The organism is Paraburkholderia podalyriae, assembly GCF_014397785.1.
Lineage (GTDB): Bacteria > Pseudomonadota > Gammaproteobacteria > Burkholderiales > Burkholderiaceae > Paraburkholderia > Paraburkholderia podalyriae.
Genome location: NZ_VZQQ01000013.1, coordinates 1 through 115,343 on the forward strand (window position 1 = coordinate 1; position 115,343 = coordinate 115,343).

A 115,343-nucleotide genomic window follows, 5' to 3' on the forward strand; every position below is an offset into this window, starting at 1 on the left:
TTTTGCGGGGTCGCGGGGCGGGTTTCCCGGCGGATTTTCCGAGGGGTTTTGCCGCGCGCTTCGCAGCCGGTCGCGCGTCGCCGTCCATCTGCCGCGCCAACTCCGCCAGCACGCTTACCGCAGGCTCCAACCGCTCCGCCTCCGTATTGCCATACCCGATCACGAGCCCGTTGGTCTCCTCCGACACCTCGATCGCGAACCCCGACAGCGCGCGCGGGCTGAGCTCCCGCGCCTGCGCCCGCGCCGCGAGCGCGCGATCGTCGAGCGACGCGGGCAGCCGCAGCGTCAGATGCATGCCGCAATCGCCGCCGAGAATCGTCGCCGCCGGAAAATGCTCGGCCAGCGCGTCGCGCAGCGCCTGCTGGCGCTCGCGGTACAGCCGCCGCATCCGCCCGAGATGCCGCCCGAACTCGCCACTTTCGATGAAATGCGCTAGCGCCAGTTGCTCCAGCCGATGTCCACCGCGCAGCATCTCTCGCAGGGCAACAGCGGCGCGCGCGGCGATCGCGCGAGGCAGCACGACGAAGCCGATGCGCAACGCCGGAAACATCGTCTTGCTGAACGAGCCGACGTACAGCACGGGCGCCTCGTCGACGAGGCCCTGCATGCTCGCGATCGGCTCGCCGGTATGGCGCACTTCGCCGTCGTAATCGTCCTCGATCAGCCACGCGCCGCAGCGGCGCGCCTGCGCGATCAGCGCAAGCCGCCGCGCCACAGAAAGCACCGCGCCCGTCGGATACTGATGCGCGGGAGACGTGTAGATCAGCTTCGGCGGATGCGTGCGCCACGCGTCGGCCGGCACGGCCATGCCTTCGGCGTCGACGGGAATCGGCAGTATGCGCAAGTCACCCGCGGTGAAGGCGGCCTTCGCGCCGCGATAGCCGGGGTCCTCGATCCATCCGGTATGCCCGGGATCGGTCAGCAGTCGCACGCACAGATTCAGCGCCTCCTGCGCGCCCTCGGTGATCACGACCTGCGAGCCATCGCAGCGCACGCCGCGCGCCATCCGCAGATGCGCGGCGATCGCGTCGCGCAACGAGGGCTCGCCGGCCGGCGTGCCGTAGCCGAGCGCGCGCGGCAATGCGCGCTCCATCGCCCGTTCGAGCGCGCGCCGCCATGCGGCAAGCGGGAAACGGTCGAGCGCGGGCGTGCCGGGTGTCAGCGCGTAGGCGTTGTCGGCGTGATGGTGCGACGCCGCGAACTGCTCGACGCGCGCCGCGTACACGACCTCCGGCGCGCTCGACGCCGCCGCCCGCTCGCCACGCGCGGCGGGGCTCGACAGCGGGCTCACACGCGTACCCTGGCGATCGGCGATCACATAGCCGACGGCGGCGAGATGCTCGTAGGCGATCACGACCGTGTTGCGCGACACGCCCATCTCGGCGGCCAGCAGTCGCGACGACGGCAGCAGCGACCCGGCCGGCAGACGACCCGCGAGGATCGCCTGCTGCAGACGGTCGATCAGTTGCTTTTGCAGCGGCGCGGGCCGCGCGGCGACGGCGTCGTCCGCGTGGACGAGCGGTCCGATGATTTCGATCATGGTGGTGGCTGGACCTATCGAATGATGGTGTCGTGGATCTTTTGAACATACCACGTTTGCCGTATCGTTCCTGCATCGACAGGAGAACAGACATGGAACCCACACGTAACGTCTACGGCCAGCCGATCGGCGTGCCCGTGCCCGGCTGGCACGGCGCGCAGCCGCCGGGCCGCGAACCGCTGACCGGCCGTTATTGCCGGCTCGAACCCGTCGACGTCGAGCGCCACGCGGCCGACCTGTTCGATGCGTACCGCTCGGCCACCGACGGGCGCGACTGGACCTATCTCGCGGTCGGCCCGTTCGACAGCCTCGCGGCCTATCGCGAGCATCTGACGCGGATGGCGGCATCGAAAGATCCGCTGCACTACGCGGTGATCGACCTCGCGACCGGCAAGCCAGTCGGCACGCTCGCTCTGATGCGAATCGATCCCGCCAACGGCGTGATCGAAGTCGGCCACGTTGTGTATTCGCCGCGGCTCAAGCGCACGCGCATCGCGACCGAAGCGATGTTCGTGCTGCTCGGCGAAGTGTTCGACAAGCTCGGCTACCGGCGTTTCGAGTGGAAATGCGATTCGCTGAACGAGCCGTCGCGCAAGGCCGCGCTGCGCTATGGATTCACGTTCGAGGGAATCTTCCGGCAGGCGATCGTCTACCGCGAGCGCAATCGCGACACAGCGTGGTTTTCGATCATCGACAGCGAGTGGCCGGCGTTGCGCTCGTGCTATCAACGCTGGCTCGACGCGGACAACTTCGATGCGCAAGGGCAGCAGGTCGAGCGGCTCGCCGATCTGATCGCGCAGCGGCGAGGGGCGGACGAGGCCCGGTAAAACCAGACGATCGAATCAGCGCGCCGCCGATGAAATCCCGCCGGCGCGCACCTGCAGATTCTGCCCGGCATGGGTCACCTGTCTCCGCTCGAGGCGCCGTCGGCGCTCGTCACCGCGATCCGCGGATTCATCGGCGAACTGGACAGCGTGCCCTCCTACGTGATCTCGTATCCGCCTTCGCGAGCCAGCGAAGCCGACGCCCAAGCGCGGTTCGCGCCGTGCATGGTAAATTCCAGCGACGGCAAGGCAACTCCAGGAACGTTCGGGTGACCTGAACATCTTCGTCCGGTCCACCCGCCACTGGCGAGACAAGGTAGATCGATGATCGACGTGAGTCAGCGTATTGTCCGGCGGCGCATCTACGTTGCGCTGTGCGCCTGCGCCGCACTGGCCGGCTGCATGGTCGGCCCCGACTACCACTCGCCACTCGCGCCGGCCACCAACACCTTCACCGCCACGCCGCTGCCCGACCAGACCGCGTCCGCGCCGGGCCCCGCCGGCCTGCCCCAGCGCTTCGCGCCGGCCGAGGATATTCCCGCCGCATGGTGGACGCTGTTTCATTGCGAGCCACTCGACGCGCTGATCCGCGAGGCCATCGCCAACAGTCCGAACATGGCCGCGGCAGAGGCCGCGTTGCGACAAGCCCGCGAGAATTTCCTGGCGCAAGCCGGCGGCACCTTGCTGCCGAGCGTCGACGCGCAACTTGGCGCCACCCGCGAAAAAATCAACGGCATCGCGTTCGGCCAGCCCGGCCTCGTCGAGGAATTCAATCTCTACAACGCGTCGGTCAACGTCTCGTACAAGCTCGACGTGTTCGGCGGCGCGCGGCGCGAACTCGAAGCGCTGCATGCGCAGATCGACTATCAGCGTTTCCAGTTGCAAGCCGCCTATCTCGCGATATCGGCCAACCTCGTAACGGCGGCCGTCAAGCAAGCGTCGGTGCGCGCGCAGATCGACGCGACCGAGCGGATCGCCACCGAGGAAGAACAGCAACTGAACGTGCTGAACCAGCAGCTCGCACTTGGCGGCGTGAGCCGCGCGGCCGTGCTCGCGCAGGAAACGCTGCTCGCGCAGACCCGCGCGACGCTGCCGCCGCTCTATCAGCAACTCGATCAGGCGCGCCATCAGATCGCGGTACTCGCCGGCAAACTGCCAGGCGATAGCTCGGTGCCCGACTTCACGCTCGACATGTTCTCGCTGCCCGACACGCTGCCCGTGAGCCTGCCGTCGTCGCTGGTGCGCCAGCGCCCCGACATCCTCGCCGCCGACGCCACGCTGCATCAGGCGAGCGCGCAGGTCGGCGTCGCGACCGCGGCGATGTATCCGCAGATCACGCTCTCCGCGAGCTACGGCGCCGAGGCGTTGACGCCGGCACAGGTTCTCAGGGCCGGCAGCACGATCTGGAGCATCGGCGCGGGCCTGCTGCAACCCGTCTTTCACGGTGGCCAGCTGAGCGCGCAGAAGCGCGCGGCCGAAGCCGCCTACGAGCAGGCCGGCGCGCAATATCGCGAGACGGTGCTGCTTGCGTTCCAGAACGTCGCGGACACGCTGCGCGCGCTCGAACACGACGCGACCGGTCTCAAGGCGCAGACTGACGCGTCGCGCGCCGCGAGCGATTCGCTCGAACTGACGCGCGGGCAGTATCGCGTCGGCGGCGTGAGCTACCTCGCGCTGCTGGACGCGCAACGCCAGTATCAGCAAACGGTCGTGAGTCTCACGCAGGCGCAGGCAGCGCGTTACGCCGATACAGCGGCGCTGTTCCAGGCGCTCGGCGGCGGCTGGTGGAATGCCGCCGCGTCGGACTCGTCGTCACCCGCAGCAACAGCAACCGCCGCAACGCCACACTGACCGTGCCCTGACCCAACCCAGCTCGCCCCAAGCCGAGCAAGGACATCACGATGGCCGAAAGAAAACGGATGACGAAGCGGATGGTGATCATGTTGATCTGCGTCGGCCTGCTGCTCGCCGCGCTGATCGGCTTCAACCTGTTCCGCGCGCACATGTTCGCGAAGTTCATGGCGGCCAACACCACGCCGCCCGCCACGGTCTCCGCGGTGGTGGTCCACTATCAGTCGTGGCAGCCGCAGCTCGCGGCGGTCGGCAGCCTGCGCGCGGTGCGCGGCGTCGACGTGACGACCGAAGTCGCCGGTCTCGTGCGCGGGGTGGCGTTCGTGTCGGGGCAGGAAGCGAAAGCCGGACAGATCCTCGTGCGACTCAACGACGACAGCGACGTCGCGCTGCTGCAGTCTTTGCAGGCCGCGGCCCAACTCGCGCAGACGGTCTACGAGCGCGACCGTGCGCAGTACGACATCAAGGCGATCGCGAAGGCGCAGCTCGACGCCGACGCGGCCGACCTCAAGGGCAAGAAGGCGCAGGTCGCGCAACAGCAGGCGCTCGTCGACAAGAAGACGATTCGCGCGCCGTTCGCGGGGCGCCTCGGCATCACGACGATCAATCCGGGGCAATACCTGAATCCCGGCGATGCGATCGTCACGCTGCAAGCGATCGATCCGATCTACGCCGACTTCTCGGTGCCGCAACAGCAGCTCGGCCAACTCGCGATCGGCGCGACCGTTATCGTCGATACCAACGCGTACAGCGGGAAAACCTTCACCGGCAAGATCCAGTCGATGAGTCCGAAAGTCGATAGCGCGACGCGCAACGTACAGATCGAAGCGAGCGTCGACAATCGCGAGCGCAAGCTGCTGCCCGGCATGTATGCGAACGTCAGGATCGACTCGGGCGCCGAACAGCGCTACCTGACCCTGCCGCAAACGGCGATCACCTACAACCCGTATGGGGCGACCGTGTTCGTCGTGAAGCCCGGCACGCAGCCCAACGCGCAAGGCAAGACGCTGCCCGTCGCGCAGCAGGTGTTCGTGACACCGGGGCCGACGCGCGGCGACCAGGTGGCGATTCTGAAGGGCATCGACGACGGCACGCGGGTCGTGACGAGCGGCCAGATCAAGCTGAAGAACGGCACGCCGCTGATCATCGACAACCGGGTTCAGCCGTCGGACAGTCCGAATCCGACGCCGCAGGAACAATAAGCGAGGCCGCCCGATCATGTTCACGGACACCTTCATCCGCCGGCCGGTACTGGCTTCGGTCGTGAGCCTGCTGATCCTCGTGCTCGGGCTGCGCGCGCTCGCGGTGCTGAAGGTCAGCCAGTATCCGCAGACCCAGAACGCGGTCGTCACGATCATGACGGCCTACTATGGCGCGAACTCGGACACCATCGCCGGCTTCATCACGCAGCCGCTCGAAGCGGCGATCGCGCAGGCGCAGGGCATCGACTACCTGTCGTCGACGAGCATCACGGGCGTGTCGACGATCACCGCGACGCTGCGTCTGAACTACGATGCGAACCGCGCGCTCACCGAGATCAACACGCAGATCGGCTCGGTGCGCAACCAGTTGCCGCCGCAGGCGCAGCAGCCGGTGCTGACGGTGCAGACCGGGCAGACCACCGACGCGATGTACATGGGCTTCTACAGCAACGTGCTGCCGAGCAACAACGTCACGGACTACCTGCTGCGCGTGGTCAAGCCGAAGCTCGATTCGATCCAGGGCGTGCAGACCGCCGAAGTGCTCGGCGGCCGGCAGTTCGCGATGCGCGCGTGGCTCGATTCCGCGCGGCTCGCCGCGCACGGCGTAAGCGCGAGCGATGTGTACACCGCGCTCGGCAACAACAACTATCTCGCCACGCTCGGCACGACGAAGGGGCAGATGGTCAGCGTCGACCTGGAAGCGGGCACGGACCTGCATACCGTCGACGACTTCAAGCAGCTCGTCGTCAAGCAGAAGAACGGCTCGATCGTGCGTCTCGAGGACGTCGCGAACGTCGTGCTCGGCGCCGACAGCTACGACTTCAACGTCGCGTTCAGCGGCAAGCGGTCGGTGTTCATTGGCATCAAGGTCGCGCCGGACGCGAACATTCTCGATGTGGCCAAGCGCGTGAAAGCCGTGTTCCCCGATCTGCAGAAGCAGTTTCCGACCGGCATGACGGGCGACATCGTTTATGACGCGACCGACTTCGTCAACACCGCGATCGCGGAAGTGATCAAGACGCTCGTCGAAGCGCTCGTGATCGTGACCGTCGTGATCTTCCTGTTTCTAGGCAGCTTCCGCGCGGTGATCGTGCCGCTGATCGCGATGCCGCTGTCGCTGATCGGCACGTTCTTCGTGATGCAGGTGCTCGGCTATTCGATCAATCTGCTCACGCTGCTCGCGCTGGTGCTCGCGATCGGGCTCGTCGTCGACGACGCGATCATCGTCGTCGAGAACGTCGATCGGCACATGAAGCACGAAGGCAAGACGCCGTTCGACGCCGCGCTGATCGCCGCGCGCGAACTGGGCGGCCCGATCGTCGCGATGACCGTCGTGTTGATCGCCGTGTATGCGCCGATCGGCTTCCAGGGCGGGCTGACGGGCGCGCTCTTCACCGAGTTCGCGTTCACGCTCGCGGGGGCGGTGACGGTATCGGGCGTGATCGCACTCACGTTGTCGCCGATGATGTGCTCGCGCTTTTTCCGCGCCGAGCAGGACGCGGGGCGCTTCGCGCGTTTCGTCGACCGCCAGTTCGAGCGTGTGCATCGCGGCTACGGCCGCCTGTTGCATGCGACGCTCGACACCTGGCCCGTGTTCGTGATCATGGGCGCGCTGCTGCTGTGCGGCACGGTGTATCTGTTCATGACCTCGAAGTCGGAACTCGCGCCGCAGGAAGACCAGGGCATCGTGCTCTCGCAGATCATCGGGCCGCCGAACGCGACGATCCAACAGATGCAGACCTACGCGGACCAGGTGTTCGATGCGTCGAAGGGGCTGCCCGAATACTCGCAGATGTTCCAGCTCACGGGCTCACCGACCATCAACCATGGTATCGGCGGCGTGCTGTTCAAGACCTGGGATAAGCGCGGCAAGAACGCGACCGTTCTACAGCAGGAGTTGCAGCAGAAGTGGAACCAGATCGCGGGGGCGCGCGTCGCCGCGTTCCAGTTTCCGCCGCTGCCGGGCTCCCAGGGCTTGCCGGTGCAGTTCGTGATCAGCACGACCGAGCCGTTCGAAAACCTTAACGAGGTGTCGCAAGCGGTGCTCGAAAAAGCGCGCGAGAGCGGCATGTTCTTCTTCGTCGATACCGACCTGAAAATCGATAAGCCGGAAGCGAAGCTCGTCGTCGATCGCGACAAGGTGGCCTCACTCGGGCTGTCGCAGAGCGACGTCGGACAGGCGCTCGGGTCGGCGCTGGGCGGCGGCTACGTCAACTATTTCTCGATTGCGGGACGCTCGTACAAGGTGATCCCGCAGGTGTTGCAGACCGACCGGCTCAATCCGCAGCAGGTGCTCGACTACTATCTGCGCACGCCGGACGGCAGTGTGATTCCGGCGTCGACGGTCGCGCATCTGCAGCATAGCGTGGTGCCCGAATCGATCAACCACTTCCAGCAGTTGAACTCGGCGACGATCTCCGGCGTGATCGTGCCGGGCGTGTCGCAAGGCCAGGTGCTCGACTTTCTGCGCAAGGCGACCGCGCAGGTCGCGCAGGCCGGCTATTCGGCCGATTACTCGGGAGAGTCGCGCCAGTTCGTGCAGGAGTCGGGCGGCTTCGTCATCACGCTGCTGCTCGCGACGATCATCGTGTTCCTCGCGCTTGCGGCGCAATTCGAGAGCTTCCGCGATCCGATTGTGATCCTGATCTCGGTGCCGATGGCGCTGTTCGGCGCGCTGATCTTCATCAACGTCGGTCTGACGACGCTCAACATCTACACCCAGGTCGGCCTCGTCACGCTGATGGGGCTCGTCAGCAAGCACGGCATCCTGATCGTGCAGTTCGCCAACGAACTGCAGCGCGCCGGCCGCGCGAAGCGTGAAGCGGTCGAGGAAGCGGCGGGCGTGCGGCTGCGCCCGATCCTGATGACGACCGCGGCGATGGTGCTCGGCGTGGTGCCGCTCGTGATCGCGTCGGGCGCGGGCGCGGCGGGCCGCAACGCGATGGGGCTCGTGATCTTCACGGGGATGTCGATCGGCACGCTGTTCACGTTGTTCGTCGTGCCGGCGATGTACATGTTTCTGGCCACCGATCATCAGCGGCATGCTCAGTCGCCGAAAGCCGGCGACGCGGGTCGGGCGGGCTAGCGGCTGTGGGTTCGCGCATTCGGCGCGCACGTTGTCCGCAATTCGAAAGCCGTTGTCCTGATGCCGTTACGCGCATCCTTTAGACTACGGTGCATTCGCCGCGCAACGCGGCGCACGATCAACAGGAGCCAGGCACGATGAAAGCGATCCAGTTCAAATCCTTTGGCAGCCCCGACGTGCTTGAATACGTCGATCTGCCGACGCCTCGAGCCGATGCGGACCATGCGGTCGTGCGGGTCATGGCGGCCTCGGTCAATCCGAGCGACGTGAAAAACGTGTCTGGCCATTTCGAGCACACGGTGCTGCCACGCACGCCGGGGCGCGACTTCAGCGGCGTAGTGGTGGACGGGCCGGCCGCATGGCTCGACGCCGAGGTGTGGGGCACCGGCGGCGACATCGGCTTCACGCGCGACGGCACGCACGCCGAGTACCTCAGCATTCCGGTCGCCGCGCTGGCACGCAAGCCGGTCGCGCTGAACCACGCCGAGGCGGCGGCGATCGGCGTGAACTTCGTGGTCGCGTGGCTCGGCGCCGTCGAATATGCCAGCTTGCAGGCCGGTGAGACCATTGCCGTGCTTGGCGCGGGCGGCGGTGTCGGCGGCGCGGTCGTGCAGATCGCGAAAGCACGGGGCGCGCGGGTGATCGCCGTCGACCGCCGGCCGCTCGATCCGGCCTCGCCCGCTGGGCGCCTGATCGACGCCTACGTGCCGTTCGACGAACACGCGGCCGAACGGGTGCGCGAGCTGACCGGCGGCGCGGGTGCCGAAGTCGTCTACGACACGGTCGGCGGCGTCGCGTTCGAGACCGCGCTGAGTCTCGCGAGGCGGCGCGGACGCGTGCTCGAAATCAGCGGGACCGGCAAGCGCCGCGTCGAGTTCGATCTGATCGATTTCTATCACAATGAGACGCAATTGCTCGGCGTCGACAGTGCCAAGCTCGGCGTCGCGCAATCGGCGCCGTTGATGACGGCGCTCGTCGAGGGCTTCGACAACGGCAAGCTGAGCGGCCCGGCGATCGCGCAGGAATTTCCGCTCGCCCGCGCGCGCGAAGCCTACGAAGCGGTCGCCGCCGGCACACGCGGACGCATTGTGATTCGCATGCAATAACCGTCCCTCTGTCACACCGCATTGAAGGCGCGGTCTCCGGCCCCACGCAACACGCTAAGATTGAGGCCGCCGGGGGCCGCGCCGCCCGGCTATGACGACGAAAGCATTGCCCCGGAGAATCCGATGTCTGAAGAATATGAAGTACACGGTCCGCACGACCATGCCGTCGAACACGCCGGCCACGCCGCGCATCACGACGCCGATCCGTTCGCGAGCCGCATGGCCGTAATGACCGCGATCCTCGCGACGATCGGCGCGCTGTGCGCGTACCAAAGCGGCAACGCCGAAAACCTCGCGCTGTTCTACAAGAACGAAGCCGCGATCAAGAAGACCGAAGCGTCGAACCAGTGGAACTACTATCAGGCGAAGGGCGAGAAGGAAAACCTCGCCGAACTCGGCGCGGCGCTGTCGGCGCCCAATAGCGACGCGCACGCCAAATTCCTCGCCGACGCCGACAAATACAAGCAGCAGAAGGAGCCGATCCGCGCGAACGCCGAAGCGATCGAAAAACAGGTGGTCGCCGCCGACACGCGCAGCGAAGGGCTGCTGCACGGCCATCATCGCTGGGCCCAGGCGACGCTGTTGATTCAGGTCGCGATTGCGCTGTGCGCGATCACGCTGCTCACGCGCAAGAACTGGCTGCGCAATGTGTCGTACCTCGTCGCGGGCGCGGGCGTGTTGACTGCGGGCGCGGCGTTTTTCGGGCTATGAGCGCGGAGGCGGCGCTGATGTGCGCGCGAGCACCAACGTGCCAGCATCAACGTGCCGGCCTCAATGCGCAAGCCCGCGCGCACGCTCCAGCAACAACTCGCGCTCGCGCGTATTGCGCGTCATCGCCGCGGCGCGCTCGAACTCCGCGCGCGCTTCATCGCCGCGTCCAAGCTTGACCAGCAGATCGCCGCGCACGCTCGGCAGCCAGTGATAATTCGCGAGCGCCGACTCGGCGGCGAGCGCATCGACGATCTCGAGTCCGGCCGCCGGTCCGAACGCCATCCCAATCGCGACCGCGCGATTCAACTCGACCACCGGCGACGGCGCGACCTGCGCCAACGCGTCGTAAAGCGCGACGATCCGCGCCCAGTCGGTTTCCTCGGCGCGGCGTGCCCGCGCATGACACGCGGCCAGCGCCGCCTGCAACGCATACGGCCCGCTTGCGCCGCCGAGCGCATGCGCGTTATTCAACGCAGCGAGACCGCGGCGAATCAGCAGCGGGTCCCAGCGACTGCGATCCTGATCGAGCAACAGCACCGGGCGCCCCTGCGCATCGGTGCGCGCGTGCGTGCGCGACGCCTGAATTTCCATCAGCGCGACCAGGCCGTGAACCTCACTGTCGTCGGACACGAGACCGCTCAACACGCGTCCGAGTCGCAGCGCCTCCTCGCATAGCGTAGGGCGCATCCAGTCGTCGCCGGCGGTCGCCGAATAACCTTCGTTGAAAATCAGATAGATCACTTGCAGCACCGACGCGAGCCTCGCCGCACGCGCGTCCGCCTGCGGCACCTCGAACGGCACGCGCGCCGCCGACAGCGTGCGCTTCGCGCGCACGATCCGCTGCGCGATGGTCGGCTCCGGCACCAGAAACGCGCGCGCGATTTCGTCGGTGGTGAGGCCGCCGAGCAGGCGCAGCGTCAGCGCGACGCGCGCATCGGTCGACAGCACCAGATGACAGGCGGTGAAGATCAGACGCAGCAGATCGTCACCGATGTCATCGGCGCGCGCGGCATCGAGCGCATCGACGAAATCGGGCACCACGTGCGCTTCGATCGCGTCGAGATCGTGGCCGAGCTCCTCGCGCTTGCGCGCATGCAGCGCTTCCTGGCGCAGGCGATCGAGCGCGCGGTTTTTCGCGGTCGTCATCAGCCAGGCTCCGGGGTTGTCGGGCACGCCCGCCTCCGGCCAATGCTCGAGCGCGGCCACCAGCGCGTCCTGCGCGAGTTCCTCGGCGAGCCCGACGTCGCGCACGATCCGCGCGACGTGAGCGATGACCTTCGCGGATTCGATCCGCCAGACAGCGTCGATCGCACGATGGGTGGCCTGTATCGTCACGACGTTAGCCTTCACCTGCTGCAGACGGTTGCGGGTTCAGGGACATGTACGCGAGTTCCGAGACGTGGGCCATGAAATCAACGGCGATCTGCTTCGAGCTTGCCAAAGCGCTCGACTTCCGGCCCCGGCTCGAAGTCGTCGATTTCGAACAGCTGCCGCACCTCGATTTCGCCATCGGCGTGCTCACCGAACGGCGCCGGGAAGCGCCGCGCCCACTCCATCGCTTCGTCGCGCGAGCGCACCTGGATCAGCGTGTAGCCAGCGATCAGCTCCTTGCTCTCCGCGAACGGCCCGTCGATGACGGCCCGTTCGCCGCCGCTATAGCGCACGCGCCAGCCTTTCGAGCTCGGCTGCAGACCCGTCGCGTCGAGCAGCACGCCGGCCTTCGCGAGCTCTTCGTGGTATGCGCCCATCGCGGCGATCAGCGACGGTTCGGGCATCTCGCCGGCTTCGCTCGCGGCCGTGGCTTTGACGATGATCATGAATCGCATGTCGTTGCTCCTTGTTGTTAGTGGTTCGTTGTGAGTGGATTCGTCGGAATCGCGTAGCGGCGCCACGACCGCTCGCCCCTCACTCACACGACGCGCGATGCACGGTCGGATCGACACGCGCGGCGGCTCCGGCATCCCAGGGAAAACACCGAAGCGGATGCGCGCTGGTTTGGCGCGTGGCTAGATGAAGCACGGCCCGAGCTTGCGCACCTCGACCGTGCACCAGGCCGCCGCCGGGCAGGACTGCGCGATCGCCACAGCCTCTTCGCGGCTGTCGCAGTTCAACAGAAAGAACCCGCCGATCATCTCCTTCGCTTCGGCGAACGGCCCGTCGACGAGCTTCGACTGGCCATTGCGGACCTGCACGCGGATGGCGTCCTTCTGCGACGTCAGCGACTCGACCGCGACCAGCTTGCCGCGCGTCTTCAGGACCTCGGCGAAACGCACCATCTGGTCGTAGAGATCGCGGCCCGCGGCTTCGCCGCGCTCCTCGCGTTGGTCCGTGGGTTCGACGATCAGCAGCATGTAGGACATGATGTCTCCGATTGGGCTCGGTGGTGTACGCGAGTCGGTATGGCAACGACGACCGCCACGCGTGGCCTCGGCGGCAGGTAGGCGGCAAGCAGGCGCAGCCAGTCTAGCAAGCGGCAATCGCAGCGGCAAACGCGCCCGGGCGCCCCGCTACGGACACTCGTAACAAGCCGCGTCACTCGAATCAACCGGCCGCCCGCGACACGTCGATGCCGCTTTCCAGTATTCTCCGGAATCCCTTCACATCCGCGCTCAAACAGCCGTCGCAGCCGGTCCGCGAAGGTGCCATTCAAATAATTCGAGCAACGGGGAAATTCATGCATCGATCGATCGTGCGCACCGGCATCGCAGCCGCCGTCGCCTGCGTCTTTTTACCACTCGGCGGATGCGGCAACGGCGGCGATTCCGGCACGGGCTCGTCGGGCACGGCGCCGGCGACCACGACGTCGGTGAGCGGCACCGTCGCGGCCGGCAGCGCGCTGGTCGGCGCGAACGTCACGCTGATCGACGCGACCGGCGCGCAAGCCACCGCGACAACCAATGCGCAGGGCGCGTACAGCATCCCGGTGAAGGGCATGACCTTGCCGTTCTTCATCATCGCGACCGACGCCGGCGGCCTTTCCGCACCGCTGTCGTCCGTGGTCGCGAGGCTGCCCACCGGCACCGCGCCGGCCGTCGCCAACGTGACCACGCTCACCACCGCGCTCGCCGCGATGCTGACCGCTTCTGGCAATCCGATCGAGCTGGCTTCGAACAGCACGCTCGCGAAGCTCACGCTGCAATCGGTCCAGCTCGCGACAATCACGCTCGACACGATCCTCACGAACCTGCTCAAGCAGAATGGGCTCCAGACGGCCGGCTTCGATTCGATCGGCACCGCGTTCACGCCGAATCACACGGGCGCCGATGCGGTGATCGACTCGGTGTCGCTCGTCACGGGAGCCAACGGCGGTCGCGCGCTGGCGTCGAACGCGGCGCCGACCACGACCATCGTGCTGAACAACAAGACCGCGCAGGGCGTCGTGCTCGCCGCGCCGCCGGTCGCCGCGAACTATCTGGAGCCGCTCGCGCCGCTGCTGAGCGCCTGCGCGGCGAACGGCGCACTGAACAACACGTCGTGCTCGCCCGCGATCGACACCGCATTCAAGGAAAGCGGCTCGAACGATCTCGCGACCGCGCACGGCCTGACCGACTCAGCGATGACCGGCGCGGTGTTCGGTTCGCCGAAAACCCTCGCGTTTTTCATGCGCAACGGCAAGCAGCTCGCGCTCGTGCAACTGCCGCTCACGCTCGCGAACGGCACGCCCGCTGTGCTGTATAGCATCGCGCAGCCGCTCGCGACGCCGGTCACGCTCACCAGCGGCATGCAGCTCGGCTGGAATCTGATCGGCGATCAGTCGTCGTTCGCGGTGGCGATCATGTCGCACATTCAGCGCCGCACCTACCTCGATACGCGACTGAGCGACGTGAACCGCTATGAGTCCGGGCTCGACATCAAGATCCCGACCGCGTCGAACCCGAACGTGTATTCGGCGTCGGTGACGGGGCCGGGTCTTGCCGCACCCGTGTGGCTGATGCCGCGCAGCGCATCGGGCAGCAGCTCGCTCGGTCTGGCCGATAGCGCATTGAGCGCGCCGCCGGTGACGCCCGCGACGACGGGCAGCAATACTTCGCAGTACCGCTGGTCCTGGCAGTCGCGGTCGTCGACGGCGAGCTTCACGCCGCCGGCCTCGACGGGCTTTTATGCGGCGCAATCGCTCGATGCGGGCAGCGTGCCGCTCTATTCGACCTATACGGTCACGTTTTACGACATCAACGGCGCGCAGCGCGGCCAGTCGTCGGTCATCAATCCCGGCAGGCCGCTCAATGCGGCGGCGGGCAGTTCGATCCCGTGGCCGACGCTGCTGATGAACGACGCGACCACGCAGTTCCTGACGCCGGGCACCGCGCTCGCCGATGTGCAGTACGCGCTAAGCGTCACCTGGTCGGGTCTCGTGAACGACGGCCTGAATCTGGCATATCCGGTTACGTCGACGGGGATCGCGGCCGCCGCGCAGACGTCGGCGGGGGGCGAGCAAGTGAACGGGTTCACGCTCGGTCCCGCCAACAACACGACCGGTGGGCAATATCAGGCGACGGTGCGGGCGGGCGTCGATCCGGCCGGCGTGCAAACCTGCACGAACTGCCCGTTCCCCGCGTTGACGGCGGGAGGCTCGCGGCTCATTCAGTTGAGCGGCGCAAGGGACGGGACCGAGTCCCTGGATATCACGCAGTACAACGACTAGCGTTTGCCGCGCGCGGTTTCGAGTCGACGTCGCTAGATGCGAAAAGCGCCCCGTGGTTCTTCCCCCCAACCGGGAATACATAGTTCGAGTTCTTTCAACTGCGTGTGCCCGAGACACCCCTCACGAAGGGGTGTTTTCTTGCCCGGCGAAATGACAAGCTATACCGTGCTTTGACATCGCATGTACAATGCGCGGCTTTTTGATGTGCGGTAGAGAAAGCTTGCGGAGAAGAATTACCTGCGCTGAACCCCTAGCGACCCCAGTCGACGTAGCTATGGCCGATGGGACCATCGCATGTTGGTGACCGTCAAGGCCCGCGTCTACACCGACGCCTCGGGCATCTATACACAGCTTCCTGCACTACTGACGCCGGCCGGCGCGCTGGAGCCGTTAGTCGATTACTGCCTATATCGCAGTCACGACCGAAGCTTGGCGTGGATGACGAAGGTGACCCGCTCGGTGCGGATGTTCCTCGAATATCTTCAAAGCAACCCGGCCGAACGGGATACGTATCGCCTATTCCAGAACTTTGCCCAGCGGCTCTACACTGGGACCTTCGACCGGGAGACCGGGCTCGACCCAAGCGGCTTGTGCTGGGCGCCACGCTCGCCGCAAGATTCCTCACACATCATTACCCATCTCTCCGACTTCTTTGACTGGCTTGGCGAAATGCGCCCTGAGGCGGCCAAGGTGAATCCTAGTTATGCGGGCGGCGCTTTTGACCGCATGACCGACGAAGCTGCTTACCAATACCGACGCAACAAGGCCTTCCTTGGACACACCTGGGCGGCAAACGCATCTCCCGCGGAAACTGGACACCGTGTGCGAGGTCGACGCCTGCCCAAGGTCGAAGCGGGCGAACCACCAGCCTTTCCGGAAGAGCGCTTCGAGGAACTGCTTGTCAAGGGATTCTGTCCGGCCGGCCGCTACGACTATCGTGGCATTCTCATCACTTTACTGTTGCACGGCGCGGGCTTCCGCGAGTCAGAGCCTTTCCACCTCTACATCTCCGATGTGTTCCCGGACCCCGCCAATCAGCGCCAAGCAAAGGTCCTCATTCACCACCCAGGCTACGGTGCCGCACCCGCCGATTGGCGCGATGAGCGGGGACGGCCACGTCGAGGCGACCGAGCGGAATATCTCGCCAGCCAGTTCGGCCTGGTGCCTCGCACCAACCTGATGAGCCGCAGGCACGCCGGCTGGAAGGGCGGCACGCACGACGGCCCCTACTACAAGCAGGCGTACTGGTTCCTGCCGGAGTATGGCGAGTGGTTCCTGCACATCTGGCACCGCTATCTCGAACAGGTTGCGCGCTCCGAGCGCGACCATCCCTTCGCCTTCATCAACCTGAACCGCGCGCCAGTCGGCGCCATGTACACGCTCTCCCAGTACAACAAGGCGCACACCGCTGCGTGCGAGCGCATTGGGCTCAAGGTGAGCAAGGCGCTGGGGACAACGCCGCACGGACACCGGCACGCCTACGGTCGGCGACTTCGCAAGGCCGGCGTCGACAAGGCGCTTGTCCGCCGCTTTATGCATCACGCCTCGATGGAGAGCCAGGAGGTCTACACCCAGGCAAGTACCCGCGAGGCCGTGACCGCGCTCAAAGCGGCCGCGCAGCGGCTGCGAGACCTGTACCCAACACCACGGTCCGCGTCTGACCTGTTGCTACCGGGCGCCGACTACAACGACTGAGTAATCCTTATGGATGGAAAGAAAACAACGAATGCATCAAGGAAGTCCGCCATCCAGGCCCAAAAGGAAAAGGGAGTAAAGCGGGATACGGACATGACCCTCGGCTGGGTCGAGCGGGAATATCCGCAGCTCGCCGCCTGGCGAATGCTGGCGGTGGAGTGGCTGAAAGGCGAAACACGCGGTGTCGACGCAAGGCTCCAAGCATTGGTGGCCTTCTTGGAGCGCTATCTCATCCAGCAGGCTCTACCGCTCGACCCGTCCGTGTTCTTGGCTCGCACCACCGTCCTGTCTGACTTTTACCAAACAGCCTGCCCGGATTCGGAGAAGGGCATCAAGTACAACAACCACATCCATACCTTCCTGCAATTCGTGCTGCTGTGCCAGTTCAGCGAAGCCCAGGACCACGGCCGACCGGTTGTCTCGCCGGCCTTCCACAACCCCGTTCGCAGGATGTCAAAGAGTGGTCTGCCTAAGCGCGACGAGAGCGTATATTCGCCGCTACCCTATGGCTACATCGCCGAACTGCGGCAGATGCTTGCGGCGGGACCGCACTTCCGAGACTGGCAGTGGGCGCAGAGGGCGCTGGGAACCGACATTGGCCAAGGCCAGCGCGGACGCTCCGGGCCCGACTGGTTCGAAGCGACCGAGGACCAGATCGACCGTAACGACCCGGACTGCGTGTGGCGGGTCCGCAAGGTAAGCCGGAACCATCGCTCTGGGCAGGTGCTGGAGATGTGGAGTCCGGTCCGCTGGGTGGCCCTGCTCACGAAGCTCATTCTGCCGCTACGCACGTTCCAGGTGCGCATGCTCGACTCGGGCGAAGCCGATACTTGGCGCTACGCGGCGGGAAACTGGACGTTGAATTTGGGCCGGCTCGCGCAAGGCAGCGAACGGAGGCCCCTGCAACAGGGAGTGTTCCGCCGCAGCGACCTCCTCGCCGACGGCGAGGCCGTCTCGACGGTCCTATACATCAACACCAACAAGACTGCTGACATCGCCACGTCCGGTCCGGAGAAGGGCTACGTGTTGCCGTGGCCCTTCGGCGGGCCGGTGCATCAGGGCGTCTTCTACTGGCTGGAGAAGCTGCGCAACTGGCAGGAGAAGTACAATCCCGTCTCGCGGCGCACGGCGTGGACAGAACTCGATGGTCGCCACATCAAGGCGAAGAGCGACGTGCAACTCGCGGGCTACCCCGACACCTGCTTCCTCTTCCGGATGCCTGAGGTTGATGAGGGCGAGCGTCATCTTCCGCTCAAGGAAATGACGTTGCTACGAAACTGGTTCACCCTACTAGAAGCGTTCGAGCTTCGGTTGGCCGACCGGGGCGAAACCCATCGCAACGCCGAGCCGATTCGCTTCCTTCCTCCGGCGGAAGAGCAGAACAATGGAGTGACGACCCTCTTCCCGCTGCACAGCCTCCGTGTGTCACTCATCACCGCGCTGGCGCTTGAGGGCCAGGTACCGTTCCCGCTGCTGCAGAAGCTCGTTGGCCACAGCCGCCTGCTGATGACCTTGTACTACACGAAGCCGGGCGCGACCCACATCCGCGACGCGCTCCTTGGCGCAGCGGAACGACTGGAGGCGAGCAAGGAACTAAGCATCCAAAACTTCCTGCTCGACACCGAGCACGACGAACTTCTGCAACAGGCCATCTGCAACAGCGTGCCCAGCCTCGCCGCCGCCATTCCGCAGCATCCGGCCGCGCGCAACCCGGCAGGCTGGATGTCCATGCACCACGGACTGTGCCTCGTTGGCGGCAACGCCAGCGAGATCGAGGGCAACGGCTCGGTGGGCGGCTGCTACAACGGCGGCCCCATGACTGCCAAGGGCTCTTCGTCAGACAGTCCCAGGTACGGGCCTGTTCCAGGCGGCAGTCGGAACTGCGTGCGCTGTCGCTGGTTCGTGACTGAACCGCACCACTTGCCGGCGCTGGCCGCCCACTTCAACACGCTCGCCTACCACTTCGACGAGGCGCGAAACGCCTGTCTCACCCGTGAAAACGAGCTTCAGGACCTGAAGAAGCAGAAAGCCGATGCGGAAGACGCGGGCCAACCGTTCGCGCGGATGAAAGCCTACCGATTGGCCGAGCGGGTGTGGGAGAGCGCTATGAAGCGCTTCAGCGACCTCGCCGAAGACCTCGTAGCCTGCTGGCGTCTCATCGAACGCTGCAAGGCGGCGCTCGAAGCCCCGCAGGGCGACACTATGCTGTTGGTGGCCGCCGGCACGGTGAGCGACGTGCATGTCGCCTTCGAGGAAACGGAGTCGGAATTGCTCCAGATCTCCGGCGTGTGTGAAAACGCCGAGGTCTACCTCGACCTGGAACCGGGCAAGGCGGTGTTCCGCCGCAGCCAACTGCTCGATGCTGTGCTCTACCGCGACGACCTGCCGCCGGTCTTCATGCTGTTAAGCGAATCGGAGCAGTTGCTCGCTGGCAATGCCTTCATGCGCCGCCTCGCCCAGCAGATGAACCCAACGAATCTTGAACTCGGCCAACGGCAAGTTATTCGACTCATGGACGCGGGCATGAGCCTCAGCCAGCACTTCGGTATCGACCTCGCCGCCCTGCTGCCCACGACAAATCCCCTCCCGGCGTTCCCCGCCAGGTGCCAAGCACTCGCGGGAGACGGAGCATGAATGGCGCGACGGACATCTACCCGGACGCAGTACTGGAGTCGCTGCTCGCCAAGGGTGGGCGCTCCAACCGGCGCGCGAATCTGATGAAGATGCACCAACTCTGCCGAAGGCAGCATGACGCGGGCTCGCGCGACTTCTCGCTGCCGGCCATCGGCCGGCTGGCGGAAGCCGAAGGCATTATGAAGGGGCGTGCCCTCTACAACGCCCAGTCGGCCGACTACAAGGCACTGATTGAAGCATGGGCTGCCTACGCCGGCCCACCTGCGCCAAAGCTGCCAAAGACGCTGGCGAGCCACGAATATCTGACGCGCATCGAAGACCCGGCCATTCGCTCCATCATGCAGGCCATCATCGCGGAACGCGACAGGCTCAAGGCGCAGCTCAACGTGCTGAAAGCCAACGCGCAGGTGACCGTGGACCGGCGTCCACTCGGTGCGGTCGCAGCTGTATCTGACTCGCAATCGGTGGCCGTGCTCGCCACGGCCACCCAGTTCACGCCTTCAGAGCGCGAGGCATTGCAGAAGTCGGTTTCGGCCGACTATCTCGAAGAGCGCGGCCTGCGAGAAGGCAGCCACGGCGAAATCGTGAATGAACGCGGCCGAACGGTGTTTGAGGTGGGGTTCGCGCGCGCGATTCGCAAAGTGCTTGGCGACTGACCGGCGCAACGGAAAAGCGCCGACGTTGCCGTCGGCGCCTGAAGGTAACGATGTATTGCGATGTGTCCGTACATCGCAAGGTTGGTATGCGCAAAAGCCTTGTAAAACGAGGCGTCTGAGTCACTCACTCACGAACTATGTACGGTTAAGGAATAAGAACGGAAGGGCGTTTTTTTGTTCTGTCCGCATATCGGCTCGGAGCCGCCAGAAAGAGAAAGCCCGCTTCGTTCCGACGAAAAAAAGCCCTGTTCCGCAAGGAACAGGGCTGACAGGATGGAACAATCGAGCAAGCGCGTGGATGCCTGCCGACCTATAACCACCTAACCTGCAAAGCTATTGCTTACGTGTACTGCACCGGCAATTTCTACCACTCGACAGCAACCTTCAGGCTGCCGATTCAAACCACCACTTCAATTGCGACTGCTTGTGGGCCGGTCCTCGTTATTTCGTGCATCTGGCCGCTACCCCTTTACTTCGCGCTCGTTGCTCGATGCATTGCGCGCTTTACTGCGTCTATTGCGAACTGCGAACTGCATATCAACGGTACGGTTCAAACACGACACGAGGGGAATCGCATCGATGGAGTTCGGTGATTTGTCGCTCCATGGAAAACAGTGTAGGCCCGCACGCGCCAATGCAATTGCGCGAAGCGAGGGGCTTTGGCGGGTTAATTTGGCGAATCGATGTAACAGCGGGATTTCGCCAGATATATCCTGGCGCGACGACCAGCGCCGCACCACGCAAGTCAACCGCGCGTGGAGAAATCGGCGATTGTCAGCAACACCTTCTCACCGGGACGCGCGAGCATTTTTCGTTCGGCGATCGCGGTAATACGTTTGCGCCCATCCGCGAACGTCTTCAGAATGCGCGCCTCACCCGCGCCGCGTTGCAGCCAGAAGTGCTCTTCGAGCGCCTCGCGCGTGACCGCGCATTCAAGGTCGCGTCCCTGCGACGAAAGCTGGAAAATCACCGCGCGTCCATCTGCCGAGACGCTGGGTACCGCCTCGATCATCGTCATAGCCCACCTCGCAACGTTGATTACCCTGTTCCGGCAGGCGATGGCTTGACGACCGCGCCCTCGAAACGCGAAGCAAGCTTTAGCAAAACACATGCCATACAACGTGGAATGTGACGCCTCGCCAATCAACCGACCCGACCGGTCCTACTGCCTCGCAAAATGGGAAGACTGCAACATAGCCGCGTGGTAAAAAAGCGCAGCCGGCGCGACAATCGACGACAATTCTTACTCGCGCTTCGCATCATCGAGGTGCGCCCGATCGCGCGCCACAACCTTGCCGACATGTCCGCCCAACTGCCTGCCCAACGATCCGGGTTGACCTTGCGTCCCGCGCAACCCGACGACGAAGCCTTCCTGCTCGAACTGCGCAAGACGACGATGACCGAACACCTGGCGCGCGCCGGCGAGCCGACCGACGACGCCGCCCATCGCGCGCGCCTGCTGCATCGCTACGACGCAGCGCAGGTGATCTGCATCGATGACGCGCCCGCGGGTCTGCTGAAGGCGCACCGCAACGAAGACGAATGGTTCGTCGTGCAAGTGCAGATCGCGCCGGCGCTCCAGGGACGCGGCATCGGCGAGCAGGCGCTGCGCACGATCCTGCGCGCGGCCGCTGCCGACGCACTGCCGGTCAGCTTGCAGGTGCTCAAGGGCAATCCCGCCAAGCGGCTGTACGATCGTCTCGGCTTCCAGATCGTCGGCGAGGATCGGACACAGTTTTACATGCGCCTCGTAGCGCGCGCGTTGGCGGAAAGCGAAGCAGAACGAATGTCGGATAAAGACTGATACGGGAACGAGCCTGGCGATGAACTCTGATATGACCTTTCGCGACGCTTCAGCGATAGAAAGCTGGCACGCGCACATCTATTTCGACGCGGCGAGCCGCGACGCCGCCTGGGCGTTTCGCGAGCAGATCGACGCGCATTGGGGCGACAAGCTTCGGATCGGGCGCTTCCACGAACGGCCGGTCGGCCCGCACCCGATGTGGTCGTATCAGCTCGCGTTCGCGCACGCGCAGTTCGCCGAGGTGGTCGGGTGGCTCACGCTCAATCACGGCGCGCTCGATGTCTTTCTGCATCCGAATACCGGCGACGCGCTGCGCGATCATCGCGACGCCGCCGTATGGATCGGACACTCGCACGAGCTCGTGCTGAAGGCACTGCTCTAGCAGCGATGCGAACGATGCGGCGACGTGCTCACATGTTCGAGTACGCGCTGCACCAGCCGCGCGACGCGACCTGTTTGGCACCGAACAGCGTGCAACCGCCGTACGCATCCGACGCCTTGCCCTGAAATAGCGAGCAGTTCGCACACGTTTGCCCGGCCGCGAAGTTCGGGAACCTGGCCTTGTCGACCTTCGACGCATCTTCGGTATAGCCGACCGCCTGTGCCTGCGGATCGCTCTCGCTCAGCGCGTTGGGAACGCTCGCGGCAAACGCGACGCGAGACAGCGCGAGCGACGAGCCGACGCCCGCGCTCAACAACAGGAAATGGCGGCGCGATGTTTGCATTGTGATTTGTCTCTGGGTGGGGACTGAAGGCTGCGTTCAATCGAGAAAGCGCGTGAAGCGCTCGACCGGTTCGCGCTCGGGGCGCAGCGTATTGACCGGCGCGCTCGGGTCGGCGAAGCCGAGCGACATGCCGCACACGAACTGCTCGTTCTCGGGCAAGCCGAGATGTTGGGCAATCAGTCGATGAAACTGCATGAACGCGGCCTGTGGACAGGTGTCGAGGCCGCGTCCGCGCGCGGCCGTCATGATCGCCTGCAGGAACATGCCGTAATCGAGCCAGCTGCCGCGCTCGAGGCTGCGATCGATCGTGAACAGCAGGCCGACGGGCGCGTCGAAGAAACGGAAGTTGCGCGAGTGCTGTTCGTGCATGCGCGCCTTGTCGCCCTTGTCGATGCCGAGCAGGCCATACATGTCCCAGCCGATCTTGCGGCGCCGGTCGATAAACGGCGACTGCCATTGGCGCGGATAGTACGCGTACTCTTCCTGGTACAGCTCGTCGCGCTGCGGATCGTCGTAGGCTGTGAGCAGATCGCGCGACAGACGCGCGAGCGATTCGCCCGTCAGTACGTACACCTGCCACGGCTGCGTGTTGGTGCCCGACGGCGCGTGACTGGCGGCTTCGAGAATGGCTTCGATGTCGGCGCGCTGCACCGGTGTCGGCAGAAAGGCGCGCACCGAGCGCCGCGTGGTTAGCGCGGTGTCGACGGGATTCGCGGGAGAGGTCATCGGCGGATGGCGGCAGAGCCAGCGAAGTGGGTCTGCGATGATTCTAGCGCGTACCGGTTACAGGTTCCCCGCGAGCGCACCGGATTCGCCCGAAGCGTTGCGCTGCGCCCCTTACATCGTCCCCAACACGACCGCCGCCGCGATTGACCCCACCACGAGCAGGAGCCCCACCGTCTTGCGCCTGTTCAACTCGGTCCACAACAGCACGCCCGTCAGCGACAGCAGAATCAGACTGCCCGCGAGGGTGTCGATCAGCAGCACCCAACCGACGCTCAGGCCCACACCCTTGTGCATGTTCGTCAGCATTGCAAGCAAGGTATTCGCGCTGCGCTTGACCGTCACAGTGTTATTGCCGACCCAGTATTCGACCGACGTGTTTTGCTTCGGCGACGCGAAGTTCAGCTGCCAGTGCTCGGGCTGCACGACGCTGCGATCGCCCCACGCCACCGGATGCTCGGGTTCCTTCTGCATGCGCCCCGGACTGCCCCCGATCTTCAGCTCCTGCTCGAGCCACTTCGCGAGTTCGCGTGGCGTTTGCGGCGCCGGTTGCGGCAGCGGCACCTGCATCACCGACACCTGTGGCTCGCCGGTCAAAACGCGCAGCGGGCCGCCGCGATGGTTCAGAAAGAACCCCGTCGCGCCGAACAGCAGACCGAGCGCCGCGCCCCACAGTCCGACCCAGCCATGCACGTTGCGCAGCCACTTGATGACGCTCGCGCGACGCGAGCGCTGCCGGCGCGATTTCCGCTCATCGCCATCGAGCCGCCGTGCCTCCTGCGCGTCATGTTCGCCGGCTGCGGGCGGTTGAATGTCGAGGGTGTCCAAGACGCTCACGTTTCACTCCAGGTACGCAACAGATTGTGATAACAACCGACGAGACTGCGCCGCGCAGTCTCATCGGCATCAGTGGCATTGAGCCGTTGAATCGCGGTGTCCATGTCGAACAGCAGCGCGCGATGCGTGTCGCTGCGCACGAGGCTCTGCACCCAGAAGAAGCTCGCCACCCTCGCGCCGCGCGTGACCGGCGTCACCTGGTGCAGACTCGTCGCCGGATAAACGATCATGTCGCCGGCCGGCAGCTTGACCTGCTGCACGCCGTAGGTGTCCTCGATCACGAGTTCGCCGCCGTCGTATTCGTCGGGCGCGCTGACAAACAGCGTCACCGACACGTCGGTGCGCAGCTTCACGCCGTTCGGCAGCACGCGCACCGCGCCGTCGACGTGGCTGCCGAACTGCATGCCGCCCTCGTAACGATTGAACAGCGGCGGATAGACCTGATTGGGCAGCACCGCGCTGATGAACAGTGGATTGCGCTCGATCGCCGCGAGAATCACATCGCCGAGTTCGCGCGCGAGCGTCGAGTGCTCGGCGATCTGCTGATTGCGCTTGACGGGTGCGCCCTGATAGCCGGCGGTCGCGCGGCCATCGACCCACGCATCGCCGGCCCGATCGAGCCGCTCGCGCATGAAGCGCAATTGCCCGGCGTCCAGTACCTTCGGAATGTGCAGCAGCATGATGTGTCCTTTGCGTCGGCTTGCCGTTCGCAACAGCGGCAAGCCGGACGCATGCGCTCAGTGCGCATCAAAAACGCGTATCAAAAGCGGTAGTTGAACGTCGCGAGCAGCGTGCGGCCGATACCCGGCACCGAACGTCCGCCGTCCGACGGAATCAACGCGTCGTAGTAGTACTTGTTGGTCAGGTTCAGCAGGTTCAGGCGCACGTCGTACTTCTTCGCGTGATAGGCCGCGGTCGCATCCCAACGCGTGTAGCCCGGCACCTTCACATAGTTCGTGTTCGACGCATAACGCGGCGACATATAGATCGGACCGCCGCCGATTTCCCAGTGCGGCGTGATCGCATACGTGGTCCAGAAGGTCAGCGTGTTGCGCGGCGTGTTGGCCGGCGTGTGACCTTGCGTGCCGTCGGCCGCTTTCAGGATCGTCGCGTTCATGTACGTATAGCCGCCGAAAATCTGCCACTTGTCGGTGATGTGCCCGGTCACGCTCGCCTGGAAGCCGTCGACGCGAATGTTGCCGGCCAACTGGTACTCAGTCGGTGACACCTGCGTGCGCGCGTTGTCCTTTTCCTCGCGGAAGATCGCCGAGTTCACCGACATGTTGCCGCCGAACAGATCCCACTTGCCGCCGACTTCATACGACTTCGTGGATTCCGGCGCGAGGTTCTGCGTGAGGTTCGTGACCGTCAGGTTTTCGAGTGACGGGTTGAACGACGTGCCGTACGACACGTAGTACGACTGCCAGTCGGTCGGCTGATAGATGACGCCGGCGCGCACGCTCGTGAAATAGTTGGTCTGGCTCGCGTAAGCCGGCGCGCTAATCGTATTGCGGATTCCCGCCGAGAAGCGATCCCAGCGCACACCGCCGATCAACTTCCAGTGCGGCGTCAGCGTAATCGTGTCGTTCAGGTAAGCGGCGATTTCGTTCGCGCTCGAATCGGCGTAGTTGCCGAGCGTCGTCGTCACGTTCGACGGCGTGCCCATGATCGGCGGATCGAGCATCGGCACGATCGGCAGGTTGTTGCGCGTGTACGCCTGGTTCGTATAGCTGTCGTGACCCACTTCGACACCGGCGATCAGGTCGTGCCTGATCGGTCCGGTGTTGAATTTGTATTCGAGCATCGTGTCGTTGTAGATCGCGTGATTCTGGATCACGCGGTCGTGACTTTGCAGCTTGATGAACAGCTGCGACGGCGACAGCGTCGTGAAGTTGCCGTTGGTCAACGCCGTGCTGGACGACAACGGCCCGGTCAGCACCGCTTGCGGCGCGGTTTCGCGCGCGTCGGTGGTCGAGTGCGAGATCTGCGTCTGGTTCGTCAGCGTCAGGGCGTCGGAGAACTTGTGCTTGATCGCCGCGGTGAAGATCTGCACGTCCTGGATCGTGCGGTCGCTGGTCAAACCATAGAACGTGTTCTTCGGCACGGGCGCCGGACGGCCGTTCAGCGCCTGGATGCCGTAGTCGGGCATGTCGTGGTTGTGCTGGATCAGCGCGGACAGCGTAATCTCGGTCGGCGTGCCGATGCCCAGGCGCAGTTCCGGCGCGACGCCGAAGTCCTTGTTCTTCATCACGTCGCGCGTCGAGCCGAGGCTCTGGCCGAATGCGTTCAGGCGGATCGCCGAGGTGTCGGTCAGCTTGTGGTTCACGTCGACGGTAGAGCGGTAGCGGTCGTCGGTGCCGATCATGCCGGAGACTTCCGCCGAGTCCGTCAGGTTCGCCTTTTTGCTGACCTGATTGATCACGCCGCCGGTCGAGCCGCGGCCGAACAGCATCGACGATGGACCGTACAGCACTTCGAGCGATTCGAGGTCGAACGTGTCGCGGTAGTACTGGTTGCGGTCGCGAAAGCCGTCCAGATAGATGTCGTTCTGCGCGGTGAAACCGCGCAGGTTGATGTTGTTGCCGATCTGGCCGCCTTCGGCCGCGCCGATCGTCACGCCAGGCGCATTGCGCAGTGCGTCCGTAAACGACGTCGCGCCCTGCGAGGCGAGTAGATCGCGATTGATTACGGTGACGGTCTGCGGAATGTCGCGCAGCGCGGTCGGCGTCTTCGCGCCGACGCTCGCGCGATCGGCCTGGAAGTCCTGCCGAACGGATTGAGCTTGCACGCCGATGGTCGGCAGCGTCGGCGCGTCGGCCGCGTTGCTTTGTGCGTTGTTCTGTGCGTTCGCCGGCGCGCTGGAGGCGGCCGGTTGCGACGCGCTTTGCGGCGCGCTTTGCGCGAGCGCTGGGGTCACAAAAGGAATGGCAAAAGCGAGCGCTAGCGCTGTCGCGAGCGGCGTGTGATTGAGCATGGAAATCCCGTCAGAAATGCGACTGTCAAATTCGCATCACCGACGTCGAATTCATGACAAAGCCGCAAATGGCTGGCTGCCGCTCTCCGTTGTGCGAGATGGAGATGACGGGATGGCTGGCTATGTTTAAATGAGAATCGCTATCATTTCACAACTGTGGGAAGTCAGCAATCATGGCGTGCGTCATGCACACCGAATCGCGACTCGGTTTATCCTTTTTACAACACTGCGGTTTCATCAATTCGGCAGCGCTTTCCTGCCCCTCTGGAGTCGACCTTATGCAATATCGCCAATTCGGCCGCACCGGCCTGACCGTTTCGCGCCTGTGCCTGGGCACCATGACCTTCGGGCTGCAAACCGACGAAGCCGTATCGCATCGCATTCTCGACACCGCCGCGGACGCCGGCGTCAATTTCATCGATACCGCGAACGTCTACCCGCTCGGCGGCGGCGAAAATCTGGCCGGACACACCGAGGAAATCGTTGGACGCTGGCTGAAGGGCAAGCGCGAGCGCTTCATTGTCGCGACCAAGGCAGTCGGCAAAATGGGACCCGCCGCGTGGGACCAGGGCGCGTCGCGCAAACACCTGCTCGATGCGATCGAAGCGTCCTTGCAGCGCCTCAGCACCGATTACGTCGACCTGTACCAGCTCCATTCCGACGACCCGAAAACTCCGCTCGACGAGACGCTCGAAGCACTCGATGCGATCGTGCGCTCGGGCAAGGCGCGCTATATCGGCGTGTCGAACTTTCTCGCGTATCGGCTCGCGCGCGCACTGGGACGCGCGGACGTGCTGCGCGTCGCGCGCTTCGTGTCGGTTCAGCCGCGCTACAACCTGCTGTTTCGTCAGATCGAGCGTGAGCTGCTGCCGTTGGCCGCCGAGGAGCAACTAGCCGTGATGCCGTATAACCCGCTCGCGGGCGGACTGCTGACCGGCAAGCACCGGCTCGACGCGACGCCCGCCGAAGGGCGCTTCACCGAAAGCGTCGGCAATGCTGGCGCGATGTACCAGCAGCGCTACTGGCACGAGCGCGAGTTCGATACGATCGAGAAGCTGAAGGCGATCGCTGCGCCGACCGGCGAGTCGCTGGCGAAGGTGTCGATTGCGTGGGTGCTCGCGAATCCGCTGATCACGTCGGCGATCATTGGCGCGAGCCGCGCCGAACAGTTGAGCGATACGCTAGCGGCGGCCGACTTCACGCTCGATGACGCGATCAAAACGCAACTCGATGAAGCGAGCGTGCAGTACCGCTGGGGGGATGCGGCGCGCTAGGCGCGCGCCGGCAGATCGAGCGCGGCCCGGGGTTCGGCCGCGCGTCTTCACCGTCCGTAGCGCAGCACGGTGCTCGTCGCGGCGAGCACGTGGTCCTTGATCGCGGCGAGGAACGCGTCGCGCGTCAAGCCGGCCGGCAGCGCGTCGGGCGGCAGGTCGAGCGCATAGACCTGCGCGACGTAGTGATGCGGCACCTCGCCAACTGGCGGACACGGGCCGTAATAGCCGGGGCCACCGGTGCGATTCGTGCCGGCGACGCTGCCCGGCGGCGCGGCTTCGCCGTCGGCAAGTCCGGTCGCGCCCGGCGCGATGCCGTACACGATCCAGTGCACGATGCCGAGGCCTTTCGCGCCGTCGGGATCGAAGATCGTCACCGCGAAACTCTTCGTGCCGGCCGGCGCGTTATGCCATTGCAGGGCCGGCGACACGTTGGCGCCGCCGCAGTTGTTCGCACTCGCCGCGTGACGCGCGTCGAGCGTGCCGCCGTCGGTTAGTCCCGGCGACGATACCGCGAAGGCCTGGGCCGCATATGCAGGCTCGCTCGCGTAAGCGAACAGCGCGCAAGCGCCGACGGAGAGCAAACGTCGGACGAGGGTCAGGTGGTTGCTGGTCATTGGGAGTCTCCGGGTTTGGAAGATAGCCGAGGGCATCGAAAGGAGCGTGACAGCGGTCGCAAGCGCATCGAGCGCCGACCATGCATCCGCCCCGCCCCATCACTTCGGCTCGAACCGCCCCGTCTTCTGCGTCGCCTCCGGATACTGCCGCGTTTCGCGCACCGACAGCGGATGCCACAACCTCGCGCCGCCCTCGATCCCCGCATCGTTCGATACGGTCGCCACGTTCGCCGGCAGCGCGAACTTGATGCGCGCCGCGTTGCCGCCGCCGATCCACAACTTGTCGTAATTGACCAGCGAATCGAGAATGCCGATCACCTTCTCGACACGCCGGTTCCAACGCTTGTTGCCGATCTGCTCGCGCGCGGCCTCGCCGATGTATTCGTCATAAGCGACGCCCTTCTTGCTGACCGGATGATGCGCGAGCTCCAGATGCGGCATCAGCTCGCCATCGCGAAACATCGCGGTGCCCGCGCCGGTGCCGAGCGTCAGCACGAATTCGAGGCCGTGACCTTCGATCGCCGCGAAGCCTTGCATCTCGGCGTCGTTGATCATCCGCACCGGCAGACCGCCCAGGCGTTGCGCGAGCGAATCCGCGAGCGCAATGTCGTGCCAGCCTTCGATGCCGAAGTGCGGCGCGGTCAAAATGCGGTTGTTGCGCACGACACCCGGAAAACCGATCGAGATGCGGACAGGCTTCACCTGTTCGATCAGCGGCGCCGCCAGTTGCGCGAGCGCGTCCACCAGCTGGTCCGGCGTGCACGGATGCGGCGTCGCAACGCGCGCGCGCCCGGTTTTCATCTGCCCATCGGCGTCGATGATCGCGGCCTTCAGGCCGGTGCCGCCGACATCGATCGCGAGGATGTGCTCGCTGCCGCTTTTCGGCGCGTTCTGCTTCACTGCGTTCTTCTTGCGTGTCGCCACGATGTCCCCCGATTGTGTTGAGGCGGTTTTGATGCGTGTCTGCATGTTGGTTCAAAAGTGTTGGTTCAACGCGCGCTACGGCTTGCCGCCGGGCGTATTCTGCCGCAATGGCCGCCACGCGTGGCCGTCCCGCGCGAGCAGCGCGTCGGCTTCGGCCGGGCCGTCGCTGCCGGCCGCATAGCCTCGCACGGCAATCGCGCCGCCAGTCCTGGCATGCAGCACATCGTCGACCGCGCACCAGCTCGTCTCGATGCTGTCGGCGCGCTGGAATAACGTCGCGTCGCCGAGCATGCAGTCGTACAGCAGCGTCTCGTAGCCGACGTTGGCGCTCCCGGCGAAAAAGTCGTCGTAGTTGAACGACGACTGCACCGCACCGATCTGCATCACCGGCCCTGGCGCCTTCACGTTGAAATCGAAGCTCGAGCCGTGCGTGGGATCGATGCGCAACGTCAGCACGTTCGGCGTCAATGCATCGACCGGCGTATCGCGGAACAGGCGGAACGGCACCGGCTTCAGCTGCACCGAAATCTCGGTGCGGCGTACCGCGAGCCGCTTGCCGGTACGCAGATAGAACGGCACGCCGGCCCAGCGCCAGTTCTCGACGAACACGCGCGCCGCCGCGTAGGTTTCCTTCGTGCTGTCGGGCGCGACGTCGGGCTCCTCGCGGTAACCCACACCGGCTGGCCCTTTTTCGTACTGGCCGAATACGACGTCGTCGGGCGTCAGCGGCTGGATCGCGTCGAACAGCTCGGCTTTCTTGTCGCGTACGGCTTCGGCGTCGAACGAATTCGGCGGCTCCATCGCCACGATGCCGAGCAGTTGGAACAGATGGTTCGGCACCATGTCGCGAAACGCGCCGGTCTGCTCGTAGAACCTGCCGCGCCCTTCGACGCCGATCGTTTCCGCCGCCGTGATCTGCACGCAGTCGATGTACTCGCGCCGCCAGACCGGCTCGAACATCGCATTCGCGAAGCGCACCGCGAGAATGCTCTGCACGGTGTCCTTGCCGAGAAAATGATCGATGCGGTACACCTGCGATTCTCGCGCATACGACAGGATGTGCGCGTTCAGATCGCGCGCCGATGCGAGATCGGTGCCGAACGGTTTCTCGATCACGAGACGCCGGAAGCCGCCGTTCGCGCCGTCGCCTTCCTTCAGCAGGCCGGCTTTGCCGAGCCGGTCGGTGATCGGTTCGAAAAAACGTGCGCCTACTGCGAGGTAGAAGATCGCGTTGCCGCCTTTCGACTGATCGAGCTTTCGCTTCAGCTTCGCGAACGTGTCGTCGGATTCGAATTCGCCCGCCATGTATTCGAGGCGCTGCGCGACCCAGTTCCACGCGTTGTCGTCGAGCTTGCCGGCGTGGAAGGTGCTGGCCTTGTCGGCGGCGAACTGCTGCAGCGACGTATGCAGGTCGTCGCACCATTCGCGCGTTTCCCGCTCGCCGTGATTGACGCCGATGATCTTCATGCTGTCGTCGAGCAGGCCATCGACCGCGAGGTTGTAGAGTGCCGGCATCAACAGACGTTTGGTCAGATCGCCGCCCGCGCCGAAGATCACGAGCGTGCACGGCGGCGCGGGCTTCTTGCCGGCCGGCGACGATAGCGCGTCGTCGTGTCGGTTCGCGCTGAGCTTGCAGCTGATCGCGGGCGTTGCGTTGCGTTGATCGGAAGAGGCGGAAGGGTTCGGTGTAGTTGACATGGGATTCACTTGGACCTTGGGAAGCCGATAGAACGAACTTGGCGAACGTGGCGATACGTGAAAGACCACCGGTGCAGCCGCACAGTTCAATCGCGTTCGCGCGCGAGCGCGCTCGGCGCGCTTACTTCGTCGTCGTGGCTGCGAGCGACGGCTCCAGTTCTTCCGTTGACGCCGGCGCTATCGCGGCTGACGATGCAGCAGCGGAAGCCGCCTCCGCCGGAATCGGCACGTTGCCCGACGCGGCCATCGCGCGCGGCTGCAACAGCAACGCGACGAGCCCAGTCCAACCGGTCTGATGCGAAGCTCCGACGCCGCGCCCGTTGTCGCCATGAAAATACTCGTGGAACAGGATCAGATCCTGCGAACGCGGGTCCGCCTGCAGTAGCGGATACGCGCCCATCACCGGCCGCTCGCCGTTCCTGTCCTTCAGAAACAGCGTGGTCGCGCGGCGCGCGAGTTCGTCGGCGATTTCGCTTAACGAGAACTTCTGGCCCGAACCGGTCGGATACTCGACACGAAAATCGTCGCCGTAATAGCGATGAAACTCATACAGCGATTCGATCAGCAGATAGTTGACCGGCATCCACACCGGCCCGCGCCAGTTCGAATTGCCGCCGAACACGCGGGTATCGGATTCGGCCGGCAGATACTTCACGCAGAAGCTGTTGCCGTTGTGCTGGAACACGAAAGGATGATCGCGATGGAACCGCGACAACGCCCGCACGCCATGATCCGAAAGAAATTCGCTCTCGTCGAGCGTGCGCCGTAACAACGCCTTCATCCGATGCCCGCGCAGCAGCGACAGTAGCAGCGCGTTGCCCTTGCCGGGCTCGTTCCAGCGCGACACGAGCTTCGCGAGATCGGGCCGATGTTCGAGAAACCAGACGAGGCGCTCGCGCAAGCACGGCAAGCCGCCGTGCAGACGCTCTTCGAGCACGTGCACGGCGAACAGCGGTATCAGTCCGACGATCGAGCGAACGCGCATCGGCATGCTGCTGCCGTCTGGCAGGCGCAGCTTGTCGTAGAAGAATTCGTCCGCGCTGTCCCACAGGCCCGTATCGCAACCGTCGTCGCAACTGACTGCTTCCGCGATGTACAGGAAGTGCTCGAAGAACTTCACACCGATATCGACGAACACATGGTTCGCGTAGGCGAGTTCGAGCGCGATACGCATCAGGTCGAGTGCATACGCGGCCATCCATGCAGTGCCGTCGGCCTGGTCGATGTGGCCGCCGGTCGGCAGCGGCGACGAGCGGTCGAAGATGCCGATGTTGTCGAGCCCGAGAAAACCGCCCTGAAAAATATTGCGGCCGTCTGCGTCCTTGCGGTTCACCCACCACGAGAAATTCAGCAGCAGCTTGTGAAATACGAGTTCGAGAAAATCGCGGTCCGCCTTGCCGGTCAGCGCGCGATCGATCTCGTACACGCGCCACGCGGCCCATGCATGCACGGGCGGGTTCGCGTCGCTCAACGCCCATTCGTAAGCGGGTAACTGGCCGTTCGGGTGCTGATAGCGGTCCTTCACGAGCAGCAGCAACTGCTTCTTGGCGAACGCCGGATCGATCAGCGCGAACGCGGCCGCATGAAAAGCGAGGTCCCACGACGCGTACCACGGGTACTCCCACTTGTCCGGCATCGATACGATGTCCGCGTTGCACAATTGCCGCCAGTCCCTGTTGCGGCCCTGCTTGCGCGCGGCGGGCGGGCTCGGCTGCAGCGGGTCGCCGTCGAGCCAGCGCTGCACGTCGTACTGGTAGTACTGCTTCGACCACAGCATGCCGGCGAGCGCCTGACGTTGCACGAGGCGCGCATCCGGGTCGGTGATCTCGTGCTGCAACGCGCCGTAGAATTCGTCGGCCTCGGCGAGGCGGCGCGCGATCAACGCGTCGGCATCGAATGGCGCTTCATCGGTCGCCGATTGCGGGTGCCAGCGCAGATACACGACCGCGCGTCCATGCGGCCCGAGTTCGAGCGCAGCATGCGCGGCGGCCCTGGTGCCCGCGTCGTGACGGATCGCGTTCGCGTCGGCGTGCACGAGGTAATCGTTGAAGCCGTCCTTGAAAGGACCCGCGCCGTCCATGCCAAACAGCCGCTTCACGTTCGTGTCGTTCTCGCAGAACAGCCACGCGAGTTGCGGCGCGTCCTTCGACCACGCGGTCACGACGATCGGCTCGTGCACATGGTGATGGCCAAGCAGACGCACCGCGCCGTTATGATCGGTGCCAGCGACGAGCTTCGGCTTGTCCTTGTTCTGCTTCCACGACCACGAGTTGCGCGCCCAGATCTGCGGCAGCACATCGAGCGACGCCGCCTCGTCCGCGCGATTTTCGATCGTCACGCGCATCACGATGTCGTCCGGCGTGTTCTTTGCGTATTCGACCTGCACGTCGAAATAGCGCAGATCGTCGAATACGCCGGTATCGAGTATTTCGTACTCCGGCATGTCGCCGCCGCGGCGCGCGTTTTCGTCGATCAGGTCCTGGTATGGATAGGCCGTATGCGGGTACTTATACAGCATGCGCATGTAGGAATGCGTGGGCGTGCCGTCCAGATAGAAGTACAGCTCCTTCACGTCCTCGCCGTGATTGCCTTGCGAGTTCGTCAGGCCGAACAGGCGCTCCTTGATGATCGGATCCTTGCGATTCCACAGCGCGAGCGATACGCACCAGCTAAGCCGGTCATCGCCGAAACCGGCGATGCCGTCTTCGCCCCATCGGTAGGCGCGGCTGCGCGCATGGTCGTGCGGAAAGGAGTCCCAGGCGGTGCCGTTCGCGCTGTAGTCCTCGCGCACCGTGCCCCACTGGCGTTCGCTCAGATACGGCCCCCAGCGCTGCCAGTGGCCGCATTCGGCCGAATGCAGCCGGGAACCTTCGATCGTGGCAAACAGATTGGCAGCGCGCAGCGGTGGCATGGCAACGTCCTTACAGCAGGCCTGGCGGTGGGACCCACATCGTAGCGCGGTTTACGCGCCGTTGCGCTCGAAGCGGGCAAGCAGACTTTCGACGCGCAGCAATTCGCCGAGCGACCAGGCCTGGAACGGCGTGCCGGCGGCCGCGTGCGGCGCGTCGCCATCGGCGATCTCCGAGAGGTGGTCGAGGCCAGCGCGATCGAGCTGCGCGTACAGCGGGGCGAGAAAGCGCGCCCTCGCCTGCGCGAGATTCTCAGCGCTAGCGCCATTGACCCGCAGCCACGCTTCGACGAACGGGCCGATCAGCCACACCCACACGGTGCCCTGATGATAGGCGCCGTCGCGTTCGAGCGGCACGCCGCCGTAGTGGCCGCGATAGGCCGGGTCGGATGGCGCGAGCGAGCGCAGGCCGAGCGGCGTCAGCAATTGCGCCTCGACCTGGCCCACCACCGCGCGCGCCGCCGCGCCTTCGAGCAGTGCAAACGGCAGGCCGCCGATCGCGAAGATCTGGTTCGGCCGGATCGAGCGGTCTACCGTGCCCGGCTGATCATCGACGTCGACGTTATCGAACAGCGCCTGCGTGACAGGATCGACGAAGCGTCGACGAAACGCGACAGTCGCGCGCTCCGCAGCCTGCCGCCACTGCGGGTTCCATGCCGACGCGATCCGCAGCGCGTTGATCCACAGCGCCTGAACTTCGACCGGTTTGCCGATGCGCGGTGTGACGACCCAGTCGCCGACTTTCGCGTCCATCCACGTCAGTTGCACGCCGGGGATGCCGGCGCGCAGCAGGCCGTCGTCGGCGCAGGCGCCGATACTGAAGCGCGTGCCGTTGGTATAGCCGGTCAGGATCGTTTCGGCGGCTTGCTGCAGATGCGCGCGGGTTGGCGCGCTCGCATGCGGCGTCGCCAGATAGTCGTGAACGGCGACGATGAACCACAGCGATGCATCGACCGAGTTGTATTCGGGCGCGTCGCCGTAGTCGGGGAAGCGGTTCGGCAGCATGCCATCGGACAGCGTGCCCGACCATTCGAGCAGGATCGCTTCGGCGTCGTCGAGACGGTTCGATGCGATCAGCAGGCCGCGCATCCCGATGAAGGTGTCGCGGCCCCAGTCGGTGAACCACGGGAAGCCCGCGAGGATCGTGCGGCCTTCGTTGCGCGTGACGACGTAGGCGTCGGCCGAGCGTTGCAGGCGCGAGCCGAGCGCGGCGCGGCGTTGTTGCTCGGCGTGGACGAGGTAGGTGGCGCGAGCGGCGGTTCGAGTTTTGTCGCTCGTGCTCGCGGTTGCTGCCGTGCTCGACGCGTTCGACGCGCTCAGAATCATCACCGCTTCGCCATCGGCGAGATCGAAGCTGAACACGCCGGGCGTCGCCAGGTCTTCGCTGCAATTAAGGCCACGCTCCTGTTCGCGCACGTAGCAGAAGTTGCGATACCAGTCGGGCGCATGCGCGTAGGCGCCGTTCGTCGCCGCCCGCACGAGCGGCAGTCCGCCATACGGTTGCCAGCTCGCGCACGATTGATCGGCGCTGACCTGCGCGCCGAAGTTGAAAACCGGATTCTCGTGATGCAGCGCATGATAATCGCGGCCCGACAGCAACGGTCTGACCTTCAGCACTGGCGCATCGAGCTCGCCGCCTTCGAGCCGCCAGCGCAACACGGTTTCGCACGTCGGCTTGCTGACGAATACGTCGGCGATCACCGCCGCATGGGCATCGAGTTGAACGCGCCATGTCGGCCACGGCGCGGTATCGAAACTGGCAACGCGTCCGCGCAGATCGGGATAGATCAAGTCAGGCCCATAGCGTTGCATGCTCAACGGGAAGCGCTGACCGCCGACCTCGACCCACGCCTCGATGCCGTTGACGAACACCATGCGCCCGCCCGGCGCGCGCGTCGCGGCGAGCAACAGCGCGTGGTAGCGACGCGTGCGCAGCATGCCGACCGTGCCCGAAGCAAAGCCGCCGAAGCCGTCGGCTTCGAGCCATTCGTCTTCGAGTTCGGAGATGTCGATAGGTGATTCGATGCGAGTCATTGAATCGTGCTCATGCGCGAACATAAAGCAGCAAACATAGCGCAGATGGCATCGCCATGAACATTGACCTTCCCGATACTTCCAGCTTTCTTTCGATCAACTGACGATTTATCGAAAATTATGCCGCGCGCAAACGTTTCACAATTATTTCTTGAAAGGAATGGAGACTGCACCCGCTTTCATCGAACCGGATGCAGACATGAGAAAAACCACGTGCATCGCGAGCGCCGCATTGCTGGTGTTCGCCACGATAGCGTTGAACGGTTGCGGCGCGGACGACTCCCCTTCCGCGAGCAACGCGACGACCACGGCCGCAGCTCCGAACGACGCGGCGCAAGCACCCGCGACGGCGGCAGCGGCCACACCGAATGCCTCCGCGTCATTCGCTGACAACGCAGCGAGTGGCGCTGCCGGCACCGCGGACCCGGTCATGCAAAACATCCAGGCCAATCTCGCGGCCGACAGCCAACAGGTTGCGCCGGTCATGCGCTATGCGCCCGGCGACAGCGCGAACCACTAGCCCGCAACTGATCAGCCAGAGCAACGCGTAACCGACCACGAACCACCCCAACGGCGCGTTCACCCGCGCTATTCTTCCCCTACGCAGAAGGTGATATTCGATGACATCAACTAGCCGTCGCCGTTTCCTGCAGACCGTGGCTTCATCCGCGGGCGCCGCCGCCGCGATGACCGCATTGCCCGAGTCGATCCGCAACGCGCTCGCCGTGCCCGCGTTTTCGCGCACGGGCACGATTCGCGATGTCGAGCACATCGTCGTGTTCATGCAGGAGAACCGCTCGTTCGACCACTACTTCGGCCATCTGCGCGGTGTGCGCGGCTACAACGACCGCTTCCCGATTCCGCTGCCGAGCGGCCTGCCGGTGTGGAACCAGCCGTCGAAGGAAGACCCGACCAAGCCGGTGCTGCCGTTCCATCTGAACACCGCGACGACGAGCGCGCAATGCGTCGGCGATCTCGATCACACGTGGTACAAGACCCATTATGCGATCGACGGCGGCCGCTACGACCAGTGGCCCGCCAACAAGACCGACATGACGATGGGCTACCACCTGCGTAGCGACATCCCTTTCCACTACGCGCTCGCCGACGCATTCACGATCTGCGATGCGTACTTCTGCTCGCTGCCGGGACCGACGCACCCGAACCGCGCCTATCTGATGACCGGCATGGTCGACCCGACCGGCACGATGGGCGGCCCGCTGCTCGACAACAACGACTGGGTCGACGGCGACGGTCCGCCGAACTATCAGCTGCTGTCGTGGACCACGTATCCGGAGCGCCTGCAGGCCGCGGGAATCTCGTGGCAGATCTATCAGCAGGGCACGTCGGGCGTCGATCCGCTGAACGGCAACTACGGCACCAACGTCCTGCAGAACTTCACGAACTTCATCAACGCGCAGCCGGGTTCGCCGCTCTACGAGCGCGCGCAAACCGTGCGCACGATCGACGACCTGAAAGCCGACGTCCTCGCGAACCGGCTGCCGCAGGTGTCGTGGCTGTGCCCGCCGGCTGCGTACTCGGAGCATCCGAGCTACACGCCCGCGTACGGCGCGGAATACACGTCGCAGATTCTCGATGCGCTGACGTCGAACCCCGAGGTGTGGAGCAAGACCGTGCTCTTCATCATGTATGACGAGAACGACGGCTTCTTCGATCACCTCGTGCCGCCGCAACCGCCGACGACGTCCGCGCAGGGCAAGTCGACGGTGACGACCGACGGCGAGATCCACAATGTCGTCAATCCGCAGCGCGGCGGCAGCTACACCGCCGACGGCTATCCGTATGGCCTCGGCCCGCGCGTGCCGATGACGATCGTGTCGCCGTGGACCAAGGGCGGCTTCGTGTGCTCGCAGGTGTTCGATCACACCTCGGTGATCCGATTCATCGAGTCCCGCTTCGGCGTGCATGAGCCGAACATCACGGCGTGGCGTCGCGCGGTGTGCGGCGACCTGACCACCGCGTTCGACTTCCGCACGCCGGATTCGAAGATGCCGCCGCTGCCGGATACCAGCAACTACATGAGCATCGCCGACAACCAGTGCAAGACACAACCGAAGCCGACCGTGCCGGCTACGCCGACGCCGGTCGATGCACAGGAAGCGGGCATCCGTTTCGCGCGCGCATTGCCGTACGAACTGCATGTGAACGGCGCGGCGAACGCGGGCAATAACACGTTCGAAATCACGATCGGCAACACCGGCGACCAGGGTGCGCACTTCTACGTGTACGCGACGAACCGCACCGACGGTCCGTGGCGCTACACGGTCGAAGCGGGCAAGTCGCTCAGCGATACGTTCGACCTGAGTACGACCAACGGCGTCTACGCGTTCGACGTGTTCGGCCCGAACGGCTTCGTGCGCAAGTTCGCGGGCAACACCCAGGCGAGCACGCAAAACACGCAGAATGGGCATGGCAACGGTCGAGACAACGGTCGTGACAACGACCAGCCGGCGCAGCCTGAAGTGACCGCTCAATACGACGTCGCCAATGGCAACGTGTTCCTGAAGTTCACCAACAGCGGCGGCGGCATTGCGCATCTGACGGTGATCGACAACGCGTACGGCGCGCGCCCGCGCACGGTGCTCGTGCCGACCCATGCGCGTATCGACGAAGGCTGGGTACTTGCGTCGAGCCATCACTGGTACGACCTGACGGTGACGAGCAGCGACGACGCAAGCTTCTCGCGCCGCTTTGCCGGTCACGTCGAGAACGGCCGGCCGAGTATCAGCGATCCGGCGGCGGTTGCGCCGGTGCTGACGGCGAGCTGAGCCTGGCGCTTGCGGTTGGTGTCGTGACTGCGGTGTGATTCGGCATCCTGTTCCGGCTACGTGTCGGACAGGATGCCGATGTTTTTTGGGCTCGTATCGAAGCGCGCTGCTTAAAGACCGACGTCCGGCAGTGTCGGACGCGTGGCGAGCGCCTTTGCGACGATGCCTTTGACTTCGGCGAGCGTGTCGTCTTGCAGCGCGAGGCGCGGCGGACGCGTGACGGCGCTGCCGCGGCCGAGCAGTTCCTCGCACAGCTTGATGCATTGAACCAGGTCGGGGCGCGCGTCGAGGTGCAACAGCGGCATGAACCAGCGGTACAGCGACAGCGCCTCATCGAAGCGCTTCTGCGTCGCGAGACGGAACAGCGTCTCGCCTTCCTTCGGGAACGCGTTCGACATGCCCGACACCCAGCCTTGCGCACCGACCGCGATGCTTTCGACCACCACATCGTCGAGGCCGGCGAACAGCACGAAGCGGTCGCCCACTGCGTTGCGCAGATCGATGAAGCGCCGCGTGTCGCCCGAGGAATCCTTGAAGCAGACGATGTTCTCGCAGTCCTGCAGTGCGATCAGCACGTCCGGCGTCACGTCGTTCTTGTAGATCGGCGGGTTGTTGTAGATCATCACCGGCAGGTCGGTGCTGGTTGCGACCGAGCGGAAATGCGCGGCGGTTTCGTGCGGCTTGGCGGAATAGACGAGCGCCGGCATCACCATCACACCGTCGACGCCGACACGCGCCGCTTCACGCACCGTCTGCCGCGCGAACTCGGTCGTGAACTCGGCGACGCCCGCGACGACCGGCACCTTGCCGCCGGCCGCGTCGCGCGCGGCCTCGATCACCTGCAGCTTTTCCGACGTGCTCAGCGAGGTGTTTTCGCCGACCGTGCCGCAGACCACCAGACCCGACACACCGTCCCTGACGAGATTGCTGACCACGCGGTGCGTCGCGTCGATGTCGAGCGAAAAATCCGGCTTGAACTGGGTGCTAACGGCGGGAAACACCCCGCTCCATTGGATAGCCTTCATTTTGTCCGTCTCCTTCTAAAAGCCGGCCGCGCCGACACACGTTGAATATGACAACGAGTATCGGCCTTTACCCCGACGCGGGCTTGGACTTTTTCGTAGCTGAAAGAGATTAAATCCGCACAATCGGCGGGGCGCCGAATCGCCGGTTGTTCGGTGCCAGCTACTTCGCGGCAAGGCGGCTGCGGCGCACGTGAGCGCCGTCGCGCGACGCTTCGAAGTGGCCCCCGAATGCCGAGTCCGGCATAGCGCTCACGCGATCAGGCGCCCAGCAATACGCCCATTCGGATCGGCCGGGTGCCGGTCACGCGGCCGAGCGGCGCGCCGGCGGTCACGAAACGGATCGCGCGCCGCATATACAGCACCCCTTCGGTCTGGCTTGCGATCGTGGTCGTCTCGTCGGTCAGCGGATCGACGATATCGAACAGCGGCTGGCCGACCCGGATCGTGTCGCCGATCTGCGCGCGGTGCACCAGAATCCCGCTCACTGGCGCATGGAACTGCTCGCTGCCCGCGAGCGGCGTCGCCGGCGCCAGCAGCGGCGGCAATGGCCTGGCCTCGCCCCGGATCGCGCCGCGCCACACCAGAAAGTCGACGAGCGCGTCGGCATCCTGCTGCGCGACTTCGTACGACACGTCGCGCTGGCCGCGACATTCGACCGTCACCGCGATCGAGCCGGTCGGCACCGGCTTGCTCGCCGGCATCTGCTGCTGCAAGGTCCACCACAGCAGGCTGTGGGTTTCGTCGAACGCGCCGCCGCCCGAATCCGTCGCGAGCAACGAGGCCTCGGCGCCGAGGTAGCGCGACAACGGCTCGAACTCGGCCCACGCGGCCTCGCTCGTGTACACATGCATCGCCGCTTCGAGCGAGCAATGCAGATCGATCACGACGTCCGCGTCGCACGACAGCTTCAGGAGCGCCAGTTGCAGCGACTCGAATTCGGTCAGCGGCTGTTGTTGCGCGAGTTCCGCCGTGAGCAGCTCGCGCACGATGCGGAGGTTCTCGTTCGCATCGGCGCCGAGCGCCTCTTTCGCATTCGCAACGAGTTTCGCGAACTGCACGAAATGCCGGTTGAAGTTCTTGCCGCTGCCGAGATCGAAGCGGCCGATGAACTGACCGAGCACGTATTGACCGAGTCCGACCGGATTCGACACCGGCACGAGCACGATTTGCGCGTTCAGCGCGCCGGCTTCCTCGAACTCCCCCAGACGCCGCTTCAGCAGCACCCCGGTCAGCATAGCGGGCGTTTCGTCGGCGTGCAGCGACGCCTGGATCTAGATCTTCTGCCCGCTATCGGCCGGGCCGAAATGAAACGACACCAGTTCGCGGTGGGTGCCGATTGCTGGTGACAGAAGTGGAATCGATTGCCTGTTCATGAATGGGAAGTCGAGCGGATGAGGACAGCGTCATCGTAAGTCGCCGCTGCGCTTTAAAGAAGTCCCGTTCGGCCTATCATGATCACATTTACGTGGCATTAGTGATTGCCTGGTTACGCGCGTTCACGGCGGTCGCCGAGCGTGGCAGCATCCGCATATCCGCGCCGCATCAGGGCGCCGCTTTTAGCGCTGTTTTCCAGTCTTCACGTGAAAGACCCTCAACAGGAGTGTTCCAAATGATGAATCGAGACAATCCCGTCTGGCTGATCACAGGCTGTTCCACCGGCTTCGGCCGCGAGCTCGCGAAGCTTGTGCTCGAACGCGGCTGGCGCGCGGTCGTCACCGCGCGCGATGCATCGAAAGTGAAGGACATCGCAGAGGGGCACGGCGAGCGCGCGCTGGTGCTGCCGCTCGACGTGACCAATCGCGCGCAAATAGAAACCGTGGTCGCGCAGGCGAGGCGTCATTTCGGCCGCATCGACGCGCTCGTCAACAACGCGGGCTACGGTTATCTGGCCGCGATCGAGGAAGGCGAGGACAGCGAAGTCCGCGCGATGTTCGAGACCAACGTGTTCGGCCTCGTCGACATCACGAAGGCCGTGCTGCCGATCATGCGTGAGCAGCGCAGCGGTTTGATCGTCAACGTGTCGTCGATCGGCGGGATTGCGAGTTTCGCCGCGACCGGCTACTACCATGCGACGAAGTACGCTGTCGAAGGGCTGTCGGAATCGCTCGCGCTCGAGGTGAAACCGCTCGGCATCGGCGTGCTGATCGTCGAGCCGGGGCCGTTCCGCACCAACTGGGCGGGTCCGTCGATCAAGCAGTCGGCGACGCGGATCGACGACTACGCGTCGACCGCCGGCGAGCGCCGCAAGCAGACCGAGGCGCGCAGCGGCAAGCAGGCCGGCGACCCGGTGCGCGCGGCGCAAGCAATCATCGATGCGGCGTTGTCGGACGCGCCGCCGCTGCGTCTGCTGCTCGGCAAGACTGCGCTCAATCTCGCGTACAGGAAGCTCGATTTGCTGCGCGGCGATTTCGACACCTGGCGAGCGAAGACCGAGGGCGCGGATTATCCGGAAGGAACGGCGTAGAGCGGGTTATCGGCCAGTCTCGGCGCGCCGCTTAAAACTCCACCAGCGCAAAATCTTCCTTGCCCACATCGCACAGCGGGCAGCGCCAGTCGGCCGGCACATCGGCCCAGCGCGTGCCCGGCGCGATGCCTTCTTCCGGCACGCCGGCGGCTTCGTCGTAGACCCAGCCGCAGATCACGCAGACCCATTGCTTGAAGTCGTCGGCCGCGGCGATGTTCGCAGCCGTCGGCGCAACGAGCGTATCGGTCGCGGCGGCATCCGCCGCGTGCGGGCGCCCCGTCGCATCGAGGCTCACGACGAGCGGTGCGACCGTGCCGCAACCGGTTCCCGCGAGCCGCGCCTGCAGGCGGTCGAGCAGGCGCTGCGCTTCGTCGTGGGTCAGATCGATCCAGTACGGATCGCCGGCGCCATCGTTGAGCCGCTCGGGGGAAAACTGGATTTCTACGGCTACGCCCTTCTTGTACATGGCAATCAAAAATCTCGAGAAAGCCGGCGACGCGCCGGCATATGGCCCCTGCGCAACGCGGGCGCTGCTTCAGCGCGCCTGGACCAGCAGATTCAGCGCGATCGAGGCGATCAGGCCAGCGGCGCCGATGAGGCCAAGCAGTTGCAGCAGAGTGAGGGATTTACGGGAGTTGGTGGGGATTTGTTGCGTGGTCACAAGCGTGTCTTGAAGTCGGAAAAAGCGCAATGGTACACGGGTGCGGACGCGACGAACGTCGATTGGCGCAAACTCATGCGCAATTAAAGTACCGGGCGCTATTATCGCCGCTCGCGCGCCGCGCATTGTCTACCGAGGGGAGATGGATTGATTCCCGACGAGCGGGAAAGGCGTGGCGGGATGGGGTGCACGGCGCCGGCAAACACACCCGCGCACACCAGCGCCGCGCGCGCTCAGGTCTTGGCGAGCGGGTCGCCGTGACGCGAATCCCAGAAGCGGATCACCGCCGTATTGCCGGTGCCCGCGCCGACCACCGGGTCGGGCGCGCCGCACTCGCGCAGCAGCGCGCGCAGATCGTTGATGACCGGAAACACCTCGTGATTCCAGTCGGCTCCCTGCGAATCGTGGGCGCGCTGCTCCGCTTCCACGATCTCGCGATCCTCCTTGAAAATGCGTTCGGTGAACCACACCAGCAGTGGCCATGCGAGGTTCATCACGCCCGGAATGCCGGGCTTGCGGATCGACAGCAGGCCGAACGTTCGGTTGGTGCGCTGCTCACGATCGAGCGGCACATAAATGATCCACAGGTCCATCACCAGCGTCTGCTCGTCGTTGCGGATCTGCAGGGTCTGATATGGGTATTCGGTGCGGATCGTCATCACGTCTTTGTGGTTGAAGCCACCGGTCTTGCGCCTCTCGCCGAACACCATCGCCTCGCCGAACGGCTGCTGGCCCTCCACGCGCGCAAACGTGTAGTCGACCTCGACCCAGCCTTCGCCGCGCCGCCGGCCGACCGAGCGCGCACGCATACTCCCCATCTGGCGCCGATGCAGGAACTGGTGATTCATGTCCATCAGGTTCTCGTGCATGAACGAATAATGACACTTGACCGGACGGCCAAAGCGACGCGTCTTGTACTTCGGGTCCGACACCGAGCGAAAGCCCGGCAGCGGCCGCTCGGCCGCGAGCGCGGCGTCGCCCGGAAACACGAAGATCAGTCCCTCGACTTCTTGACACGGATACGAGCGCACGCCGTTCGGTAGACGCTCGCGACCGAGGTACGGCACATCGATGCACTTGCCCGAGCAGTCGTAGGTCCAGCCGTGATAGCCGCAGCGAATCGATTCGCCGTCGACCATGCCCTGGTGCAGCGGCACCTGCCGATGCGCGCAGCGATCTTCCAGCGCGAACACTTTGCCGCTCTCGGTGCGCGCGAGCACGATCGGATCGCCGGCGAAGGTCACGCCGAGCGTCTTGCCGCGCTTCACTTCATGCGACCACGCGAGCGGGTACCAGTAATCCGGATGAATGGCGACGCGGCGCAGATCGCGCACCGGCGCGTCGTGAGTGGCTTGGGCAGGCGCGGCAGCGAGCGTTGCGCCGGCGATTTCCTGGTCCTGTTCTAGCGGGGGAACTGCATGCATAGGTCAAGCCTCCGTGCACCAGCGGATGGAAGGTTGCCGCGCTGCATCGCAGTGCGGCATCTTCACCAGTCTACTTGATGCAGCCGCCGCATGGCACTTTCGCCGACATGCGCGATGCGTCGCAGCGCACGTTGCGCAGCAGCGCGCATCAGGATGAACGAGCTGCCTTTACCACACCCACCCTACAGAAACATTGACCTGCTCTTCGAGTTGCTCAATCCTCGTCGACCGCGACGAGCCCGGAGCGCCGTTGCACGCCCCACGCGCGGCCGCCGCGCAGGAAGTGCAGCCAGCCGAGCGCGGCGCCCAGATGACGTGCGAGCTGGAACGAGAACGGCTCGACAACGGCCGCGAGCATCGCCATGCCGAGGCTGTTGCCACTGCGCTCGCCGGTCCAGCGCCGGTACAGATGGATGCTCCACAGGTAGAACGCGACATCGATCGCCGTTTTCAGGCCGATCACGCTGAAGATCGACACGACGATCGCACCGTGTCCGCCAAACAGAAAGCCGAGCAGCAATGCGAATGCGGTGAGGCCGTAGATCGGCTGCATCGTGTCGACCGCCTTGACCGGCAGCATCAGCATGCCGAGCGTGCCGTAGCGCCGATTGCCGGTCATGTCGCGGTTCCAGTACTGCGTCTGCAGGAAGCCCGCGAACCAGCGGCGGCGCTGGCGCAGAAAGCTCGCGAGGGTGTCGGGCGCATCGGTGCGCGCATGCGCTTGGCCGACCACGCGCACGTCCCAGCCGAGTTCGTGATCGACCGAATAGCGACGCAGCCGGTGAATCAGCTCGTAGTCCTCGACCAGACACTGCGGATCGAAGCCGCCGACAGCGACGAGCGCATCGCGCCGGAACGACGCGAACGCGCCCGAAATCAGCAGCAGGCTGTCCGCGCGCATCCACGCGAAACGCGCGATGAAGTTGCGCATGTACTCGTAGGTCTGGAACCACTGAAACACGCGGCCCGACACCGACTTGCCGCAGACCGGCACGAGAATGCCCGCCGCCGCGACGAGCTTCGGCTGGCTCGCGAACGCGGCGCGCATCGCGTAGGTGGCATCGTCGTCGAGCAGCGTGTCGGCGTCGACGGTCATGACGGTGTCGGTCGTCATCACGGTGATCGCGGCGTTCAGCGCGCGCGCCTTGCCTCCGTGCGGCACGCGCAGCCAGAACAGGTTTGGATGCAGCGAACTCGGCGCGCTCAGCACGCCTTCGGCGGCGGGCGTGAGGCCGAAGCGTTGCGTGAGCAGGTCGGCGGTGGCGTCGGCGGAGCCGTCGTCGGCGATCACGATCTGCGCCGGGCCGTGCGTTTGCCTCAGCAGCGCGGCGAGCGTGACCGGCAACACGGCCGCCTCGTTATGCGACGCGACGATGACACCCATGCGCGGCAGCTCGCGCTGTTCGTAGTCGGCTTCGAGAGGCGGCGCGCGGCGCGTGAGCGGCAACGATTTCCACGTGACGAATGCGAGCAGCAACGTGTCATAGACGACATACGCGATACCGGTCGACCACGCGAGCGCGCCACGCAGAAAAAACGCGCGCGCGAACAGCAGCGCCCATAGCATGACGACGCTGGCATGGATCAGCGTGCTCGATAGCGTCGCGCGACGCGGCAGGATGCGCGGCGAAGCGACAGCGAGCGCCTGTTCGAGGGTTTTCTTCAAGGCAAGTGTTTTCAGGTTGGCGGGGCTGCGTCTGGTTGATGAAGCCGACTTCACGGCGTCATGCGCTTCAACACCGATTTGCGATCGAGCCACTCATGCTTGAGCGCGCCGCCGATATGCATCGCCAGCAACGCATAGAGCGCATAGCCGAGCCACGTATGCAGCGCACCGAAGCGATCGTGCAACGACTCTTTCAGTGTCGGATTGAGGTGCATCACATAGCCGATGCGCGGCCATTGGAATAGACCGAACCACTGCATCGGATGCGTGGCCGCGTCTTTCCACGCGGAATCGTGCAGCCAGCCGGATAGCGGCAACGCAATCATCAGCAGATACAGCGCGAAGTGCGCGAGACGCGCGGCGGTCTTTTCCCACGACGGAAATTCGCGCGGCAACGGCGGCGGCTCGTGCGACAGGCGCCACAGGATGCGCAGCAGCACGAGCCCGAGCACCGTGATGCCGATCGATTTGTGCGTGTCGATCACCGGACGAACCCAGTCGTCGGGCAACGAATCAGCGGACAGGCCCAGCACGACGTTGACGATCATTAGCAACGCGATCAGCCAGTGCAGCGTCATCGCGGTGCGCGTATAGCGCGGCGGGCGCATTGCATCGGTCGAATCGGTCAGGGAATTCGCTTGGGTGTTCATGGGTGTTCCGTTCGCGAAGGCGATGAATGCTGCGAAAGCTGTTTGAAAATCGGCGCTGCCGGTATCGGATTAACGCCCAAGTGTGCCGTTTTATTCCGCAAGGCGCTTGACGTGCGTGTTTCTGTTTGTTTCGGGCTTCAGCAGACGCAAGGCCGCAGCGACGTAGGCTTGCCCGCTAGCCCAGTCGCAGACTTCGCAATACATCGAGCACATACTGGGTCGGACGCTCCACCGTACCCGCGCGACAGGCCAGGCCCAGCTGCCGCCATAGCGCGGGGCGCAGCGGACGTGTGACGATGCGTGCGTCGGCCGATGCGCGGCTCGCTTCCTGCGGCAGCAGCGCGGCGCCGTATCCCGCGGCCACGAGGCTCCTGATCGCATCCGAGTAGTTGAGCTGGATGCGCGGCGTGGGGTGCTGCCCCGCCGCGCTGAACCATTCCGTCGTCAAACGCGAAAGCCGCGTGCTGGCGTCGTTCAGGATCAGCGGCTGCGCGGCGATCCATTGCGGCGTGATGCGAGCCGGACACGTCCATTCAGCCGGCATCAACGCGACGACGGGATCGCGGCGCCATTTTTCGATCGATAGCCCGCGTATCGGCGCTTGCGGCAGCGCCACGATACCCACGTCGAGCGACTCCTCCGCGAGTCGCGTCAGCGTTTCCTGCGAAGTCAGCACCGCGATTTGCACATCGATGCCGGGATGCTCCCCGGCCAGTCTTTCCAACGCCTGCGGCAACAGATTCGCGATGGCGGCGGTGGAAGCGCCGAGCCGAACGCGTCCACCGCGCCCTTCGACCTGTCGCCGCACGTCTTCCAACGCCTGCTCGGCATCGGCCAGCAACTGACGCGCATACGCCACCAGCGTCTCGCCGATCGCCGAGGCCCGCACCTGAGCGCGTTTGCGCGACAGAAGAGGCGCACCGACGCGGCTCTCGAGATCCGCGATGTGCAGACTGACCGTGGGGGGTGCGAGATGCAGAACGCGAGCCGCCTCGGCGAAAGAGCCGAGGTCGGCGACTACAACGAGCGTGCGCAGGCGGTCGAGACTGATTTCTCTCATCGGAATGGCATGGTCAGAAAATCTGAATCAGGCAGTCAGTAAACTCAACTTTTCCAATCCTACGCGCAGATGGAAGATGGTGGCGCTGGTTTTTTCAACGCGGACTATCGGGGGCCATCGGTATGAACTCATCTTCAACAACGAGTGGCGAGTCGGAGGAAGCTTCGCATCGGCTAGACGCAATGTCGGACGACGCAAAGTCGTTACTGCTCGGGCTCGTGTTGACAGGCGTCGTGCTGGCCTTCGCCGTGATGGCGATGATCTGGGCAACATCTCGCTCCCCGCTCAAAGGCAAGGACTGCTCCGGCCGCATCGCAAACGACGAACATGCGAGCTTCGTCGCGTTTTCCAGGATCCGGCAGACCAGGGTGCGTTGCTGCGGTCGATCCAGGACTGCGCGAAATGAGTGTGTGGTTGCGGCGGCTTAGCGCGCTCGCCGGCCGCGCCTCGTCGGCCGCGCCATCCCACACCCCCGCCAGGGACTATCCCACTTCCTGCCATACCACGGGCACAATACGCGGCGATAATGCCGGGGGCATTCGCGCCTTTTCCGTTCGATATCCGAACGCACCGATGCCCGCGCCGCCAGTGTTCCCTTTCGATGCATCCATGAGCCACGCCACCGCCGACCACCCCGCTTCTGCCGACTCCGCCCCGAACTCGCCGCGCTTCCTGCTATTCCTGATCTGCCTGTTCGCGTCCGCCGGACAGCTCGCCATCGACATCTACGTGCCCGCGCTGCCCGCGATGGCGCGCTATTTCGGCACCTCGCCGCAGGCGATCCAGACCAGCGTTACCGGCTACATGGCCGCCTACGCGTTCGGCCAGCTGATCTTCGGCCCGATCGCCGATGCCCATGGCCGCAAGCGCGTGCTCGCGTTCGGCCTCAGCGTCTACACGGTCGGCTGCCTGCTGTCGCTCGCGGCGCCGAATCTGGAGACGTTCATCCTCGCCCGCGCACTGCAGGGCTTCGGCATCGCGAGCACGAACCTGCTCGCGAAGGCGATCATCACCGATTCATTCGCGGGTCAGGCGTTGCTGCATGCGTTCACGTACATGGCAATCGCATGGGGGCTCGCGCCGATCGTCGCGCCGGTGATCGGCGCGCATCTGCAGACCGCGTTCGGCTGGCGCGCGTGCCTCGTGTTCCTGCTGATCTATTCGCTGGTGATGTGGGCGCTGCTGTGGCGCTATCGCGAGACCTTGCCGAAGCCCGTGCATCTCGAACCGCGCACGTTGATCGCTAACGCGCGCAAGGTGCTCGCAAGCCCCGTGTTCCAGAGCTGCTTTCTCGCGCAGGGCCTGTGCTACAGCATCCTGCTCGTGTTCAACATCATCGGGCCGTTCATGGTGCAGACCACGCTGCACAAGCCGCCGACCTTCTTCGGCTACCTCGCGCTCGGCATCGGCATGATGTACTTCCTTGGCGGTCTATCGAACCGCCTGCATGGCCCTGGGCTGCCGAGCGCCGAGCAGCGGCTGCGCTTCGGTGCGCGGCTGATGGCGGCCGCGTCGATTGCGATGCTGCTGCTCGCGCTGACGGTCGGCCTGCGCGTCTGGACGCTCGCGACGCCCGTGCTCGTGATGGGCTTCTGCGCCGGCGCGATGTATCCGACGCTGATGGCGAAGGGCAACTCGCTGTTCCCGCACATCGCGGGTCTGACGAGCGCGATTCTCGGTTGCGCGCTGCTGCTGGTGTCGTCGGCGATGATGGGCCTGGCCGGCTTCGTGTCGGTGCAGGTGCTCACGCCGCTCGCGCTGTTCTTCATGGCCATCGCGTTCGTCGTCGTCGTGATGGTGACGAAGCTGCTGCGCCATCTGGCGCAGGTATCGGGCGACGACCGCCTGACGACGCCTTCCCGCGCCTGACGCTTCAGAGTAGCCGCAAGCCCCCGTCACACTCGATCACCGCCCCCGTCATAAACGTGTTCTCCAGCAGAAACTGCAGCGCGTGCGCGACATCGTCGGCCTGGCCGACGCGCCGCGCCGGTAACGTCTCGCTTTGCTGACGAAACAGCTCGCTCTTCACGCTCGCGTGAAATCTGTCCCACCACGGCGTATCGATCACACCCGGCGACACCGCGTTCACGCGCAGCGGCGCGAGTTCGCGCGCGAGCGTGCCGACCATGCTTTCAAGCGCGCCGTTGATCGCGCCCAAACCCGCCGTGCCCGGGTTCGCGATGCGCGCCGAAATCGCGGTCAGAAACGTCAGGCTGCCGTCGCGACGCAGCCTGGCTAGCGCCGTCTGCGCCGCTTCGAGCTGCGGCCAGAACTTGGCCTCGAAGCCGCGCCGCAGCGCTGCCAGATCGAGTTCGGCGAACGGCCCCGCGCCTTCGCCGCCCGACAGCGTCATCACCAGATGATCGATCGGGCCGAGCCCGCCGAAGAAGCGCTGCAGCGCCGCGCGATCGGTGCAATCGAGCGCTTCGCCCCTCACCCGTCCACCGATGCCGCTCAACGCATCGTCCAGTTTGGCGCGGTCGCGCCCCACCGCGACGACGCTCGCGCCGGCCGCAGCCAGCCGTGTCACCGTCGCGAGCCCGATACCCGACGAGCCACCCAGCACCGCGACCTTCTGATTTTGCCAGTCCATGTCATTGCTCCTGAGAGTGAACGGGAGACCCCGTGGCAGTAGAATGCGCGGTGCGTGCCCATCATTCAAATCGTTTAATGTCATGGCCAATATCATTGAAAATGATTTTCGGCGCTTCGACCTGAACCTGCTGCTGAGCTTCCGCGCGCTGCTGGAAGAGCGCAGCGTCACGCGTGCCGCGCAGCGGCTGTTTGTTGCGCAGCCGGCCGTCAGCGGCGCGCTCAAACGCCTGCGCGAGACGTTCGGCGACGCGCTGTTCGTGCGCACGCCGCAAGGCATGACGCCGACGCCGCGCGCGCTCGAACTGGCGCGGCAGATCGAGCCGTTCCTGCAATCACTGCATCAGGCGCTCACGCAGCCGGCCGTCTTCGATCCGGCACGCGCGCAGCGGGTGTTTCGCGTCGGCCTCAGCGATTCGCTCGAACTGCTGTTGATGCCGGACATCATGGCGCGCCTCGCCGACATAGCGCCCGGCGTGAAGCTGATCGCGCGATCCACCGATTCGACGCGCGCCGTCGCCCCGTTCAAGCCAGGAGGAAATCCCGATGACTCATCACATCGCAAAAGGCACCTTCATCGTCTCCCTTCAACCGATGCCGTTCGAAAACGCGGAGGCCGAATCGAAGCTCGGCCGCATGTCGATCGACAAGCAGATCTCCGGCGATCTCGCCGCGACCACCCAGGGGCAAATGCTGAGCGCGATGACGAACGTCAAAGGCTCGGCCGGCTATGTCGCGCTCGAACAGGTCACGGGTACGCTGGCGGGCAAGCGGGGCACGTTCGTGCTGCAGCATATCGGCGTGATGAATCGCGGCGCTGCGACGCTGAAGGTGAGCGTCGTGCCGGATTCGGGCACCGGCGAGCTGAGCGGCATTGAAGGTGAGTTCAGGATCGACATCGTCGACGGCGCGCATTCGTACGAATTCGCTTATCGTCTGCCCGGCGATTGACAGCAAGCGGGATACGGAGCTGGACCCCGTATCCCGCTGCGATGCTTTCTAGTCCAGCACGGGCGCGCTCAATGCCCCGCGATCGCCACCGATGCCGTCAACGCATTCGGATCGCGCGAAGAAGCCCCCGCGATCATCTGATAGACGCCACCGTTGAGCTTCCATGCATGGTTGGTCGCGTCCCACGTCGACAGCAGCTTCGGCGCAATCGATACGCTGACCTGCTGCGACCGCCCCGCCTGCAGCGCGACCTTTTGCCAGCCGACCAGACGCTTCGGCGGTTCGCCCAGACCACTCGGCAATGCCGCATAAATCTCGGCGATTTCCGCGCCCGCGCGCGAGCCCGTATTCTTGACGGTAAAGGTCACGGTCACGTTGCCGCTCGCATCGACTTGCGCATTGAGGCCCGAGTAGCTGTAGCTCGTGTAGGACAGCCCATAGCCGAACGGGAACAGCGGCGCGATCTGCTTGCCGTCATACCAGCGATAACCCATGAACAGTCCTTCGCTGTAAGCGACGGTGGTATCGGTGGCAGAAATCGTCGGCTGCGGAAGATCCGCGTCCCGCACCGGGAACGTGATCGGCAATTTGCCGGACGGGTTCACGTCGCCGAACAGCAGATCCGCAATCGCCTGGCCGCCCTGCACGCCTGGATACCATGCTTCGAGCACACCGTGCACGTTGGCGAGCCACGGCATCAGGACCGGGCTGCCGTTCTCGAGCACGACGATCACGCGCCGGGCTTGCGCCGCGACCGCCGTGATCAACGCGTTCTGATCGTAGCTCTGGTTATTGCTGTCGGTCGTGTTGCCCGGCAAGCTCAGGCTCGGCAGATCGGTGCCCTCGCTTTCCCATTGCGTCGCGAACACGATCGCCACGTCCGCTTTCGCGGCGGCGGTCGCCGCGGCCGTCGCGTCGGTGCCGTCGACGAACGTCACGCTCGCGTTCGGCGCCTTCGCCCGGATCGCGGCCAGCGGCGCGGACTTGTACCACGTCGCGCAGGTGCTCAACAGCGGCGACGAGGACACGCAACCGGACACCGCGTTGCCCGCGGCTGCCGGCACCGCGCCCGAGCCGCCGCCCGACAGCACGCCCGCATCCGCGTGAGCGCCGATCACCACGATCGACGACAGCCCGGCCGCGTTCAACGGCAGCACGGCTTGCGAATCGCCGCTCGCCACCGCGTTCTTCAGCAACACCGACGATTGCTGCGCGACCTGCAACGCGAGCGCATTGCCCGCGGTTTGATCGACGCTGCCGCCGGTGGTCGGCGGGGAATCGAAAACGCCATAGCGGATCATCGTGCGCAGCTTGCGCTGGACCATGTCGTTGAGTCGCGACATCGGCACGCTGCCGGCGTTGACCGCGCTCGTCAGCGCGGCGTTGAAATACGACGTCAGCGTAAAGCCCGGAATCGACGGACCGCCGCCGAGATCGCCGGGTTCTTCTTCATCGAGGCCGGCCAGGGCCGAGGCGACCGTACTATGCGTGGCGGTCCAGTCCGACTGCACCACGCCCTTGAAGCCCCACTCGTTCCTCAGCACGGTGGTCAGCAGATACGGGTTTTCGCACGCATACACGCCGTTCACGAGATTGTACGAACACATCACGTTGCCGGGCATGCCCTGCGTGACGCCGAGTTCGAACGCGAGCAGTTCGGTTTCGCGCATCGTGCGTTCGTCGACGACCGAGTTGCTGGTCATGCGGTTCGTTTCCTGATCGTTCATCGCGTAGTGCTTGATGGTCGCGATGACGTTCTGCGCCTGCGTGCCGATCGTGCGTGCGGCGCTCAGCGTGCCGGTCAGTACCGGGTCTTCGCCCATGTACTCGAAGGTGCGACCGTTGCGTGGTTCGCGTGCGAGATTGACGCCGCCGCCGAGGCCTTCGCCGTAACCGAGCACGCGCAGCTCGGTCGCGATGCGCGCGCCGTATTGGTTCGCCAGCGTGGGGTCCCAGCTTGCCGCGAGCGCCACCGGCGCGGGCAGCGCCGTCGCGTTCGAGTTGACGACGTTGACGCCGCCGGCCGAATCGGCCATCGCGACGCCCGGAATGCCGAGCCGCGCGATGCCGGGAATGTAGCCGGCTCCGTTGACGCCGGCCGGATACGGACCGCCGAGTCCCGCATTGGGGATGCCCACGCCGTGCACGAGCTGGATCTTTTCGGCGGTCGTCAATTGCGCGACCAGCGCGGCGGCACGCGCATCGGCGCGCGCATCGGGATCGGTCGGCAACGGCGGGGCACTGACGCCGCTGCCATTGCCGCACGCGGCGAGTACCAGCGCGACACCGCAAGCGATGGCGCTTGCGGCAAAGGGTATCGTCAGCTTCCTTGTCATCATCTCGCTCCGTCTTGCCGTTGTCGGCAATGTGATTTGCTTACATAAGGTTTTCTCGACGCGCTACCGGCACGTCACGCGTGCTGTTACGCTTGGTGCTTGCGGTAATGCGACGAAAGAAATTCTAGGGATGCACGGGAAACGCGCTTGACCGATGGGTGCAGCACTTGACCGATACGGAGTCAGGAAAACCCGCACACAGGGTTCGACCGGAGGAGGCACAGTGGATTTGCGTCAGAAGTCCGTATCAGCGCGCATCTATCGAGGATTGCTCGACGCGGCGGAGCGGGAGGGTCTCGATCGCGCGAAAGTGGCCCACGATATCGGCATCGACGAGGCCGACATCGCAGCGGCGGATGCGCGAGTGCCCGGTGACAAGCACGTCGCCATGCTCCAACTCGCGGAAGGCCGCCTCACGCGCGGCGCGCCCGAGGGCGACGTGCTGGACAGTCTGCTGTATTTTCCCGAGTTGGCGGGCGTGCTGTGCAATAGTCCGACGCTGCGCGACGCATTGCGCCATTACGTCGGGTACCGCGACCTGATCGGTAATGTCGACTGGCTCGTCATGCACGAGCATGGCGACGAAGTCGCATTCGAATACGTGACGGAAGGCGAAGGGCGCAACGCCACGAGCGCGCTCGGCAATTTTGCGCTGATTGCGAGTGTCGCGAAGCTCTATGACGTGCGACTGCGCGTGCGCGACGCGGGCATCACCGATGCGCGGCTTGGTGCGATCCCGGCGCTCGGTGGGGCGTTGGGTGTGCGCGTCCAACTGGATCAGGCTCGCAATCGGATGGTGTTGCAGTCGTCGGCGCTGGATCGCGCGTTCGAGGTTTACAACGCGCCGCTCGCGAAGATTCACATGCATGCCGCCCATGGAATCTTGCAGCGGATTCGCGAGCAGGGCCGCTTCTCTCCGACGGTCGAGCGATGTCTGCGTGACGTGCTGCGCGAGCACGCCGAAGCGATCGAACCGAAGAGCCTGCAGACGATCGTCTGCGAGCGGCTGTCGCTGACGCGCTGGACGTTGCAACGCAAGCTCGCGGCGGAGCGCAAAACCTTCAGCGAAGTGCTGACGCAAATGCGTATCGAGGAAGCACGCATGCTGCTCGCGCATACACCGATGTCGATCAGCGAGATTAGCGAACGGGTCGGCTTTGCCTCGACGACGGCGTTTACGCGGTTTTTTACGCGTGCATGTGGGGCGCCGCCGGCGCGGTATCGGGGGCGGTGCAGGGTGTGATCGTCCTATGATGAGCATCAATCAGGACATGACTCGACTGTTCGGCGTCATGGGATCGATCGTATCCGTGGTCGCGTTTCTGCCTTATGGACTTGCGATCTGGCGCGGCACGGTACGCCCTCATCTTTTTACCTGGTTGATCTGGTCGCTCGTCACGGCGATCGCGGCCGTGGGACAGTTCGTCGCCGGTGCGGGTCCCTCGGCGTGGTGTACGGCGGCGATCGCGGCCACCTGCTTCTTTGTTCTGGTGGCAAGCGTTTTTCGGGGCGAACGTCAGCGGACCGCTTTTGATTGGCTTTGCCTCGCTGCGGCGTTGTCCGCTATTCCGCTCTGGATAGTCACTCATGATCCGACGTTGTCCATCTGTCTTGTGACGCTGATCGAACTCGTCGGCCTGGGGCCGACGGTTCGCAAGACTATTCGTGATCCGTGGAGTGAGAGTCTTTTGTACTTTGCGCTCTGTGTTTTTAAATACGCGCTCGCGATTCTTGCGCTGCCGAAATGGAGTGTGGCGGTGGCGTTTTATCCGGCGGTGAATATCGTGGCGGCCAGTAGCGTTTGTTTGTTGATGGTGGTGCGGCGCCGGCGGGTGGGAGCGTATTCCGGGCACAAGGTTCGGTGAGAGGCTCCCGAAAGACAGCGCGACGATTGGCAGCGCGCGATCTGAATGCGCCTTCCTTTTGTCCGATATTCATCAGGTCGCCGCAAGTCGCATCGATTACACTGATTTTCGCTATGCGACTTTCAGGCGTGGCTGACCCACGAAGTCACCATTGCGCGGACTTTCGTGCATCCCTTCCGCACGTATCCGCCGACACTGGGCTAAATACGACTGCCTGGTGAAAGCGTTTCGCCCTTCACCACTTTGGCCTGCCCCCTGGTCCCTCGAACGACGGCGACCAGATATCGCTGCGGCCATTTCAAATCGACTGTTTTCGCTTGATTGAATCAGGCGCCTGATCCGGCTGCCGATAGGCCCTTTGCACGCCGCGATTTCATGCGCCTGATTCGCTGACAAGGAGATGAAGATGAAGACCCGGCAATTGAGCATCTGGTCGGCTATAGCCGTTGCACTTCTGTCGCTGAGTGGCGCCGCGCAGGCCGGTGGCGATGACGGCGACCGTGGCCGTGGCGGTGGCGGCGGTCTTTGCTCGAACGCAACGCTAAAAGGACCTTTTGGGTTCATCGGTCACGGCGTGATCCTTGGGTTGCTGGATTCGAGCAACGTGCTGCATCCGTTCGCCACCCAGTCGATCCTCGATGACGTCGCTCTCGTGACATTCGACGGCAACGGCAAATTTACCCGCACCGATTTCGGGAGCATCAACGGCGTGCCGAAAGGTGGACAGATAACCTTCAATCCGGCGCAGAAAGGCACTTATTCGGTGAAATCCGATTGCACCGGCACCATGTCGATTGTGTACACCGCCGGAGGACCCGTGCCAGCCGGCGTCGTGACCGACCTGAACATCGTGGTCACTTCGGACGGGACGCAGGTCGAATCCGTCGTCTATCGGGCGAGCATCCCGTCGGCCGCGTCGGCCCCCGACGGCTACAGCTGCCCGATGGATTGCGTGCAAGGTGTGCAGGAGGCGTTCGAAGGGAAGAAGGTTCTGGTCTACGGCTTCCGGTAGTTGGGTACTGACGTATCTGATGAAGTCGCGCTTGCCGCCGGCTTTTCAACCGGCGGCGCGCTCGCTTCATCGGTGCTGCGCTCAGTGCCCTGGCCGATCGCCCACCGCGACCGGCGCATGCTTCGTCTGCCGGCTCAACATCAGCGTCACAACCGCGGAGAGCGCCAACGTCGCGCCGACCACGTAAAGCCCCGCCGTATAGCTGCCTGTCACGCTCTTGAGCCAGCCAATCGCAAACGGCCCGACGAAGCCGCCGAGGTTGCCGATCGAGTTGATCATCGCAATTCCCGCCGCCGCCCCGGCGCCCGACAGGAACATGCTCGGCATCGCCCACAGCGGCGCCTTCGCGGCACTGATGCCCACGTTCACGACGACGAGCGCAAGCACGATCATCAATGCAGTGGCCGCATTGCCGGCGAACACGAAGCCGACGCACGCGAGCGTGCACGGAATCACGACGTGCCACGTCCGTTCGTCGGTGCGATCCGAGTGCTTCGCCCATAGCACCATCGCGATCACCGCCAGCACGCTCGGCACACCGGCGAGCAGCCCGGTTTCGAAAGAGCCGAAACCGTATTGGCGGATGATCAGCGGCGCCCACAAGCCGAGCGTATAAAGTCCCGCCGAGGTGCCGAAGTAGATCAGCGCGAGCGCGAGCACGCGTGGATCGCGCAACGCGCTGAGCGCGCCGGCCGTGTGGCCCGCGTGCGCGTGGCGCGCGTCGGCTTCGAGCTTCAGCTTCGCGATCAGCCAGTCGCGCTCTTCGGGCTGCAACCAGTCGGCTTGCGCGGGCTTGTCGGTCAGATACTTGAGCACGAAAAAGCCGAGGACGATCGCAGGCAAGGCTTCGAGCACGTAGAGCATCTGCCAGTCGGCAAGTCCGGCAATGGGCGGCAGCTTCATGATCGCGCCGGAAATCGGCGAGCCGATCGCGGTCGAGATCGGCGCGGCGGCCATGAACCACGCCGCCGCGACCGCGCGCTGACGCGCCGGAAACCACAGGCTCAGATACAGGATGATGCCTGGAAAGAAGCCCGCTTCCGCGACGCCGAGAATGAAGCGCAGCGCGTAGAAACTGTTCGGCCCGACGACGAACGCGGATGCGAGCGACACGAGCCCCCACGACACCATCACGCGAGCAATCCAGCGCCGTGCGCCGACCTTGTGCAGGATCAGGTTCGACGGCAGCTCGAACAAAAAATAGCCGATAAAAAAGAGCCCGCCGCCGAGGCCGAACGAGGTCGGCGAAAGACCGATCGCCTTGTTCATCGACAACGCGGCGAAGCCCACGTTCACGCGATCGAGAAAGCTCACGAAGTACAGCAGCATGACGAACGGAATGATCCGCAGCATCAGCTTGCGGGACACCCGGCTTTCGAGTTCTGAAGTCATTGTCTCCTCCTGCGGCGCGCGGCAGTGGGCCGCGCGCGATTTGCGCCCGGTTGCCGCCCGGATGCCACCCGGTTCCTGTTCAGTTCACGCCAAGCCGACGCTCAAGCCGCGTTCGCCGCGGGCGTCGCCGCCTGCTCGATGAACGCGCACACGGCCGCTGTCACCTGCGCGGTCGTGGCGGTGCCGCCGAGGTCGCGCGTGTGAAGCGACTTGTTCGCGGTGACCGATTCGACGGCCTGCATCACGCGCCTGGCTGCGTCGAATTCGCCGAGGTGTTCGAGCAGCATCACGACCGACCAGAACGTGCCGACCGGATTCGCGAGCCCCTTGCCCATGATGTCGAACGCGGACCCGTGGATCGGCTCGAACATCGACGGATAGCAGCGCTCCGGGTCGATGTTGCCGGTCGGCGCGATGCCGAGGCTACCCGCGAGCGCGGCCGCGAGGTCGCTGAGAATATCGGCGTGCAAATTGGTGGCGACGATCGTGTCGAGCGTCGCGGGACGATTGACCATGCGCGCGGTCGCCGCGTCGACGAGCTCCTTGTCCCACGTGACGTCCGGAAACTCCTTCGAGATTTCGAGCGCGATCTCGTCCCACATCACCATCGCGTGACGCTGCGCGTTGCTCTTCGTGATCACGGTCAACAGCTTGCGCGGACGCGATTGCGCGAGCAGGAACGCGAAGCGCATGATGCGCTCGACGCCGGCGCGCGTCATCATCGACACATCGGTCGCGGCTTCGATCGGATGGCCCTGATGCACGCGGCCGCCGACGCCCGAATATTCACCCTCCGAATTTTCGCGCACGATAACCCAGTTCAGATCGTCGGGCTTGCAGTACTTCAGCGGCGCGTCGATGCCGGGCAGGATGCGGGTCGGGCGCACGTTCGCGTATTGATCGAAGCCCTGGCAGATCTTCAGACGCAAACCCCACAGCGTGATGTGATCGGGAATGTCCTTGTCGCCCGCCGAGCCGAACAGGATCGCGTCCTTGTCACGGATCGCGTCGAGCCCGTTCGCCGGCATCATCACGCCGTGCTGGCGGTAGTAGTCGCCGCCCCAGTCGAAGTTCTCGAACTCGAACGTGAAGGCGCGCGTGCTCTTCGCGAGCGCGTCGAGCACCTGCGCGCCGGCCGGCACGACCTCCTTGCCGATGCCGTCGCCGGGGATGGTTGCGATGCGATAGGTTTTCATGTCTCCGTCCTGTGCTTGGTGAATGGCGTGCGTGCACTCTAGCGCGATCCCAGGGATAAAAACCGGTGCTAAACTCAAAGCATCTTTAACTTGCATTCACAAATGCGAAGGCGCGGAACAGACGATGCACGACACCGTCCAGCCAGCGGATCTGAGCTTTTTCTCGACGCTCGCCGCGAGCGGCAGCCTCAGCGCGGCCGCGCGCGAACTGGGGCTGACCGCGGCAGCCGTCAGCAAGCGCCTCACGCAGATGGAGCAGCGCGCGGGCGTCGCGCTCGTCAACCGCACGACGCGCCGCATGACGCTTACGCCCGAAGGCGAGCTATATGTAGAACACGCGCGGCGAATTCTCGACGAGATCGACGAACTGGCCGAACTGCTTGGCTCGGCGAAGAAGACCCCGAAGGGCTTGCTGCGCGTGAACGCGACGCTCGGCTTCGGGCGCAGCCATATCGGGCCGGCGATCTCGCGCTTCGTCGCGCGGTATCCACAGGTGTCGGTTCAACTGCAGCTTTCGGTCACGCCCCCGCCGCTCACCGACGACAGCTTCGACGTCTGCATCCGCTTCGGCGAGCCGCCCGATACGCGCGTGGTCGCGCGCCGGCTTGCGGCGAATCGGCGTCTGCTGTGTGCGGCGCCGTCGTATCTGGCGGCGCACGGCCTGCCGCTCACGGCGCACGATCTGACGCGCCACGATTGCATCGGCATTCGTCAAGGCGACGAAGCGTACGGCGTGTGGCGGCTGACGTCGGGACGCGGCGCCGCGCGCAAGACCGAGGCGGTGCGCATCAAAGGTACGCTGACCACCAACGACGGCGAGATCGCCGTCAAGTGGGCGCTCGAAGGACACGGCATCCTGATGCGCGCGGAATGGGACATCCGGCAGTATCTCGCGGATGGTTCGCTCGTCCAGTTGCTGCCCGATCACGACACACCGAACGCGGATATCTTCGCGGTGTATTCGCCGCGGCAGCAGATGTCGAATCGGATTCGCGCGTTCGTCGAGTTTATTGCGCGGGAATTGGGGGGTGAGGTGGGAGCGGGGGCGTAGTGCAGCACAGCGGTTGACTCGAGGTGGAGCTACCCCGACACATTGCGACACATTGAGTAGAAGGCTGTTTCTCGCTGGAGGGAAGCTGAATCGCAATCTGGACGGTCATATCAGCGGATGGTCACTATCTGAAAATCGAGTACTGCTTGTTTTGATGGGCTGGGCTCGCTAGTGTGTGCGTTGAGTCTGGTCGCTTTTTACTGGCAAAGGAGAAGCAGAAAAGATGCGCTATGTCGCTGATACGGAAAAGGCAGATGATCCGATCAACGAAAGCCACGCGGCTATTTATCTCGGGCAAACACTGGCTGGAATCACTGTGATTGACCAGTGGAACGGACATACCAAACAACCTCCGCATCGGCGCACTATCCATTTCCGTCGCGGCAAGGGCTCGCCTGTTAATGATGGGAGCCAATATTATGTTGTCGAATAAGGTGCTTTTCCTGGCAGTTTGCCTCCTGGCAACAAGCGCCGCGTGCGCGTCGCCAACACAGGTCCGATTCAAATGCCCAAACGTGCTTTCCACAGAAGGGCAACATCATGTTCTGGATAACGCATCCCTGTTCGATGGCCCTCCAGAGCACGAGGCAGACCTTATTCCTGCGTCAGGAAAAACATCTGACCAGTGGGATTTAACGGGCGTTGACCCCTATCTGGTATGCCGCTACCACGGCACTAACAGCACCGTTGTGATTCATGCTGTTGGGGCTCGGACCTGCGAAGCCACGAGCAGACCCTTTGCTGTTCACTGTACCTCTCGTTAAATGGATTTGGATAACCAAAAATGGCAACCCGGCTTATAGCTGCCGCGGTTCGTGCAGACCATTGCAGCGCGCGCGGAGTGAGTGAAGGGCATGAAGCCGAATGCATTGCGAAATACGAGCACGATATGATGGCGTGCGACATGATCGGCGCTACATTCAGAGATTCCCGAACGTACCTACTGTGCAAACGAAAAGCGTTCTCCGCCTACCAGACTTGCAGAGCTTTCTGGTGAGTCACGAATCCGCCTTCATTTCCTATGACGACGAGCAAACGCAGCAAATCAAATATTGCGTTGTTCAGCATGCGCACGTGCAATCTGCGATCGATCGCGCGCTTACAATTCCGGTCCCCCGGATGCGCCCGAAAACTCCGATGCCCCAATTACAGACGAAGATGCACCGAAGCTCGGAAGTATGGCGATGCTGTGCCACACTAAGGTGCACCATGCGCACATCACTCACTATCGAATAAAAACCCTGATATCGTAAAATCGAGGAAATAGGGACCGCCTCCATCCCATTAGTCACCAAGGCCGGACCTGACCAAACCGGGTAACGATGCCGAGACCAGACCCCGCGCTGTACCGCAGCCACAGAACGCCGATGACGCGCCGGCGGCGGCGTCTTCTGATCGTCGGCGTGATCGTGCTCGTCGCCGCGGTCGGCTGGATGCTCGCGCTCGTGCTCGAGCCCGCGTTCCAGCGCACGATCGTCATCACCTCCGGCGCGGACGGCGGCATTTATCGCGGTTTCGCCGATCGCTACGCGCGGCTTTTGAAGCGCGACGGCATCAAGCTCGACATCCGCAGTTCATCGGGCTCGGTCGAAAATTATCAGCGGCTGGCGGACCCGGACAGCGCGTATCAAGTCGGCTTCATCCAGTCGGGCACGACCAATCCGAAAGACACGGACCATTTGCAAACCATCGCCGCCGTGTCGTACGAACCGATCTGGGTGTTCTATCGCGGCGACGCGACGATCGACCGGCTGTCGCAACTGCGCGGCAAGCGCATCTCGATCGGCGTGCCGGGCAGCGGGCTGCTCCACGTCTCGCAGGTGCTGCTCGGCTATAGCGGCGTCACGAGTCAGAACTCGACGCTGCTGCAGATGGACGCAAACGCCGCATACCACGGGCTCGAAAGCGGTCAGGTCGACGCGGCGTTCTTCATTGGCCGGCCCGACGCCGACATGCAGCATACGCTGCTCACCAGCAACCTGAAGCTGATGAGCTTCGCGCAGGCCGACGCACTGGCGCAAAAATTCCCGTCGCTGTCGAAGATCGTAATGCCGCGCGCATCGACGAGCGTCGCCGACGATATGCCGCGCAGCGACGTCACGCTGCTCGCGGCGACGGCGCTGCTCGTGTCGAAGGACACGTTGCATCCGGCGCTCGTCTATCTGCTGCTCGACGCGGCGCGCACGGTGCACGGCGGCGAGGACTACTTCACACCGCTCGGCACGTTCCCGAACCTGAACACCGAAGAATTCCCGATCTCCGACGAAAGCGTGCGCTACTTCAGATCGGGCCGGCCGTTCCTATATCGCTACCTGCCGTTCTGGCTCGCGAGTCTGATCGAACGACGGCTGCTGATCCTGGTGCCGTTCCTCGCGCTGCTGATCGGCGTCGCACAGGCGCTGCCGAGCATGCTCGAAGCGCGGATGAAGAAACGGCTCTTCGTGTGGTACCGCGCGATCAAGGCGCTCGAGGACGAAGTGTGGAAGAACGCCCAGCCGTCTCGCGCGCAAGTCGCGCAATGGAGCGACGAGATCGAGAGCATCGACGCGCACGCGAGCCAGATTCGAATTCCGTATCGTTACTTTCAGGATGTTTACGCACTGAAGCAGGCGATCGGCGTGGTGCGCGACCGGATCGCGCATGTGGCGCAGAAGGTGGACAGGTAGAGACGGCGCTCGCTTACCCATGCGCGTTGCCGGGGTATTCACCACCGTCGAATCGGTTGATTTTCCGCGCGGCTACGCCGTATGGGCGCTCGCCGCAGCGCAAGAAGAAAATCTCTGTGAAATGGATCGCGCGATAGGGCGATTCAATTGGCGCGCTCGCGGTTCGCATTCTGTAATGAACTTCTGCCCTGTCGTACGCGTACCGCCATCCCGCCCGCCGCACCACCCGGAGCAAGCCATGTCGCAGCCTGAGCCGAATGTAGACGAAGTGGTCAAAAGCATCGCCGAGGAAACCGACACGCCGGCCGAAACGGTGTCCCGCATGTACGCCGATAGGCTCGCCGAAATCCGCAACGAAGCGCGCGTGTTCGACTACGTGCCGCTGTTCGCCGCGAAGAAGGTTCGCAACGAACTGCGCGACAAGCATCATCGAAAGCACTGACTCGCGGTATGCGGTATGCATCGGCTCAGCGCAATCTTGCACGCGCCCGTGGCTCCAGACTTCGCGCATGTGGTGGAGCTAACAATCGCGCCGTAGATTTTCTATGCTGGCGGTTCCACAGCTTTCCAAAGGAGCCGCCCTCATGTCCGCCCCGCTGCAGATCCGCGCCGTCAACCGTGACGATTTCGATGCATGGCTGCCGCTATGGGACGCCTACAACGCGTTTTATGGCCGCTCGGGCGAGACCGCGTTGCCGCGCGAGATCACGCAAATCACGTGGAATCGCTTTTTCGATGGCTACGAGCCGATGCATGCGTTCGTCGCGGAACGCGCCGGGCAGTTGCATGGCATCGTGCATTTCCTCTATCACCGTCACACGACGATGGCCGGACCGATCTGCTATCTGCAGGACCTGTACACGCTCGATAGCGAGCGCGGCAAGGGCGTCGGCCGTGCGCTGATCGAGGCGGTCTATGCGCGGGCAAAAGCCGACGGTGCGCAACGCGTGTACTGGCAGACGCACGAGACGAATCGCACCGCGATGCAGCTCTACGACAAGGTCGCGGACAAATCGGGGTTCGTGGTTTATCGCAAGGCGCTTTAACGCACGGCGCTGCGTCAAAGCCCTCGCAGCCGCGCGCTCCGGGCCGACCAGGCGTAGCCATCGGCGCAAACATGACGAACTCGAATTGACCGTCGACCGTTATGCGACGCAAAAATGTCATCCGACCGACGCGCGGCAATGGCTACTATTAGCCGTCGATGTCACGCATCACAGCTGGCGTGTGAAGCGCCGGCTGCCGTAAAACCGCGAGGCCAGCCGGCCTCGGCGAATCCATAACCGGTGTCGCGCGCGCCGCTTCGAGCAGCGCCGATGCGACCGTTACGTCTCCCTCGGAACTCACCGATGACCGACCGCGATCCTCACCTGCCGCCGAAACTGCACAACCCCGATTCAATCGATAACGCCAACGACGCTCCCGACGACCCCGAACGCCGGCGCGTGCTGACCGGTCTCGCGGCGGTCGGCCTCGGCCTCGCGCTGACCGGCTGCAAAACGGGCGAGGGACTTGCGGGCAACGGTCCGCCGCGCAGCGCCGCCGACTTGCGGCTCGACGCTGCGCTGCACGATCAGGTGAAGAACATCGTGGTGATTTACGCGGAAAACCGCAGCTTCGCGAACCTCTACGGCAACTACCCGGGCGTCCAGCATCCGCTCGACGCGGTCAGCGCCGAGCAATACGTCCAGTTCGACCGCGATGGCAAGACGCCGCTGCCACGGCTGCCGGCGATCTGGGGCGGGCTCGTGCCGCAAGCGCAGGAAGTGGACGGCAAGCGCTACATGATCGGCGAAAAGGATCTCGATCATCTGCACAACCGGCCATTCCGCATCGCAGATGCGCACGGCGCGCCGCTGCCGACCAGCGTGATCACGCGCGACCTCGTGCATCGCTTCTATCAGAACCAGATGCAGATCAACGCGGGGCGCAACAATCAGTTCGCCGCGTGGGGTGATTCCGGCGGCCTTGTGATGGGGCACTACCGCAGTTCCGCCGACACGCTGCGCCTATGGAATCTCGCGCAGCAGTACACGCTGTGCGACAACTTCTTCATGGCCGCTTTCGGCGGCTCGTGGTTGAACCACATCTTCCTGATCTCGGCGCAGGCGCCCTTCTATCCGGACATCCACAACAGTCCGGCGAGGAAGATGGTGTCGGTCGTCGAAGGCGACGATCCGACCGGCACCCGTTTGAAGCTCGCCCCCAATTCGCCCGCGTCGGCGCTCGACGGCCCGCCGAAGTTCGTCAACGACGGCGCTTTCACGGCCGACGGCTACGCGGTCAACACGATGGCGCCGCCGTATCAGCCGAGCAGCGTCCGTCCGGCCGAAGGCGGCGACCCGGCTTTCGCGGATCTGTCGAACCCGCGCGTGATGCCGCCGCAGCATTACGCGACGATCGGCGACCGGCTGACCGGCAAGGGCATCGACTGGGCGTGGTACAGCGGCGCGTGGCAATACGCGCTCGATCATCGTGATACCGGGTCGATGCCCGACTTTCAGTACCACCATCAGCCGTTCAACTACTTCGCCAATTACGCGCCGGGCACCGCCGCGCGCCGCCGCTACCTGCGCGACGGCGGCATGGGCAATGACGCGTCGACCAATCGCCTGATCGCCGACATCGATGCGGGACGTTTGCCGACCGTCACGTTCTACAAACCGCAAGGCGACCTGAACATGCACGCGGGCTACGCGGACGTCGCCTCGGGCGACCGTCACATCGCGACGCTGATCGAGCACATTCAGCGCGGCCCGCAATGGCAGAACACGGTCGTGATCGTCACCGTCGACGAGAACGGCGGCTGGTGGGATCACGTCGCGCCACCGATCGGCGATCGCTGGGGTCCGGGTTCGCGCGTACCCGCGCTCGTGATCTCGCCGCTCGCGAAGAAGGGCTATGTCGATCACACGGTGTACGACACGAACTCGATTCTGCGTTTCATTAACCGTGTGCATGGACTCGCACCGCTCGATGGCGTAGTCGTGCGCGACAAGGCATTCGCCAGCAACGGACTGGCGCCGCTCGGCGATCTGACCGCTTCGCTCGATCTTGCTTGAGCGCCTGGCGGCTGCGTTGATTTGCCGCGGCTCGCGGTGTGCATGTGGTCGTTACAGCATGCATCTCGCGAATGCCGCGGCGCATTGAGCATGCACTGTATCTCGCCACACGATTTCACGAATATTTTTCCATTCGCACGTGATGCCTTTGGCTTGCATAAAGCGCCGCACGGCCTAGACTGGTAAAGCCCTTCGCAATTTATGAACGGAACTGCCATGCGACTGACCATCCTGATCAACGGTTCCGATCCCACCGTAAGCCATGACTACGCTGTGCTCTGGCTCGATACCGATGAACATCGGTGGTCGAGAGAAGCGCATCAAGGGATCGACCTGCCCCCGTGGGGCGAGTTGCGCGACGAGAACGGCGTGACCACACTGTGCGCACCAAGCGCCGACGCGCCGCTCTGTACATTGCGAGGTCTGCACGTCGATCGCAAGGAGCGAGTGAGCGCCGCGCAAGGCGCCGCCGCATGGACGGCGCTGCAAACACGCAAGGCGACGAGCGGCTTCTGGCGCTTGCAGGCAGTGGATCGTCAAAAAGTTTGCGCTGAAAACAGCGTGTTCGGTAATTAGGTTCTGTCGCGATTCGTCGCGCTTTTCTTTCCGGTCGAAACTTCCGACTCATTGCGCGAGCACCGCTCGCACGTGTCAATCTGTACGTGCGCAAACGAACGTAAGGTCATGCGATATAGCCCCGCTTAAGACCTTCTTAAGCTTGCGTGCGTAGAGTCGGAAGTCCACGCATTCGGGTCGCTGCAAAGCGGCCCATTTTTTTGTCCGGCGCACGCCGCCTCCCTTCTTTCCAGGTTCCCTTTCTTCGATTTGCATTGTGCTGTCGCTCGATGCGGGCCGCGACGCTATACTTGCGCCCCCCGTCCATCAAACCACCGACACATGAAGAAGTGGCTTGCCTGTCTGTTCTTCGCCGTCGCCGCTCATGCGAGCGCGGCGCCTTCCTGCACCGGGTTCACGCCGAATGCGCAATGGCCCGTCCTCACCAATCAGAAGATGGCGCCGAAAACGCGCCTGCTTTGTTATAGCGATTTCGCCGTGCTGCATTCGGGTATCACTCACGGTCCGCTGTGGTCGGCCGAGCATCTGACGCGCGAGCACATCGAAGAAGCGAAAGATAGGGTGCGCACCAACAAGTTCTTTGAAGAATCGCGTCTGCCTGACGGCGAAGGCGCGACACTCGCCGACTACAAACGCAGCGGCTTCGATCGCGGTCATATGAGTCCGGCGGGTAATCGCTGGAACGATGAGGCGATGGCGCAATCGTTCTCGCTCGCCAACATCGTGCCGCAAAACCGTCAGAACAACCAACGATTGTGGGCACGCATCGAAACCGCGGTGCGCAAGATCACGCTCGCCTACGACGACACTTACGTCGTGACCGGACCGCTGTTCGCCGGCCAGCAATTGCAGACGATCGGACCGACGCGCGTATTGGTGCCCACTCAGTTGTATAAGGTCGTGTATGTGCCGTCGCGTCAACTGGCATTCGCAGTCGTGGTTGATAATGTAGCGACCAACCGCTACGACATGCGCACGATTCACGAACTCGAAGCGATGTCGGGCATCCGTTTTCCGGGCATTCCGGATAACCTCAAGGACCAGCGGCCAGGAGGACTAAAAGGTGTTTAAACCCTATTCGAACGATGATGACGTGCTCAATATTCAGGGCGATGCACTCACGCTCAGCAACGGCACGACGCGTGTCGTGCTGAACGGCACGCTCGAATTGACGCGCGACCAGCGCGGATTGAAGGCGGCGCTCGCACTGAAGGAAGCGCTCGATGCAATCGTCGCGAGTCTGCAGGCGCAGCAGGATCTACCGGCGAAGGTGAAGGACGAGCCGGATGCGAAACCGGGTGTCGTGCAGAATCCGTTTCAATAATCGGATTCGCCGGCGTTGCATTTACGCAACCTGGCAGATGCGCAGTTTTTACTGATCCCGGGCACGCAAACCTTTGCGTGCCCGCCTGTTTTCCAATCTCGCGCCAGTAGAGCGGATAGACTTCCCGCTGTCACAGAATGTTCATGGAGAAACCTTAGCGTGCGAGGTTCTTCATACACCGACTGGCGTCGCCATGCATGCAGCGTTCTCGAGATTTCGCCGTTCTTCCGCACAGGGGAATCCGCACACTGCCGGAGATCTGTGCCAGGAAGTCCCGTCCGTCGACGTTGAAGATCCCAACTCCGTGGTGATGGAGATCTTCTCGGCGCGCCGCGACATGCAGAGCCTCGCTGTCATCGATGACCACCGTCCGATCGGCCTGATCAACCGCGATATTTTCATGTCGCAAATGAGCAGGCCGTTCCATCGGGAACTTTACGACAAGAAAAGCTGCATCGCGTTCATGGACAAGGAGCCGCTGATCGTCGATGCCGACGTGAGCATCGAAGCGCTGACGTTCAGGACTGTCGAAGCTGGAGAAAAGGCGCTGGTCGATGGTTTCATCGTGACTCGCGACGGACGCTTCTCGGGCCTGGGCAGCGGTCTGCAGCTTATCAGCGCGGTTGCGGAAATGCAGGCGGAGAAGAACCGTCAGATCATGCAGAGCATCGAATACGCCAGCGTGATACAGCGCGCGATGTTGCGTGCTTCGAGCGAGACGCTGTCGACGAAACTGCGCGACGCGGCGATGGTCTGGGAACCTCGCGACGTCGTCGGCGGCGATTTCTATCATTTCGCGGCCTTTCCGAACGGCTGGTTTGGCGCTGTCGCCGATTGCACCGGACATGGCGTTCCCGGCGCCTTCATGACCTTGCTTGCTTCAGCGTCACTGTCGAAGGCGCTCGAACACATCGGGCCACGCGATCCGGCCGCACTGCTGGCGGCCATCAATCGAAACGTCAAGGGCTTGTTGGGGCAAGTGAACAGCGCCGCTGAAGGAAGCCAATCCAACGACGGCCTCGATACGGCACTCTTCTGGTTCGATGCCGCGGAGAGCGTGCTGCATTTTGCCGGCGCGAGGATCGCGCTGCACATCCTGTCGCCCGGCGCCGCGGAGTTCGAAACGATCGGAGCCGACCGGATGGGCGTCGGTTATGTGGACAGCCGCGCCGATTATGCATGGAGCTTGCGCTCGATTCCGGTCACGGCGGGTAGTCTGCTGTTTATCTATACCGACGGCCTGGCCGATCAGATCGGCGGCCCCCGCAATATTTCTTTCGGCCGGCGCCGTGCGGTCGACCTGATCCTCGAAAGCCGCGCCGAAACCCCGGCGACGATTTGCGAGCGCGTCCGGCTCGCGCTCGCGCAATGGCAAGGCAACCAACCACGCCGTGACGACGTCACGCTTTTCTGCGCCCGCATTTAGTGAATTTCCCGAATGTCCCAACTACCAGAACAAGACAGCGCCTTTTTCGAACTTGCGCAGCGACGCAACGTGCTCTTCTATCACAAGGGCTACTTCTCCCATAACATTGTCGCGGCGATGGGCGAGGTCGTGAAACTGCAGCTGGAAGTCGCTGGCGTCAGCGGTCCTACCCGCCGCAGAATTTTCTCGTCCTTTATCGAGCTGGCGCAGAACATCGTTCATTACTCGTCGAATGCTCTGGAGCCTGGCGGCCAGCAGGCGGGCGAGATACGCGAGGGCGCCGTGTGCATTTCCAGGCACGGCGAGCATCACGTGATGTTGTGTGTCAATCCCATCGCGACTGCCGAGGTCGAGGGCCTGCGCTGCAGGCTGGAGCCTCTGCGCAACATGTCCGTTGAAGAAATCAAGCAGGCGTACAAGGTGTCATTGCGCACCGACGCTCCGAAAGACAGCAAGGGCGCCGGCCTCGGCTTCCTGACGATGGCGCGCGATGCGAGCGCGCCCCTTGAATTCGCTTTTCATCCGCGTGCCGACGAACCCGGCACCACGCTGTTTTGCCTCACGGCCATCATCTGAGCAGAAAGGCACACGACAATGGAAAACCTACACATCCCCGCGACGACGACGTCGCCTGAAGTCGATTTTCGCTTCGACCAACACGCGTTGTCGATCAGGGGCGAGTCCTACCCTGAAAACGCAGCCGCTTTTTTCGCGCCGATCATCGAGCAGATGCGCAAGTACCTCGCCGCGAACGCCGGGGCCGAGATCACCGTCGACGTCGCGCTGACGTACTTCAATAGCTCGAGCACGAAAATGCTGTTCAACATCTTCGACGCGCTGGATCAGGCGGCGGAATCGGGAAGCCGCGTGTTGATGAACTGGTATCGCGACGAGGAAGACGAGACCATTGCCGAATTCGGCGAAGAACTGAAGTCCGATTTCCGCGCGATCGAGTTCACCGATCGTCCCATCACGCAGCAGGGACGATAAAGTGCGTTCGACCTCTTCCAGCGAAGTGTCCTCGGGCGGCGCGCCCGATCTGTTCCAGAACGAGAGCTCGGCGCTGGCGAAGGCTCTCGCCATGCATTCGGTTATCGACGCAGATGCCGCGGCGTATCGCCAGTCGTTGGGCGAACTGATCGAGCACTTCCAGCGCCTGATGCGCGAAACACGGCGCCTGATCGGCCGCAGCGACCGGGCTGAGCGCGAGATGCAGGCGCTGGGCCAGCAGTTGGCGTATCGCGCATCGCACGACGCGTTGACGGGCGTACTGAACCGCAGTGCGGTCATCGAGCGGACCAGCAAGGTCTTGCGCACCAGCAGCGCGGTCATGATCATCCTGGACATCGACGAGTTCAAACGGATCAACGACGAATACGGCCACCCCACTGGAGACGCGGTCATTTCGGGGGTCGTCGATTGTCTGCGCAGAATCGTGGGCGAACAAGGCTTCATCGGGCGAGTGGGCGGTGAGGAGTTCACCGTGCTGCTGCCCGGTCATGAACCGGCCAGTGGCGCCATTCTTGCCGAGCGCATGCGAGAAGCCATCAGTGACTCGCTGGTCGTTGCACCGGTCGAGCGCCGCATCACGGCCAGCTTTGGCGTCAGCATCAACGAAGTCGGAACCGGCTTCGACACCGCGTATGGCCTCGCCGATGCTGCCTTGTACCGCGCCAAGCGAAGCGGGCGCAACCGCGTGGAATTTGCCGATCGATAGGCGGATGAGCAGACATATAGCGCGCCGTTACGAGTAGATCAGGAGCGCCTTAACGCAAGTCATGCAGCCACCTGAACATTCACTATCCGGGCGGGCCGGTTTTCGCTCGCGCCGCGTTGACGGAAAGGGAAGTGCCTTGGGACAGGAAGCAACGCGCAAAGCCGGTACTGTCATAGCCGTGCTTGCCATTCTCGCTGTCATTGCGACGAGCACCTTCCTCGCAATTCGCCAGAGCAGCGACCAGGACAGTTCGCTTCGGACGATCCAGGCTTCCGGGCGGCTGCGCCACGACCTCGACCAGGTCCAGCACGTCATGCTCGATGAGCATGCCACGCTCTACACCTCGATAGCGACGGTGCCGCTCTACCACCGCGCCGCCTACAGCTTTCCGATGCTGGAATTGCTCGCCTTGACGCGCGACGCGCGCGAGAGTTGCAGCGAGAATCAGGAATGCGTAGCGCGGCTGTCGGATCTGGACGACATGATCGGCAGGCTGAGCGAACTGAGCTTTGGTCTTGCGCGCAAGATTGCGGAACATCCCGGAAGCGTGGCAGTGGGCGACCCCAGACTCGAGGAAATCGACGCCTACTTCTATAGCGTCCTGGAGCGGGTCGTCGACGTACGACTTGCGGCCGACGCCAAGGTCGCTTCAGTCGTCAGCAAATCCTCACTGGACGCGAAGTGGTTTACGCGCATGCTGTTGAGCTGCGGCGTCGTTGCGGCCTTGTTGCTGGTTTCGCTGATTCACTGGAATGGGCGCATTGGAGCGCGCCTTCGTCGTTCGCTCAAAAGACTCGAGCATCAAGCCAGATACGATGCGCTGACCGATCTGCCGAACCGGATGCTGCTTGCCGAACATCTTTCAGCGTCGCTAGTGCGCGCGGCAGCGACAGGACAAAACGTTTCCGTCCTTTTCCTCGATCTCGATCGATTCAAGGACGTCAACGATTCGCTCGGACACCGCATTGGCGATTTGCTGCTCAAGGCCGTGGCGCGAAGGCTTCAGCGTCTGCTGCGGGCGACGGATTTCGTCGCGCGCTACGGGGGTGATGAATTCGTCATCGTGGCCGAACGAGCTGACGCGACGCAACTCACCGAAATGCTGGACACGCTCATTCACGAGATGAGCGAGCCGTATAGCATCGGCGAGCATGAGCTCTATCTTGAAGCAAGCATCGGCGTCAGTACTTTTCCACAAGATGGAGCCAAGCCGGATCTGCTGACACGAAATGCGGACGCCGCGTTGTACGGGGCGAAATCGCGTGGGCGAAACGGCTACCAGTTCTACGAACCGGAACTGAGCCGGGCCGCGGCAGAGAAGTTGCGGCTTACGACACGGCTGCGGCGCGCTGCGAAAGCCAATGAGTTGTATCTGGCGTATCAGCCGCAGATCGACATGCAATCCGGTTGCATCGTCGGCGCCGAGGCGCTTTTACGGTGGCACGACGAGGAACTCGGTGAGGTCTCGCCGGCCGTATTCATCCCGCTTGCGGAAGAAACCGGTCTGATCCAGAGCATCGGCACGTGGGTACTGCGGCACGCGTGCCTGCAGGCGAACGCATGGGTACGCTCAGGTCTTCCGCCTGTGCGCATATCGGTCAATGTTTCACCCCTTCAGGTCGAGCGAGCAGACCTTCCAGGCGTAGTGCGCTCGGCACTCGAGGATGCCCACTGGCCCGCCGAACTACTGGAACTCGAAGTTACCGAGGGCACGTTGATGCACAACGCGGAAGAAGCGCAACGGGCTTTTCGCGAACTGCGCGAGCTCGGCGTGTCCATCGCTATCGACGACTTCGGCACCGGTTATTCGAGCCTGAGCTATCTGAAACGCTTTAGTGTCGACCGCATCAAGATCGATCGCGCGTTCGTTTGCGAGATCGGTAGAGACAAGGAACTCGAAGCTCTGTCGCTTGCCATCATCGCTATTGCCGAAACGCTGAGCTTCGATGTCGTGGCCGAAGGGGTCGAGCTCGACGTTCAGCGCGAATTTCTGGTCCGCCACGGATGCACAGTGGCCCAAGGGTTCCTGTTTAGTCCAGCGGTCTCGCCGGAGGCTTTAGCACGAATGCTCGGCAAGACCGCGGTCGGGGACTTCCTTGAGCGTCGCGCCTTTCCGGGGTCTCGCATTCCGAGGCGCGATATGTATCCGCGCTGACGCACTACTTACGTTTTGTCACCAGCGCAGCGTCAACTCCTGTATTCCGCCCAACGTTAAACCGGCAGCGCTGAAATGATTCAGCCGCGACAAACGAATCCACCGATTCAACCAGGAGTCACATCATGAAGATGCTTTTCGCCGCTGTTGCTTCCGCTCTGCTCGTATCGACCGCATTCGCTCAAACGGCCGCACCGTCGGCCGCACAACCCGCACAAGCCACGCAGATGCCGACCGCCGGCCAGGCGAATCTGAAGGCGAGCACCGCGGCACAAGCCGGCGTGACGAACGCCAGCGCGACCGCGACGAAAGCGCCTGCCGCAGCCGCTACGCAAAAGCACCTGAAAAAGACTTCCGCCCATACGAAGAAGGCCCACAAGTCCACGGGCAAAAACGCCGTCGAAACGAGCGCCGCGAAGACTAAAACGGAGAGCGCGAAAGAGGCCAGCACTGCCCCGGCGAAAGCCGACGGCGCACAAGCCGACACGACCAAAACGCAATAACACGTGATCGGTTCCGGCGCTCACCGGCCATGCAGGTGTTGTTCAAATAGAAGTTGATCGAAGCCGGGCTGTGCCGTTCAGGGAGGGCGAGTCTTATGACTCGCCTTTTTTCCATACGGCAAGTCATTCCCCGTCGTATCTTTCTGCCGACGTTATCAATCGCGCTCGACCAGAGCGTAATCACGCAGCTTGTCCGCATCGACGATTTCGATCTCCGCATCACGCAGTTTCAGCGCGGCAAGTTCATTCGATGAAAAACGCTCCGTCATGGACGGTACTCGTGCGCGATCGTCGCTGATTGTCGGCTATCCGATGGTTTCAAAATCGGCTGTCCGCGATTATGCTGACTTTGACACAGGAGCGGCACTGATGAGAACGCTGACGCAACAACTGACGCAATACGCGGCCTACCATCGCGACCGGCGCAATATCGCCACCCACTTCGCCGGCATTCCGATGATCGTGCTCGCGCTCGCGGTATTGCTGAGCCGCCCGTCGTTTGGCGCGGGGGTGTTCCCGATCACGTTATCGCCAGCGTGGCTGTTGTTCGTCGCGGCGACCGTCTACTACCTGGCGCTCGACGTGCCGCTCGGCGTGACGATGGCCTGCGTGTCGGCGCTATGTGTCGGGTTCGGCGAGTGGATTGCCGCACAGGCGACGCTCGGGTGGCTCGCGACCGGCATTGGGCTGTTCGTGGTCGGCTGGGTGTTCCAGTTCGTCGGTCACGTCGCGTACGAACATCGCAAGCCGGCATTCGTCGACGACGTGATCGGCCTGTTGATCGGTCCGCTATTCGTGCTCGCCGAAGCGCTGTTCAAGGTCGGCTGGCGCCCCGAGTTGCGCGATGCAATAGACGCGCAAGTGGGTCCGACGCGCATCAATCCGCAGCGGACCGAAGCGCATCGCTGAGCGGTCGCCGCAGGTTAGTTCGACGCGAGCCGAACGAAGCGCACGCTATGCAGCGCGGTCAGCGCGACGGCGATCCAGATCGGCACATAGGTCGCGAGTTGCGCGGCGCTCAGCGTTTCGCGCAACAGCGTGATCGACACGAATACGAGCAGCACCGGCTCGACGTAGCCGAGAATGCCGAACAACGCGACCGGCAACAGACGGCTCGCCTTCAGATACGACGCGAGCGCGAGCGTGCTCAACGCGCCGAGGCCCGGCAACAGCAGACACCACATTTCCGCACGTCCCGCGATCGCTTGCAGCGAAGCGCCGCTGACGATGGACACGATCGCCACCGGCAACATCAACGCCATTTCGACCGTGAACACCGCGAGCGAATCCTGATTGATCCGACGGCGCAGCATCAGATAAGGCGGATAGCCGAGCGCAACGACGAGCGTCGGCCACGAGAACGCGCCCGTCACCCACAGCTCGTGAGCCACGCCAAGCGCCGCGCACGCGACCGCGAGCCACTGCAAGGCGTCGAGCCGCTCGTGATAGTGGAAGCGCCCGACCAGCACCATCACGAGCGGCAGCAGGAAATAGCCGAGCGACACTTCCAGCATGCGCCCATGCAGCGGTGCCCACAGAAACAGCCACAGCTGCGTGCCGAGCAAGCCCGCGGCCACGACCATCGCGGCGCAGAGCTTCGGCTGCGTCATCATGCGGACAACGAGCGCGCGCAGAATCGGTAGACGCTTGCGCACCGCGACGAGCAGCAGCGCGCCGGGCACGGTCCACACGATGCGCCACGCAAAGATGTCGAGCCCCGACAGCGGTTTGAGCAGCGTCGCGTAAGCGGACAGTAATGCGAACATCGCCGACGCACTGACCGACAGCGCAAGCCCGCGCCTGAAGTCGTGGTGGTTCATTGCGCGGTCCGGGATCGGTGCGACGCGTGGGCTTTCGGCGCGCGACGCAGGCGCGCGGCGTTCGTTGTCGTCATGAAGGTGTGTCTCGTGAGCAGGCGGACACGCGGGCAAGGCGGCGCACGCTGCGGTGTTGTTCTGAAGCGGTGGCGCGAATCGCAGGAAAACGGGCATTCTAGACGGGTTATTTGCCAATGGGCCTGCGGTTCTTCGTCAATCGACTGCAATTAGTCGTGCGCATCGCGCGTCGATGCACTAGAACATAACTTCATGCGCCGCGGCCGGCGAATCGCCATTTACGGTTCGTCATCGCCTCGCGCGAATCTTGCTGCGTAGTTTCGCTCGCTGTGGCGGCATCACTCGCGACAATGACAGCCACGGCGGCACGAAACGAGCAATAGCCACGAGCCGGGTCGGCGAATGCAGCTCCGAGCGTAGTCTTGTGGGCCGCCACGAATCGACGCCCGCGCATCTCGCCCACGGCATGCCTGAACCGCGTTTTATCGCGCATGCCACCGCCCGGCAGCAATCCCGCTCATCGAATGTGACTACTGGAGCCCGCATGACCCAGCCAGCCCTATCGCTTAGCAACTCGCCTTCCGAACTGCGTCGCGCCTTCGCCGCCGACGTGTACGCCGGCCTCACCCACACGCCGCAGCGAGAGCTGCCGTCGAAGTATCTGTACGACGAAGTCGGCTCCGCACTTTTTGAAGTGATTACCGTATTGCCCGAATACGGCGTTACGCGCGCCGAGGAACGGCTGCTCACGAAGCACGCGGCCGATATCGTCGAGCATTTGCCGCACGACGTGACGGTCGCCGAACTCGGCAGCGGCAGCGGCCGCAAAACGCGGCGCATTCTCGAGGCACTGTGTAAAAAACGCCCTACTTCCTACTGCCCGATTGAAATTTCGCGCAGTGCGTTGCAGTTGTGCCGGCGCGAGCTCGGCGACATCGAACGGATTTCGATCGTCGGTTATGAGCGCGACTATCTGGCCGGCCTCGCCGAAGTCAGCCGGCAGCGCGCGCCCGGCGACCGGTTGCTCGTGCTGTTTCTCGGCAGCACGATCGGCAATTTCGGCAGGCTCGCGGCGACGCGTTTTCTGCGCGAGATCCGCAACATGCTCGCGCCCGGCGACGCGCTGCTGCTCGGCACCGATCTGATCAAACCGACGCCGGTGCTGGTCGCCGCGTACGACGACGCGATCGGCGTGACCGCGTCGTTCAATCTGAACCTGCTCGCGCGCATCAACCGCGAACTCGACGGCGACTTTCCGCTCGATGAGTTCGAGCACGTGGCGCGCTTCAATCCGGACGCGCGCAGCATCGAGATGCATCTGCGCGCGAAGCGCGATCTCACGGTGCATGTGCGCGCCGCGCAGCTGACGGTGTCGCTGAAGGAAGGCGAGACGATCTGGACCGAAAGCAGCCACAAGTATCGCGCGGACGAATTGCCCGCGATCGCCGATGGCGCCGGCTTCGTATGCAGCCATCAATGGATCGAGGATCAGTGGGGATTTGCGGAGAGTTTGCTGGTGGCGCGCTAAGCGCTGACAACACGGCAGACAGCGGCAGACAGCAGCAGATACGCAGCAAACGAAAAAGCGGCGCGCCCTCCTCTGGACGGCGCGCCGCTTTTTTCTCGTGCAGCTTTCGCTCAATGCTGCTCGAAGCGCTCGTAACGCTTGTCCGTCGCGCGCTCTTCGCCGCTCACCTCGGTCACGCGCGCCGCCGGCGGTCCGTGACGCAACCAAGACAGCATCCGGTCGATCTGGTTGGCCGGTCCCTGCAACATCGCCTCGACCGAACCGTCGTCGAGATTCGCGACCCATCCCTTGATGCCGAGCGCGTGCGCCTGGCGCACCGTCGCCTGGCGAAAGCCGACGCCCTGCACGGTGCCGCGCACCAGCGCGTAATACGTTTCGATCCGCTGATCCAGATCCGGGGCCATGCCGCTACCTCCTTTTAATGCCTGACAGTCTTTCAAGCGGGCATTCTAGTCGTGTCGCGGCGAGCATGTCGACAACGCCATCTCTTGCGCGCGCCACGTACAATCCGTCGACCGTCACGCAGGAAATGGAAACAGAATGACCGAACACAATCGCGATCTCGTGCTCGTGACCGGCGCGTCCGGCTTCGTCGGCTCGTCGGTGGCGCGCATCGCGCAGAGCAAAGGCTTTCGAGTGCGCGTGCTGGTGCGCGCTACCAGTCCGCGCAAGAACCTCGAATCGCTCGATGCGGAAATCGTCGTCGGCGACATGCGCGACGAAGCGTCGATGCGCAACGCGCTGCGCGGCGTGCGCTATTTGCTGCACGTGGCCGCCGATTATCGGCTGTGGGCGCCCGACCCTGGCGAGATCGAGCGCGCGAATCTCGAAGGCACCGAGGCGACGATGCGCGCGGCGTTGAAGGAAGGCGTCGAGCGCATCGTGTACACGAGCAGCGTCGCAACGCTGAAGGTAACGAGCTCCGGCCAGTCCGCCGACGAAACCTCGCCGCTTCGCGCCGACCAGGCGATCGGCGTCTACAAGCGCAGCAAGGTGCTCGCCGAGCGCGCGGTCGAGCGCATGATCGCCGAGGACGGTCTGCCCGCGGTGATCGTCAATCCATCGACCCCGATCGGCCCGCGCGACGTTAAGCCGACGCCGACCGGGCGCATCATCGTCGAGGCCGCGCTCGGCAAGATTCCCGCATTCGTCGATACGGGGCTGAACCTCGTGCATGTCGACGACGTGGCCACCGGCCATTTCCTCGCGCTCGAACGCGGCAAGATCGGCGAACGCTATATTCTCGGCGGCGAGAATCTGCCGCTGCAGCAGATGCTCGCCGATATCGCCGCGCTGACCGGCCGCAAGGCGCCGACGCTGAGTCTGCCGCGCTGGCCTCTGTATCCGCTCGCGATGGGCGCGGAAGCGGTCGCCAAATTCACGAGACGCGAACCGTTCGTCACCGTCGACGGGCTGAAGATGTCGAAGAACAAAATGTATTTCACGTCGGCGAAGGCGGAACGCGAGCTGGGGTATCGCGCGCGGCCTTATCGCGAGGGTCTCGCCGATGCGCTCGAATGGTTCCGGCAGGCGGGGTTTCTGAAGGGCTGAGCGGCGGGCATGAGCATTTTGTTACAAGTCCCGCGCCGGCGACGGGTCCAACCTCGTGCGCAGCAGGTAAAATCGCGGGTCCTACCTGAGAAACCTCGCATGAATCTTCACGAACAGCTCGGCGCGCTGGAAATGGGCGTCGATCAGCTCATTCAGGCTGTCGTGGCCACGCAGGCCGAGAACACTCCCGAGACAAGCGCTGACGCGGCGGCATCGCCCGCGGCGGCGGAGCATGCCGAGCACGACGCGGCAGCGGAACAGCCCGCGATCACCGGGGCGAACCCCGAAACGAACGCCGAGCCCGCCGCCCAGCAACTCCAGCCGACGCTCGAAATCAACCGGCCCGCGCGCGACGAAATCACGATGACAATCGGCAACCAGACCGTCGCGCTGCGCCCGGATCAGATCAGCCGGCTGATCGAGGAGCTGTCGAACGCGCGTGCGTCGATGACGCCGGAGCAGCCACAGGGGATCCCGCCGGGTTGGCAATTCGTCTCGACGAAGAATCCGATGATGGCAGTGCAGAAGCAGTCGAACGGTGACCGCCTGCTCGTGATGCGCCACACCGGCCACGGCTGGGTGCCGTTCACGTTCTCGCCGGACATCGTGATCCAGATGTACATGATGCTGACCAACGCGTGAAGAAAGAAGCATGATGTAAGAAAGCGGCCAGGAGCCGCTTTTTTTACGCCTGCCTCCGACAATGGCATCGGCCATCGCCAGACTTCAGCGCTCCTGCACCGGCGCCTGCACGCGCGCCTTCCACTGCCCACCCTTGCCACGCCAGTAACGCACCGCCGATGCGAAGGTCGCGCCAACATAGAACAACGCCACGAGCGGCAGAAACGGCGCCCACAGCGGCGAGCGCCGGTAGTAGACGAGCATCGGCGCATACGCGCAGCACATCGCCGCCCACGCAATCCAGGCCGGCCAGCCGAGCGGCCCGAGGATCAACGCCGCGATCGGGGGCAACAGATAGATGATCGCCATGCCGAGAAGCGTGCCGGCGAGCAGCAGCGGCGAGTAGCGCAGCTGCGTGAACGCGGTGCGCGCGATCATGTTCCAGATGTCGCGCCAACTATCGTAAGGACGCAGCGACACGCTCTTCGCCGCCACGTCGAGCCGGATCGGATGGCGCCCGGTGCCGCGATGCTTGATGCGCGCGGCGAGACTGCAATCGTCGATCAGCTCGGCGCGGATCGAATCGATGCCGCCCGCTTCCTCGAGCGCTGCGCGGCGCACCAGCATGCATCCGCCCGCCGCGGCCGCGGTGCGGTTGCGCGAATTGTTGACCCACGCGAACGGATACAGCTTCGCGAAGAAGAACACGAAGGCTGGAATCAGCGCCTTTTCCCAGAACGAATCGCAGCGCAGCCTGACCATCAGCGAGACGAGGTCGCGCTTTTCGACGTCCGCGCGAGCGACGAGCTGTGTCAGCGCCTCCGCAGGATGGCCGATGTCGGCATCGGTCAGCAGCAGGAATTCGGCGCGCAGATCGAGCGCGCGCACCGCCTCGATGCCCTGCGATTGCGCCCACACCTTGCCGGACCAGCCAGGCGGCAACGGCTTCGCACTCAGCACGGTGAGGCGCTCCGGGCATTGCAGCTTTAACGCGGCGGCCCGCGCGGCGTCGGCGGTGCCGTCGGTGCTGTGATCATCGACGACGATCACGTGGAACGCGCCCGCATAGTCCTGCTTCAGCAGCGACGTGACCGCCTCGGCGATCACGTCGACTTCATTGCGTGCCGGCACGACGGCTGCGACGGCCGGCCATGCGTCGCGCGCAGCGATGTTGAGCGGCGCTGCGGGACTCGCGCGCCAGAAGCCGCCGCGCGCGAACAGCAGCACGCACCAGATCAGCAGGGAAATACACGAAAGAACGAACAGGACCACCGCCATTAAGCATTACCCTCGATTGTGCGCGCCGCCATGCCGACGCGTCTCGATAGTTCCATGGACAGGTGCGCGCCGCCACCACGCATCAGTCGAACAGGGCGAGCACCGCACGCTCGCGCAATACATCGGAACCCGCGCGCTCGCACGACCTGGTAGATAATATCGACGGGCGCGCGCAGCACCTTCGGCAGCACCCCCCTCGCGATCGGAAGGTTTTCGTGTTGATCGGCGTCCATCGCGCGAGCCTCGAAACCATTCTGTAATACAGCGCGCCGTGCGCGCAGCAAGGAACGGTAGTTTAAGGGTTCCGCCGTGGCGGTGCAGTGTGGGGCGTGGCCGGGCGCGTTGCGAGGCATTTTCGCGCTGGCTCCTTACATCGTTGTAACGCTCGCAGCCGCGGTCCTCTGCAAGGCCCAGCGGCTGCAGCAAGCGCCCAACACACGGGCCGCGCCAAAAAAGCAAAGCGGCCCCGATAGCGTTAGAATGCGCGTTTGGTTTTGCTGTACCGGCCCGTCGCCGGGCTCAAGACGTCAACTAATCAAGATGAGCGCGGCGATAAAGTCAGTGTCACGACTTCTTCGAAACCCGCGTTAGTTGGAGTTCGCCAATTTATGCGAGTCATCCTTGCTCAGCCCCGCGGCTTTTGTGCGGGCGTTGTCCGCGCAATCGAAATCGTCGATCGTGCGTTACGGCAACACGGCGCGCCCGTGTATGTCCGCCACGAGATTGTCCACAACCGTCACGTGGTCGACAATCTACGCCAGAAGGGCGCACGTTTCGTCGAGGAACTCGATGAAGTGCCGCAAGGTGCCGTCGCGATATTCAGCGCGCATGGCGTGGCGAAAACCGTCGAACGTGATGCCGAAGCGCGCGGCCTCGACGTGCTCGACGCGACCTGCCCGCTCGTGACCAAGGTGCACGTGCAGGGTCGTCAGTACGTGGCCGCCGGCCGCACGCTGATCCTGATCGGCCACGCCGGCCATCCCGAAGTTGAAGGCACGATCGGCCAGATTCCCGGCAAGGTGCTGCTCGTGCAGAGCGAGGCACAAGTCGCGAAGCTCGAGTTGCGGGAAGATACGCCGCTCGCCTACGTGACGCAAACCACGCTGTCGGTGGACGACACGCGCGGCATCATCGACGCGCTGATGCGCCGCTTCACCGACATCGTCGGTCCCGACACGCGCGACATCTGCTATGCGACGCAGAACCGCCAGGCGGCAGTGCGCGCGTTGAGCAAAGAGGTCGACGTGCTGCTGGTGGTCGGCGCGACCAACAGCTCGAACTCGAACCGGCTGCGTGAAATCGGCAGCGAAAGTGGCGTGGCGAGCTACCTCGTCGCCGACGGCTCCGAAGTGAAGGCGGAATGGTTCGCCAGCGTGCGGACGGTCGGCATCACGGCCGGCGCGTCGGCACCCGAAGAAATGGTCGAAAACGTGATCGATGCGCTGCGCGCATTGGGGCCCGTCGATGTCACGACGATGGCGGGCCATGAAGAAAAAGTCGAATTCAAGTTGCCATCGAAACTGATGCAACCACTCGCTGCACGCGAAGTTTAAGGAGGACGCCTTGTCTATTCCGCTGCTACAGAAGGTCCGCGTCGGCGCATACATCATGCGCCAGCATCTCTCCGGCAACAAACGCTATCCGCTCGCCCTGATGCTGGAGCCGCTGTTTCGCTGCAATCTCGCCTGCAATGGCTGCGGCAAGATCGACTATCCGGATCCAATCCTGAACCAGCGTCTGTCGCTGGAAGAATGCCTGCAGGCCGTCGACGAATGCGGCGCGCCGGTCGTGTCGATCGCGGGTGGCGAGCCGCTGCTGCACAAGGAAATGCCGCAAATCGTCAAGGGCATCATGGCGCGCAAGAAGTTCGTGTACCTGTGCACGAACGCGCTGTTGATGGAAAAGAAGATGGACGACTACGAGCCGAATCCGTACTTCGTGTGGTCGGTTCACCTCGACGGCGACAAGGAAGCGCACGATCACTCGGTGTCGCAGGAAGGCGTGTATGAGAAGGCCGTCGCCGCGATCCGCGAAGCGAAGCGCCGCGGCTTCCGCGTGAACATCAACTGCACGCTGTTCAACGACGCGCAGCCGGAACGCGTGGCGAAGTTCTTCGACACGCTGGGCCCGATGGGCGTCGACGGCATCACGGTGTCGCCCGGTTATGCGTATGAGCGCGCGCCGGATCAGCAGCACTTCCTGAACCGCGACAAGACCAAGCAACTGTTCCGCGAGATCTTCAAGCGCGGCAACAACGGCAAGAACTGGTCGTTCAGCCAGTCGGCCATGTTCCTCGACTTCCTCGCGGGCAACCAGACCTACGAATGCACGCCGTGGGGCAACCCGGCGCGTACCGTATTCGGCTGGCAAAAGCCGTGCTATCTGGTCGGCGAAGGCTACGTGAAGACCTTCAAGGAACTGATGGAAACCACGGACTGGGACAAGTACGGCACCGGCAACTACGAAAAGTGCGCGGACTGCATGGTCCACTGCGGATTCGAAGCGACGGCCGTGATGGACACGGTCGCGCACCCGCTGAAGGCATTGAAGGTCAGCATGCGCGGTCCGAAGACGACGGGCGCGTTCGCGCAGGACATCCCGCTCGACAAGCAGCGTCCCGCCGAATACATGTTCTCGCGTCACGTCGAGATCAAGCTCGAAGAAATCACGCGCGCCGGCAAGGGCAAGAAGGTGGAGACCGCGACGGCGGCGCACTGAAGCGCTCGACAGGATGGCGGCCGCGCGCCGCCCCTGTATCGCGCCTGATTGTTAGCGCAAGCAGCATGAAAAAAAGCGCGGTGGCCAGTCGAGGCCACCGCGCTTTTCTTTATCGATCAAAACTTCTGTCGCCCCGCTTACGCACCGCGCGCATTGTGCGCGGTCAGGAATTTGATCAGCCCGTCGATACCGCCTTTGGCGATCTGGTCGGCGAACTGCGTCTGGTACACCTGGATCAGCCAGGCGCCCATCATGTTGATGTCGTAGATCTTCCAGCCCGACGCCCCCTTGGTGAGCCGGTAGTCGATCGCATCGTCGCCGCCGTTGCTGATCACGTGCGATTGCACGACGACGTCGGAGGCGCCGCCGGGCACGCTTACCGGCGCAAACTGGAACTTCACGTCCTGGTCGCGCAGTTGCGATAGCGATGCGGCATAGGTGCGCGTGAGCAGCAGCGTAAACTGCTCGTACAGCTCCTTCTGCTGCTCCGGCGTCGCGGTCGACCACGGCTTGCCGACCGCGATACGCGTGGTGCGCTGGAAGTCGGTGGCGGGCAGGAAGTGCGTCTGGACGACCTGGGTGATCTTCGCCATGTCGCCGCCGCGCGCCTGCGGGTCAGCCTTCATTGCAGTCACCGTGCCCTGGACCGCACTTTTTACCACGGCGTCGGGTGCGCTCTGCGCGAACGCCGCCGTAGATACCACGGCCGCAGCCACAAAAGCAGTCAGATATCGTTTCATACGCTTGTCATGACTCGAAAGAAGTAGCGCCGGCGGGCAACAGCCCCGCGGCTAAAGAGGGGTAGACCAGTATAGCGGGGATTGCGTTCCCATCCCGGCCAAGCCGCCGGGAGCCGTACTTGCTACCGAAGTCGGGCTTGCTTGCCCGGGCTCTGTATACTTATGCACCTTCGTCAAAAACAACATCCGTGATAAGGCCACGTCCGCCTACATGCTGAAGTCATCTATCGTCCGTCTCGTCGCGTACTCGGTGCGCCATCCGCTGAGGATCATCGCGCTGTCGATCGTGCTCGCAGTCCTGAGCGGCATATACGTCGCGCATAACTTCAAGATCAACACGGACATCAGCCGTCTCGTCGAGACCAACAAGCAATGGTCGGCTGTCCAGAACGCACTCGACGCAGCCTTCCCTGATCGCGGCGACAGCGTGCTGGTGGTCATCGAGGCGCGCGCGCCCGAGTTCGCCGACGCCGCCGCCAACGCGCTGACCGCCGCGCTCAGAGCCGATCCGACGGAGTTCACGTCGGTCTCGCAGCCCGCCGGCGGCTCGTTCTTCGAACACAACGGCCTGCTGTTTCTGTCCACCGACGAGGTGATGTCCACCACTTCGCAACTCGTGCAGTCGCGCCCGCTCGTCAACACGCTTGCGCATGATCCGAGCCTGACCGGTCTCGCCGGCACGCTGACCACGACTCTGCTGCTGCCGCTGCAACTCGGCCAGGTCAAACTCGCCGACATGAGCCGGCTGCTTTCACAAAGCGCGAACACGCTCGATCGCGTGCTGGCCGGCCAGCCCGCTGCGTTCTCGTGGCGCGCGCTCGTCGATAAAGGCGCCACCACCGATCCGGCGCGCTCGTTCATCGTCGTGCGGCCGGTCGTCAACTACGATGCGCTGGAGCCGGGCGCGAGCGCATCGAGGGCGATTCGCGCAACCGCGGTTTCGCTGCATCTCGAATCGCGCTACGGCGCGACGGTTCGCCTGACCGGCGAGCAGCCGCTCGCCGACGAGGAGTTCGCGTCCGTCCAGGACGGCGCAGTGCTGAATGTCATCGGCAGCTTCATCGTCGTGCTGATCATTCTGTGGCTCGCGCTGCGCTCGGGCCGCATGATTGCGGCGGTGTTCATCACGCTGTTCGTCGGCCTCGCGATCACGGCCGCACTCGGCCTGTTGATGGTCGGCGCGCTCAACATGATTTCGGTCGCGTTCATGGTGCTGTTCGTCGGGCTCGGCGTCGATTTCGGCGTGCAGTTCGGTGTCAAGTATCGCGAGGAGCGCAACCGCGACGACCGGCTGTCGGCCGCGCTGATGCACACCGCGCATAGCATCGGCGTGCCGCTCACACTGGCGGCCGTCGCGGTCGCGCTGAGCTTCTTCTCGTTCCTGCCGACCGCGTATCGCGGCGTGTCGGAGCTGGGTCAGATCGCGGGCGTCGGCATGTTCGTCGCATACTTCACCAACATGACGCTGCTGCCGGCGCTGCTGAAGCTTTTCAATCCGCCGGGCGAAGTCGCCTCGCCCGGTTTCAAGCAGCTCGAGCCCGTCGACGATTTCCTCGACCGTCATCGCAAGCCGGTGCTGATCGGCACGCTGCTGGTCGTGCTCGGCGCGACGCCGCTGCTCACGCACCTGCGTTTCGACTTCAACCCGCTGCATCTGAAGGACCCGCATACGGAATCGCTGGCGACGTTGCTGTCGCTGAAGGATTCGCCCGAAGCCGCGGTCAACAACGTGCAGGCGCTGGCGCCATCGCTTGCCGACGCCGACGCTATCGCGGAGCGACTGCGCAAGCTGCCGGAAGTGGGCCGCGTCAACACGCTGAGCACCTTCGTGCCGGCCGACCAGCAGCAGAAGATGATGCTGATCGCGAGCGCCGCGCAGCAACTGCTGCCGGCGCTGCAACAACAGCCCGCGCCGCAGGCCACCGACAACGTGCGCGTCGCCGCATTGAAGCGCGCGGCGAATCAGTTGTCGCTCGCCGCCGAGGACCATCCGGGACCGGGCGCGGCGGAGGCGCAGCACCTGTCCGCGACCTTGCAGAAGCTCGCCGCCGCCGACGCCGCCACGCGCGAGCGCGCAGAAGTTGCAATGTCCGACACGCTGCTCATCGCGTTGAAGCAACTCGAGAACCTTCTGCAGCCGACCGAAATCACCCGGCAGAACGTGCCCCCGGGCATCACCGCGATGTGGATCGGCAAGGGCGGTCGCGCGCTCGTCGATATCGCGCCGAAGGTGCCGCCCGGCGTCGATCCGAACGACGACCGGATGCTCGCCCGTTTCGCGCACGCAGTTAAGAAGGCGGAACCGGGCGCGATCGGCGGACCGATCTCGATCCTGCATTCGGCCGACACGATCATCAAGGCGTTCCTGCAAGCGGCCGTCTACGCGCTGCTGTCGATCGCCGTGCTGCTATGGATCGCGCTGCGCCGTGTCGGTGACGTGTTGCGCACGCTGGTGCCGCTGCTGGTCTCCGCGCTCGTCACGCTTGAGTTGTGCGTGGTGTTCGGCATGCCGCTGAACTTCGCGAACATCATCGCGTTGCCGTTGATGCTCGGGGTCGGCGTCGCGTTCAAGATCTACTTCGTGATGGCGTGGCGCCACGGCCAGACCGGTCTGTTGCAGTCGAGCCTCACGCATGCGGTGCTGTTCAGCGCTGCCACAACGGCCACCGCGTTTGGTAGCCTGTGGCTGTCGCATCATCCGGGCACGTCCAGCATGGGCAAGCTGCTCGCGCTTTCGTTGTTCTGCACGCTGATCGGCGCGGTAGTTTTCCAGCCGGTGCTGATGGGCAAGCCGCGTCAACGTCGCGCGAAGCAAAAGGGAATATAAGCATGAAGCTGCGTAACACCGCGCTGGCGATCACCGCCGCGGGTCTCATTTCCGGCTGCGCGACCGCCCCCGACCGCAAGCCGGGCGATCCATTCGAGCCGGTGAACCGGGCGATCTTCACTTTCAACGACGGCGTCGATCGCTATATCGCCGTGCCGGTCGCGAAGGGCTACCAGAAGGTGACGCCGCAGCCGCTGCGCACGGCCGTCAGCAATTTCTTCTCGAACCTCGGCGACCTCACCAACGCCGCCAACGCGCTGCTGCAACTGAAGATCACCGATGCGACCGAAGACATCATGCGCTTCGCGTTCAACTCGGTGTTTGGTCTTGGCGGCCTGCTCGACTGGGCGACGCCTGCGGGTCTGCCCAAGCATCATCAGGACTTCGGTCTGACGCTCGGGCATTGGGGCATTCCGTCGGGTCCGTATCTGGTGCTGCCGCTGTTCGGGCCGAGCACGGTGCGCGACAGCATGGGGCTCGTCGTCGATGTGAAGTTCAATCCGCTGAACTATATCGAGCCCGCGACCCGCAATCCGCTGTACGTGCTGCAGTTCGTGAGCACGCGTTCGGATCTGCTCGGCGCGACCAGCCTTCTGGAGCAGGCCGCGCTCGACAAATACTCGTTCGTCCGTGATGCCTACACGCAGCAGCGTCTCGCGCGTCTGCGCGGCACGAGCAATATCCCTGCGCCGCTGCCGAATTACGACGATCACGGCGATACGGGCCCGGCTGCCGCGCCCGCGGCCGGCGCGCCCGCGGGCGGCCTGCCGAACTACTCTGATCCGGGCCACGTCGGCCCGAATGGGGCCTCGGGAGCGGGCGGCGCGACCAAGGGCGCGCCGGCCGCGCTGCCGAATTACAACGATCCGGGTGAGTCCGGCGGGAGGGCCGTGCCAGCCGAGCCGGCCGCCCCGGCATCGGCCCCGCAATAGCGGTTGCGGTGGCCGGGGAACCGGCCGCCGCGCCGGCCATGCCATAGCGCTTCAATCAGGCGCTCGGAAGTACAGCCGAACTGTCGCCCGACAAAACCGCCGAGCTAAACGCATTCACTAATCCATCGGGTCGTACTGGTGGAATCCCTGATAACCGGTTGTGTCTTCTACCTTGGTTATCCGCCAGTTTCCGTTCTCCTTTGCAACGAACACGACGAGATTCTGTTTTTCCGTCGACCCGAACGTCACTGGTATTACCGCCGTTCCGCCAAGCGCGATCGCCGGATGCAAAGTCATCGTTTTGAGCCATGCTTGCGGATCGAGGTCTTGCACCCGCGTGAAGTAGTCGGCACCGCCCGGCAAGCGTTTATGGCGATAGTCGAAACGCCTTCACAGCGGCATCTGGTGTATCCGGAGTCGCTGCGGTGGTGACACCCGGCACGAGTGCCAACGCAAGAGCCAGTGACGCAAAAGCGCGTAAAAGAAATTTACTCATTGTCATTCGGAACGGTAGATTTTGTAGTCCGCAGCGCACCGCCCTTGCCTAGCGCCCGTCGCGTCTCTACCAGCGTCATCCGCGCGGCGCGCGCATCGGCGGCCAGGCGCAGCAGCGCGCCGAGTTGCGACGGTTGCCGCAGCAGTTGGCGCAGAATCAGCCCCAGCGCCGTGGTGCCGTCGTCGCGCAAGCCCGCCGTCGCGGCGGGCGGCAGCGTACGCCAGGCAGGATCGGCGACCGCGCGACACACGGCGAACGGCACACCGTGCGCGGCAGCGGTTGCGCCGGCGATATGCGATTCCATGTCCACCGCGAGCGCGCCGGTCGATTCGTGCAGCGCGCGTTTGTCTTCAGCGGTGATCAACGGCGCGGCGACCGCCGCCATCGCGCCGCGGCGCAGACGTCCCGCGAGCCCTTCAGCCGTCACGGCGGCGGCGATCCGCTCGGTCCACTGCCGATCCGTATCGATACGCCCAAACGGCCCATACACCACATCCGCGACGATCAGCGCGCCCGGCTCCAAATCCGGCGCGAGTCCACCCGCGGTGCCGAAACTGACGATCCCCGCCGCGCCGCGAGCGACCGCCGCGTTCAGCGCGCGCTCGAGCAGATCGGCGCGCGCGGCATACACGACCTCGACGCGCTCGCTGCCGTCGCCACGCGCAATGCGCGCCTCGAACGCCATGCCCGCCACGACGATCACCGGCAAGCTGCTATCGCCCGCCCCGACGGACGGGATCATCGACACAGACATCCGTCACATCCCAACCGCGACGCGCGTGAGCCCATTGCGCTTCAGATGACGGAAGCGCGCGAGCGCCCACAGCGGGAAGAACTTGCGATAGCCGTGGTAGCGCAGATAAAACACGCGCGGAAAGCCGGTCGCGGTAAAGCGCGTTTCGTCCCACAACCCATGCTCGCGCTGCTCACGCCGCAGATAGTCGATACCGCGCGCTACCGCCTGGTGATCGACCTCGCCCGCCGCCATCAGCCCGAGCAACGCCCACGCGGTTTGCGACGCGGTGCTCGGCGCGCGCTCGTAGCCGCGATAGTCGAGCTTGTAGCTCTCGCCGCCCTCGCCCCAGCCGCCGTCCTCGTTCTGGATCGACACGAGCCATTGCACCGCGCGCCGCATGCGCGGGTCGTCGTGCGGCATACCGGCCGCGTTCAGAGAGCACAGCGCGGTCCACGTGCCGTAGATGTAGTTCAGGCCCCAGCGGCCGTACCAGCTGCCGTCCGACTCCTGCTCCTGCAGCATGTAGTCAAACGCGCGCCGCGCCGGCTCGCTGCTTGGTGGCAGCTCGCCGATCTGCGCGAGCATCGACAGACAGCGGCCCGACACGTCCGCGGTCGGCGGATCGAGCAGCGCGCCGTGGTCCGAGAACGGAATGTTGTTCAGGTAGTACTGCGTGTTTTCCGGTTCGAACGCGCCCCAGCCGCCGTCGCTGCTCTGCATGCCGACCACCCATTCGCGCGCGCGCGCGATCGCTTCGTGATCCACATCGGATTGCGTGAGCGCCGCAGAGCGGTGCATCGCCATCGCGACCACCGCCGTATCATCGACATCGGGGTAATGCGCGTTGTTGTACTGGAACGCCCAGCCGCCCGGCCGCACGTTCGCGCGGCGCGAAATCCAGTCGCCGCGCACATCGAGAATCTGCAGCGGCCGCAGCCACGCGAGCCCGCGTTCGGCCGCCTGTTCGGCGCGGACCTCGCCGGTTTCGAGCAGCGCGTGCGCGGCGAGCGACGTATCCCACACCGGCGACAGACACGGCTGACAATAGGCTTCGTCGTCCTTGATGACGAGCAGCTTGTCGAGCGACTTGCGCGCGATCGCGCGATGCGGATGATCGGCCGGATAGCCGAGCACGTCGTACATGATCACCGAGTTGGCCATCGCCGGGAAAATCGCGCCGAGGCCGTCCTCGCCGTTCAGCCGTTCGTCGACGAACGCGACAGCCGCGCGGATTGCGCGCTCGCGGTTCGCCTTCGGCAACAGGCCGTCGACCGCGCGCAGCACCGTATCGACACAACGGAAAAAGCCGAACCAGCCCGCGTGCTGATGCGGTGCGCGCTCCTTCATGCCGGTGTTCACCGGCGCGCCGCGGAACAGTTCGTCGATGCGCACTTTACGCGGATTGCGCGCGAGCGGCCGCTTCGCGTTGAGCACGAGCAGCGGCACGATCACGGTACGCGCCCAATACGACACCTTCGACAGATGGAACGGGAACCACATCGGCAGCAGCATGATCTCGACCGGCATCATCGGCACCGCACGCCACGACACCACGCCAAACAGGGCAAGCAGGATTCGCGTGAACACGTTCACGTGTTCCGCGCCGCCGTGCGCGAGGATCGCGTCGCGCGCGCGCACCATGTGCTCGGCGTCGATCGGGTCGCCGATCATCTTCAGCGCGAAGTACGCCTTCACGCTCGCGCTGACGTCGAGCGCGCCGTCGGCAAATAGCGGCCAGCCGCCGTTCGGCAACTGGATGCGGCGCAGATAACGCGCAATCTTCTGTTCGAGTTCGAGGTTCGGCGTTTCGCCGAGATAGTGAACCAGCAGCACGTATTCGGCAGGAATCGTCGCGTCGGCTTCGAGTTCGTAGAGCCAATGGCCGTCGGGACGCTGCGCGGCCAGGATCGCATCGGTCGCGCGCGTGATCGATGTGTCGAGCGCGCTCGCGCCGTCGCCTTGCTCAGGCGCCGGCGTTGCGGTTGCCAATGCGTCCGCCACGGCGGGCGCGTTGGCAACCACGGCAGCTTCGGCCGGATTCAGCGCCGCATCGGCGGCTTCGGGCAGCACCGCGTCGAGCGGCGGGGTTTGAGATAAGTCGTTCATCGGCGTTCCATCGGTTGATTCAGAAACGTGTCCGCGGCCTTCTGGCCGGAGCGGATCGCGCCTTCGAGCATCGCGGGCAGGCCAGTTGCCGTCCAGTCGCCCGCGAGCAGCAAGTTGTTCCAGCGAGTGCGCGTGCCGGGCCGCAGCGTCTCCTGCGCGGGCAGCGCGGCAAACGTCGCGCGCGGTTCCATCACGACCTGCCACCGCGGCAGCGGCGCGAGCGGCAGATTCACCGCCTGCGCGACCTCGGCCCAGACGGTCGCCGCGAGCGCGTCGTGCGGCGTGTCGAAGAGCCGCTCGGCGCCATTGAGCGTCACCGACAGGCGCTCGTCGAACGCAAACAGCCATTCGGCCGTTCCGTTCAGCAGCGCGGTGATCTGCGGCAGGCCGAACGGCGGCTCGACCGCGAAATGCACGTTGAGCGCGGCCGCGAAGCGGGTCGGCGCGCGCAGACCCGGCACCAGCGACGCCGCAGCGTCGGGCGGCAGCGCGAGAATCACCGCCTCGTTCGCGCCGAGCGCGATGCTCTCATCGTCGAAATGCAGCGCCTGCACACGGGCCGGGTCGGCCGCGAACGTGATGTCGCGCAGACGCGAACCGAGCCGGATCGTCGCGCCGCCATGTTGCAACAGCCGCAGCGCCGGATCGACGAACGCGCTGCCAAGACCGTTACGCGCGACCAGCGGCCGGCACGCGAGCCCGCCCGCAAGCAGCGTTTCGCGCACGAGCGCGCCGGTCAACCCGGCCGACGCATCGCCCGGCTCCAGATTCAGTAGCGCACGCAGTAGCGGCCGCAGCAGCCGGTCCCACAGCGGTCCGTGGCAGCGCATCGTCTGCGCGACGCTGCGGCCCGGCTTCGCGAACAGCAGCGGCACGAGCGACAGGTAATCGGTCGGGCCCGTGTTGGGCACGCGCGCGCGTGCATCGAAAATCCACCACGGCAAGCGCCCCGGCGACAGACGCACGGTCCAGCGCGCACGCGTGGCCAGATCGACGAACGGATACTCGGGCCGCGCGGGGCCGACCAGTTCGCCGGCGGCGCCGATCGCGCGCGTGTAGTTCAGCGTCGCCGCATTGGCCGACAGCACGACGTGATTGCCGCTGTCGAGCGTCGCACCGAGCTTCGCGTCATAGTATGAACGGCAGCGGCCGCCCGCGTAATGCTGCGCTTCATGCAGCACGACCCGCGCGCCGCGCCGTTGCAACTGCACAGCGGCGGCGAGCCCGGCCACGCCCGCGCCGACTACGTGGACGAGCCTCGGCATCAGCTCAGAAAAGCGCGTAGCGCGCGACGATCCACAGCAGGCGCAGCTTCGGCTTGCTGACCTTGCTGCGCGGAACGTCGAAGCCGCGCTCCAGCGTGCGCTCGAGCAGCACGCGATAGACGCCCGACATGATGCGCGGTGCGCGCACGTGGCCGCGCGGCTCGCGATCCATGATCGCGTCGGACTCGGCGAAGTGCTGCTTCGCGCGCTCGGCGAGCGTCGCGCAGACGAGCGGCAGAGTCGGATCGTCGGCGATCTGCGTCGGGCTCGTCACCGCGATGCCTTCGCGCGCGAGCAACTCGCGCGGCAGATAGCAGCGGTTGATGTCGGCGTCTTCGTCGATGTCGCGCAGGATGTTGGTGAGCTGCAGCGCGCGGCCGAGATGATGCGCGAGCAGCCGGCCCGGCTCGTCGCGCATCCCGAATATCCTCACCGACAGACGGCCGGCCGCGCTCGCGACGCGGTCGCAATAGAGGTCGAGCGTGGCGTCGTCGGGCGCGCAGATGTCGGCGGCGGCGTCCATCGCCATGCCGTCGATCATCGCGTGAAAATCCTCGCGTTGCAGATGAAACGTGTGAATGTGCCGCGTCAGCGCGCGTAGCGACGCGCGCGGCTTGCCCGCATAGCACGCGTCGATGTCGGCGCGCCATTGCTCGAGACCGGCCGCGCGTTCGGCGCGCGGCCGGTCGCTGTCGGCGATGTCGTCGACGGCGCGGCAGAAGGCGTAGACCTGGTACATCGCATCGCGCTGCGCCGGCGGCAGGATGCGCATGGCGAGATAAAACGAGCTGCCGGATGTGGCGGCAGCGGCGTCGATTTCAGTATCGTCCACGACAAGATTGGAAACAGCCAAGACGATCTCCGCTGGAGGCGCCCGCTGAAAGGCGTTCAAAGAGGTTTTTTATGCCGACCCGCAGGGCGGTGCGCCCACGCGCGAAACATTCGGCTGGGCGGCCGGAAACGGCGAAAAGTATAGCAATCTTTGCCGGTGACCGCAGTTTCGCCGGCCAATGGGGCGGGAATGAAGGCCGCCGGGCGCGGCGGGTTCGACCGCGCCGCCCTCACTAGCGAATCAGGCGCCCGCGAGCCGGAACGCGACCGCGCAGTTGCGGCCCTGGCGCTTCGCGCTGTACAGCGCCGCGTCGGCCTCGTTGATCAGCACGTCGTAGGTGAGCACGCCGTCGCGCGCCGACGCGCCGCCGAGGCTCGCGGTGACCGGCACGCTGGTGCCGATCAGCTCGACCGGTGTTTCCTCGATCACGCGACGGATCTTCTCCGCCACCAGCATGGCGTCGTCGAGCGGCGTGCACGGCAACAGCAGCGCGAATTCCTCGCCGCCGAAGCGCCCGAACGTGTCCTGCGCGCGCACCATGCCGGCGACGCGCTGCGCCATCACGCGCAGCACCGTATCGCCGACGCCGTGACCGAACTGGTCATTGATTTTCTTGAAGTGATCGAGATCGAACAGCAGCATCGACATGTCGCCGCCATAGCGCTGCCAGCGCGTGAACTCGTCGCGCAGCCGCGCTTCGAAAAACCGCCGGTTCGCGATGTCGGTCAGCCCGTCGCGATTCGCGTACTCCTGCAGCTTCGCGACCGCGTCCTCGCGTTCACGCTGCACGATGCTCACATGCGTCACGTCGGAGATCGTCACGCACACGGCCACCACTTCGCGACCGCGCATCAGCGGCATGAACGTGCAGTCCTGCTGCATGAAGTCGACCCCGCCGGTGATCGGCCGGTCGTGATCGAACTTGAACAGATACGGGCGCTGCTCCCACGAGCTGAACGCGAAGCTGCCGAGTTGAAACACGCTCTCGATCTTGCGCGACAGCCACACGTGCGGCAGCTCCGGAAAGTTCAGGTAGATCGAGCGGCCGACCACCTGCTCCGCCGACAGGCCGCTATGGTCCTGCATGAAGCGATTCCACATCAGCACGTTCAGTTCGCGGTCGAGCACGAAGATGCCAAACCCGACCCGCTCGACCACGAGCTCGCTCAACGATTCCATGGAGACATTCATAGGCTTGACAGCAGCGCATCGAGCGCTTCATTCATGTGGCGGATCGAGTCTTCGGGCATCAGCATCACCAGATGCGCGCGAAAACTCTGATGTTCCAGCGCGAAATTTACTTCGACGAGCAGCGCCACCTGCCATTGCAGCATGCCGGGCTGGAACACTTCGTCGAGCGTCAGCGTGTCGCCGAGCATGCCCGGCGCGGAAAATACCGGCGTGCGGCCCAGCTGGTCGAGTATCGACGACACGCACGCGCCGGACAGCAGGTTCGCGACGTCGAGCATCAGTTCGCGCTCGCTGATCGCCTCGTAGCTGGAGCGCGCGTACGGGTCGCTCACGAGCGAACACAACTGCGCGATGCTGTCGCTGCGACAGATCACCAGCACCTCGCCCTTGATGTCGGAGCGAAAGCCCTGGCGCACCGCGCTGACTGTGTCGTCGATGTGGGTCATCTCGCGCAGCGTGCGCGCCGCGTCGCTCACCGCGACCATTCGCACGCGCGGCACCGACAGCTCGATAAACGAATCGAGCAGCCGCGCGAGCCGCGTCGCGGCCCGGCCCATCGCGAGATTGGCGATTTCCTGTAGCGCGTCGCGCTGGTCTTCGGTGAAGGCGGGCTCAGACATACAAGCCGTACTCCTTGAGGATGGGCAGGACCGCCTCCGGCGTCACCGGCTTGGCGATGAACGCGATCGCGCCGAGCTCGCGCACACGGGCCTGGGCGAGCGGCTGCACGTCGGCTGAAACGACGATCACGAAGGTATTGAGGTCCTCGTGCTGCAACGCTTCGAGGACCTGGTAGCCGGTCATGTCCGGCATCGTCAGATCGAGAAACATCACCGATGCCTTGCCCTCGCGATACAGCGAGAGCGCCTCGCGCCCGTTCGTCGCATAGGACACGTCGACGGCCCAGTCCGGCGGCAGTGCCTTCGTGAGCAACTTGCGGGCGAGCAGCGAATCGTCGGCGATCACAATGGGGAGCATGGCAACGGCAGGTCGGGCGGTTTGGGCAGGTCGGATAAAGGAATGGGCTCGTTCGTCTGCGCGTTTTCCGCGCCTGGTTGTTCGCGTTCTTCGTTCATTCCGACAGGGAGGGCGGCACGCCTTGGCGTGACACCGACCGACGCGCGACCAGGTACAGTGGCGCCTGTCGAATTTGCAGTTGCCTTTGGCGAGAGGGGTGCGAAATGCAGCGGGACGCGTTTGGCGGACTTTGACGATCCCGCGCTCAGATGCGGCAATGGCCTTTTTATCGTGTGAGGATTGTCGAAGCAAAGCCGCGCAAAAGCAACTCGCCCGAATCGCTGACGGTAACGATCTGTTTCCAGACTAGGCTAATTTCAGAAATTATTATATCGTCGGGACGGGAATTTCCTATGTTTATACTTTTGTGTACGTTTGCGCTTGCCGATTCGTCGCTGTTTTAAAGCCGCTCTTAAAGCACTGCCGGCACGGCGCACGCCTGTCCCCCACGCTTTACGGCAAATTTTTCCGCGCTGCGTCTATGCTTGTTCTGGAGGCGGCATGGTGCCGGCAACGGCCCGAGACGCGGCTGCCAGATTCGAACGACTTTTCGCCTCAACGACAATGACATCAAACCGGGTCGACTCTGCGCGTGCGGGCCGCCTTTCGGATTGTCCTGCCCGCGAGCGGGACGACGCGTCGTTTCCCGCCGTGCCGGAACAGAACTTCCAGGTGCGCCGCATCACGCTGATCGCGCTGCTGATCGCGGCGATCGTGCTGCCGTTGGTCTACGTCACGGCGATGGCAATCGCCGATCTGCGCTCGCGCGAGGCCGACGCGACCGACCTGGCGCTGCGTACGGTGCGCGTCGCCGAAGAACACGCGTTGAAGGTGTTCGACATGAACGAGACGCTGAACTCGCGCATCGTCGATCTGACCGACGGCCTCGACGACGACGGCATCCGCGCGCGCGAACACACGATTCACGGCAAGCTGCGCACGATGGGCGGCGGCTATCCGCAGGTGGCCTCGGTGTCGATCTTCGGTCGCGAGGGCGCGCTGCTCGCAAGCAGCCGCCTGTATCCATCGCCGGAAATTTCGATCGGCCGGCGCGACGATTTCATCGGCATCCGCGACGGCAACCCGCTCGAACACGTGTCGAAAATGATGACCGGGCACGTGAGCGGCGAGCAGGTGTTCCACATGGGCGTCGCCCGTCAGGCACCCAATGGCTCGTTCGCGGGCGTCGTGTCGATTGCGCTGCGGCCCAGCTATTTCGACGCGTTCTATCGCGAGCTGCTCGGCAGCGGCGACGCCACGCCGATCATCATGAGCCTCGTGCGCACCGACGGCGCGGTGCTCGCGCATTACCCGCGCGGCCCGCGCGAGCCGACCGCGATCGCGTCCGATTCGCCGTTCGCCGAAGCGGTCACACAGGGGCAGCGCTTCGGCGTCGTGCGGATGCGCTCGAGCTTCGCCGACGGCAATCTGATCGTGGCGTTCCGGCACGTCGGCTCGTATCCGGTCTACGTGCTGTGCGGCTATCGCACGTCGGCGATCTGGGCCGCCTGGTACTCGCACCTGAGCGTGCTGATCCTGTCGATGTTCACGCCGTCGATCGTACTGTGGTGCGTGATCTGGCTGTCGCTGCGCCGCCTCGGCGCCGAAGAGGACGCGTGGCAGCGCTGGCAGGCCGAGGCATCGATGCGCCGCTCGGTCGAATCCGCGTATCGCCAGTCGCGCAAGATGGAAGCGCTCGGCACGCTGGTCGGCAGCGTCGCGCACGACTTCAATAACCTGCTGATGATCCTGTCGGCCAACGTGCAGATCGTGCGACGGCGCGGCGTCGGCGGACTCGAGCGCGAACTGTCGGCAATGGAGCGCGCGTTGAAGAGCGGTCAGTCGCTGACGCGGCAGCTGCTCGGCGTTGCGCGCAAGCAGCCGCTGCGCACCGAGACGCTATCGCTCGAACGCTGGCTGCCGTCGTGCCGCGAACTGCTGCGCGCGTCGCTCGGCGCGAAGGTGTCGCTCGTCATCGATCGCGGCGTCGACACCTGGCCGGTGCGCGTCGACGTCGCCGAGCTCGAGCTCGCGCTGATCAACGTCGCCGTCAATGCGCGCGATGCGATGCCCAACGGCGGGCGCTTCACCGTGCGCGCGAGCAACGTCGTGTTCCGCCGCGAGGACGGCTTTCCGCTGACCGGCGAGTTCGTGCAACTGTCGCTCGAAGACACCGGCGCCGGCATGGCGCCCGACGTGCTCGCGCGCGCGTTCGAGCCGCTTTTCACGACCAAGCCCAAAGGCATGGGCACGGGACTCGGGCTGCCGCAGGTATTCGCGTTCTGCGAGGGCTCGGGCGGGCTCGCGGCGATCGACAGCGCGATCGGAGCAGGCACCTCGGTGCGGCTCTATCTGCCGCGCGCGTCGGCCGAGCCGCAGACGGCTGGGCCGGCCGAAGCGCTCGCGCCCGAAAGCGGCGCGCCGCAGGGTCTGCGCGTGCTGCTGGTCGAGGACAACGAAGAAGTGGCCGCCGGCACCGAAGCGCTGCTGCAGATGATGGGTCACCAGGTCACCTGCGTGTTCAACGCCGACACGGCGTTGCGCGTGCTGGACGACGCTCGCGCGACTCGCGCGGGCACCGGCGAACCGCTGCCGTTCGATCTGGTGCTGTCGGACATTCACATGCCCGGCACCATGAGCGGCATCGATCTGGCCGAAGCGGTGCTCACGTTCGACCCGCAGCTGCCGGTCATTCTCGTCACCGGCTACGCGGAAGAGCTCGACCGCGCGCGGCACGTGAACGTGCACGTGCTGTCCAAGCCGTTCGATATCGGACTGCTCGAGAAGCTGCTCGACACGATCCAGCACGACGCCGTGCAAACCGGCACCGCGACGGCCACGCATCCGGCCGATACCTGACGTCTGCGTCATCCCGGCGTCATTTACCAAAGCTTGTAAAAAGCACGGCGATCGCACTCCGCGCCGGTTTGCATCGCGAGCCCGCGTCATGCGTAGCGCGGCGGGCATCGCGGCCGGGCATCGGGCGCGGCTCCGCCGCGCGACGGTGTGGCGGCATGAAGGTTGCGTGTCCCAAGAGGGCAAAGTGACGGCGCCTCGGGTGCCGCCCGTTCCAGCAGAACATGTCGGGAGACGACCATGCAACATACCGTGATTGGTTTATTCGACACCTACTTGCAGGCTGAAACCGCCCGCGACACGCTTGTGCAAACCGGTTTTGCACGCGAGAGGGTCGAGTTGCAGGCGAACGCCGAACCTTCCGTTGGCTCGGCCACCAGCGAAGTCGCCAACGCGGGCGTGCTCGCGAACATCGAGCGCTTTCTCGCCAGTCTGTTCTCGACCGGGCCGCGTCAGTCGGACACCGCGCGCTATGCCGAGGCAATGCGGCGCGGCGCGGTGCTCGTGTGCGTCCACGCGGCGAGCCAGTCTCATGCGGAGCTGGCGCGCAATACGCTGGTACGGCTCGGCGCGACCGATATCGGCGACCGCCTGCCCGAAGCGGACACGCCGGTCGGAACCTCGCGCGACCATTCGGTGCTCGATGAGCTGGGCATCGGCGCGGTGATGCCGGGTACGCCCCGCACGTCGAGCGTGACGACCGAGGCGGGCGCGACGCGGGGCATGCGGGATACCACGGCGACACCCGGGGCCACGGGCGCGAGTTCGACTAGCGGCGCAGCGGGTGCCGCGAGTGCGGCGGGTATGACCGAATCGACTGGAATCGCGGGCGCGACGGGCGCCACTTCGGCGACCGGCACGACCGCCGACACCATGCAACCCGGCGCCACCCCACGAGCCGATCCGCTGGCCCCCATGCCGCCGGCCGACATCGGCACCAGCGCCGAGCCGTTCGCGCCGCCACCGGTCAGCGAACGGCCGATCAGCGATCCGCTCAACGAACCCGTCGCCCACCCGCTCGCCGGCGATGCGGGACGCAGCGCGATCGCCGCCGGCTCCGTGCCGGGATCGGGCGCAGTGATGCAGCCGTCCGACATCGTCCCTGAAGGCGGACAGCCGGGTGCGGGTCCCGGCGCTCAGATGCCGAACGAATATCTGGAGTACGAAGAAGATTTCCGCTCGCACTACGACGAGCAGTACGCGGCCGCGAACGCGCGCTACGAAGACTATGTGCCCGCCTACCGCTACGGCGCGGAGATCGGTCGCGATGCGCAATTCCGCGGTCGTCCGTGGGAAGAGATCGAGCCTGAAGCACGCCGCCATTGGGAAGCCACGTCGTCGGACAGCACGTGGGAGCGCTTCAAGCTCGCGGTGCGTCACGGGTGGGAGCGGGTGACCGGGCATCACCACGTGTAGCCGATGCGGCGATCCGGCGGTCCGGCGGTCCGGCGGTCCGGCCGGCCTCGGCGGTGCTCGCAAGCGTTGCAAGCACCGCGGGCGTCGAGCCGGGCGAAACGAGCGCGGCCGCGTCGCGCGGCGCGCGCCGTGTCCTCGGTGCTTCGACGGAGGATCAGGGGGCGGTCAGTCGCGCGAGGCTCAGCTACACCGCCCCATGCCGCTTGACCCACGCGACGTAGCGATCCATGAAAGTTTGCAGGAACTTGCGCGTGCCGTCGTTGACGATCTCGCCTTTCTCATTGATCACCGACGGATCGTGCTTGATGAAGATCTCGGGCTGCCCCATCATTGGGACGTCGAGATAGGCAAGCACGTTGCGCAGATGCTGCTGCGCGAGCGCCGTACCGGTCGCGCCGACCGAAGTGCCGATCACCGCGCCGGGCTTGTCGGCCCACGAATTCGTGCCCCACGGCCGCGAGCCCCAGTCGAGCGCGTTCTTCAGCACGCCGGGGATCGAGCGGTTGTATTCAGGCGTCACGAACAGCAGGCCGTCAGCAGCTTCCACGCGCTCCTTGAGCTTTTTACCGGCTTCGGGATAGTCGGCGTCGTATTCCTGAGAGTACAGCGGCAAGGAGCCGATATCGATATATTCGAAGGTGAAATCGGATGGAGCGAGGGAAATCACCGCCTTAGCCAGTTGGCGGTTGAACGAGTCCCGCCGCAGGCTGCCGACGACAACTGCAATGTGATAGGCCATGGTTCGCTTCCTCGGGGTAAGGCGCTCGACGCGCAGAGAGTACGAACTGTTCATCATAGGCAAAAGCGGCGCGAAACGCCCAGGCGTTGGCGGATTTGGCGAGGCGATAGCGGATCGAAAAGGGTTCTTGCACCGCCACCGGTGGATAACCTCGCAAGCCGAAAAGTTATCCACAGATTCGCTGAATAACCTTGTGGATAAGTGAGACTTTTGCCTTGTCAATCAAGCATGCCTTCGGGCCAAGCCGATCTGAGGCAATTGGACACGACCGACACTCTGGAGGATCGGATCATGAGTCTCGACTACGCAGGAAAATCACACGACGAAGCCGTCGCCGCGCGCAAGAAGGTAAAGCAACGCGCGCAGGAGCCCGCGGGCGGCGAGATGGCCGTCGACGGCGTCGAAGCCGATGGCACGCATGGCTGCGGCGAGTTGTCGGAGAAAGGCAAGCAGGTTTGGCGCACGGGCGCCGGACTTGATGGCGGGGGCAAGGCGCCAAGCCGTTAGGGGTTTGCGGCTTGCCTAGCAGCCGTGGATAGAAGGGGCTGCTTTACGCCGCCCTTTCCCATCCGCGCTGAACGCGAAAAGGGCGCCGTTGCCGGCGCCCTCTTTCCTTGTGCTGCGTTGCGGCCTGTTTCGACGTGCCGATCAGTTGCCGAAAAATACGTTGCAGTACGACGCCGGGCCGTTGCAGGCCGAAGCCGGAGCGGCCGCGCTCCCACAAACCGCGAAGACGAGAAGACATCATTTTGTAGATTGAAATAATCCTCATTGCGTAACCGCGTCAAATCGGCGCTCGACCGCAAGCTCCGAGCGGTCCGTACAGCGATTCAAAAGCTTTGTTGCACGCAAGCTGGACATTTCATTTCTCGCAACAATTAATTTCCGGTGTCATAAGCGGCGGCGCCGCGCGACCAAGCTCCTCGGGCTATCGATTGCCAGGGAGCATATGTTCAATACCGATTCGCTTGGGCATGAACGTGAGGCAGAATGGCGCACGCATCCGCAGCCTCTGCAAGGACGATCATCCGCTCATGAATCACGACGTTTCCGGGCAACACGCACAGCACATGGCGCGGCCGACAGCGCATCGATGGGGCTCGCCGTGACGCAACCGGGCCCCTCGCTCGACGATCCGATCTATCTGGCGCAATTGCGGCGCGATCTCGTGCGCTTCGCCCGCCTGCAATTACGCGATGCCGCGGCTGCCGAGGACGCCGTGCAGGAAGCGCTGACCGCCGCGTGGACTCAGGCCGCGCGTTTCGCCGCGCAGTCCGAGCATAAGACCTGGGTGTTCGGCATCCTGCGCCACAAGCTCGTCGACACGCTGCGCGCGCGCCAGCGCACGGTCAATCTGTCGGCGCTCGAAGCCGAACTCGACGGTGAGGCGTTGCTCGATCGCGAACTCTTCAAGGACAACGGCCACTGGTCGCGCGAGACCAAACCGCGTCCGTGGCCGACCCCCGAAACCGCATTGCGCCAGCAGCAGTTCTGGACGCTGTTCGAGATGTGCCTCGAGCATCTGCCCGAGCACATCGGACGCGTGTTCATGATGCGTGAGTTTCTCGAACTCGACATCGCGGCAATCTGCGCCGAACTGCAGATCAACGCGAATCATTGCAGCGTGCTGATCTATCGCGCGCGGCTGCGACTGCGCACGTGCCTGAGCGAAAAAGGCCTATCCAGCGAGGACGCGAATGGGGAAGTGTAAGGACATCACACGGCTGCTATCCGATGCGCTCGACCGCTCGCTGTCGACTGGCGAATGGGTCGCGATCCGGCTGCATCTGCCGACCTGCAGCGGGTGCCGGAACTATCGCAAACAGATCCGCCTGCTGCGGGTCGCGGCGCATGTGGCGGGCGGAGCGGCGGCAGTGGACGGAGCGGTGAGCGGCGACGAGTGAGGCGGCGGGGCCGGGGAGCGCACGGCTGTTGAAGCTTGGTCGCTTCGCGGCTTTACCGCGCCGCAGTTCAGCGCTCGCCGGGCGGCTTGCCTGCGTGCGTCGTCAACACGAGGCGAAGAAGGGCGACGCCGTTGTTCGCGCCGTCGTCACGTCAACGCGCTCCAAAGTACGAGCGTCTGCAACACCGATCACACCAGCAAAGCCTGCGTATGCGATCCATCCTTGGCGTCTCTCAGAGGGCATTCATTTGAGAGGCGCCGTGCTCGACGGACAGGGAATTCTAATCGTGCTCGTGTTTGCTGAACGAGTAAGGATGAACCAGCACAAGGTTCCCTGCTGACGGTAAGATCGCGACCGGAGTTGTTCGGCGTTTCACTGCATTGAAATCGGCGTCTGTCTGAACGTCAGGCACGCGACGCCCACCCCATACTTGCGCGCAAACTGGGCGGGGGTCGTCAGGATGCGGTGCGTCCCAAGCGACCTCCAAGGATTCGCCGGACGGGAATTCGAGAATGAGTGAATCCGCAGTAAGAGGCAGCAACTGACCTGACGCATCCTGGATATACGCCTTGATCTGTTTCGGTTCGGTCATATTTTCCTCCGGTGGGTGTGGTGACGATCGAGATCAGCGATGCTCATCAGGCCCCGTCGACATTGTCCGAGAACAACCACGCGCGGCGCCCGACGCGGAACGGGCCAATCGCGCTTTTGCGGGGATTGTTCGATGGGCCAGTCGTCGTTCTCAACGCAGCGGATCAGCTTCGGCCACTGGGCGCGCAGGTAGGTCAGTCCCATGCCGAGCAATTCGGCTTCGTCGAACAGGCCAGGCTGTTCCGGAGGCCCGCCTCGCTTTTTTGCGCCGAACAGTTCGCGTCGGTAGACAGGAGCCGTTCTTCGGCGAAATCGCGTTCCACGGTCACGAGGCACAGCGCGCTGCGGACCTCTTCGTGCTCGCGTTGAAGCGAACCGTACTCCTCGCGTATCGCGAGAAACGCATTGAGTTTGTCGACCGTGATGGCGACCTTGATCGGCATGCTGGTTGGACAGGCATGCCGATCACGTGTTCAACTGAGCGAGGATCAATCGGGTTCAATCGCATCGACAGTTCGACAGATCGAACTCGACGTCGTTCGATAGGCACACATGCAACGCGAGCGTCGTCGACTGTGGGGACGATGTGGGCAATGTCGACGGCGGCGTCGAAACGACCGGCACAAAAGCCGACTGCGACGACTCGATCGCTCGCATTCCGCTGGGTACCATGTCGATCGCTGCACCGTCGACAAGCATCAGGGCTCGAGCCTGTTGTCGCTGCTGGTACTGTGCAATCCATTTGCGCAACTGGTTCGGATTAACATCATCCTCATTTGCCAGCGATCGACACGCCCGACTTCAGGCACTTCTCGACGAGTTCTTCCAGTGCGCCTTTATCGTACTCGCGCCGGCCATCGCGCTTCATGCCGATTACCAGGCGACTCTTGAGGTCCTTCTTTTCGTTCACCGAGCATCGCGCCCAGCACAATGATGATGCCGACATCGCCGAGCAACGCGCGGCCGCCTTTGCTGAACGCGCTCGCGACCGCTTCGAGCGGCAGGCCGGCCGCGAAGCCAGCGGCGAACGTGCCGACCAGGATCGAGAGGAACGGCGCGAGCTTCAGCACGCTGATGAAGATGATGATCAGTGCGAGTCCAAGCGCGCACGACAGGATCAGTTGGGTGTCATGGGCGGCCTACGGTGTCAGTGTTGTCGTTAAAGGCACGGTAGCGTTTTTCTCTCTTCGTTTTCAGTCGATCGATGCAGTCACGAGCAGGTTGTCGCGCGGGCGCTTTTTTGCCGGTCGATTGTGGCGGGAGGGGATAGATCGGGCGTTGGGCAATGCTTTGCTACGCCAGCATGATTTGCTTATGCGAATTTATCGGTTCGTCCAGGCCGGCAGACGAATTATTGTCTGAGCCAATCGGACCATCTTTTGGCGTTCGTCAAATTCTTTTTCAATGAGTATTCTCATGCCCCGCGATCCGCTGCTGACGCGCCGTACATTTCTTGCCGGCGTAGGTGCAACGCTGGCCGCTGCCGCGGTGCCTGTCTTTTCCGCCGACGCATTTGCCGCCGATGAACATGCAAAAGAGCTTTGCATCGGGTACCAGAAAGCCGCGAGCACCCTCGTATTGTTGAAGGCGCACGGCACGCTCGAAAAACGGCTGGCTCCACTCGGCATCGCAGTCAAATGGACCGAGTTTCCGGCTGGTCCGCAATTGCTGGAAGGGCTAAACGTCGGTGCAATCGACTTCGGCTATGTGGGCGAAGCGCCGCCCGTGTTCGCGCAGGCCGCTGGCGCCAATTTCGTCTATACCGCGTATGAAATTCCGACACCGCACGCCGAAGGCATCCTCGCGCATCTCGATGCGCCAATCAGGACATTGGCCGATCTGAAGGGAAAGAAGATTGCGCTGAACAAGGGCTCGGATGTGCACTGGTTTCTCGTCGCCGCGCTGCAGAAGAACGGCGTGAAGTTCAACGAGATTCAACCCGTTTACTTGCCGCCCGCTGATGCGCGCGCGGCCTTCGAGCGCGGTGCTGTCGATGCCTGGGCGATCTGGGATCCATTCCTCGAAGCCGCGAAACGGCAGACGAACGCGCGGCTGCTCGCCGATGCTGAGGGTATCGTGAGTCACCACCAGTTCTTTCTGAGCGCGCGGCCATTCGCGCAACAGAACGGCGAGATCCTGGCGATCGTGATCGATGAAGTGGGCAAGGAAGGGCAGTGGGTGCGCAGCCATTACAGTGAGGCCGCCGCACAACTCGCGCCGATTCAAGGGCTCGACGCGAGCGTGATCGAATCGGGCTTGCGCCATTACGCACACATCTACAAGCCCGTCGACGCGAACGTGCTCGCCGAGCAGCAGCGCATCGCGAATACGTTCACCGAACTGCACCTGATTCCGACGAAGATCGTCACCAAGGATGCCGCGCTGTCGGATAAAGCGTAGCGAAGCAGGTCGAGACTGCTTGCGCGTATCGTTCCGTTCGGTGGTCTCGCGGTCAGGCGAAAAGCGCTGCGACATTTTCCGGCGGGCGGCCGATGACGGCCCGCCCGTTCCTGACGACGATCGGGCGTTGCAACAGAATCGGATGCTTCGCCAATGCTTCGTAGAGCTGGAGGTCCGTCAACGCTGGATCGGCAAGACTCAGCTCCTTATATTCAGCTTCGGTGTCGCGGATCATTTCGCGGACGGGGCAGCCAAGTTGAGCGTTGAGACTTTTGAGCTCCGCGACGGTGAGCGGCGCCTTCAGATACTCAACGATTTCCGTCGCTTCGTTTGCGGAGTTGTAGCTGTTCGCGACAAGTTCGTAAGCCGCGCGCGATTTGGAGCAGCGGGGGTTGTGGTAGATGGTGATCATGGCTGGGCTCTGGGCTTGTTGCGTTGAAGGTAGCTGTGACGGTTAGGAGGTTGCGCAATTTTAGCGGGTGACCTGACGACATCGCACGGGATGACTTTCGGCATGCGCGCTGTTTGAACGATCGGTGCAGGGTGGCGGTTTATGCGCATAAACCGGGGCTGCTTTCGAGGTGAGTGGGAACCGCCTAACATTCGCAACCGGAGCTCTAGCGGCGCTTGCGATTCGCTCGGGCAGGCGCAATACAAACGACAACATGAACACATGCGCCGGTGAAGCGTCGGCGACACGGCTCCCAGTTACCGCCAACTCCGGTGAGGAGCGGCGTTGAGCGAGTCCGTGGCGAATGCTCCCCTGCGCGCCGTTTGCCATCCGAGCTTTATGCGCATAAAGTCTGGCACCGCCGCGGTCGCTCAGATGCGCGCGCTCCTTTTTCACAACGGGTCAGCCGAGAATCGCGGACAGTCGGCGGCAACTGAGCACGCAGTACGCGAGCATTCATTCCTCTCCCTTCTCCGCCGCCAGACAGCGATCAGCCACGCCTGAACCTCAGTCCACACTTCGTCGCCTATCACGCAAGAACCCCTGCCTGACTCCGATGCCTCTTTATGCGCATAAACCCTTTGCCGAATGGCCTATTTCGGAATTTCGCGTACTTAAATCATTTGAAATAGCAATTCAACCAGGTAAAATCCATTTGCGTCTAAAAAGAGGAGGTGAAATTTGGCGGCAGAAATCATCGCGGTAACACAGCAGAAAGGCGGAGTCGGGAAGAGCACCATCGCGATGCATCTCGGCGCCGCATTTCACGAGAAAGGCAAACGCGTTCTCGTCGTCGACGCGGATGGCCAAAACACCCTGATTCACTGGGCCAGCGCTGCGTCCGACGGCGACACCGGCATTCCATTCGCGGTGGTCAACCTGTCCGAAGCAGGCAGCCAGATCCATCGCGAGATCAAGAAGTTCGTGGCTGATTACGACATCATCGTCGTCGACTGCCCGCCCTCCATCACCGAAAAAGTCTCCGGCGTCGTTCTGCTGGCGGCGAGCGTCGCGGTGATTCCAACGTCGTCGTCTCCCGCCGATTACTGGTCGAGCATCGGCCTCGTCAAGTTGGTCCAGCAAGCGCAGGTCATGAATGAAGACCTACGCGCCGTGTTCCTGCTCAACAAGACCGAAGAGAAACGGATGCTGACGCGCGAACTGAAGCGCGCTTTGGAAGAACTCGGCTTTCCTCTCCTCAAGACCCAGATTCCCACGCGCGAGGCCTACAAGCAGGCAATGGCGTTAGGGCAAACGGTGCTTCAGATGAACGACCGCGGCGCGAAACTCGCCGCGCTCGAAGTACGGGCGTGCGCGAACGAGATCGCCGCCTTGCTCCCGTGAATTTATGCGCATAAAGGACCCTGAATGAAACCGTCCCAGTTCGCCAAAGGCTTTCAAGCACGTCCTGACACGACCAGCAGCGAGAAGCGCACCGCGCTCGACCGTCTGAATGCGATCGACGGCCTGGTCGGAAACGAGTCGAAAGCTCCCGCCATCGCCGGGCGTCCGATTCCGGCCATCGTGCCCTCGCGTCTGCAGGACGCCGAGATCCCTGATCCGGACAACGAATCGGCGGCCTACCGCGCATGGCGGCTCGAGCACGGCTATCGTCCCGGGCAGGTCATCGAACTGGCGCTCAAAACCATCAAGCCGAGCCCGTTCAATCCACGGCACTTCTATGTGAAGTCGTCGATTGCGGAACTCGCCGTCAATCTGGCGAAGCAGGGGCAGCAGCAGGCGATTCACGTCATTCCCGACTACGACAACCCTGGCACCTACTTCGTCAGTGACGGCGGTCGACGCGTGCGCGCGCTGAAAGAAGCAAACAAGGAGTCGGTGAAAGCGATCGTCATCGATGTGCCGATCGGCATCCAGAGCTACAAGCTAGGTTACGACCTCAACGTGCAGCGCGACTCGCAGACGGTGTTCGACAACGCGGTCGTCTGGCGACGCTTTCTCGACGAGCGGCATTTCCAGAGTCAGAAGGAACTGGCCGAACACCTCGGACTCGACGAATCGACGGTCGCAGTCGCGCTGTCCATCGCCAAGCTTCCGGAAACCGTGATGCAGGAGATGGTCGCGCGCCCGGACCGCTTCGGATCGAACATGGCGTATCAGGTGGGCCGCTATCACACGGCTCGCGGCGCGGACGCGACGCTGCGACTGATCAACCGGATCGTTTCCGACGATCTGAGCACACGCCAGGTCGCCGACATCGTCAAAGGTCGAGCGAGCGCGCAGGAAAGCGTCAAACCGGCGGGCCGGCAGCGCTATGCGCAACGTCTGGAAATCAAGCTTGGCGGTGTGTCGGTGGGCGATCTGAAGTCGTACGGGGACGACCGGCTCGAGTTGCGCCTGAAAGGCCTCACGCGTGAAAAGCGCGACGACATCCTGCGGCAGATCGAGAAGATGCTGAAGTAAGACGTGAGGGGCGGTGCGCGTCCACCGCACCGCCTCGAGTTTAAAGGCCGTTATTGACCCATCAGGCCGCGCGCGACTGATTCAGCGTAAAGGCGAGCAGATCGCCATCGGTCGGTTCGCCCCAGGTCCTGCGCGCGAGCCAGTCGAAGAACGCCGTTTCGACGATCTTCGAGTCGAGCCCGCGTCGCCGCCAATCGTCACGCATGTGCGTGCCGAGCCCCGGCAATTCCTCTTCCTCGAACGACTGCCGCGCGATATCGCGCTCCGACTCGCCCTGCTCGTTGTATAACTCGTAGGCCTGCTTGCGACGGTAAGCGGAGTATTCGCCGAGCAGACGCGCCTTCAGATCGTCGGGCGGTGACGCCGCGGCCTTGCCCGCGCCACCGCCCGATGGCAGCGCCTCGACCGGCGGCGCGTAGCCTTTCTTCAACGCATCCTTGAACAGCGCCGGCGCGCTGCGCACCGGCGGCAGCGACGTGCTGCGCATGCGCTGCTCGGTCATCTGCAGCGCGGCGCGGATCCGGTTCTCCTCGCTGTCCGCGTAAAGCGTCTGCGCTTCTTTGAGCGGAATGCCGATCTTCACCATCCGGTCGACGAGCGTGCTGTCGAACACGTTCGGATGTTCGTCGAGCGCAAGCATCGGCTGCTTCCGTTCGGTCACGCGGAACTGGATCTCGGCAACGCGCCGACCCTCGCGATGCTCGATCAGCTCGACAAAAATGTTCGTGACCGCGTTGACCTCGGCAATCGCCGGGCGCAGATAATCGCGCTTGAAATACTTGTACTCGCGCTTCGCTTCGTCGCCGGCTTCGGTATCCGGCGTGCCCGATAGAATCGGCCGCCACCATTCCCAGGTCTCGCGCATCGTCAGATGGCTCGGGTTGGTCAGGTAGCGCACGCAGATCTCGTAGAGCGCAAGGCCCGCGCTACTGCGCAGCTGGCTTTGGAACTGCAGACTCAGCCGCGCATACTGAACCGGATCGAGCAGCTTCTTCTTGATCTTCGGCGCAAACGAAAATTCGACCCACACGCGGCGCGTGGTCGGATCTTCGAGAATTTCCGCATCCGCGATCAGCGTTGAAATACCCCATTTGCGGCCGGGCTTCTGACTCGAGGTGCCGGTGCTCCACTCGACCTGCACCGACACCATGCGCCGCAGGTGCTCCTTGACGAGCGCGGTGTCATTGGAATCGAACGCGGAATTGGCGACGATGTCGGACAGCAGCGCTCGATATGTGTCGCCCGACTCATCCGCTTGCTGGGCCACCGCGAGCAGCACGTTAAAAAGCTTGCGCGTGAGCAGCGTGATCTTGCCGCTCTTGGGCTGGATCGCGATCGCCTCGACGGCTTTGCGCAGCTCAGCCGAGCTCGGGCTGACAACATCGGTCTTTTTCGCGCGCTTCGTGGCCATGCGTCGGGGTGAGGAGGGGGGATTTCGCGAGAGCATACCGGCTGTGGTGATACGCGTCTATAGCGCCCACCTCACCATTGCCGGTGAAGCGAGTTTACGGAGCGCAACTCACCTCGAGCAGTTCCCGAAAACCCTCACCTCGGCTGCGTGCGGCCAGGATCGGCCTCTCCTTGCCGGTCGCGGCGTTTGCGAATCCGGCGAGTTTCGCTGCATGCGGGAACGGAGAGCATTCGATCCCGAATCTCCTCACCTCCAAAATTTTCGCGGATTTTTTCGATATGTGGTGTCGACGGGTGGTGTGCGTGGCGGGTGATGACTTCGTCGAGCGGCTTGGCGTCGATGGAATGCCTGCGCAGTATTGACAAACCCGGTTACTGAGCGCGCTGTCTCATCAGCGGGAACCGGCCATTCACGCGACTCCCGGTACGGTCCGACGCACGGCCCAGCGCCTCGTCAGCGGTCTTCAGTACGTCAGGTTTCCCCATCGTCGGTGGCTCCGCGCGATTACGTCAGGTGCCTATCCTGACGATTGAGTCCTCAGCGCCAAGAGCCTGCCCGCACAAACCATCGGTCTTCCTTTTACCAACCGAGGCTCATTCGCACGGCGGGAAAATGAGACTTCGCACTTGGTCCGCAACTGCTGCAATGGCGAGATCGAGCCACACGCAAGCGCTCACCACTCGACCGCCCCCGAAAAAGCTCACCGTAGCACCACGGAGCAGCGCGACATGACATGCGCTGATGTCGCGCCGGTACCGCACTTCCTCATGCGACCTTCTGAAAAGTCCTCACCTTCGGCGTTTCAGGAGGCACAAGCGCATCAGTCCAGAGACCTCCTGAAAACCCTCACCTTTGCCGCCATACAGGAAAAACTCCAATGATTTCACGGAGTTACGACGTTCGAGGCCGACGCTCGAACGACGGGTACTCCCGCAAAATCTCACCTAGAGCCTGTTTTTCGCACCGCAGCACTTTTTATTTCCTCGGCCCGAATCTCCCGGAAAATCTCACCTTGGCGATCAGACGCCAGGTTTACTTGCATTCGCAATTCGCCATCACGCGGGGATCTCCAGCCCGCAGCTCCCATTTGGGTCCCGAATTTCCTCACCTCAACGCAAAAAACACCGTCCTAAGCCTCCCGAAAAGCCTCACCTTTGACGGAATCGCCGGCCAAATCAGCTTTCTGAACCGGTCCATTACCCGCCTCCCGAATCCCCTCACCTTTCCCGCCGCCAGCGGTTCGAGCCGGCCCCTCTTTCATGCAATCGATGCGTCGCGACCCACGTGCGCTCCCGTAAAATCTCACCTCAGCGCTGTGAATGCTCAAAAAAAAGGCAAAATTGGCCCACACACCCGTAACATCTCACCCTCGTTTCACGTTTTCTCCCGTGGCGGCTCACCAAAGCAGTTAACCGCACCAAAACGCCCCCAAAAAACCACGCTCGCGAGCCTCCTGAAAGCGCTCACCTTGGTGCCGGCCATACCGGGCAAGGACTTTCGAGCGCTGTCGGGCGCTTCGCGGCTTTGAAGTCCCGCAAAACCTCACCTTTGCCCAAACGCTGTGTATACAGCGTTTCCTGAACCCACTCACGTTCCGTCCCGGACCCGCTCACCGAGCCCCCCGAACCCCATCACTCGAGTTTCCCGCAGACTCTCACCCAGTCTCCCGTAAGGCTTCACCTTGTCGGGCCGAAAGCCGTGCCAGGCATAGGTTTGCCGAAGCGTTAACGTTTTTAACTAGGGTTCAAAGGTGTTTACTTTTATTACTCTCAAGCCTTTTCACCCCGCGAGCCCCGTGAACACGGGTCCTAAACACCCGCAGCCATTGTTGATCACGCGTGAAACAGTGCGCGATCGTCCACATGTCGAGCAAAGCGCTTCTAATACAATGGCTTATTAGCTATTCTTCGTTTTGTTTCACGGAAAGAACCAGGCCACGGACGTTTATTGCCGCCATTTGCCGGTTAAAGCTCGTGTGTATACGCCAATCCGTGCGCCACCGATAAATCGGTAGCAAATACTACGTAAATTGTTATGATCCCTCCAATTCGAGCCACATCGAGGTAGATATGAATCTGGATCAGGAGCGGCAAGCCATTCGCGAAGAGCTTGAATCCATGCGCGCGCAAGGCGTGCGCCGGCAGGAACTATCGCTGCATGCATGCAAGCGGCTTTTTTTCGATCTCGGCATCCGGCCGTCGATGGCGGCCGTGCGCGATCTCACGCAGACCGGCAGCGCGAGCGACATCCCGAAAGACATCGATCATTTCTGGGAACGTATCCGTAGCGTGTCGCGGATTAAAGTCGGAGCAGGCGCGATTCCGAAGGCACTCGAGGATCGCGCCGGGGAACTGTTGGGCGCGCTATTCGAAGAAGCGCTCGTGCAAGCCAAAGCGGCGCTCGATGTCGAGCGTGCAGAGATCCGTGCGCAGATCAGCGCCGCCGATCTGCGCGTACGCGACGCGGAAACCCGCCGCGATGCGGCCGACGACACCATCAGGCGCAGCGAAGCGCGCGCCGAAGCCGCTTGGGAGCGGGTTCGCACACTTGAAACCCAGCTATCGAGCGCAACGACGCACGGCAACGTGCATCTCGAAGGCATGCAGGCAACCGTGCGCCGGCTCGACCAGGAAAATGATGCGCTGCGGCAACGGCTCGAAAACGAACAGACCACCAATGCTGCGTTACGCGATCGGATCGACGCGTTGCACGTCGAATTGCGGCAAAGCACCGAACACTATGCGCAGCAGATCAAGGATGCGGTCGCTGAAGCGGAGCGGCGCGTCAAGCCCATGCTGGTTGAACTCGATTCGCTACGCAGCATGGCAGCGACCTATCAGTCCGGCGTGCGCGATACGAGCCGCAAGGAATTCGAGTTCATCCAGCAGATTGCCGCCGCCAAGGCGCGCGGGGACCGGCTCGACGCGCAGTTGCGCGAGCAGTCGGACGAAGTCGATGCGCTGACGAAGGAAGTCGCCACGCTGCGTGCCCAGCAGGGTATCGATCCGGCCATTGCCGTGCTGCTGTGCTCGCTGGTTAGTGACGGACGGCTCACGAGCGACGAATTGGGGATGATCGGCACTGCGGCCGATGGCCACGTAACGCTGCCCGCGCGCTGCCCGAGATGTCAGGAAGGTGAGCCGGAGCTGTCGCAGGTCGATCACCGTTTCGAACTGGTGTGCCCGGAATGCGAGCACTCTTCCGGCTTCGGCGAATCGAGGCTCGCGGCTGTGAACCAGTTCCTGTCAAACGATGCATCCACCGCGGCGTCGTCCCGCACCGCCGACACGATGCGCTAACGACAGGCGGCCAACCGAACAGAAAAAACCTCAAAGGTGAGGAAATTCGGGACCTCAAAGGTGAGGCTCATCAGCGCTCACCGGCTTCCGTTTTCCTCGTCAAACGCCCGTCGCGTCGGGGCTCGGCCAATGGCGCAGCCGCCGGATCCGGGTCGTTTATAGCTGGCGAATCGTGTTGATCAATCCACGTTTGCCACGCGCGATATAGCCGGTTCGAGGACACTGCCTGCACGAAGCCGAGCCATTGGCCGACCTGTTCGGCTTCCACTCCGCTCTCGAAAAGATCCGCGGCAAACGTGTTGCGCAAGGTCTGCGGACTCGCGCGCGATTGGCGCGATGCCGCAATCCCCGCTGCATCGACGAGCGCGTCCACCGCACGTAGCATCGTCGCCTTGTGCATCGGACGGCCGGACGGCGACGCGGGAAATACCAGATTGCCGGCCAGCTCCGTCTGCCGACGTTCGGCGAGCCAGGCGTCGAGAATCGCCGTGGCGAACGGCGCGAGCCGCGTGCGCCGTGTCAGCATCGGATTCGCGGACTCGATCGTGACCCACGGCGAGCCCTCTCTAGCGCAACTAACCGGAAGCGCTCCCGCTTCACCCGTCTTCAGTCCGCCACCCAGAAACACGGCGATCAACGCGCGATCGCGTCGCTCTCTCCAGCGCTGCGCGGTCGATAACGCCGGCAATGGCGCGAACAACCGCGCGATCAACGCGGTGCGTTCCGCATGGGTGAGAAAACCGGTGGGCTCATTGTCGCGCGCATTGCGCCACGCGGCTTCCCCGTCCTGAGCAATGAAACGAGCCGGGTTGGTCGACGCCGATTCGATCTCGCGTACATGATCGAGCACGCGCTCGATGAGCCGTAAATAACGGATCCGTTGCGTTCTGCGAATCTCGAGGCTGGCGACGAATTCGGCGATCGCGGGCGTGTCGACCGTCGTGAGGCTTTGTTGCCGCGCGCCAAGCCAGTCCAGAAACTGTCCCCACTGCGCCTGATAGACCAACGCGGAAGAGCGGCGGAAATGCTGCTTCGCGAGCCACGCATCGAATGCGACCTGCGGGTCGCGACGCCAGTCTTCGCGTTGCTGGTCGAACAGATCGGTAGCAGGGGCGGGACGTGGAACGAGGTCGGAGAGATGAGGTGGTGACATGAGCATTCCTTCTGTTAGTTGCACCGCTCGCTCCGCGTAGTGCAGGCGCTGACCGCTGGCAAGCCGACCTCAACGAACGGATCAGGTCCGATCCATCCGCACGTAATGCCGTCATCAGCCGCCCCACGCCCGGGCGCGCTTTAAAGGCGCATCGACCATCAGTGGCAACGCCGCCCGGCGCGCCGCTTCCTCGTACGAATTGACGGCAAACGCGAAAACGGCCGGCAGCGCATTGGACGCCCCGAAATCCACGCCGTCATCGGTTTCGGGATACGGCAGATCGGACGGGCGCTGGAACAGCCCGAGCATCAGCGCGTCGTGCCGGCTTGCAAAGCCGAGATCGGCCAGCGCCTCGGCTTCGATGGCATGTAGCAGACGCCACGTGAGCGGCACCTGTTGGACGATATACCGCGCGGCGATGCTGCGCACGATATGTTCGAGATCGCGCGCGGCGGTCTGGTAGCGCAGCGCGGCGAGCGTTTGATCGGTAGGGTCGGCTTTCAGGTTGTTCATTCTCGGCTCCAATCGACACCCGATACTGTACAAACATACAGTATCGGGCGCAACCTGGCCGAACGGCCTATGCGCGGCGAAGCTCGCACCCACAGCGCGCCGATATCCCGTCAGCCGGCGCGCTAGCCGTGAATCACGATCAGCAGCGCTTTCGCTTCGCTCTTGCCGACGTTGCGGATCGCGTGCGGTTCGTCCGCAACGTAGCGCGCGGTGTCCGCGACCTTGAGCCGCCTGGTCGCGCCGGCCGCCTCGATTTCGATCGAGCCGTGCAACACGGTCAGATGCTCGCGCGTGCCGGGCTCGTGTGCGTTCGACACCAGCGCCCCGCCCGGCTGAAGTGTCAACTCGTACCACTCGAACTTACCGGCCAACTCGATCGGGCCCCATACACGTAACTGGTATTTCGCGTCATGACCGCTTAGCGTAGGGATATCGTGCGGACCGGAAACGGCGATTGCTTCAGGTGCCTTCGGCGGCGCAAACAGCGAA

103 protein-coding genes and 3 pseudogenes (1 of these 106 running past the window's edge) are annotated in these 115,343 nt (G+C 64.0%); 56 read left to right on the top strand and 50 right to left on the bottom strand.

Going from position 1 to position 115,343, the window contains the following annotated elements; all coding sequences use genetic code 11:
* Positions 1-1,540, bottom strand: a 1,540-nt coding sequence (gene pdxR / locus F6X42_RS16980) for a MocR-like pyridoxine biosynthesis transcription factor PdxR (protein WP_246530114.1), incomplete at its 3' end; no start/stop codon positions are given.
* A 92-nt stretch (positions 1,541-1,632) separates the two neighbouring features.
* On the opposite strand from pdxR, the gene F6X42_RS16985 reads away from it, so the two are divergent.
* The 7 genes from F6X42_RS16985 (at position 1,633) to F6X42_RS17015 (ending at position 10,319) form a co-directional block, all read left to right on the top strand.
* Complete coding sequence (locus F6X42_RS16985) at positions 1,633-2,367, top strand: GNAT family N-acetyltransferase (protein WP_187635334.1); 735 nt, start codon at positions 1,633-1,635, stop codon at positions 2,365-2,367.
* 69 nt (positions 2,368-2,436) lie between these two features.
* Complete coding sequence (locus F6X42_RS16990) at positions 2,437-2,637, top strand: hypothetical protein (RefSeq protein WP_187635335.1); 201 nt, start codon at positions 2,437-2,439, stop codon at positions 2,635-2,637.
* Positions 2,638-2,688: 51 nt separating this feature from the next.
* The gene (locus F6X42_RS16995) at positions 2,689-4,215 is read left to right on the top strand and encodes an efflux transporter outer membrane subunit (protein ID WP_187635336.1); all 1,527 of its coding nucleotides are present in this window, start codon (positions 2,689-2,691) and stop codon (positions 4,213-4,215) included.
* A gap of 50 nt (positions 4,216-4,265) precedes the next feature.
* A complete protein-coding gene (locus F6X42_RS17000) occupies positions 4,266-5,417 on the top strand; it encodes an efflux RND transporter periplasmic adaptor subunit (protein WP_187635337.1) in 1,152 nt (383 codons plus the stop codon).
* 16 nt (positions 5,418-5,433) lie between these two features.
* On the top strand, positions 5,434-8,502 hold the full coding sequence (locus F6X42_RS17005; protein WP_222945629.1) for an efflux RND transporter permease subunit: 3,069 nt from the start codon (positions 5,434-5,436) through the stop codon (positions 8,500-8,502).
* Between the two features lie 137 nt (positions 8,503-8,639).
* Complete coding sequence (locus F6X42_RS17010) at positions 8,640-9,608, top strand: quinone oxidoreductase family protein (RefSeq protein WP_187635338.1); 969 nt, start codon at positions 8,640-8,642, stop codon at positions 9,606-9,608.
* A gap of 123 nt (positions 9,609-9,731) precedes the next feature.
* Complete coding sequence (locus F6X42_RS17015; protein WP_187635339.1) at positions 9,732-10,319, top strand: DUF4337 domain-containing protein; 588 nt, start codon at positions 9,732-9,734, stop codon at positions 10,317-10,319.
* A 60-nt stretch (positions 10,320-10,379) separates the two neighbouring features.
* Here F6X42_RS17015 and F6X42_RS17020 read toward each other — a convergent pair whose 3' ends face one another.
* From F6X42_RS17020 to F6X42_RS17030, 3 genes are all read right to left on the bottom strand, one after another.
* Positions 10,380-11,654 carry an RNA polymerase sigma factor gene (locus F6X42_RS17020; RefSeq protein WP_187635340.1) on the bottom strand — a complete coding sequence of 425 codons (1,275 nt, stop codon included), beginning with the start codon at positions 11,652-11,654 and terminating at the stop codon, positions 10,380-10,382.
* 77 nt (positions 11,655-11,731) lie between these two features.
* Entirely contained in the window at positions 11,732-12,145 is a 414-nt protein-coding gene (locus tag F6X42_RS17025; RefSeq protein WP_187635341.1) for a YciI family protein, read from the bottom strand.
* 180 nt (positions 12,146-12,325) lie between these two features.
* Entirely contained in the window at positions 12,326-12,679 is a 354-nt protein-coding gene (locus F6X42_RS17030; protein ID WP_187635342.1) for a YciI family protein, read from the bottom strand.
* Positions 12,680-12,993: 314 nt separating this feature from the next.
* Here F6X42_RS17030 and F6X42_RS17035 point away from each other — a divergent pair, with 314 nt between their 5' ends.
* The 4 genes from F6X42_RS17035 to gmtX all read left to right on the top strand — a co-directional run bounded on the left by F6X42_RS17035 (position 12,994) and on the right by gmtX (position 19,946).
* A complete protein-coding gene (locus F6X42_RS17035) occupies positions 12,994-14,961 on the top strand; it encodes a hypothetical protein (protein WP_187635343.1) in 1,968 nt (655 codons plus the stop codon).
* Positions 14,962-15,255: 294 nt separating this feature from the next.
* The gene (gene gmtY, locus F6X42_RS17040; protein ID WP_187635344.1) at positions 15,256-16,656 is read left to right on the top strand and encodes a gamma-mobile-trio recombinase GmtY; all 1,401 of its coding nucleotides are present in this window, start codon (positions 15,256-15,258) and stop codon (positions 16,654-16,656) included.
* 93 nt (positions 16,657-16,749) lie between these two features.
* Complete coding sequence (gene gmtZ / locus F6X42_RS17045; protein ID WP_312892746.1) at positions 16,750-19,290, top strand: gamma-mobile-trio integrase GmtZ; 2,541 nt, start codon at positions 16,750-16,752, stop codon at positions 19,288-19,290.
* Positions 19,287-19,946, top strand: coding sequence for a gamma-mobile-trio protein GmtX (gene gmtX / locus F6X42_RS17050; protein ID WP_187635346.1), 660 nt, complete (start codon positions 19,287-19,289; stop codon positions 19,944-19,946). The genes gmtZ and gmtX overlap by 4 nt, the downstream gene beginning before the upstream one ends.
* Before the next feature lie 745 nt (positions 19,947-20,691).
* Here the strand turns inward: gmtX and F6X42_RS17055 are convergent.
* Positions 20,692-20,964, bottom strand: a complete 273-nt coding sequence (locus tag F6X42_RS17055) for a DUF1488 family protein (protein WP_187635347.1) — start codon at positions 20,962-20,964, stop codon at positions 20,692-20,694.
* A gap of 282 nt (positions 20,965-21,246) precedes the next feature.
* On the opposite strand from F6X42_RS17055, the gene F6X42_RS17060 reads away from it, so the two are divergent.
* Both F6X42_RS17060 and F6X42_RS17065 read left to right on the top strand, forming a co-directional pair.
* Positions 21,247-21,750 carry a GNAT family N-acetyltransferase gene (locus F6X42_RS17060; RefSeq protein ID WP_187635499.1) on the top strand — a complete coding sequence of 168 codons (504 nt, stop codon included), beginning with the start codon at positions 21,247-21,249 and terminating at the stop codon, positions 21,748-21,750.
* Positions 21,751-21,781: 31 nt separating this feature from the next.
* Positions 21,782-22,132, top strand: coding sequence for a DOPA 4,5-dioxygenase family protein (locus tag F6X42_RS17065; protein ID WP_187635500.1), 351 nt, complete (start codon positions 21,782-21,784; stop codon positions 22,130-22,132).
* A 28-nt stretch (positions 22,133-22,160) separates the two neighbouring features.
* On the opposite strand, the gene F6X42_RS17070 is transcribed toward F6X42_RS17065, so the two are convergent.
* The 5 genes from F6X42_RS17070 to F6X42_RS17090 form a co-directional block, all read right to left on the bottom strand.
* Positions 22,161-22,475 carry a high-potential iron-sulfur protein gene (locus F6X42_RS17070; RefSeq protein ID WP_187635348.1) on the bottom strand — a complete coding sequence of 105 codons (315 nt, stop codon included), beginning with the start codon at positions 22,473-22,475 and terminating at the stop codon, positions 22,161-22,163.
* A 36-nt stretch (positions 22,476-22,511) separates the two neighbouring features.
* Positions 22,512-23,201, bottom strand: coding sequence for a nitroreductase (locus tag F6X42_RS17075; RefSeq protein ID WP_187635349.1), 690 nt, complete (start codon positions 23,199-23,201; stop codon positions 22,512-22,514).
* 111 nt (positions 23,202-23,312) lie between these two features.
* Entirely contained in the window at positions 23,313-24,035 is a 723-nt protein-coding gene (locus F6X42_RS17080) for a PepSY-associated TM helix domain-containing protein (protein ID WP_187635350.1), read from the bottom strand.
* On the bottom strand, positions 24,032-24,715 hold the full coding sequence (locus F6X42_RS17085) for a Fe2+-dependent dioxygenase (protein ID WP_187635351.1): 684 nt from the start codon (positions 24,713-24,715) through the stop codon (positions 24,032-24,034). Before F6X42_RS17085 ends, F6X42_RS17080 begins: the two co-directional genes overlap by 4 nt.
* 80 nt (positions 24,716-24,795) lie before the next feature.
* Positions 24,796-27,009, bottom strand: a complete 2,214-nt coding sequence (locus F6X42_RS17090) for a TonB-dependent receptor (protein WP_187635352.1) — start codon at positions 27,007-27,009, stop codon at positions 24,796-24,798.
* A 278-nt stretch (positions 27,010-27,287) separates the two neighbouring features.
* Here F6X42_RS17090 and F6X42_RS17095 point away from each other — a divergent pair, with 278 nt between their 5' ends.
* Entirely contained in the window at positions 27,288-28,283 is a 996-nt protein-coding gene (locus tag F6X42_RS17095; RefSeq protein ID WP_187635353.1) for an aldo/keto reductase, read from the top strand.
* A gap of 47 nt (positions 28,284-28,330) precedes the next feature.
* On the opposite strand, the gene F6X42_RS17100 is transcribed toward F6X42_RS17095, so the two are convergent.
* The 5 genes from F6X42_RS17100 to F6X42_RS17120 all read right to left on the bottom strand — a co-directional run bounded on the left by F6X42_RS17100 (position 28,331) and on the right by F6X42_RS17120 (position 36,461).
* Positions 28,331-28,897 carry a YbhB/YbcL family Raf kinase inhibitor-like protein gene (locus tag F6X42_RS17100; protein ID WP_187635354.1) on the bottom strand — a complete coding sequence of 189 codons (567 nt, stop codon included), beginning with the start codon at positions 28,895-28,897 and terminating at the stop codon, positions 28,331-28,333.
* Positions 28,898-28,996: 99 nt separating this feature from the next.
* A complete protein-coding gene (locus F6X42_RS17105; protein ID WP_187635355.1) occupies positions 28,997-29,821 on the bottom strand; it encodes an ROK family protein in 825 nt (274 codons plus the stop codon).
* Between the two features lie 75 nt (positions 29,822-29,896).
* Positions 29,897-31,519, bottom strand: a complete 1,623-nt coding sequence (gene zwf, locus F6X42_RS17110; RefSeq protein WP_187635356.1) for a glucose-6-phosphate dehydrogenase — start codon at positions 31,517-31,519, stop codon at positions 29,897-29,899.
* Between the two features lie 121 nt (positions 31,520-31,640).
* Positions 31,641-34,430, bottom strand: coding sequence for an MGH1-like glycoside hydrolase domain-containing protein (locus tag F6X42_RS17115; protein WP_187635357.1), 2,790 nt, complete (start codon positions 34,428-34,430; stop codon positions 31,641-31,643).
* A 51-nt stretch (positions 34,431-34,481) separates the two neighbouring features.
* The gene (locus F6X42_RS17120) at positions 34,482-36,461 is read right to left on the bottom strand and encodes an amylo-alpha-1,6-glucosidase (protein WP_187635358.1); all 1,980 of its coding nucleotides are present in this window, start codon (positions 36,459-36,461) and stop codon (positions 34,482-34,484) included.
* Between the two features lie 199 nt (positions 36,462-36,660).
* Between F6X42_RS17120 and F6X42_RS17125 the strand changes: the two genes are divergently transcribed.
* Entirely contained in the window at positions 36,661-36,981 is a 321-nt protein-coding gene (locus F6X42_RS17125) for a hypothetical protein (protein ID WP_187635359.1), read from the top strand.
* Between the two features lie 100 nt (positions 36,982-37,081).
* Positions 37,082-39,250, top strand: coding sequence for a phosphocholine-specific phospholipase C (locus tag F6X42_RS17130; protein WP_187635360.1), 2,169 nt, complete (start codon positions 37,082-37,084; stop codon positions 39,248-39,250).
* A 110-nt stretch (positions 39,251-39,360) separates the two neighbouring features.
* Here the strand turns inward: F6X42_RS17130 and F6X42_RS17135 are convergent, their stop codons facing one another.
* Together F6X42_RS17135 and F6X42_RS17140 are read right to left on the bottom strand one after the other, a co-directional pair.
* Entirely contained in the window at positions 39,361-40,275 is a 915-nt protein-coding gene (locus F6X42_RS17135) for a dihydrodipicolinate synthase family protein (protein WP_187635361.1), read from the bottom strand.
* A 257-nt stretch (positions 40,276-40,532) separates the two neighbouring features.
* Positions 40,533-41,648: pseudogene (locus F6X42_RS17140) on the bottom strand (succinylglutamate desuccinylase/aspartoacylase family protein).
* 236 nt (positions 41,649-41,884) lie between these two features.
* On the opposite strand from F6X42_RS17140, the gene F6X42_RS17145 reads away from it, so the two are divergent.
* Entirely contained in the window at positions 41,885-42,739 is an 855-nt protein-coding gene (locus F6X42_RS17145) for an oxidoreductase (RefSeq protein WP_187635362.1), read from the top strand.
* A 31-nt stretch (positions 42,740-42,770) separates the two neighbouring features.
* On the opposite strand, the gene F6X42_RS43435 is transcribed toward F6X42_RS17145, so the two are convergent.
* The 6 genes from F6X42_RS43435 to F6X42_RS17175 all read right to left on the bottom strand — a co-directional run bounded on the left by F6X42_RS43435 (position 42,771) and on the right by F6X42_RS17175 (position 48,200).
* Positions 42,771-43,205 (bottom strand): rubredoxin, encoded by a 435-nt coding sequence (locus tag F6X42_RS43435; protein WP_222945631.1) that lies wholly within the window; start codon positions 43,203-43,205, stop codon positions 42,771-42,773.
* A 69-nt stretch (positions 43,206-43,274) separates the two neighbouring features.
* Positions 43,275-43,400 carry a hypothetical protein gene (locus F6X42_RS45300; RefSeq protein ID WP_281393982.1) on the bottom strand — a complete coding sequence of 42 codons (126 nt, stop codon included), beginning with the start codon at positions 43,398-43,400 and terminating at the stop codon, positions 43,275-43,277.
* Between the two features lie 233 nt (positions 43,401-43,633).
* Entirely contained in the window at positions 43,634-44,824 is a 1,191-nt protein-coding gene (locus F6X42_RS17160) for a Rieske 2Fe-2S domain-containing protein (protein WP_187635363.1), read from the bottom strand.
* Between the two features lie 214 nt (positions 44,825-45,038).
* Positions 45,039-46,490, bottom strand: coding sequence for a glycosyltransferase family 2 protein (locus tag F6X42_RS17165; protein WP_187635364.1), 1,452 nt, complete (start codon positions 46,488-46,490; stop codon positions 45,039-45,041).
* A 50-nt stretch (positions 46,491-46,540) separates the two neighbouring features.
* Complete coding sequence (locus F6X42_RS17170; protein ID WP_187635365.1) at positions 46,541-47,140, bottom strand: cytochrome b; 600 nt, start codon at positions 47,138-47,140, stop codon at positions 46,541-46,543.
* A 175-nt stretch (positions 47,141-47,315) separates the two neighbouring features.
* Positions 47,316-48,200, bottom strand: coding sequence for a LysR family transcriptional regulator (locus tag F6X42_RS17175; RefSeq protein WP_187635366.1), 885 nt, complete (start codon positions 48,198-48,200; stop codon positions 47,316-47,318).
* A gap of 609 nt (positions 48,201-48,809) precedes the next feature.
* Between F6X42_RS17175 and F6X42_RS17180 the strand changes: the two genes are divergently transcribed.
* A complete protein-coding gene (locus tag F6X42_RS17180; protein ID WP_187635367.1) occupies positions 48,810-50,069 on the top strand; it encodes a multidrug effflux MFS transporter in 1,260 nt (419 codons plus the stop codon).
* A gap of 4 nt (positions 50,070-50,073) precedes the next feature.
* Here F6X42_RS17180 and F6X42_RS17185 read toward each other — a convergent pair whose 3' ends face one another.
* Complete coding sequence (locus F6X42_RS17185) at positions 50,074-50,793, bottom strand: SDR family oxidoreductase (protein ID WP_187635368.1); 720 nt, start codon at positions 50,791-50,793, stop codon at positions 50,074-50,076.
* 82 nt (positions 50,794-50,875) lie between these two features.
* Here F6X42_RS17185 and F6X42_RS44015 point away from each other — a divergent pair.
* Both F6X42_RS44015 and F6X42_RS17195 read left to right on the top strand, forming a co-directional pair.
* Positions 50,876-51,031, top strand: a pseudogene (locus tag F6X42_RS44015) (LysR family transcriptional regulator); the annotation flags it as partial.
* Positions 51,032-51,338: 307 nt separating this feature from the next.
* Positions 51,339-51,743, top strand: a complete 405-nt coding sequence (locus F6X42_RS17195) for a DUF3224 domain-containing protein (protein WP_187635369.1) — start codon at positions 51,339-51,341, stop codon at positions 51,741-51,743.
* Positions 51,744-51,811: 68 nt separating this feature from the next.
* Here F6X42_RS17195 and F6X42_RS17200 read toward each other — a convergent pair whose 3' ends face one another.
* Positions 51,812-54,079 (bottom strand): beta-glucosidase, encoded by a 2,268-nt coding sequence (locus F6X42_RS17200; protein ID WP_187635370.1) that lies wholly within the window; start codon positions 54,077-54,079, stop codon positions 51,812-51,814.
* Positions 54,080-54,302: 223 nt separating this feature from the next.
* Between F6X42_RS17200 and F6X42_RS17205 the strand changes: the two genes are divergently transcribed.
* From F6X42_RS17205 to F6X42_RS17215, 3 genes are all read left to right on the top strand, one after another.
* The gene (locus F6X42_RS17205; RefSeq protein ID WP_187635371.1) at positions 54,303-55,322 is read left to right on the top strand and encodes a helix-turn-helix transcriptional regulator; all 1,020 of its coding nucleotides are present in this window, start codon (positions 54,303-54,305) and stop codon (positions 55,320-55,322) included.
* A 7-nt stretch (positions 55,323-55,329) separates the two neighbouring features.
* Positions 55,330-55,944 (top strand): hypothetical protein, encoded by a 615-nt coding sequence (locus F6X42_RS17210; protein ID WP_187635372.1) that lies wholly within the window; start codon positions 55,330-55,332, stop codon positions 55,942-55,944.
* Between the two features lie 406 nt (positions 55,945-56,350).
* Positions 56,351-56,956 carry a hypothetical protein gene (locus F6X42_RS17215; protein ID WP_187635373.1) on the top strand — a complete coding sequence of 202 codons (606 nt, stop codon included), beginning with the start codon at positions 56,351-56,353 and terminating at the stop codon, positions 56,954-56,956.
* An 81-nt stretch (positions 56,957-57,037) separates the two neighbouring features.
* Here the strand turns inward: F6X42_RS17215 and F6X42_RS17220 are convergent, their stop codons facing one another.
* Positions 57,038-58,348: an MFS transporter gene (locus F6X42_RS17220; RefSeq protein ID WP_187635374.1), complete on the bottom strand. Its 1,311-nt coding sequence runs from the start codon at positions 58,346-58,348 to the stop codon at positions 57,038-57,040.
* Positions 58,349-58,449: 101 nt separating this feature from the next.
* Positions 58,450-59,544 (bottom strand): tartrate dehydrogenase, encoded by a 1,095-nt coding sequence (locus F6X42_RS17225; protein WP_187635375.1) that lies wholly within the window; start codon positions 59,542-59,544, stop codon positions 58,450-58,452.
* A 124-nt stretch (positions 59,545-59,668) separates the two neighbouring features.
* Between F6X42_RS17225 and F6X42_RS17230 the strand changes: the two genes are divergently transcribed.
* From F6X42_RS17230 to F6X42_RS17305, 17 genes are all read left to right on the top strand, one after another.
* Positions 59,669-60,595 (top strand): LysR family transcriptional regulator, encoded by a 927-nt coding sequence (locus F6X42_RS17230; RefSeq protein WP_187635376.1) that lies wholly within the window; start codon positions 59,669-59,671, stop codon positions 60,593-60,595.
* 223 nt (positions 60,596-60,818) lie between these two features.
* Complete coding sequence (locus F6X42_RS17235) at positions 60,819-61,028, top strand: BPSL0067 family protein (protein WP_187635377.1); 210 nt, start codon at positions 60,819-60,821, stop codon at positions 61,026-61,028.
* On the top strand, positions 61,015-61,359 hold the full coding sequence (locus tag F6X42_RS45895) for an STY0301 family protein (protein ID WP_376776374.1): 345 nt from the start codon (positions 61,015-61,017) through the stop codon (positions 61,357-61,359). Before F6X42_RS17235 ends, F6X42_RS45895 begins: the two co-directional genes overlap by 14 nt.
* A 603-nt stretch (positions 61,360-61,962) precedes the next feature.
* On the top strand, positions 61,963-63,261 hold the full coding sequence (locus F6X42_RS17240; RefSeq protein ID WP_187635502.1) for a TAXI family TRAP transporter solute-binding subunit: 1,299 nt from the start codon (positions 61,963-61,965) through the stop codon (positions 63,259-63,261).
* Between the two features lie 238 nt (positions 63,262-63,499).
* Positions 63,500-63,703 carry a DUF3562 domain-containing protein gene (locus F6X42_RS17245; protein ID WP_187635378.1) on the top strand — a complete coding sequence of 68 codons (204 nt, stop codon included), beginning with the start codon at positions 63,500-63,502 and terminating at the stop codon, positions 63,701-63,703.
* A gap of 142 nt (positions 63,704-63,845) precedes the next feature.
* Positions 63,846-64,307, top strand: coding sequence for a GNAT family N-acetyltransferase (locus F6X42_RS17250; RefSeq protein WP_187635379.1), 462 nt, complete (start codon positions 63,846-63,848; stop codon positions 64,305-64,307).
* Between the two features lie 303 nt (positions 64,308-64,610).
* Positions 64,611-66,323 (top strand): acid phosphatase, encoded by a 1,713-nt coding sequence (locus F6X42_RS17255; protein ID WP_187635380.1) that lies wholly within the window; start codon positions 64,611-64,613, stop codon positions 66,321-66,323.
* A 216-nt stretch (positions 66,324-66,539) separates the two neighbouring features.
* Positions 66,540-66,899: a DUF3564 domain-containing protein gene (locus F6X42_RS17260; protein WP_187635381.1), complete on the top strand. Its 360-nt coding sequence runs from the start codon at positions 66,540-66,542 to the stop codon at positions 66,897-66,899.
* A gap of 321 nt (positions 66,900-67,220) precedes the next feature.
* Positions 67,221-67,970: a DNA/RNA non-specific endonuclease gene (locus tag F6X42_RS17265; protein ID WP_187635382.1), complete on the top strand. Its 750-nt coding sequence runs from the start codon at positions 67,221-67,223 to the stop codon at positions 67,968-67,970.
* Complete coding sequence (locus tag F6X42_RS17270) at positions 67,963-68,223, top strand: hypothetical protein (protein WP_187635383.1); 261 nt, start codon at positions 67,963-67,965, stop codon at positions 68,221-68,223. Before F6X42_RS17265 ends, F6X42_RS17270 begins: the two co-directional genes overlap by 8 nt.
* Before the next feature lie 310 nt (positions 68,224-68,533).
* Entirely contained in the window at positions 68,534-69,649 is a 1,116-nt protein-coding gene (locus F6X42_RS17275; protein WP_187635503.1) for a SpoIIE family protein phosphatase, read from the top strand.
* Between the two features lie 12 nt (positions 69,650-69,661).
* On the top strand, positions 69,662-70,225 hold the full coding sequence (locus F6X42_RS17280; protein ID WP_187635384.1) for a SiaB family protein kinase: 564 nt from the start codon (positions 69,662-69,664) through the stop codon (positions 70,223-70,225).
* Positions 70,226-70,243: 18 nt separating this feature from the next.
* A complete protein-coding gene (locus F6X42_RS17285; RefSeq protein ID WP_187635385.1) occupies positions 70,244-70,639 on the top strand; it encodes a DUF1987 domain-containing protein in 396 nt (131 codons plus the stop codon).
* A gap of 1 nt (position 70,640) precedes the next feature.
* A complete protein-coding gene (locus F6X42_RS17290; RefSeq protein ID WP_187635386.1) occupies positions 70,641-71,366 on the top strand; it encodes a GGDEF domain-containing protein in 726 nt (241 codons plus the stop codon).
* Between the two features lie 136 nt (positions 71,367-71,502).
* On the top strand, positions 71,503-73,521 hold the full coding sequence (locus F6X42_RS17295) for a putative bifunctional diguanylate cyclase/phosphodiesterase (protein ID WP_246530115.1): 2,019 nt from the start codon (positions 71,503-71,505) through the stop codon (positions 73,519-73,521).
* A 125-nt stretch (positions 73,522-73,646) separates the two neighbouring features.
* On the top strand, positions 73,647-74,024 hold the full coding sequence (locus tag F6X42_RS17300) for a hypothetical protein (protein ID WP_187635387.1): 378 nt from the start codon (positions 73,647-73,649) through the stop codon (positions 74,022-74,024).
* A 369-nt stretch (positions 74,025-74,393) separates the two neighbouring features.
* Entirely contained in the window at positions 74,394-74,933 is a 540-nt protein-coding gene (locus F6X42_RS17305) for an Mpo1 family 2-hydroxy fatty acid dioxygenase (RefSeq protein ID WP_187635388.1), read from the top strand.
* Between the two features lie 14 nt (positions 74,934-74,947).
* Here F6X42_RS17305 and rarD read toward each other — a convergent pair whose 3' ends face one another.
* Positions 74,948-75,844: an EamA family transporter RarD gene (gene rarD, locus F6X42_RS17310; protein ID WP_187635389.1), complete on the bottom strand. Its 897-nt coding sequence runs from the start codon at positions 75,842-75,844 to the stop codon at positions 74,948-74,950.
* Positions 75,845-76,403: 559 nt separating this feature from the next.
* Between rarD and egtD the strand changes: the two genes are divergently transcribed.
* Positions 76,404-77,387, top strand: a complete 984-nt coding sequence (gene egtD, locus F6X42_RS17315) for an L-histidine N(alpha)-methyltransferase (protein ID WP_187635390.1) — start codon at positions 76,404-76,406, stop codon at positions 77,385-77,387.
* 110 nt (positions 77,388-77,497) lie between these two features.
* Here egtD and F6X42_RS17320 read toward each other — a convergent pair whose 3' ends face one another.
* Positions 77,498-77,791, bottom strand: coding sequence for an acylphosphatase (locus F6X42_RS17320; protein ID WP_187635391.1), 294 nt, complete (start codon positions 77,789-77,791; stop codon positions 77,498-77,500).
* A gap of 136 nt (positions 77,792-77,927) precedes the next feature.
* Here F6X42_RS17320 and hpnA point away from each other — a divergent pair, with 136 nt between their 5' ends.
* Positions 77,928-78,938 (top strand): hopanoid-associated sugar epimerase, encoded by a 1,011-nt coding sequence (gene hpnA / locus F6X42_RS17325; RefSeq protein ID WP_187635392.1) that lies wholly within the window; start codon positions 77,928-77,930, stop codon positions 78,936-78,938.
* A gap of 99 nt (positions 78,939-79,037) precedes the next feature.
* Positions 79,038-79,580, top strand: a complete 543-nt coding sequence (locus F6X42_RS17330) for a hypothetical protein (protein ID WP_187635393.1) — start codon at positions 79,038-79,040, stop codon at positions 79,578-79,580.
* An 84-nt stretch (positions 79,581-79,664) separates the two neighbouring features.
* Here F6X42_RS17330 and F6X42_RS17335 read toward each other — a convergent pair whose 3' ends face one another.
* Positions 79,665-80,837: a glycosyltransferase gene (locus F6X42_RS17335; RefSeq protein WP_187635394.1), complete on the bottom strand. Its 1,173-nt coding sequence runs from the start codon at positions 80,835-80,837 to the stop codon at positions 79,665-79,667.
* Positions 80,838-81,445: 608 nt separating this feature from the next.
* Here F6X42_RS17335 and ispH point away from each other — a divergent pair.
* Both ispH and hpnH read left to right on the top strand, forming a co-directional pair.
* Positions 81,446-82,390: a 4-hydroxy-3-methylbut-2-enyl diphosphate reductase gene (ispH, locus tag F6X42_RS17340; protein ID WP_187635395.1), complete on the top strand. Its 945-nt coding sequence runs from the start codon at positions 81,446-81,448 to the stop codon at positions 82,388-82,390.
* Positions 82,391-82,400: 10 nt separating this feature from the next.
* Positions 82,401-83,555 carry an adenosyl-hopene transferase HpnH gene (gene hpnH, locus F6X42_RS17345; protein ID WP_187635396.1) on the top strand — a complete coding sequence of 385 codons (1,155 nt, stop codon included), beginning with the start codon at positions 82,401-82,403 and terminating at the stop codon, positions 83,553-83,555.
* A gap of 137 nt (positions 83,556-83,692) precedes the next feature.
* Here hpnH and F6X42_RS17350 read toward each other — a convergent pair whose 3' ends face one another.
* Complete coding sequence (locus F6X42_RS17350; RefSeq protein WP_187635397.1) at positions 83,693-84,295, bottom strand: MlaC/ttg2D family ABC transporter substrate-binding protein; 603 nt, start codon at positions 84,293-84,295, stop codon at positions 83,693-83,695.
* 211 nt (positions 84,296-84,506) lie between these two features.
* Here F6X42_RS17350 and hpnN point away from each other — a divergent pair, with 211 nt between their 5' ends.
* Together hpnN and F6X42_RS17360 are read left to right on the top strand one after the other, a co-directional pair.
* Positions 84,507-87,122, top strand: a complete 2,616-nt coding sequence (gene hpnN, locus F6X42_RS17355; protein WP_187635398.1) for a hopanoid transporter HpnN — start codon at positions 84,507-84,509, stop codon at positions 87,120-87,122.
* A 2-nt stretch (positions 87,123-87,124) separates the two neighbouring features.
* Positions 87,125-88,054, top strand: coding sequence for an MlaA family lipoprotein (locus F6X42_RS17360; RefSeq protein WP_187635399.1), 930 nt, complete (start codon positions 87,125-87,127; stop codon positions 88,052-88,054).
* Between the two features lie 117 nt (positions 88,055-88,171).
* On the opposite strand, the gene F6X42_RS44020 is transcribed toward F6X42_RS17360, so the two are convergent.
* From F6X42_RS44020 to F6X42_RS17400, 8 genes are all read right to left on the bottom strand, one after another.
* On the bottom strand, positions 88,172-88,417 hold the full coding sequence (locus F6X42_RS44020; protein WP_246530116.1) for a DUF3828 domain-containing protein: 246 nt from the start codon (positions 88,415-88,417) through the stop codon (positions 88,172-88,174).
* A 125-nt stretch (positions 88,418-88,542) separates the two neighbouring features.
* Positions 88,543-89,304, bottom strand: coding sequence for a phosphorylase (locus F6X42_RS17370; RefSeq protein ID WP_187635400.1), 762 nt, complete (start codon positions 89,302-89,304; stop codon positions 88,543-88,545).
* A 3-nt stretch (positions 89,305-89,307) separates the two neighbouring features.
* Positions 89,308-91,392: a squalene--hopene cyclase gene (gene shc, locus F6X42_RS17375; RefSeq protein ID WP_187635401.1), complete on the bottom strand. Its 2,085-nt coding sequence runs from the start codon at positions 91,390-91,392 to the stop codon at positions 89,308-89,310.
* Entirely contained in the window at positions 91,389-92,657 is a 1,269-nt protein-coding gene (gene hpnE / locus F6X42_RS17380; protein WP_187635402.1) for a hydroxysqualene dehydroxylase HpnE, read from the bottom strand. Before hpnE ends, shc begins: the two co-directional genes overlap by 4 nt.
* Before the next feature lie 4 nt (positions 92,658-92,661).
* On the bottom strand, positions 92,662-93,510 hold the full coding sequence (gene hpnD / locus F6X42_RS17385) for a presqualene diphosphate synthase HpnD (protein WP_187635403.1): 849 nt from the start codon (positions 93,508-93,510) through the stop codon (positions 92,662-92,664).
* A 219-nt stretch (positions 93,511-93,729) separates the two neighbouring features.
* Positions 93,730-94,680 carry a sensor domain-containing diguanylate cyclase gene (locus F6X42_RS17390; RefSeq protein ID WP_187635404.1) on the bottom strand — a complete coding sequence of 317 codons (951 nt, stop codon included), beginning with the start codon at positions 94,678-94,680 and terminating at the stop codon, positions 93,730-93,732.
* Positions 94,677-95,300 carry a chemotaxis protein CheC gene (locus tag F6X42_RS17395; protein WP_187635405.1) on the bottom strand — a complete coding sequence of 208 codons (624 nt, stop codon included), beginning with the start codon at positions 95,298-95,300 and terminating at the stop codon, positions 94,677-94,679. The genes F6X42_RS17390 and F6X42_RS17395 overlap by 4 nt, the downstream gene beginning before the upstream one ends.
* A complete protein-coding gene (locus F6X42_RS17400; protein WP_187635406.1) occupies positions 95,293-95,658 on the bottom strand; it encodes a response regulator in 366 nt (121 codons plus the stop codon). Before F6X42_RS17400 ends, F6X42_RS17395 begins: the two co-directional genes overlap by 8 nt.
* A 603-nt stretch (positions 95,659-96,261) precedes the next feature.
* Between F6X42_RS17400 and F6X42_RS17405 the strand changes: the two genes are divergently transcribed.
* The gene (locus tag F6X42_RS17405) at positions 96,262-98,556 is read left to right on the top strand and encodes a hybrid sensor histidine kinase/response regulator family protein (RefSeq protein WP_187635407.1); all 2,295 of its coding nucleotides are present in this window, start codon (positions 96,262-96,264) and stop codon (positions 98,554-98,556) included.
* A 237-nt stretch (positions 98,557-98,793) separates the two neighbouring features.
* On the top strand, positions 98,794-99,969 hold the full coding sequence (locus F6X42_RS17410; protein WP_187635408.1) for a hypothetical protein: 1,176 nt from the start codon (positions 98,794-98,796) through the stop codon (positions 99,967-99,969).
* Positions 99,970-100,153: 184 nt separating this feature from the next.
* On the opposite strand, the gene F6X42_RS17415 is transcribed toward F6X42_RS17410, so the two are convergent.
* Complete coding sequence (locus F6X42_RS17415) at positions 100,154-100,708, bottom strand: NADPH-dependent FMN reductase (RefSeq protein WP_187635409.1); 555 nt, start codon at positions 100,706-100,708, stop codon at positions 100,154-100,156.
* A 291-nt stretch (positions 100,709-100,999) separates the two neighbouring features.
* Between F6X42_RS17415 and F6X42_RS17420 the strand changes: the two genes are divergently transcribed.
* The 3 genes from F6X42_RS17420 (at position 101,000) to F6X42_RS17430 (ending at position 102,612) form a co-directional block, all read left to right on the top strand.
* A complete protein-coding gene (locus F6X42_RS17420; protein ID WP_187635410.1) occupies positions 101,000-101,215 on the top strand; it encodes a hypothetical protein in 216 nt (71 codons plus the stop codon).
* Between the two features lie 586 nt (positions 101,216-101,801).
* Positions 101,802-102,419 carry an RNA polymerase factor sigma-70 gene (locus tag F6X42_RS17425; RefSeq protein WP_187635411.1) on the top strand — a complete coding sequence of 206 codons (618 nt, stop codon included), beginning with the start codon at positions 101,802-101,804 and terminating at the stop codon, positions 102,417-102,419.
* Positions 102,406-102,612, top strand: a complete 207-nt coding sequence (locus F6X42_RS17430; protein ID WP_187635412.1) for a zf-HC2 domain-containing protein — start codon at positions 102,406-102,408, stop codon at positions 102,610-102,612. The genes F6X42_RS17425 and F6X42_RS17430 overlap by 14 nt, the downstream gene beginning before the upstream one ends.
* A 280-nt stretch (positions 102,613-102,892) precedes the next feature.
* Here F6X42_RS17430 and F6X42_RS17435 read toward each other — a convergent pair whose 3' ends face one another.
* The 5 genes and pseudogenes from F6X42_RS17435 to F6X42_RS17455 all read right to left on the bottom strand — a co-directional run.
* Positions 102,893-103,204, bottom strand: a complete 312-nt coding sequence (locus tag F6X42_RS17435; RefSeq protein ID WP_187635413.1) for a hypothetical protein — start codon at positions 103,202-103,204, stop codon at positions 102,893-102,895.
* On the bottom strand, positions 103,201-103,407 hold the full coding sequence (locus tag F6X42_RS17440) for a hypothetical protein (RefSeq protein ID WP_187635414.1): 207 nt from the start codon (positions 103,405-103,407) through the stop codon (positions 103,201-103,203). The genes F6X42_RS17435 and F6X42_RS17440 overlap by 4 nt, the downstream gene beginning before the upstream one ends.
* On the bottom strand, positions 103,398-103,646 hold the full coding sequence (locus F6X42_RS17445) for a hypothetical protein (RefSeq protein WP_187635415.1): 249 nt from the start codon (positions 103,644-103,646) through the stop codon (positions 103,398-103,400). Before F6X42_RS17445 ends, F6X42_RS17440 begins: the two co-directional genes overlap by 10 nt.
* 329 nt (positions 103,647-103,975) lie before the next feature.
* Positions 103,976-104,113: a hypothetical protein gene (locus F6X42_RS17450; protein WP_187635508.1), complete on the bottom strand. Its 138-nt coding sequence runs from the start codon at positions 104,111-104,113 to the stop codon at positions 103,976-103,978.
* Positions 104,112-104,324: pseudogene (locus tag F6X42_RS17455) on the bottom strand (GntT/GntP/DsdX family permease); the annotation flags it as partial. The gene F6X42_RS17450 and the pseudogene F6X42_RS17455, both read right to left, overlap by 2 nt.
* A 295-nt stretch (positions 104,325-104,619) precedes the next feature.
* On the opposite strand from F6X42_RS17455, the gene F6X42_RS17460 reads away from it, so the two are divergent.
* Entirely contained in the window at positions 104,620-105,603 is a 984-nt protein-coding gene (locus F6X42_RS17460; protein WP_187635416.1) for a sulfonate ABC transporter substrate-binding protein, read from the top strand.
* Positions 105,604-105,655: 52 nt separating this feature from the next.
* Here the strand turns inward: F6X42_RS17460 and arsC are convergent, their stop codons facing one another.
* Entirely contained in the window at positions 105,656-106,015 is a 360-nt protein-coding gene (arsC, locus tag F6X42_RS17465) for an arsenate reductase (glutaredoxin) (protein WP_187635417.1), read from the bottom strand.
* A 720-nt stretch (positions 106,016-106,735) separates the two neighbouring features.
* On the opposite strand from arsC, the gene parA reads away from it, so the two are divergent.
* Both parA and F6X42_RS17475 read left to right on the top strand, forming a co-directional pair.
* Positions 106,736-107,398 (top strand): ParA family partition ATPase, encoded by a 663-nt coding sequence (gene parA, locus F6X42_RS17470; protein ID WP_187635418.1) that lies wholly within the window; start codon positions 106,736-106,738, stop codon positions 107,396-107,398.
* Between the two features lie 24 nt (positions 107,399-107,422).
* Positions 107,423-108,478 carry a ParB/RepB/Spo0J family partition protein gene (locus tag F6X42_RS17475; protein WP_187635419.1) on the top strand — a complete coding sequence of 352 codons (1,056 nt, stop codon included), beginning with the start codon at positions 107,423-107,425 and terminating at the stop codon, positions 108,476-108,478.
* 61 nt (positions 108,479-108,539) lie between these two features.
* Here the strand turns inward: F6X42_RS17475 and F6X42_RS17480 are convergent, their stop codons facing one another.
* Positions 108,540-109,889, bottom strand: a complete 1,350-nt coding sequence (locus F6X42_RS17480; RefSeq protein ID WP_187635420.1) for a replication initiation protein — start codon at positions 109,887-109,889, stop codon at positions 108,540-108,542.
* A 2,069-nt stretch (positions 109,890-111,958) separates the two neighbouring features.
* Between F6X42_RS17480 and F6X42_RS17485 the strand changes: the two genes are divergently transcribed.
* A complete protein-coding gene (locus F6X42_RS17485; protein ID WP_187635421.1) occupies positions 111,959-113,188 on the top strand; it encodes a DNA-binding protein in 1,230 nt (409 codons plus the stop codon).
* A gap of 70 nt (positions 113,189-113,258) precedes the next feature.
* Here F6X42_RS17485 and F6X42_RS17490 read toward each other — a convergent pair whose 3' ends face one another.
* The 3 genes from F6X42_RS17490 to F6X42_RS17500 form a co-directional block, all read right to left on the bottom strand.
* The gene (locus tag F6X42_RS17490; protein WP_187635422.1) at positions 113,259-114,341 is read right to left on the bottom strand and encodes a tyrosine-type recombinase/integrase; all 1,083 of its coding nucleotides are present in this window, start codon (positions 114,339-114,341) and stop codon (positions 113,259-113,261) included.
* A gap of 114 nt (positions 114,342-114,455) precedes the next feature.
* On the bottom strand, positions 114,456-114,854 hold the full coding sequence (locus F6X42_RS17495) for a DUF2471 family protein (protein WP_187635423.1): 399 nt from the start codon (positions 114,852-114,854) through the stop codon (positions 114,456-114,458).
* 122 nt (positions 114,855-114,976) lie between these two features.
* Positions 114,977-115,343, bottom strand: partial view of a helix-turn-helix domain-containing protein gene (locus F6X42_RS17500; RefSeq protein ID WP_376776375.1) — the 3' portion only. It continues 281 nt past the right edge of the window; only the last 367 of its 648 coding nucleotides appear in the window; its start codon lies off the right edge, out of view; it ends in the stop codon at positions 114,977-114,979.

Excerpts from the sequence above, each read along its gene's own strand:
- F6X42_RS17415 (WP_187635409.1), bottom strand. The coding sequence starts at position 100,708 with ATGGCCTATCACATTGCAGTTGTCGTCGGCAGCCTGCGGCGGGACTCG.
- F6X42_RS17010 (WP_187635338.1), top strand. The coding sequence starts at position 8,640 with ATGAAAGCGATCCAGTTCAAATCCTTTGGCAGCCCCGACGTGCTTGAA.
- F6X42_RS17405 (WP_187635407.1), top strand. The coding sequence starts at position 96,262 with ATGACATCAAACCGGGTCGACTCTGCGCGTGCGGGCCGCCTTTCGGAT.
- F6X42_RS17280 (WP_187635384.1), top strand. The coding sequence starts at position 69,662 with ATGTCCCAACTACCAGAACAAGACAGCGCCTTTTTCGAACTTGCGCAG.
- F6X42_RS17130 (WP_187635360.1), top strand. The coding sequence starts at position 37,082 with ATGACATCAACTAGCCGTCGCCGTTTCCTGCAGACCGTGGCTTCATCC.
- shc (WP_187635401.1), bottom strand. The coding sequence starts at position 91,392 with ATGAACGACTTATCTCAAACCCCGCCGCTCGACGCGGTGCTGCCCGAA.
- F6X42_RS17420 (WP_187635410.1), top strand. The coding sequence starts at position 101,000 with ATGAGTCTCGACTACGCAGGAAAATCACACGACGAAGCCGTCGCCGCG.
- F6X42_RS17175 (WP_187635366.1), bottom strand. The coding sequence starts at position 48,200 with ATGAGAGAAATCAGTCTCGACCGCCTGCGCACGCTCGTTGTAGTCGCC.
- F6X42_RS17245 (WP_187635378.1), top strand. The coding sequence starts at position 63,500 with ATGTCGCAGCCTGAGCCGAATGTAGACGAAGTGGTCAAAAGCATCGCC.
- F6X42_RS17210 (WP_187635372.1), top strand. The coding sequence starts at position 55,330 with ATGATGAGCATCAATCAGGACATGACTCGACTGTTCGGCGTCATGGGA.
- F6X42_RS17030 (WP_187635342.1), bottom strand. The coding sequence starts at position 12,679 with ATGTCCTACATGCTGCTGATCGTCGAACCCACGGACCAACGCGAGGAG.
- F6X42_RS17065 (WP_187635500.1), top strand. The coding sequence starts at position 21,782 with ATGACCTTTCGCGACGCTTCAGCGATAGAAAGCTGGCACGCGCACATC.
- F6X42_RS17370 (WP_187635400.1), bottom strand. The coding sequence starts at position 89,304 with ATGTCTGTGTCGATGATCCCGTCCGTCGGGGCGGGCGATAGCAGCTTG.
- F6X42_RS17055 (WP_187635347.1), bottom strand. The coding sequence starts at position 20,964 with ATGACGATGATCGAGGCGGTACCCAGCGTCTCGGCAGATGGACGCGCG.
- gmtZ (WP_312892746.1), top strand. The coding sequence starts at position 16,750 with ATGACCCTCGGCTGGGTCGAGCGGGAATATCCGCAGCTCGCCGCCTGG.
- F6X42_RS17120 (WP_187635358.1), bottom strand. The coding sequence starts at position 36,461 with ATGACTCGCATCGAATCACCTATCGACATCTCCGAACTCGAAGACGAA.
- F6X42_RS17095 (WP_187635353.1), top strand. The coding sequence starts at position 27,288 with ATGCAATATCGCCAATTCGGCCGCACCGGCCTGACCGTTTCGCGCCTG.
- F6X42_RS17005 (WP_222945629.1), top strand. The coding sequence starts at position 5,434 with ATGTTCACGGACACCTTCATCCGCCGGCCGGTACTGGCTTCGGTCGTG.
- F6X42_RS17195 (WP_187635369.1), top strand. The coding sequence starts at position 51,339 with ATGACTCATCACATCGCAAAAGGCACCTTCATCGTCTCCCTTCAACCG.
- F6X42_RS17440 (WP_187635414.1), bottom strand. The coding sequence starts at position 103,407 with ATGGGACTGACCTACCTGCGCGCCCAGTGGCCGAAGCTGATCCGCTGC.
- F6X42_RS17495 (WP_187635423.1), bottom strand. The coding sequence starts at position 114,854 with ATGAACAACCTGAAAGCCGACCCTACCGATCAAACGCTCGCCGCGCTG.
- F6X42_RS17350 (WP_187635397.1), bottom strand. The coding sequence starts at position 84,295 with ATGAAACGATATCTGACTGCTTTTGTGGCTGCGGCCGTGGTATCTACG.
- F6X42_RS17395 (WP_187635405.1), bottom strand. The coding sequence starts at position 95,300 with ATGTCTGAGCCCGCCTTCACCGAAGACCAGCGCGACGCGCTACAGGAA.
- F6X42_RS45895 (WP_376776374.1), top strand. The coding sequence starts at position 61,015 with ATGTTGTCGAATAAGGTGCTTTTCCTGGCAGTTTGCCTCCTGGCAACA.
- rarD (WP_187635389.1), bottom strand. The coding sequence starts at position 75,844 with ATGAACCACCACGACTTCAGGCGCGGGCTTGCGCTGTCGGTCAGTGCG.
- F6X42_RS17220 (WP_187635374.1), bottom strand. The coding sequence starts at position 58,348 with ATGACTTCAGAACTCGAAAGCCGGGTGTCCCGCAAGCTGATGCTGCGG.
- F6X42_RS17485 (WP_187635421.1), top strand. The coding sequence starts at position 111,959 with ATGAATCTGGATCAGGAGCGGCAAGCCATTCGCGAAGAGCTTGAATCC.
- F6X42_RS17185 (WP_187635368.1), bottom strand. The coding sequence starts at position 50,793 with ATGGACTGGCAAAATCAGAAGGTCGCGGTGCTGGGTGGCTCGTCGGGT.
- F6X42_RS17445 (WP_187635415.1), bottom strand. The coding sequence starts at position 103,646 with ATGCCGATCAAGGTCGCCATCACGGTCGACAAACTCAATGCGTTTCTC.
- zwf (WP_187635356.1), bottom strand. The coding sequence starts at position 31,519 with ATGTCAACTACACCGAACCCTTCCGCCTCTTCCGATCAACGCAACGCA.
- gmtX (WP_187635346.1), top strand. The coding sequence starts at position 19,287 with ATGAATGGCGCGACGGACATCTACCCGGACGCAGTACTGGAGTCGCTG.
- F6X42_RS17255 (WP_187635380.1), top strand. The coding sequence starts at position 64,611 with ATGACCGACCGCGATCCTCACCTGCCGCCGAAACTGCACAACCCCGAT.
- F6X42_RS17285 (WP_187635385.1), top strand. The coding sequence starts at position 70,244 with ATGGAAAACCTACACATCCCCGCGACGACGACGTCGCCTGAAGTCGAT.
- hpnA (WP_187635392.1), top strand. The coding sequence starts at position 77,928 with ATGACCGAACACAATCGCGATCTCGTGCTCGTGACCGGCGCGTCCGGC.
- F6X42_RS17475 (WP_187635419.1), top strand. The coding sequence starts at position 107,423 with ATGAAACCGTCCCAGTTCGCCAAAGGCTTTCAAGCACGTCCTGACACG.
- F6X42_RS17490 (WP_187635422.1), bottom strand. The coding sequence starts at position 114,341 with ATGTCACCACCTCATCTCTCCGACCTCGTTCCACGTCCCGCCCCTGCT.
- F6X42_RS17250 (WP_187635379.1), top strand. The coding sequence starts at position 63,846 with ATGTCCGCCCCGCTGCAGATCCGCGCCGTCAACCGTGACGATTTCGAT.
- F6X42_RS17410 (WP_187635408.1), top strand. The coding sequence starts at position 98,794 with ATGCAACATACCGTGATTGGTTTATTCGACACCTACTTGCAGGCTGAA.
- F6X42_RS17480 (WP_187635420.1), bottom strand. The coding sequence starts at position 109,889 with ATGGCCACGAAGCGCGCGAAAAAGACCGATGTTGTCAGCCCGAGCTCG.
- F6X42_RS17115 (WP_187635357.1), bottom strand. The coding sequence starts at position 34,430 with ATGCCACCGCTGCGCGCTGCCAATCTGTTTGCCACGATCGAAGGTTCC.
- hpnE (WP_187635402.1), bottom strand. The coding sequence starts at position 92,657 with ATGCCGAGGCTCGTCCACGTAGTCGGCGCGGGCGTGGCCGGGCTCGCC.
- F6X42_RS17025 (WP_187635341.1), bottom strand. The coding sequence starts at position 12,145 with ATGCGATTCATGATCATCGTCAAAGCCACGGCCGCGAGCGAAGCCGGC.
- egtD (WP_187635390.1), top strand. The coding sequence starts at position 76,404 with ATGACCCAGCCAGCCCTATCGCTTAGCAACTCGCCTTCCGAACTGCGT.
- F6X42_RS17100 (WP_187635354.1), bottom strand. The coding sequence starts at position 28,897 with ATGACCAGCAACCACCTGACCCTCGTCCGACGTTTGCTCTCCGTCGGC.
- hpnN (WP_187635398.1), top strand. The coding sequence starts at position 84,507 with ATGCTGAAGTCATCTATCGTCCGTCTCGTCGCGTACTCGGTGCGCCAT.
- F6X42_RS17330 (WP_187635393.1), top strand. The coding sequence starts at position 79,038 with ATGAATCTTCACGAACAGCTCGGCGCGCTGGAAATGGGCGTCGATCAG.
- F6X42_RS17200 (WP_187635370.1), bottom strand. The coding sequence starts at position 54,079 with ATGACAAGGAAGCTGACGATACCCTTTGCCGCAAGCGCCATCGCTTGC.
- F6X42_RS17180 (WP_187635367.1), top strand. The coding sequence starts at position 48,810 with ATGAGCCACGCCACCGCCGACCACCCCGCTTCTGCCGACTCCGCCCCG.
- arsC (WP_187635417.1), bottom strand. The coding sequence starts at position 106,015 with ATGATCACCATCTACCACAACCCCCGCTGCTCCAAATCGCGCGCGGCT.
- F6X42_RS17335 (WP_187635394.1), bottom strand. The coding sequence starts at position 80,837 with ATGGCGGTGGTCCTGTTCGTTCTTTCGTGTATTTCCCTGCTGATCTGG.
- F6X42_RS17240 (WP_187635502.1), top strand. The coding sequence starts at position 61,963 with ATGACGCGCCGGCGGCGGCGTCTTCTGATCGTCGGCGTGATCGTGCTC.
- F6X42_RS17400 (WP_187635406.1), bottom strand. The coding sequence starts at position 95,658 with ATGCTCCCCATTGTGATCGCCGACGATTCGCTGCTCGCCCGCAAGTTG.
- ispH (WP_187635395.1), top strand. The coding sequence starts at position 81,446 with ATGCGAGTCATCCTTGCTCAGCCCCGCGGCTTTTGTGCGGGCGTTGTC.
- F6X42_RS16985 (WP_187635334.1), top strand. The coding sequence starts at position 1,633 with ATGGAACCCACACGTAACGTCTACGGCCAGCCGATCGGCGTGCCCGTG.
- F6X42_RS17015 (WP_187635339.1), top strand. The coding sequence starts at position 9,732 with ATGTCTGAAGAATATGAAGTACACGGTCCGCACGACCATGCCGTCGAA.
- F6X42_RS17225 (WP_187635375.1), bottom strand. The coding sequence starts at position 59,544 with ATGAAAACCTATCGCATCGCAACCATCCCCGGCGACGGCATCGGCAAG.
- F6X42_RS17075 (WP_187635349.1), bottom strand. The coding sequence starts at position 23,201 with ATGACCTCTCCCGCGAATCCCGTCGACACCGCGCTAACCACGCGGCGC.
- F6X42_RS17230 (WP_187635376.1), top strand. The coding sequence starts at position 59,669 with ATGCACGACACCGTCCAGCCAGCGGATCTGAGCTTTTTCTCGACGCTC.
- F6X42_RS43435 (WP_222945631.1), bottom strand. The coding sequence starts at position 43,205 with ATGTACAAGAAGGGCGTAGCCGTAGAAATCCAGTTTTCCCCCGAGCGG.
- F6X42_RS17215 (WP_187635373.1), top strand. The coding sequence starts at position 56,351 with ATGAAGACCCGGCAATTGAGCATCTGGTCGGCTATAGCCGTTGCACTT.
- F6X42_RS16990 (WP_187635335.1), top strand. The coding sequence starts at position 2,437 with ATGGGTCACCTGTCTCCGCTCGAGGCGCCGTCGGCGCTCGTCACCGCG.
- F6X42_RS17435 (WP_187635413.1), bottom strand. The coding sequence starts at position 103,204 with ATGACCGAACCGAAACAGATCAAGGCGTATATCCAGGATGCGTCAGGT.
- F6X42_RS17085 (WP_187635351.1), bottom strand. The coding sequence starts at position 24,715 with ATGCTGCTGCACATTCCGAAGGTACTGGACGCCGGGCAATTGCGCTTC.
- F6X42_RS17035 (WP_187635343.1), top strand. The coding sequence starts at position 12,994 with ATGCATCGATCGATCGTGCGCACCGGCATCGCAGCCGCCGTCGCCTGC.
- gmtY (WP_187635344.1), top strand. The coding sequence starts at position 15,256 with ATGTTGGTGACCGTCAAGGCCCGCGTCTACACCGACGCCTCGGGCATC.
- F6X42_RS17090 (WP_187635352.1), bottom strand. The coding sequence starts at position 27,009 with ATGCTCAATCACACGCCGCTCGCGACAGCGCTAGCGCTCGCTTTTGCC.
- F6X42_RS17000 (WP_187635337.1), top strand. The coding sequence starts at position 4,266 with ATGGCCGAAAGAAAACGGATGACGAAGCGGATGGTGATCATGTTGATC.
- F6X42_RS17305 (WP_187635388.1), top strand. The coding sequence starts at position 74,394 with ATGAGAACGCTGACGCAACAACTGACGCAATACGCGGCCTACCATCGC.
- F6X42_RS17235 (WP_187635377.1), top strand. The coding sequence starts at position 60,819 with ATGCGCTATGTCGCTGATACGGAAAAGGCAGATGATCCGATCAACGAA.
- F6X42_RS17300 (WP_187635387.1), top strand. The coding sequence starts at position 73,647 with ATGAAGATGCTTTTCGCCGCTGTTGCTTCCGCTCTGCTCGTATCGACC.
- F6X42_RS17360 (WP_187635399.1), top strand. The coding sequence starts at position 87,125 with ATGAAGCTGCGTAACACCGCGCTGGCGATCACCGCCGCGGGTCTCATT.
- F6X42_RS17460 (WP_187635416.1), top strand. The coding sequence starts at position 104,620 with ATGCCCCGCGATCCGCTGCTGACGCGCCGTACATTTCTTGCCGGCGTA.
- F6X42_RS17145 (WP_187635362.1), top strand. The coding sequence starts at position 41,885 with ATGATGAATCGAGACAATCCCGTCTGGCTGATCACAGGCTGTTCCACC.
- F6X42_RS17320 (WP_187635391.1), bottom strand. The coding sequence starts at position 77,791 with ATGGCCCCGGATCTGGATCAGCGGATCGAAACGTATTACGCGCTGGTG.
- F6X42_RS17265 (WP_187635382.1), top strand. The coding sequence starts at position 67,221 with ATGAAGAAGTGGCTTGCCTGTCTGTTCTTCGCCGTCGCCGCTCATGCG.
- F6X42_RS17170 (WP_187635365.1), bottom strand. The coding sequence starts at position 47,140 with ATGAACACCCAAGCGAATTCCCTGACCGATTCGACCGATGCAATGCGC.
- F6X42_RS17260 (WP_187635381.1), top strand. The coding sequence starts at position 66,540 with ATGCGACTGACCATCCTGATCAACGGTTCCGATCCCACCGTAAGCCAT.
- F6X42_RS17430 (WP_187635412.1), top strand. The coding sequence starts at position 102,406 with ATGGGGAAGTGTAAGGACATCACACGGCTGCTATCCGATGCGCTCGAC.
- F6X42_RS17135 (WP_187635361.1), bottom strand. The coding sequence starts at position 40,275 with ATGAAGGCTATCCAATGGAGCGGGGTGTTTCCCGCCGTTAGCACCCAG.
- F6X42_RS17390 (WP_187635404.1), bottom strand. The coding sequence starts at position 94,680 with ATGAATGTCTCCATGGAATCGTTGAGCGAGCTCGTGGTCGAGCGGGTC.
- F6X42_RS17070 (WP_187635348.1), bottom strand. The coding sequence starts at position 22,475 with ATGCAAACATCGCGCCGCCATTTCCTGTTGTTGAGCGCGGGCGTCGGC.
- F6X42_RS17060 (WP_187635499.1), top strand. The coding sequence starts at position 21,247 with ATGTCCGCCCAACTGCCTGCCCAACGATCCGGGTTGACCTTGCGTCCC.
- F6X42_RS17125 (WP_187635359.1), top strand. The coding sequence starts at position 36,661 with ATGAGAAAAACCACGTGCATCGCGAGCGCCGCATTGCTGGTGTTCGCC.
- F6X42_RS16995 (WP_187635336.1), top strand. The coding sequence starts at position 2,689 with ATGATCGACGTGAGTCAGCGTATTGTCCGGCGGCGCATCTACGTTGCG.
- F6X42_RS17160 (WP_187635363.1), bottom strand. The coding sequence starts at position 44,824 with ATGCATGCAGTTCCCCCGCTAGAACAGGACCAGGAAATCGCCGGCGCA.
- F6X42_RS17425 (WP_187635411.1), top strand. The coding sequence starts at position 101,802 with ATGGGGCTCGCCGTGACGCAACCGGGCCCCTCGCTCGACGATCCGATC.
- F6X42_RS17275 (WP_187635503.1), top strand. The coding sequence starts at position 68,534 with ATGGAGATCTTCTCGGCGCGCCGCGACATGCAGAGCCTCGCTGTCATC.